Here is a 109,058-nt window from a genome sequence, read left to right on the forward strand (position 1 = left end):
TCAATTTCAAAAAACAGCTTATAGGAAAAAAAGTAGATCGAACAGTTTTCAATGTAGAGAATAGTACGGCTGCAATCGGTACGGATGCTTTAGAATTACTTGCTAAAGTTCCGGGTGTGCGCGTTTTAAATGATAAAGTTTCTTTGGTAGGTAAAGGAGGCCTTAACGTTATGGTAAACGATAAACTGATTCAATTAACCGGAGATGATTTATCGAATTTTCTTAAATCTATGTCATCTGATAACATTTCAAAAGTTGAGGTGATTACCAATCCGCCGGCAAAATACGATGCGCAGGGTAATAACGGATTGATCAATATCGTTCTCAAAAAGAATACCTCTGAGGGTTTACGTGGTTCAGTAAATTCAACTTTTACACAGGCAAACTATCCAACCATTGCTGCAGGTGGAAATTTAAGCTATAAAAAAGATAAGATTAATTTATTTGCAAATTTTAATATCCGTAAAGGTTCTACAGTGCCGTTAGAGCAGAGCAATATTTTTTATCAAAACCAAACCTGGACTATTGTAAATAAAGATAGGAATTTCAGGACTGTACCGGGTGGACAGTTTGGGATCGATTATCAAATATCAAAAAAAACGATTGTTGGTTTATCGTACAATGGCAGTTTGACGAATTTTCATTCAGAAGAAAATATCAAAACCACTATTTTAAATAATGCTAGACTCGTTGATTCTATTCTTAACTCTGATGCAAACGCAATAATAAAATCGCACTATAACGCTGCTAATTTTTATGTTAAACAAGCATTAGATTCGGCAGGAAAACAATTAACCATTAACGGTGACTGGTTTAAATATAATGACAATAAAAGCAGGTTTTTTAACAACACCAGCTACTTTCAGGATGGCCTTGAAATCCCAGGCTCTTTTGCAGAATATTTATCTGAAAGTAATCAGATTATCAATTTATATACGCTTAAGGCTGACGTAGATCTGCCCTACAGATCTTTTAATCTTTCCTTCGGTTCAAAACTAAGTTTTATAAAAAACGAAAGCAACCTGGCATTTTACAAAAAGCAGAACGAATTTTATCGGCCGGATTTATCACAAACAAATGATTTTAATTACCAGGAAAACACGCAGGCAGTTTATATGAACGTTAGCAAAAAAGTTAAAGATTTTGATTTTCAGGCTGGTTTGAGGGCTGAGTATTCGCAGGTAAATGGCGAATCGATTAACCAAACCACTGGTAACAGATATTTCCAATTGTTTCCCACATTATTTATGACTTACCGGGCTACTGAAAGCAGCGTATTCTCGGCAAATTATGGTCGAAGAATTAACCGGCCTGCTTATAAAAAGTTAAATCCATTTCGATGGTATAGCAATCAATTTACTTATGCCGAAGGAAATCCTTTTTTGCAGCCATCATTTAACAATAACATCGAGTTATCTCATACTTATAAAAGTATTTTCACAACAACACTATCGTTTAATAAGCTAACCAATGGGTACAATGATGTAAATTTTATTGACCAAAATTCGAATATCCAGATTTATAAACCTGTCAATTTTGTAACAGGTTATAATTACCAGTTAAGTAATTCTTTTGTTTTTAACAATCTAAAATGGTTGGAAAGCATCAACCAGGTAGACGTTTTTTATAACTTATCGAAATCGAACTTGCCGCAAACTTTAAATAAAGTTAAAGGTTTTGGAGCCTACTTTTCGACCGTAAATCAATTTGTTTTAAACCGCTCAAAAACGGTGTTGGGCGATATAAGTTTTTGGTATCAGTTTCCGACAGTAGATGGTTTGAATAAAAACAAGAGCCAATCTAACGTAGATATCGGGTTAAAAACTTTGCTCTTAAACAAAAAACTTCAGCTGGCCATAAATGCGTCTGATGTTTTGAAGTCAAATCGGTTTCGTTTTGGTAGTGTGATTAACAATATCCGGCAGGAATACAATAATTATTATGATAATCGCCAGCTGAGAATCAGCATCCGTTTTAATTTCGGGAATGAAAAAATCAAACAACTCGTTAGAAAAACCGGAAATGAAGAGGAGCGGAGGAGAACCAATTAGAAAATGGAAGAGGTGTGATGTAAACGAATAACGGGGACAAATATCATCAATATTCCATCTGCGCATATTATTTACTTAGCGACTGGTTGTGGAAGAATAGCTGTCGTAAATGATGAGTGCTTCCATTATAAAATTTGCATCATCCATAATTAAAACGCTTCAGCTAAACTAATGTAGAATCCACTCTGGCGTTTTTCACTTGCGAGTTTTTCGCCAACACCGTAATCTAAACGAACACTCAGGCCCTTTGCGGTATCAAAGAAGTACCTGCCGCCAACACCAAAGTTTGGTTTTAGCCTTTTTAGGTTAACATCATCATTATTAAAAACCTTTCCGGCCCCTGCAAAGGCAACAATTCCGAATCTGTTCATAAAACGGTAACGCAACTCTAATTGAGAGGCAATCAGGTTTTCGTCGCGGTAACGCCCCCCATAATAACCTCTCATTATTTGGTCGTTACCCATTTGTTGTAAGAGGTAGAATGGCTTATTTGAGCCCTGAATGGTATAATAAATACCTTGCACACCAAGAACAATTTTTTTGCTTATCGGCCAGAAATTCCTTACATCTAGTTTAATCTGACTTCCGGAAAAACTCTCGCTATCGAAAAAGCGTGGCGCAAACTGGTAAGTTACGCGACCGAAAAAACCCTTAGATGGATAGTTGTTAGAATTTCGGGTGTCGTAACTTTGACTAATTCCAATATATATAACTGAACCGCCATCTTTATCTAAAATGCCAGGACTATTGCTGAAAATTCCACCCGTAATTTGGTCCGTAAACTTATAATTTTCAAATCCCAGAGAAACACCTGTATAAGCATGGCTGATGAAACTTTGCTCTGCATCGAAAAGCACTTTGATTTGGTTCATTATCAACTTGTCTTCGTCTGCTTTTTGTGTGTTGTTCCCGATGCCGTAAAAATTAAAAGGCATTCTTTTGAAACGTACATCACCGATAAAATGGTATTTATTTCCTGGCGACCACGCGTCACCCTTTAAAGCAACGTTGTATGTTTTTTTTGTAGAATAGGTGGCATTTAATGAAAAGTTAGAACTCCTTGTTAACGTGTCCTTCCTATCTGTGTAATACGAAAAGATAGCGCCTACACCTAGTTCAAGTCCTGTTTCTTGAGAATAACCAAAGGAGGGAATGGGTAAGAAACTCGCTTTTCTTGTCGTATCCTTTTCATTTGACAACATTTTTTTTATCAGTTTCATTTGTGCTATTCCTGAAAAGGAAATTAGAATAAGGGCGAGGAAAAGTCCCGGTTTTTTCATTGCGCAAAGAAAAGAAAATTTAGTAATAGTTCATTCGTTCACTGGTCATTTGTTCATTGGTCACTGCAAACTGCCCACTAAATTGGTTAATCGGTTAATTGTTCAAATCGGTTAACAGAATACGTGTTTAATAATCACTAAACAAATTAATTTGTGCCTTTGTGTCTTGGTGGTATAAAGTAATATACTGGTTATTGGTTAATTGTTTAAATTGGTTAGCAGAATACGTGTTCAGCAATCACAATATAAATTACTTTGTGCCTTCGTGCCTTGGTGGTATAAATTTCAACTTCTTTAGTTATTTAGATTCGCTATCTACGCCAAACGCAATACGCGCATCGCTAAAAACTTTTACGTTTTAACCTTTCGGCCTAAATGCCTATTTTTGCGACCAAATAAGTCAAAAAAGATGAGCAATATAAGAGGACCAATATCTCAGTTTATGGAGCGTAATTACCTCCATTTTAATGCTGCGGCCATGATGGATGCGGCCAAGGGGTATGAAACGCATTTGGATGAAGGCGGTAAAATGATGATTACATTAGCCGGCGCAATGAGTACGGCTGAATTGGGTATTTCACTTGCAGAAATGATTCGCCAGGATAAAGTAGCGATTATTTCTTGTACTGGTGCAAACCTGGAAGAAGACATCATGAACCTGGTTGCACATTCTCACTATAAACGTGTACCTAATTACAGAGATTTAAGTCCGCAGGATGAATGGGATCTACTGGAAAATCACTACAACCGAGTTACCGATACCTGTATTCCTGAAGAAGAAGCCTTCCGTCGTTTACAAAAACACATCCATAAGATATGGAAAGATGCTGATGAAGCGGGTGAGCGATATTTTCCACATGAATTTATGTACAAAATGCTTTTAAGCGGTGATTTGGAGCAGTATTATGAAATTGATCCCAAGAACTCCTGGATGTTAGCTGCGGCTGAAAAGAATTTGCCGATTGTGGTTCCGGGATGGGAAGACTCTACAATGGGTAACATCTTTGCTTCTTACGTAATGAAAAAGGAATTAAAGGCGACTACGATGAAAAGCGGTATTGAATATATGGGTTGGTTAGCCGATTGGTATATTGCAAACAGTGATGGCAAGGGGATTGGTTTCTTCCAGATTGGCGGTGGTATTGCCGGAGATTTTCCGATTTGTGTTGTACCAATGCTTTATCAGGATATGGAGATGGAAAATATACCATTCTGGAGTTATTTCTGTCAGATTTCAGATTCAACAACTTCATACGGTTCTTATTCCGGTGCGGTTCCAAATGAAAAGATAACCTGGGGTAAACTGGATATTCATACACCAAAGTTTATTGTGGAAAGTGATGCAACAATTGTTGCACCGTTAATGTTCGCCTGGATATTAAAACAATAAAAGAAAAATTTTGTAAAACAAGTTCAGTCTTAACTATGCCCATTGCGGAAAAATCGAAATGGGCATTTTTATTGGCTGACAGGCTGGAATAGGCGTTTGTTTAGAATGATTATAAATTGTATTTCAAGTCAGTATTATGTCATGGGATTTATTAATAAGTTATACTTTTGTTCAAGTTTTGATGGGGCTATCTGGGTTCAATCATCAATTTCATAACTAAAAGTAAATTAAATAAGTATAAAGTGTTCATTATGAGAGATATCTCGATGATTTTAAAAAGCGTTTGGAAATCGTTATTCGTGTTTTCAGCTATTTCCATTATAGCGGTTTCTACCGTTAGTGCGCAAGATGCTGCAGAAGGAAGAACGCTTTTCAAGGCTAAATGTACCGCATGTCATGCCTTAGACGCTAAAATGGTTGGTCCTGCTTTAACTGGTGTGTCCGATCGTCATTCAGAAGAATTCCTGTTAAAGTGGATTCCGAATTCGCAGGCTATGATTGCTGCCGGAAATCCTGAAGCGGTTAAGCTTTTCAATGAGAATGGTAAAGTAGCGATGACTTCATTTCCTGAATTGGATGAAGAAAAAGTAAAAAGCATTTTAGCCTACATCAAAGAAGGCGAACCTAAAGCTAAAGGAGATGCAACTGTTGCTGCATCCAGCGCGGCTAATGGTGGAGGAACTTCCGGTTTATCAATTGCAGGTATTGTTGCAATTGTTGTTGTTGCTATTGTGATTTTAGTAATCTTAGGTCGTGCTTCTAAATTACTGGAGCGCTTAATTTTGCAAAAACAAGGCATTGAGATTGAAGAAGATGTGCCATTAAAAGTGGGTGTGCGCAAAATGTTTAAGAACAAGAAATTTGTGATGTTCTTTATTTTGTGTTTAATCATTGCCTTAGGTTCATGGGGTTGGATGGGTATGTGGAATACTGGCGTTCATACAGGTTACCAGCCAGTACAACCAATTAAATTCTCTCACGAATTGCACGCAGGCACCAATCAAATTGATTGTCAATATTGCCATAATGGTGCATTCAAGTCAAAGAATGCAACTATCCCATCATTAAATGTTTGTATGAACTGCCATAAAGCAGTACAGGCAAGAGACAATTATGAAGGTGAAATCTCGCCTGAAATCAAGAAAATTTATAATGCTTTAGGTTACGATCCTGAAACACAGAAATACGATAAGAGTAAAGAGAAACCAATGGAATGGGTGCGTGTACACAATCTTCCTGATTTCGCTTACTTCAACCACTCTCAGCACGTAGTTGTTGCAGAAGATGCAATTCGTAAAGCGAAAGGATTACAGCCAACTGAACCGGTATGTTTCGCTTGTCACGGTCCGGTTAACACAATGGAGGAAATTTATCAATACTCTCCGTTAACCATGAAATGGTGTATTAACTGCCATAAAGAGACAGATATTTCCGGTCAGAAAAACAATGCTTTCTACGCTAAGGTTATCGAAGCGCACGAAAAAATTAAAAAAGGTGAAAAAATCACACCAGCATTATTGGGTGGTTTAGAGTGTGGTAAATGCCACTATTAATAGTTAGAGTTTTAGTAAGAACGTTCGATAAACAGTAATATAGCTTAAATGGAAAGCAATAAAAAATACTGGAAAGGCTTAGAGGAGTATAACAATACGCCCGATTTTGTTAAGAATAACAAAAACGAATTCGCCGAGCCACTTCCAATAGAAGATGTTTTAAATGAAGCAGGGTTAAGCACTGTTACCCCCCGCCGCGACTTTTTAAAGGCGTTAGGTTTTGGGTTAGGTGCGGTAACTTTAGCAGCATGTCAAAGTGCTCCGATTCATAAATCTATTCCTTACCTGGTAAAACCTGAAGAGGTAACACCTGGTATACCCAATTACTATACTTCCAGCTTTAACGGCCAGAGTATTTTAGTTAAAACAAGAGAAGGTCGTCCGATTAAAATCGAACCAAACCCGAATGCAGGCGAATTTAACCGTGGTACCGATGCGCGCGCTCAGGCTTCAGTGTTAGATTTGTACGATGTTTCAAAGTTGAAAGCGCCTGTTCTAAAAAGCGAAGAAACAACATGGGCTAAAATAGATACTTACGTAAAAAGCGAACTGGCTAAAGCTCAGGCGGCTGGCAAAAAGATACGTCTTGTTTCATCTACGGTTAACAGCCCGTCTACAAATGCAGTTATCGCTACTTTTGTTGCGAAATATCCGGCTGCTAAATTGGTACAATACGATGCTGTTTCTTATACAGGTATCATTCAGGCAAACCAAAACAGCTTTGGTAAGGCCGTATTACCAAAGTATAATTTTGATAAAGCAGACTTAATTGTAAGTTTTGGTGCTGATTTCCTTTGTACGTGGATTAGCGGCGAAGAGTTTACAGCGCAATACAGCACAAACCGTAGCTATAAATCTTTAGAGAACAAAAAAATGAGCCGCCACATTCAGTTTGAAAGTGGTATGAGCTTAACAGGTACTAATGCCGATACACGTGTTCCGATTAAATTGTCGGAAGAAGGACCAGCATTAATTGCCTTATATAATGCCATTACAGGTAATGCTTTGCCAGGTGGCGCGTTACCAAACAACACGACTGCCGATAAAGTAATTAAACTGGCTGCCAAAGAGTTGGTTCAAAATAGAGGCAAAGCAGTTGTGGTTTGCGGTTCTAATGATGTATCGACACAAATTTTAGTAAATGCCATTAATGCTGCTATTGGCAGTTATGGAACAACGATCGATTTAGATAATCCTTGTTATTTATATGCTGGTAACGACGCCGAATTTAACGGTTTAATTGCCGAAATGACTCGCGGTGAAGTTGGGGCGATAATGTTCCTGAACAGCAATCCGGCTTACGATTATCTGGATACCAAAAAATTTGAAGCGGCGTTGAAAAATGTTCCTGCAAAAATATCTTTCGCCGACAGGGCTGATGAAACTGCTTCACTTTGTGATGCGATTGCAATTAACCATAACTATTTAGAATCATGGGGTGATGCGAATGCTTACGAAGGATATTATTCAATCGTACAGCCAACCATTAATCCTGTTTTCAATAGTCGCCAGGCAGAAGAGAGTTTACTGGTTTGGGCAGATGCGCCAGTTAAAGATTATTATCAGTTTGTTCGTAGCAACTGGGAAAGCAAAATGCTTCCGGCATTGGGCATAACCTGGTCTAACGTTTTAGAAAAAGGTGTCGTAACTGTGGCTGCTAAGCCAGCGGGAACTTACAGTTTCAGCCTGTCATTATCAGCCGTTGCTACTTCGATAATTAACAGCAGCAAAGCGTTATCAAAAGATGTTCAGCTGCATGTTTATGAAAGCAATCCAATGCGTGATGGTAAAAATGCCAACAATGCATTCTTACAGGAACTGCCAGATCCGGTTTCGAAAGTTACATGGGATAACTATGTTGCCCTTGCACCTAAGTTTGCTGAAAGCCTTAAAGTAAAAGAATTTGACGTTGTTTCCGTAAAAGGTAGCAATGGTTATTCAGTAGATTTGCCAGTATTAATCCAACCAGGACAAGCACAAGGTACAGCTTCTATAGCTTTAGGTTATGGCCGTACTAAAGTTGGTAAAGCTGGTAACGACGTTGGTAAAAACGCATTCCCTTTTGTATCATTTGTAAATGGAACAATGCAATATGCGACAACGGTAACCATTACGCCAACTGGGAGTTATTACGAATTGGCACAAACACAGACGCACCACTCTTTTGAAGGGCGTAATGTAATTCGTGAAGCTACATTTAAAGAATATCTGAAAAATCCTGCTGCTGGCACAGGTAAAAGCGAAGAAGGGCATAAAAACTATGATCTTTGGGATAAATGGGAGCAACCGGGCAACAGCTGGGTTATGGCAATCGATTTGAATGCTTGTACAGGTTGCGGTTCATGTGTGGTAGCATGTAATGTAGAAAACAACATCCCCGTAGTAGGTCGTGATGAGGTTCGTCGTCGTCGTGAAATGCACTGGATTCGTATCGATCGTTACTATAGCTACGAAACGCCAACAGGTGATGTGACAAGAGAAAAGGAAATTGCCAACTTGGAAGATTTAGACCATGTTTCTGTTGTTCACCAGCCTATGTTATGCCAGCATTGTGATCACGCACCGTGCGAAACAGTTTGTCCGGTATTAGCTACGGTACACTCGTCAGATGGTTTAAACCACATGGCCTATAACCGTTGTGTAGGTACACGTTATTGCGCAAACAACTGTCCATATAAAGTGCGTCGCTTCAATTGGTTTAATTACTGGAATGATTCCCGTTTCGATAACTATTTAAATAACGAGTTTACCCAATTGGTTTTAAATCCTGATGTAACTACACGTTCACGTGGTGTTATGGAGAAATGCTCGATGTGTATTCAACGTATACAAGGCGGAAAGCTTCAGGCTAAATTGGAGAAACGTCCTTTAAAAGATGGTGATATCAAAATGGCTTGTCAGCAAGCTTGTTCAGCTAATGCAATCATCTTCGGTGATGCAAATGATCCTAATTCTGAGGTTTCAAAAGCGTTACGTTCTGAACGTATCTACTACGTTTTAGAGGAAATCAATGTGAAACCGGGTATCGGATATATGACTAAAATTAGAAATACAGATACAACAGTACAAGCGTAAGCTTTAGTATAAAGAAAATACAAATTATGTCAGGACATAACGAATCAATACTTAGAGAACCATTAATTACCGGCGATAACATCACGTATGCAAAAATTACGGATGATATTTTAGGCCCGGTAGAAAATAAGCCAAATAAAGCCTGGTGGATTGGTTTCATCTTTGCCTCATTGGGTGCGTTGCTTTGGGTTGTAGCTGTAAGCTATACCTTCTGGAACGGTATCGGAGCATGGGGTTTAAATAAAACAGTTGGATGGGCATGGGATATCACCGGTTTCGTATGGTGGGTTGGTATTGGTCACGCAGGAACACTTATCTCTGCTGTACTTTTACTTTTCCGTCAGAACTGGCGTAACTCCATTAACCGTTCGGCAGAGGCGATGACCATCTTTGCTGTTATTTGTGCGGCAACTTATGTTGTATCACACATGGGCCGTCCATGGTTAGCTTATTGGGTATTACCTTTACCAAATCAATTTGGTTCGCTTTGGGTAAACTTTAACTCCCCGTTAGTTTGGGATATGTTTGCAATCTCAACATACTTCTCTGTATCATTATTATTCTGGTACACAGGTTTGTTGCCAGATATCGCTACCATCCGCGACCGTGCAGTTGGTACACGCAGAAAAATCTATTCTATCTTTTCGTTTGGATGGAGTGGAAGTGTTAAAACATGGCAACGTTTTGAAGCAGTATCTTTAATCCTTGCAGGTATATCTACACCGCTAGTACTGTCGGTACACACCATTGTATCTATGGACTTTGCAACTTCAGTAATTCCAGGATGGCACACTACAATTTTCCCTCCTTACTTCGTTGCCGGTGCAATTTTCTCAGGATTTGCGATGGTGTTAACCTTATTATTGGTTGCACGTAAGGTTTTAGGTCTTGAAAATTACATCACTATGTTCCACATTGAATCGATGAATAAAATCATCATCTTAACCGGTTCAATCGTTGGTGTTGCATACCTGACCGAGTTTTTCATAGCATGGTATTCGGGTTCTGAGTATGAGCAATATGCTTTTATTAACAGATCAACTGGTCCTTACTGGTGGTCTTACTGGATGATGATGACTTGTAACGTAATATCTCCACAGTTATTATGGTTTAAGAAAATACGTTTAAGCATTAAAGCAACGTGGATCTTATCAATCGTGGTAAACGTAGGTATGTGGTTCGAACGTTTTGTAATTATCGTTACTTCATTACACCGCGATTACATTCCGTCAAGCTGGGCTATGTTTTATCCAACATGGGTTGATGTAAGTGTGTTCGTAGGTTCAATCGGATTGTTCTTCACTTTATTCTTATTGTTTTTAAGGGTGTTGCCATCTATCGCTATAGCAGAGGTTAAATTATTATTAAAATCTGCAAGTGAGCAAGCAAAATTAAAACAGATTAAAGAAGGGCATGAGAACAAAGAGTATGTAGCAGAATACATAGAATCTTTAGAGAAATTTGATAGTGTTAAACAAGAAGAATACGCAAAAATATAACAATGAGTGATATCAAATATATTTTAGGCAGCTTTGGCGACCCTGACGAAATGATGCATGGCATCGATAAACTTCAGGAAAATAACATCACAATTTATGATGTATATACACCAATGCCTATACACGGAATAGAAGCTAAATTAGGTGTTAAAAGATCAAGAATTGATATCGCTGCATTTTGCTTTGGTATAACAGGAACCTGCGCAGCTTTCGCTTTAATTTATTTTTGCGCGGTTATTGATTGGAAAGTAAATATAGGTGGTAAACCATCATTTGCATTACCGGATTTTATTCCAATAATGTTCGAATTAACAGTGTTATTCTGTGCTTTCGGTATGGTTCTAACCTATTATGCGTCAACACATTTATTTCCGGGAAGAGCACCAAGGGTGATGGATCTTCGCGCTACAGATGATCGTTTTGTTATTGCAATAGATGCTCATGAAAATGCAGCACACACCGTTATTGATGATTTATTAAAAGATGCCGGTGCTTTAGAAGTAAAGTATAATGAAAGGAAGTACATTAGCTATGAATAAGAATAAATTTGTTTATGCCGCGTTTTTAGCTATCGCTTTTGCAGCTACTTTTTCGGCTTGTAGAGATAAACGCAGTACTGGATTAGAATATGCGCGGAATATGTATGATCCGATTGCTTTCAATCCAGATCAGCCAAATAAAAATTTTAAGGACGGTAAAACGGCACAGTTACCACCTGCAAATACGAAACCAGTAGGTTTTGAAGAATATGATAGCTTCCCGAATACTTTAGAGGGATATAATGAAGCAGGTGCTAAAATGGTAAATCCATTGCCTGCAGATAGCATCAATCTGGAACAGGGTAAACATTCATTTGTGGTTTTCTGTGCACCGTGTCATGGTGAAAAGGGAGATGGACAAGGTCACTTGGTTAAAATTGAGAAATTTACTGGTGTTCCTGCTTATCAAACTGGTGCTTCATCAAGAGGAGGTAACATGGCAGACTTAACGCCGGGTAAAATCTACCACACCATTACATATGGCGTAAATAATATGGGCTCGCATGCTTCACAAATTCTACCAATTGATCGTTGGAAAATTGTGATGTATGTTCAACAATTACAAAAAGGACAATAAGTAAAGCAGATATAAATGGGAACTCACAATATTAATTTTAGTGAACAATTTGAGTTTACAGGAAAAGTAAAAACTTTAAGTATAGTTGGTATCGTTTTAGGTGTTGCTGCTATTGCTTATGGTTTTTTAGCCGGTGATAAAGTTATGCACGAGCGAACTTTTGCCAACCTGTTGCTTATGGGATATTACTTTGCATGCGTTTGTATGTCTGGTACTTTTTTCCTTGCTGTTCAATATGTAGCTCAGGCAGGTTGGTCTGCTTCAATTCTACGCGTACCACAAGCGATGGCGAAAACATTGCCTATTGCTGCTGTTATACTTGTTGTTATAATTTCTGCAGGTTTATACACACACAATTTATACCACCATTGGCATGCTGATGGCTTAACTGATAAAAATAGCCCTAATTACGATGCAATTATCGCAGGTAAATCGGTGTTTTTAAATGTGCCTTTCTTTCTAGGTCGACAATTGCTATTTTTAGGTATCTACAGCATCTTTTCCATCATGTTTGTTAAATTTTCATATAATGAAGATTTGGCGGGTGGATTGAATTCTTACAGAAAAAGTTTTAAGAATGCCTGTATTTTCTTAGTTATTTATGGTTTCACCACTCCTATATTTGCATTTGATACAGTTATGTCGTTGGAAGCCCACTGGTTTTCAACAATGTTTGGATGGTACAATTTCGCTGCCATGTGGGTTAGTTGTTTAGCGACAATCGCAATTATCATTATTTTATTAAGAAGAGCAGGTTATATGCAATGGGTTAACAATAGCCATTTGCATAACTTAGGCCAGTTTATCTTTGGTTTCTCTATCTTTTGGACCTACGTATGGTTTGCGCAGTTCTTGCTAATCTATTATGCTAATATGCCTGAAGAGACTGTATATTTCTACAAACGTTTTGAATATTACAAGTTCTGGTTCTTTTTAAACTTGGCGATGAACTTTTTAGCACCAGTTTTACTATTAATGGATAGAGACAACAAAAGAACGGATATAAGATTATTATTTGTTGCTGTGGTTGTTTTATTAGGTCACTGGGTTGATTACTATCAAATGATTATGCCAGGAGCTGTGGAAGATGGGCATAATGGTTTTGGTATTATCGAAATCGGTATTGCTGCAGGATTTGTAGGTTTGTTTACCTTTACCGTTTTGACTGCATTGAGTAAAAAACCTCTGATAGCAAAAAATCACCCATTATTACAAGAAAGTTTGCATCATCAGCTTTAATTGATGGTTTAGAAGAGCAGATATTTAATTAATATTATAGAAGTACAGCGTACTACTTTTAAGAAAATGAGTTTAAGAAAGTTTATCATGAATAAAACGACCGGAGCTTTAGCAGTAATACTTGCTGTTTTTGCAAACACGAGCGTATTTGCACAGGAAGCAGCTTCAGTTGCTGCTTCGGCACCGAAAGTTGATATGGGCGATGTTTATAAATCAGTAATATTTTATATTCTGGTATTTCTTGCTATATGTTTATTCATCGCAATTGTGGGTAAAGCCATCAGAGTATATGAATTGAGCCGCGAAGCACAAGGTAAGCCTGTTGGTATTAACTGGAATAGGGTACATGCGAGTTTATTTGCATTGTTTCTTGTTTTAGGTTTATATGGTGTTTATTGGGAGTATACAGTACATGGTGCAATGTTGTTACCTGATGCTGCATCTGTACATGGAGAACGCATTGATCAAATGTTCAATTTGACATTGATCATTACGACCATCGTTTTTGTTGTTACACATATCTTATTGTTTGGATTTTCCTACATCTACAAATATTCAGCTAAAAGAAAAGCATATTATTATCCACACAATAACACAATAGAAAAAATCTGGACGATCGTTCCTGCATTGGTTTTAACCGTATTGGTATTGATGGGTTTCTTAACGTGGAGGTCTATATTCTACAAAGTTGATGATCCTAAAAATATGCCGATTCAAATCGAAGTAACCTCAGAGCAATTTAAATGGTCTATCCGTTACCCGGGAGCTGATGGTGTTGTGGGACATAAAAATTACAAATTAACCACGTCGACGAACACATTGGGTATTGATTTCAAAGATTTGAAATCTCGCGATGACCAAATGGCTGACGAGATGGTTATTCCTGTTGGAAAACCTGTTAAACTTATTTTAACAAGTAAGGACGTTATCCATAGCTTTTACATGCCTCACTTCAGAGTACAATTAAATACAGTACCTGGTATGCAAACGATTTTCGAATTTACGCCAACCATCACAACTTCAGAGATGCAGCAGAAAACGAATGATCCTAACTTCAAATACTTATTTTATTGTGCGAAAATTTGTGGTTCTGGTCATTACAATATGCAGAAGGTCGTGCGTGTGGTTTCTATAGAAGAATACAAGACCTGGTTAGCTGAACAAAAAACTTACTTAAACGACGATTTAAGAAAACAATTTAATTTGCCAGTTGCACCAACTCCGGCAGCATCCGAAGCAGATTCATCTGCTACAGATTCTTCAGCTGTGAAAACAAACCAAATGGCTTTAAATAAATAATATACCGAAGAGCGAAAATAAATATGTCAACAATAGCATTACACGACGAACACAATCACGATCACGCTGATCACGGGCATCACAAGGAGACTTTGATTTCAAAGTACATCTTCAGCATGGACCACAAAATGATTGCGAAACAATTTTTGGTAACCGGTATCATTATGGCGGTTATTGCAATGGGTTTATCAATTTTATTCCGTATTCAATTAGCATGGCCTGATAAAAATTTTCCGTTCTTAGAAACATTTTTGGGTAAATGGGCTGAAGGCGGTCGTATTAAATCTGATTTTTATCTCGCTTTGGTTACTATCCATGGGACTATAATGGTATTCTTTGTGTTAACAGCCGGATTAAGCGGAACATTCAGTAATTTATTGATTCCATTACAAATTGGAGCAAGGGATATGGCCTCGCCTTTCCTGAATATGCTGTCTTACTGGTTTTTCTTTACAGCCTGTGTGATAATGATGTCTTCATTCTTTATCCAAACAGGTCCTGCATCTGGTGGCTGGACTGTTTATCCGCCATTGTCAGCACTGCCTACAGCAATTCCAGGTTCAGGTATGGGTATGACATTGTGGTTAATAAGTATGGTTCTTTTCGTAGCATCATCTTTAATGGGCGGTATAAACTATGTGAGTACTATATTAAATATGCGTACAAAGGGTATGGACCTATGGAAAATGCCTTTAACCATATGGGCATTCTTCTTAACCGCTATTTTGGGTATTTTATCTTTCCCTGTATTGGTAGCGGGTGTTGTGTTACTTGTTTTCGACAGAAGTTTTGGTACAAGTTTCTACCTTTCTGATATTGTGATGGGTACCAATATTTTGCCAAATGAAGGTGGTTCGCCAATTTTATGGCAACACTTATTCTGGTTCTTGGGTCACCCGGAAGTATATATCGTAATTATGCCAGCTTTAGGTATATCGTCCGAAGTTATTTCGGTGAATTCACGCAAGCCAATTTTTGGATATCATGCAATGGTTTATTCCTTAATTGGCATTACCGTACTTTCGTTCATTGTATGGGGGCACCATATGTTTGTAACAGGTATGAACCCATTACTTGGAGGCGTGTTTATGATTACAACCTTGATCATCGCTGTTCCTTCTGCCGTAAAAACATTCAATTACTTAGCCACCTTATGGAGGGGTAACATTCGTTTTACGCCCGCAATGTTATTTGCTATTGGTCTAGTTTCATTTTTTATCTCTGGAGGATTAACGGGAATCTTTTTAGGTAATGCATCGCTGGATATCAACTTACATGATACTTATTTTGTAGTTGCCCACTTCCACCTGGTAATGGGTTCTGCGGCGATTTTTGGTATGCTTGCAGGTGTCTACCACTGGTATCCTAAAATGTTCGGTCGCATGATGAATGCTAAATTGGGTTATTTGCACTTTTGGTTAACATTCATCGCTGCTTACTTGGTTTTCTTCCCATTACATTTCCTAGGTTTAGATGGTGTTCCACGCCGTTACTATGCATTCACTGAGTTTGAGTTCATGAAAAAATGGTTGACCGTTAACGTATTTGTAACATGGGCCGCTATTATAGCAGCATTGGCTCAGGTCGCTTTCCTATTTAATTTCTTCTATTCAATTTATAAAGGTAAGAAAGCACCTCAAAATCCATGGGAATCAAATACACTGGAATGGACGGCGCCCGTGGAACACTTGCATGGAAACTGGCCGGGAGAAATTCCAACGGTTTACAGATGGCCTTACGATTACAGTAAGCCAGGTCATGATGCAGATTTTATTCCTCAAACCGTTCCTTTTTCTCAAACAATGAGTTCAAATTTACCTCACGATTTTGAAGGTAACGAGGAAGCAGAAAAAATTCAACAAGATTGGGAAATCGCCAATCCTGTGACAGAAAATAAGGGCTAGTTAAATAGCTTTAACAAAATTTTAAAAGGGGTATCTGATTAAGTTTCTGCTTATCCGGATACCCTTTTCATCTTAACAGAGATATGATCAGTAGATCAGAAGAACGTTTTATCAGGATTAACTTAATAACCATTATCGTTACGCTATTGGTTATACTTGCAGGCGGTATTGTTCGAAGTACTGGGTCTGGGATGGGTTGCCCTGACTGGCCAAAATGTTTCGATAGGTATATACCGCCTACTGATGTATCTCAACTTCCTGAAAACTATAAGCAAAAGTACGTCGCTGGTAGAATTAAGAAGAATGAAAAGTTTGCCAATTACCTTGAAAGTATGGGCAAGAAAGAATTAGCGGATAGCATCAGGCATGATAAGAACATTATAGTACCTGAAGAATTTAATGCTGTAAAAACCTGGACAGAGTATCTCAACCGTTTAGCAGGTGTTTTAGCGGGCTTGTTTTTGCTGCTTACCGCTATTTATTCATTCATTTATAAGAAGACTGCTAAGCGTATAATTATATTAAGTATTCTTAACATCTTTGTAGTAGGATACCAGGCTTGGTTGGGTTCAATAGTGGTGTCAACAAATCTTGCTCAATGGGTTGTGACCGTACATATGCTTTTGGCACTTGTTATCTTGGCCATTTCCATTTACACATATAATTACGCTAAACAACTGCATAAAGAGCCTTCTGTTATAATGTATCGGATTTTATGGCTGAAAGGGTTTTTGTTCTTCACACTGATGGTTAGTGTTGCCCAGATTATTTTGGGCACCGAAGTTAGGGAGGCTATTGATGTAGTCGCAAAATCTTTATCTTTTGGTGGTAGAAATACCTGGATTGGTAAAGTGGGAGAAATATTTAATTACCATAGAGACATGGCAATTTTAGTTGTTGTTTGTAATGGTATTATTTATAAAATGGTTATTGACAGATTTAGTGGGAAGGCAGCACCATTGTTAACTGCCAGATTTATTTTGCTAACGTTGTTGATCCAACTATTAACTGGGTTTGCACTGGCATATATTTCTTTACCACCTGTTGCCCAGGCATTGCATATACTATTTTCGACAATGCTATTTAGTTTACAGTTTTATTTGTACCTACTCGTTTATAGAACAAGAACTTACAAACAATAATAATAAATAAGAGAATTGAAACAATTTCTTTCGGATTTTTCTAAGCTGATTAAATTCAGACTGTCATTTACGGTCGTATTTTCTGCATCTATATCTTTTTTGATTGGGCAAAAAATGCAGATTGGAAGAGGGCATATTCCGTCTATTGACTGGGGAAACTGGCTTATCTTAATTGCTGGTGGATTTTTGGTTACAGCTGCTGCTAATTGTTTTAATGAAATTATTGAAGTAGACCTGGATAGGTTGATGAGCAGAACTAAAGACCGTCCAATGCCTGCTGGTAGAATGACTACAGGACAGGGATTAGTGTTGGGTGTTTTTATGGCTTTTTTAGGTACCTGGCTTTTGGGGCAATTGAATCTCGAAACCGGCTTATTATCCGTGTTTTCAATATTGTTGTATGCTTTTGTTTATACACCAATGAAAAGAAAGTCGCCAATTGCTGTGTTTGTAGGTGCAATCCCTGGTGCATTGCCACCACTTATTGGGTATCTGGCAGCATTTGGTAGTTTGAAATCTGATTTGTTTTTAGATATCGATTATAAGATTGCAATAATATTATTTTTAATCCAGTTTGTTTGGCAATTCCCACATTTCTGGGCGATTGCATGGGTTTTGGACGATGATTATAAGAAAGCTGGCTTCAGGTTGTTACCTACAAAGAAAAGAGATCGAACATCTGCGCTATTCACTTTTGTAAGTACGTTAATTTTAATACCTGTTAGTTTGTTGCCAACTTTTTATGGTTTCGGAGGTTATTACATCGCCGGCTTATCTATAATTGCGGGTATAATATTTAGCTGGCTCGCTTTTAAATTGTTAAAGAACAGGGAACTTATTGATGCGAAAAAAGTGATGTTCTGTTCGTTTTTTTACATACCTGCTGTACAGCTGGTATTAATGTTTGATTTTATTGCAAAATAATTATTATGGTTTTATCAATGGAAAATACACAAGATATATTCGACCCGAAGCCTAAAAAATTTATCGTATGGCTTTTCGTTGTATCATCTACGATCATGTTTGGTGGATTTACAAGCTACTATCTGGTCTTCGCGGCGTCGAAAGGGAAGGGACATGGGCTGGTTTTGCCTGATGCATTTATTTATAGTACACTATTAATTATCGCTAGTAGCATTACTTTAACAATCGCTTCAGTTGCTTTAAGAAAATTAAATTTTAGTCTGCAACGTAAAATGCTTTGGCTAACTATTGTTTTAGCGTTTGGCTTTGGCTTTATGCAGTTTATGGCTTGGGGCAGCATGGTTAAAACAGGAGCAACGCTTGTGGGCAATAACGCCGCGATATCTTTTATTTATGTAGTGCCGTTAATGCACTTATTTCATATTATAGCTGGTTTGGGCTTTATTACCAGTAGTTTAGTGGGTAGCTACAAGAATATTACCCTGGCAAAAAATAAGTTCCGTATGGAAATAACTTCTATTTTTTGGCATTTTATAGATATATTATGGATATATCTGTATGTTTTTTTACTTTTGAACCGTTAAATTTGTTAACAAACTATTATACTATTTCCAAATGAATTCAGTATCACAATTAGATCAAGTTAAAACCGGACCATGGAATGGTGGTCGTTCTCCCTGGTCGGTAGAATATGGTAAAATCATGATGTGGTTTTTCCTTTTATCAGATGCTTTTACATTCTCCTCATTATTGATCTATTATGGCGCTCAGCGCTTTTCTAAATCGGCATGGCCTGATCCGGATTTGGTTTTTCAATCTATTCCCGGCTTAAAAGATAGCGGCGCCCCTTTAGTATTCGTGGGCATCATGACTTTCATCCTTATCTTGAGTTCTGTAACTATGGTAATGGCCGTAGAAGCTGGTCACCGTCGTGCTAAAAAAGAAGTTATCTGGTGGATGGTTGCTACCATTATTGGTGGTTTTATGTTCTTGGGTTGTCAGGCATTAGAATGGAGCCACTTACACCACGAGGGCTTTTGGTGGGGTGAGATTCCAAGCGCTGAGGAATTAAAACATTTATTCACTGGTGATGTATCATTAGTCGCTGCACAACAGTTTGCAAATTTATTCTTCACCATCACCGGTTTCCATGGTTTCCACGTATTTAGCGGAGTGATGATCAACATTATCATTTTAGTGATGACTATCAATGGAACGTTCGAGAGAAGAGGACATTATTTAATGGTGGAAAAAGTTGGTTTATACTGGCACTTCGTGGATTTGGTATGGGTGTTTGTATTCACTTTCTTCTATTTGGTTTAATTTTAACATATAAAAATATTTAACATGTCAGAACATTCACATACAGCCGAAGGTCACGAACACGATGAGCATGCAGGTATGACTAAAGGTAAAATCTGGAAAGTAGCCGGCATTTTGTCTCTAATCACAGGTATCGAGTTTATCATAGCATTATGGGCAATCCCTGGTGGGTATATTCCTCAACATATTGGAAATTACATCTACATTGCATTAACGCTTGTTAAGGCGTTTTATATTGTAGCTTACTTCATGCACTTGAAATATGAGAAGCTTGGTTTACAATTAGCACTTACAGTATCATTTATTTTTATTATCTATTTTATAGTATTAATGCTAATTGAAGGTGGATTTTTAAATCTGCACATGTCGGTTCATTCATGAGATCATTCTCAATAAAGAAATCATTAATCCTGGTAAGCATTTTGGCAATACCAGGATTTTTGTTTTTTTACTTATTACCACACTTCGCCAAAAACCGTTATAAAAGTCTTCCAATTTTTGGTGAGAAAATTGTTGCCAAAACATTTCATTCCGTTCGTGGGAAGAAAATTCCCGATACGATATACCATACTGTACCTGATTTCAGCTTTGTAAACCAAAACAATGAAACCCTCAACTGGTCTTCGTTAAAGGGGAAGATAGTGGTACTAAACTTGTTTTATAAGGAAAGTCCGATTGCAGAGGTAAATGCCAATATCAAAGAAATTTCCGAGGGCTATCAAAAGAACCCCTTGATTCGTTTTCTGAGTCTTTCCGTAGATCCGCAGGATTATCCTTATAATTTAAAATCCTTAGCAGACTCGCTGGGTGCTAAACCGGGCAAATGGGATTTTTTAAGTGGCGATAGTCTGAGCGTTTACCCTTTCATCAGACAGGGCTTGCTACTCGATATCATTCAGCATGAAGAAGGTGGTAAAACTAAGTTTATTTATGGAAATCAGATAATCCTGCTGGATAACCAGCATAGGATTAGAGGTTTTTACGAGGTTACTAATGCGGACGCATTAGCTAAATTAGATGATGAAATAAAAGTTTTAGTTGCAGAGGATTTGCGGAATCTTAAAGATGGCAGGTAACCCATGTAGTAAATTTTAATCCCTGAAAGAATTTAATCTAATGGAAAATAATTCAATCGAAAAAAAATATAATATCTGGATAATCATTTTATCAATTGTTATTCCTGTAGCCGTAGCTATACTTTTTATGGTTAAGCTTAAAGATTTGGGCATCGATGTAAGTCCTCTTCCTTTTTTACCGCCTATTTACGCGACTATAAACGGCATTACTGCAGTTATTTTAGTAGTTGCTGTACGAGCAATCAAAAATGGAAAAGTTCAATTGCATCAAAGCCTGATGAAAGCTGCAATCGGTTGTTCGTTATTATTTTTAGTAATGTACATTGCCTATCACATGACTACGCCATCGACTAAATTTGGCGGCGAAGGGACTGTTAAATATATTTACTTTTTTATCTTGCTTACCCATATTTTGCTGTCAATAGCCATAATTCCTTTGGTTCTAGTAACGTACGTTAGAGCCTTGGCAGAAAAATTTGATAAGCATAGAAAGATTGCAAGAATTACCTTCCCACTATGGTTTTATGTGGCCGTAACCGGTGTGGTCGTATATCTAATGATATCCCCATATTATCAATATTAATATTCAAATAATTAAAGGTTCAGCTAAAGTGAACCTCTTTTATGACACAATTTTTAAGCGCTTAAATGCGTTTATCTGTATATTTGTTGTGATGAAGAAAAAAGTCTTTTTAATCTTAGTTCTGTTCTCGTTGGCTGCTGCCTCACCGGTAATGGTGAATGCACAATGCTCTATGTGTACTATAAATGCAGAGCAAGGTGTGAAAAATGGAAATACCCAGGCGGCCGGTTTAAATACAGGTGTTATATATCTTTTGGTAATTCCATATATTCTTGCTACGGTTGTTGGTGTCATATGGTATAAAAAGTATCGTAAAAAAAATATTCATTTAGATATGAAATCAGACCGCATAAACCTGAACTAGTATGTCTGAGAAAACTTCCAAGCTATATGCAATAGTTCATGCAAAATGTCCACACTGCCGCAGGGGAGAGATTTTTACAGGTAGTATGTATGGATGGAACATTCAACACACTAAGGAAGTTTGCGGGCATTGCGGTCAGCGTGTTGAGATAGAGCCTGGTTACTTTTATGCAGCAATGTACGTAAGCTACGCGATGAATGTTATCGAAATGCTTATGGCGAGTTTTCTAACATATTCTGTTGTTGGTGCTTTGGAAGACAATACTTTTTGGACTTATTTGATTGTTATTTTTGCAGGATGTTTTATTCTTTATCCTTTAAATTACAGATATTCCAGAATTATTTTATTGCATGTCTTATCACCAAATATAAAATACAAGCCGTATTACGATAAAGTGTAGAATGGTTAAGTGTCGAACCATTTGAAATCGTCAATTTAATAACGTGGTTCTGTTCGAAATGGGCATTTCAATCCAAAATTCAACAATAATGCAATTTAAGACAGTTAATCGTTATCCCTAAAAGCCCATGCTTAAAAAAGAAACACTCGTTTTTATTAAAGACGTTGCTGAAAATAATAATAGAGAATGGTTTGCAGAGCACAAACCAAAATATGAAGAAGCTAAAGCCGATGTGCTGGAATTAGTTGCTGCTATAATTCCAGAACTTTCTAAAATCGATCCTTTAATTTCCGCTGATCTGGATCCAAAGAAGTGCTTAATGCGCATTTACAGGGACGTTCGTTTCAGTAAGAATAAAGACCCTTATAAAAATAATTTCGGCATGTGGTTTTCGTCAAAAAGTAAAGGTGGTAATGAACCAGGCTACTATTTGCACATTCAACCAGGTAAAAGCTTTATTGCCGGCGGTTATTGGATGCCAGAACCACCACATGTAAAACTTATCCGGCAGGAAATAGATTATAACATCGGCGATTTTAAAGAGATTATTGAAAACGAAGAGTTTAAAAAGAATTTTAAACTTGGAACTGCATCAGCACTGAAGAATGCTCCGAAAGGTTATGACCCAGCTGATCCAAATATTGAGTATCTAAAGCTGAAAAGCTTTGAAGCCACAATGCCTTTAGATGATCAGGAATTTTTTAAACCAACACTCGTTAATAAGTTGATAAGTTCTTTTAAAACGGTTCACCCATTAGTTGCATTTTTACGTAACGCAATTGATGCTTAGCCATGTTATTTGAATAGATTTGAATTAATGCTATATCTTATTAATCACAACCTGAAACTTGATACTCACATCTTGATACTTGATACTCAAAATCCGATACTAATATGAAAAATATTTTTTTTGCTTTTGCGCTATTCTTATTTGTTACCTCAATTACATCTTGTGTTGTCTTATCTCCAAAGAAATATAAAGCACTTTTAGGGACTAAAGATTCCTTATATACGGCCTTTAATGAGGGGCAAATTAAGATTGAAAATCTGGAAGATGAGGTTAAGAAGTTGAAAAAAGATACGTCACTTATGGCAGACGATCTGCGTGATTTGCAAAATAGATTTAATGATGTAAACGCCAATTTTAATAAACTAAAAAATAACAGTTCAACCGAAATTTCCAAATTGTCAGGCGATCTTGCCGCTAGAGAAAAACGTTTAAAGGAAGTTGAAGAGGTATTGCGCAAACGTGATGAAGCGACGAATCAACTCAAAGAAAAATTACAACAAGCTTTGCTGGGTTTTACCAAGAGTGGTTTAACAGTTGATATAAGAAACGGAAAGGTCTACGTTTCTCTAATGGACAAACTTTTATTTCCATCTGGAAGTATAGTTATTGATGAAAATGGGAAAAAGGCCTTGGCTCAGCTTGCGAAAGTTTTAAAAGAACAACCGGAAATTAATATTGCAGTAGAAGGGCATACCGATAATCAGAAAGTAAATAATTTAGGACAGATAAAAGATAACTGGGATTTGAGTGTGCTGCGTTCAACTTCGGTTGTCAGGTATTTAACAGAAACAGAAAAGGTAGAAAGTGTACGCATGACCGCCACTGGAAAAGGCGAGTTTCAGCCTCTGGGTGCAAATACAAGTGCTGATGGGAGGAGTAAAAACCGAAGGATTGAAATCGTTCTCTCGCCAAAACTGGATGAATTGTATAATCTGATAAAATAAATAGGTTGAAATTTTAAAGGAGGGTGTATCAAAGATTTACGTTGGTTAACTAAGCGAATTTTAAGATATTCATCATTCCCAATCCGATAGCTCGGGAAACGGGGAATTGCAATGCAATTGCAGCTGCTTTAAGATTTCCGCCTGCCTGCGGAAGGCAGGCGGGAGATTAACGGAAAACAAAGTAAACTCTTGCCTTAACTGCTGGATCTTGCTTTTAATATAGTCTCCTTGCTTTTATAATTTAGCCAAAATTAATCTTAATTCTGCGATTTAAACTAAATCTTTGTAATTTCCGCTTATCAATCCCTTTCATGAAAGTAAAAATAGCCAAAGATCTAATATTCAGAACACCAAGATTTTCATACACATCTGAGTTGGCAGATTGTTGGGACGAGCTAAAATCAGCAATTTCAATTTCTTCTGATGCCTTTTATCAAACTATAAAAGATGTACATGCAGATGAGATAGAAACACTGGAGGCTAAAGTACTATTTACAATCTGGAAATATTTTAACAGAGCTAAGTTTAGATCCACGCCCTACGGAACATTTGCCGGGTTCAGCATTTTACCTGGTGCTATTAATTCTTTAGAACATGGAATAATCGTAGAGGAAAAGCAGGTTGTTCATGAGTTTATAGACTGGCCATACAAAAACCAACTGAAATTTTCACTTTCAGATTGCCTTGCAAACAACTGTTTATTGTTTACGAATAGTAGTTTTTATTTTACACCAACAAGCATTCGATACATCGCATGCTCCGATGGGTTATTTGAACTGGCCGAAATTGACAATAATGAATTCGTAGAGCAGATATTAAAAGCCTGCACACGCCCAATTCGTGTAAATGACCTAATCAGCCTGCTCGATGTTTCAACAGATGGGCAGGCAAATTTATTCGTTTTGCTTGAAGATATGTTAGCCCTGCAATTGCTTTTAAGTGATAATGATCCTAACATAATTGGTGAAGATTATTTTGGCCGTGTCGGTATAAAACCGTCTATCGAAATTCCAAAATACCTCATTGCAGAACGAAATGTGATTTCAGGAGGTTTAGATGAAAAAATGTTTTCTGCGATACCTGGATTAATAAACTTAATGCGGCATATTTTGCCAATTGATGGGCGTGATGCTCTGAAGCAATTTGTAAATAAGTTTAGGAAAAAGTTTGAGCAAAAGGAAGTTCCTCTATCAATGGCCTTAGATCCGGAAATGGGAATTGGATACGACGAACTGGAACAGGCCGGTCAGGATGATGATTTTATTGCCCAATTTTACGGTAAGCAAAATAAAAAAACTGAAGAGCTAAACGATAAATTAAAGCAAAACTTCGAAAGGTTTATTCGTGCTGAATCTTTCCATACAGACCGCGTGATTCAATTAGATAAATTACGTATTCAACTTTCGGATAAGGCAACTGTGATTCCGAATTCGTTTAGTATGTTAATGTCAATTTCTGATGATCTGATTTGTGTAGATCAAACAGGAGGAAGCACCGCTAATGCACTAAGTGGCCGGTTTACGATTGCGAATGACGAAGTTTATCAGCATTGTAAGCGAATCGGTAAAATCGAACAGGAAGTAAATTCCGACGTGTTGTTTTTTGATGTTGCTTATATGGTAGAAACGAATGTAGATAACATCAACAGAAGGAAACTGGTTTATGATCATCAACTCTCTATTTTGAATTTTGACACCTCTGAAAGCCCGCTAACTTTGGATGATATTATGCTTTCTGTACAAGGAAGTGAAGTCATATTAAGATCCAGGAAATTGAATAAAAGAATCGTTCCCAGGATGGCTTCAGCATATAATTACGCCCGATCGGATTTGTCCGTTTTCAGATTGCTTTGTGATTTACAACATCAGGGTATTCAAACCAATCTAACCTTTTTTTTAGAGCACTTATATCCCGATTTACCATATTATCCGCGTGTTCAATATCAGAATATAGTTTTATCTCATCAAAAATGGCAAGTTAGAAAAGCAGATTTATCGGCCATGAATGTTAATGATCTGAGAACTTACCTGAATAAATTGGGTGTTAGTGATTATTTCAAAGCTGGCTTATCAGATCAAACTCTATGTTTTAACAAGAATACGAACTTAGATTTGACCGCTTTTCTTCAACATGTGCTCAAGCAAGATAAAGTATACCTTGAGGAGGTGCTAATTCCACAAGAAAGCACTGTAATTGATGAAAAGGATAATCCATATTTGGCTCAGTTTATACTTAATATTTACCATGATGAACAAATCTACAGCGGATTTAGTAAAGCCAACTCAGAAATAACTCCGGTGAAAGAATTTTTCCCGCCAGGGAAAGAATGGTTATATTTTGAAATTTATTGCCATCAACAACGTTCAGATATGCTATTGAGTGGACCAATCGCCCACTTTTTAGACGCTTACAAAAGCCTAATTAAGTCCTGGTTTTTTATTCGCTATAACGAAAACGGTTATCATTTAAGGCTGCGGATCTTATTAAATGATGAAAATGACGGACAGATCCTCACTTCTTCATTTTCTGATTATCTTGAGGAGTATCTATCTGCTGGTTTAATATCGGATTTACAATTGAGAACCTATCGTAGGGAAACCCAGCGTTACGGAACGAATTTGATTGAAGAAATTGAACGGCACTTCTCGTCGGACAGTCATTTCGTGTTATCCTTATTTGAAACCAATCCTGATGCAATTAATAAATATAAATTATGCTCTGATTTGGTAGAGAAAATACAGGCGAAAGCTTTGTTTAACGATAAAGTATTTACTGAAGTAATCAAAATGATGTCTGATTCATTTAATGAAGAGCACCATCTGGAGGCGTCTGATTTTAAAAAGATGAATACCCAGTATCAAATTTATCGTAAAACAGAATATATTAATTTAACCGATAATCAGTTAATTGCTTTTAATTCATTTGCGGATTCTTTTATTAATATTTTAAAAATCTGCAATCCAGAAAGGATGGTTCAATTGTTCAGCGATCTGCTACACATGCACGTAAACCGCTTATTTAATAAAGATCAGCGAACACATGAAATGGTTGTGTATTATTTCTTATTAAAAGAAGTGCAAAGAAGAAATGCGATGAAGAATTTTAAACCATTTTAATTTAATCCAGCCATAGGATTATCTATATCAACCTTAATTTCCGTAAGGTACCTGTTTAATGGATCTTTGTAGAATTTAAATGAATATTTGTCTTTATAGAAGTTATTAAGGCGCTTATCAATATTCTCCAAACCGACATGGTGGCTTTCCACTTCCTTTTTCTTAACCTCATTAACCATATTAATTGTTGTTAGGGTTAAGCTTTTTCCATCGTAGTCGATTTGCACAATAGAGGGTTGCGTAGAGTGCGCAATGTTCCCATGTTTAAACATATTCTCCACTAGTGTTAACATGATAAGCGGAGGGAAGCGTAGGCCAAAAAGGTCTCCATTAACGATTAAATCGAAATTTATCGTGTTGGCGGTACGGAGCTTATGCAGGTTAATTAAATGCTCAATCTGCTCAACTTCTTCACTTAAAGGCACCAGTTCTGAGGCTTCTGGTCTTTTTAAGGCATAACGCATCATTTCAGATAAATTCATGATGGCATCTGCAGCCAGGGGCGCTTTTTTTCTGGCGTCGTTGTAGATGAAGTTTAAAGTATTAAATAAAAAGTGCGGATTAATCTGGCTACGTAAAAAATTATTTTGCGATTGCACCAAATCGTTTTCCAAAGCTTGTTTTTCGATGGTATTAACGAGGTTTTGCTTTTCCAGTTTTTGAACCCGACGGCGTTCAATTAACGAGTTTAACAAAAAGACATAGCCCGTGCTAAACCCAATAAAGTACAAGGCACGCCATGAGGACCGTAAAACATAAACTTTATTAAATTCCATTGGAATTTTATATCCGGTTCCTATAGTCATTTGAATTAAATACTCGAATGGAAATGCAATTGCCAGATACAAGATCAGTTCCATAATTACAAAAGGTATAATTAGCCATACTTTGAACCTCAAATTGCTTCTCAGAATTCTTTGAATACCGTAGGCATGTAAATAGAATAGAGAAATATTCAGGGCATAATGAAATACTTGGTTTCCGAACGTGCCCCATATCCCATAAACAATACCGGTTATGAATACCTCATATATTATGAAAAGTGCCCATGCTTTTACATGAATATCATTTCGGTTATACCAATTTTTTAATTTAAGAATGTTCATTTAAATGGGTTTTATTTGCTAAAAAAGGGGTTTTATCTTTTAAAATAGAGGGTTTGTGTAAAAATTTCGGAGCGCCTTCCTATTCGCCGCACCTTTACATCAGTTAATCAAAACAACAATAAATAAATTATAAACGCATAAAGATATAATAATATGAAAGCGCAACACACAACAAAATTAAAAAAGAACACTGCATTTGTTTATAAAAATGTTAAAGCTCAGAATAACTTCAGTACCGATCCGACTGCGAATACTATTTTAATGACTAATTCATCAATGTCTCAAATCTTCAACAAATAATCATATGAAAACTCAACATACAACCAAATTGAAAAAGAATACTGCATTTGTTTATAAAAATGTTAAAGTCGCGGAACGAAAAGAACAAACTGGCCGCTCCTTCNCTAATTCATCAATGTCTCAAATCTTCAACAAATAATCATATGAAAACTCAACATACAACCAAATTGAAAAAGAATACTGCATTTGTTTATAAAAATGTTAAAGCTCAGAACAACTTCAGTACTGATCCAACTGCGAATACTATTTTAATGACTAATTCATCAATGTCTCAAATCTTCAACAAATAATCATATGAAAACTCAACATACAACCAAATTGAAAAAGAATACTGCATTTGTTTATAAAAATGTTAAAGCTCAGAACAACTTCAGTACCGATCCAAGTTAACGTTGGCTACGGTTTCTTAGGGTATNCTAATTCATCAATGTCTCAAATCTTCAACAAATAATCATATGAAAACTCAACATACAACCAAATTGAAAAAGAATACTGCATTTGTTTATAAAAATGTAAAAGCTCAGAACAACTTCAGTACCGATCCGACTGCGAATACTATTTTAATGACTAATTCATCAATGTCTCAAATCTTCAACAAGTAATCATATGAAAACTCAACATACAACCAAATTGAAAAAGAATACTGCATTTGTTTATAAAAATGTTAAAGCTCAGAACAACTTCAGTACCGATCCAACTGCGAATACCATCTTAATGACTAATTCATCAATGTCTCAGATCTTCAACAAATAATCATATGAAAACTCAACATACAACCACACTGAAAAAGAACACTGCATTTGTTTATAAAAATGTTAAAGCTCAGAACAATTTCAGTACCGATCCAACTGCGAATACCATCTTAATGACGAATTCATCAATGTCACAGATTTTTAATAAATAATTTTTGAACCTATTTGGAATGTAATTTTTTTTCGATAACTAGCAGTATGAAAATTAAAAACGCAATCAGGTTAAATAAGAATATTGCATTTATCTATAAAAATGTAAGAACAACAAGTAGCTTCAGTACCGATCCTACTGCTAACACAATTTTGATGACGAATTCGTCAATGTCACAAATCTTAAAAAGGTAGTTTAACTTCTCCCGGATTTTAATAAACTACTTTGTATATAGGCAAAGAAAGCCTCTTTATAACCTTCTCCAATCTGAATCATTTCATTATTAACTAATCTGATAATATTGCCGTCCACTTTTTTAATGGCCGCCTTAGCAACGATATTTGATTTGTTTACACGAATAAAAGCATGATTCTCTAAAGCCTTTTCAATTTCCTTTAAAGTAAGGTAAGTCGTATTGGTTTCTGTCTTTGTAATTATCTGAATATAATTTTGCAAAGCCCTGATGTATAAAATATCATCAATTAAAATATTCGAAAATGCATATTTATGATCGCCTTTAATGTATAAGGCTGCCACCTGATCTGCTTCTTTAGCTGCATTTTTAGCATTAATTGCTTCTTTTTTCAAAATTCTATCGATCCCTAAAGCAAACTTTGCAAATGAAATAGGTTTAAGAAGATATTGATCTGATTGTACATCAAATGCCTGAAGTGCATAATCCGGATGTGCTGTAGTGAAAATAAGGTATTTGGCTTTTTCCCTGATATTCTTAGCAAGTTCCAACCCATTTATTCCTGGCATATCAATATCCATGAACAATAAATCAATTTCGTCGCCTACACTAATTTCGGTTAGGGCCTGCACAGGGCTGGTAAAAGTTTTAAATACTGTTAGCCCGGGCATTTCAGCTATATGGTCAGTTAATACCTCGATAGCATGTTGTTCATCGTCAATAACAACGCATTTTAAGTTCATGATTATTATAAAGTGAGTTTGGAATCATATGCAAGTTAGCCAAAAAAAAGAATTTGTTCATATATCTGTGATAAAAAATCTTTTCCAGGCGTTTGTTTAAAATAGTCGTATTTGATGTAATATTTTGAAGGGTTGATGTAAAAAAATTAATTACGTATGACTATTTTATAATCTTTATTACTGTTTGCCAAAAACGAATGATCAACTAGATAATTTATATTTTTTGTATAACATCTTTTTGATTAAACATCTGCCTGCCTTCAGTATGTGTAGCCTGGATAATTAAATTGAAAGGCCATACACACTGTGGGATTTGACAATAAGCGCTTTTGATGAACAGAAGTTATACATAACAAAAAATATATTAACATGGAACTTAAAGACGAAATCGGACAATTTGCCGTGAGAATCAAAAAAATGCTTCCCCAGGTTCAATCAGAAGATTTAACGAGAAACGCATTAGTTATGCCTTTTATCCAGATATTAGGCTTCGATGTTTTCAATCCTTCCGAGGTTCAATCTGAAGCTGTTTTAGACTTTGGTGTTAAGAAAAGTAAAAAAGTTGACTATACCATTATGAAAGACGGTGAGCCTGCTATTTTAGTGGAGTGCAGACATCATGAAGATACCTTAGATATTAATGACTCGCGTTTATCCAAATATTTCCGTAAAACGAAAGCAAAATATGGTTTATTGACCAATGGCTTAGAGTATCGCTTTTATACAGAAAAAATGGTTCGGAGTAAAAAGAAACAAGAGCCTCTGTTTGTATTCAATGTTAAAGATACTAAAGCCGCTACCATAGCGAAGATGTTAGAAGAGCACAAAGATTATTTTAATGTTAAACAAAACGTTGCAAGTTAAGTACAATATTTTACTGCTATAAAAAAGTCCCGATGTGCACTGCAAATCGGGACTTTTTATTTTTACCGCATTATATTAATTCAACACTTCTGCTAACAAAAGCAGTTAATTCTGCACCAGTTAGCATGCCTTGAGCAAGTAAGGCCAAATCGACAGCCTGCTTTGCCAAATTGCTTTGCTCTTCACCTTCTGCCTTTAAAATTTTACTAACCAGTTTATGGTTTCCATTTATGGCAACCTTATAACTATCAGGCATTTGGCCATAAAAACCCATTCCGCCGCCCATAGCAGCCATATCTTTCATACGACGCATAAATTCATCCATGGTGATGGTAACCGGTAATTCATCCGGATTTAGGGCAACAACTTCCACCTGCATTCCTGGCTTGGTAATGGCTTTCTCGAAAATTGTAGTTACTTCTTTTACCTGATCTTCACTTAAAACGTGCTCGTTAACTTCATCTTTTTCAATTAGTTTATCAGCAACACTCGAATCAACACGTTTGATAGAAGTTTTTTCTAGTTTTTGCTCTAGTTGTTGGATGAAGTGATTATCAATCGGAGAATCCAACACTAACACATCATAATCTTTCTTGTTGGCCGACTGGATAAAAGCGTCTTGTTTTGAAGCATCGTTTGAGTACAAATAGACTACCGTTCCGTTTTTATCTGTTTGTAAGTGGGCAACTTTATCTTTATACTCATTCAGCGTGAACAGTTCATTTTTGGTGTTCCCAACCAAAGCGAAATCCTTTGCTTTATCATAGAATTTCTCTTCGCTAATCATTCCGTATTTAACGAATAAACCAATGTCTTTCCATTTATCTTCGAAAGATTTACGGTCTTTGTTAAATAGTTCGGATAATTTATCTGCTACTTTTTTTGTAATGTAGTTGTTAATTTTTTTCACATTTCCATCAGCCTGTAAGAAACTGCGGGATACGTTCAATGGAATATCTGGTGAATCGATAACACCGTGTAATAACATCAAAAATTCCGGAACGATATCTTTAACTTCATCTGTAATGAATACCTGGCGGGAATACAATTTGATTTTATTGCGTTGCATTTCGAAGTCGTTTTTCAACTTAGGGAAATACAATACACCAGTTAAGTTAAATGGATAATCAACATTTAAGTGAATCCAGAACAATGGCTCTTCACTAAACGGATATAATTCGCGGTAGAAACTTAAGTAATCTTCGTCTGACAAATCTGCAGGTGCTTTTGTCCAGATCGGGCTTGTTGTATTGATAATGTTATCAACTACTACATCTTTATATTTTTTCTTTCCTTCTTCGTCTTCGCCGTCTTCTTCTGATTCTGTTTTAGTACCAAATTTAATCGGAACAGGCAAAAATTTAGCGTATTTATTAAGAATTTCCTGCAGTTTCGATTCTTCTAAAAACTCTTCAGAATCTTTATTTACATGAAGAATAATATCGGTACCACGAGTGGTTTTTGTGCCTTCAGTAATTTCAAATTCTGTACTACCATCGCAAACCCAGCGAGCTGGTTCTGCACCTTCCTGGTAAGATAAAGTTTGAATTTCGACTAAATCTGCAACCATAAAGGCTGAATAAAATCCTAAACCGAATTTACCGATGATTTCATTAGCATCTTTAGCATCCTTAAATTTCTCTACAAATTCACTTGCACCAGAAAATGCGACTTGATTGATGTATTTTTTAATCTCTTCAGCTGTCATACCTAAACCATTATCACTAATGGTTATGGTTTTTGCTGTTTTATCAACCGCAACCTGCACCAAAGGTTCGCCTACTTCGCCATTGAACTGACCTAATGAGCCTAATCTTTTAATTTTCTGAACAGCATCTACTGCATTAGAGACAAGCTCGCGAAGAAAAATCTCGTTGTCTGAGTATAAAAATTTCTTAATTATCGGGAAGATGTTCTCCGTATGAATGGAGATGCTTCCTTTTTCCTGTATGCTCATATGTAAATAAATTGTTTAATACATATGCTGCATAACAAGGCCTGTTCCAAAGCCTGATATTTGCCAAAATGACAGCTTGCTGAGCGAACTTCTGATCCGTAATGTTGAAGATTTTTGATATGATGATTTCTTTTTAGAGCAAAATCAAACATATTTTGAAATGGCACCGATAGGGTATTTGGTAATGCCGAAAATGTGAACTGTAATTTCCTGGAGGTACGATCTTGACTCCATTAGATAACTATAGCAAAAGCCGATGCATTGGCATCGGCTTTAATATTTATTAATTTAAATGAAAACTCGGTTCACTTTCTTCAAGGGTAAGAATCTTACTGATTTTTTTAAGCAATACATCCATTTGAAATGGTTTGGATAAAAAATCGTCCTGACCATAATTTAAAGTGGTGAAGTCTTTAGGATCGTAAAGGCCGGAAATTAAAAGAATCGGTATTTTTGATGTCGAATCCACCGATTTTAATTGTTCGCAAAGTACGCGGCCATCGATGTGTCCGAGTGAGATGTCAAGTAATATCAAGTCTGGTTTAAAGCTTTCTATTCTATCAAAAACCTCTTCGCCGTTGTTAAGTGCAGAAACTTTAAATCCGCCTATTTCCAATATCAATTGTATGGTTTCTAAAACCTCAATATCGTCATCAACTACCAGTATTCTCTTCATGTGCTTTAGCAATTATGCATTGTATTAATAACAATAGGATTGATGTTATGTTTACAATGTTTTAAGATTTTATTAATATTTCAAATAGGTTCTTATATGGCTTGTTTTGTTATATTTTCTTTTTGCAGGATAAACTCATACAAATCCTGAATGGGCTTTTGTAAAATTTTGCCTACTTTAATTCCGTTCTCTTTTAAAACGTCTTTTAATATATCCTGATAATAATAGGCTATTGAACCAACGAAGTGGCAAGGAACAGTTTTGTAATTGGGGTAATCTTTAATGTTGGTGTCAACAAATTCCTGGAAACCTTTCTTCAGCGTCTCTTTAACGAAAATATGCTCATAATGGTTGGCTAGAAACCGACTAAATCCCGCGAGGTAGATGTTAGGGAAAGGTTTCTGATATATGTTCGTTATGATTTGCTCTTTTTCAGCAGGAAATGCCTTTTTAAAGTCCGCTTCCAAATCTGCCGGCATTTTTTTATACAAATAGCTCAACAAAACTTTTTTTCCAAAAAAAGTTCCTGAACCCTCATCTCCAAGTACATACCCTAAGCCGTGATGGCCATCGTGAATTTTTTTTCCGTCAAAATAGCAAATGTTAGATCCGGTTCCCAAAATACAATTGAGCCCTTCTGAATTGCCACATGTTGCATAAACAGAACCTAAAAGGTCGTGTTCAACAGATATAAATGCACTGGTGAAAACGGCAGATAAACCATTGGAGACCACTTCCCTCTTATCGGGAGATGAACATCCGGAACCAAAGAAATAAATCTCCTTAACTTCACCTATAAGTGGTGAAATAACTTCATTTTTTAAAATAATACGGCTAATATCCTGCTCATTTAAAAAATAAGGGTTTATTCCTTGTGTGTTAAATTTAATGGTTTTTCCATTGAAATAGCCCATCCAATCTGTTTTGGATGAGCCACTATCTGCGACGAGTATCATGGCAATAAATATAAAAATTAATTGGTTAAACTAATGCTACCACTTATTTCTTTTAAAGTGATTTCCGCAAGCTTTGCTTGATACTGCATCTCTATAAACCGGTTTTGTGCATCAATTGAATTGCGTTGTGCTTCTCTTAACTCTAAAGGTGCAATGCTGCCTAACCGGTACTTCACAAGGGTAATGTCTAAGTTTTCTTTAGCGATATCTACATTTCTTTGTTCCAATTTAACCAAATCCAGGTAAGTGCTGTAGTTCTGATAGGCGGTAAGCAATTGCGTACTAACGTCTAGCTTTGTTTTCTCGAGATTTAGAGTTGAATTTTCGATGTCTATTTTGGCATTCCGTTCTTGCTGCCTTTGTAGAAATCCGTTAAAGATATTTAAACTTGCCCCTACACCGTAAGTAAATCCGTTGGCCGCAAATTTCTGATTAAAGCCGGTAGGAGAGGTACTGTTGGTTCTGCTGTAGCCTGAATTTAAGCTTATAACGGGATACCGGGCGCCTTTTATCGATTTTAAATTAAGTGCTGCGACTCGTTGGTTAATAAAAGCATTCTGGACATTGGGATTTTGTTTTTCTGCCAGTTCTGCCAATTGGCTATAAACGAGAACCTGATCTATATTGATATCATTATCCACGTAAAAAGTAAGGTTTACATTTCGTACCATTAACTGATTTAAACGAACTTTTGCCACTTGTAGTGCATTTTTTTGCTGCAGATAATTTGATGTATCCGTATTGTAATCTACCTGGGCAGTTAAAACATCAAGTTTTGCACCTCTGCCCAGCTGTAGCTTGGCTTTTGCTATCTTTTCTCTGAATACCGAAATGTCTATGGCGCTATCTGCTGCTATAACTAACTTTTGTTGCCTTACCACGTCGTAATACGCTGTAATTACATCAGCTATTGTAGTTAAAATCGCTAAGCGTGATGTGACTTCACCTTGTTTCTGAAGTTCTTTCAACCGCTCGTAATTTGCAAACATGCTAAAGCCATCAAATACGGTCCAGTTTAAATCAGCTCCGATATCAATATTTGTGCTTCTTGCACCCGTTATAACCCTGTCTGCACCGGTTGCCGGTGTTTGCCGGGTGTTTTGAATACTTCCTCCGTTGGAATAATTTCCTGTTAAATTTGGCAGCATTCCTGCGTTGCCGATGTTTGCATTGTTTTTAGCAATGGTAAGATTATTTTTACCTATCTTAATGTCGTAGTTGTTTTGCATTGCAATCGTAACGGCCTCTTGCAAGGTTAACCTTTCCTGTCCTCTGGCTACTAAAGACAGGATGGTCATCATTACTACGATAAAATTCATTCTGTTAATCATTTTTTATTTCGTTCCTTCCAAAGCTTCATGTTCAAAGCGTTCTGCTTCTTTTAAATCTTTATTTGGCTTATATGGTTTTGCCCAGTAAGAGTAAATTGCAGGTATAACAAACAATGTTAAAATCAAAGAAAACATAGTTCCCCCTACGATAACAGTACCCATACTCATCCTGCTTTTTGCTGCAGCACCAAGCGCCAAGGCTATTGGTAAAGCACCGATAGCGATCGCTAAACTAGTCATTAAAATTGGGCGTAGACGAGATACCGATGCCTCGCGAATGGCTTCAGGAATGGGTGTGCCCTTTTCTTTTAGCTGATTGGCGAATTCAACGATTAAAATCCCGTTTTTTGTTACCAGGCCAATTAACATAATTGTACCGATTTGACTGAAAATATTCCAGCTCTGACCACATAACCATAACGACAGAAATGCGCCTGCAACAGCCATGGGCACGGTTAAAATGATGATTACCGGATCCTTAAAACTTTCGAACTGCGCAGATAGAATCAAATAAACCAATAACAATGCTAAACCGAAGGCAAAAAAAGTATTCGATGAACTTTCTTTAAAATCGCGTGATTCACCGCTTAAATCGGTAGAAAAGGTTTCGTCCAAAACTTTAGCCGCAATCTGGTCCATTGCATCAATACCTTCGCCAATGCTTCTGCCCGGTGCCAGGCCTGCTGAAACCGTTGCAGAGATAAAGCGATTGTTCCTGTATAATTGCGGCGGACTGCTTTCTTCTTTAGCAGTAACTACATTATCCAGCTGAACCAAATTTCCGTTATCACTACGCACATAGACTGAACTTAAATCTAAAGGATCTTTTCGGTCACTTCTATCAAACTGGCCGATAACCTGGTATTGTTTTCCATTCATGAAGAAATACGAAAAACGTTGTCCGCTTAGGCCGAGGTTTAATGTTTGGGCGATTGCAGCAATTGAAACGCCCAAGTTTTTCGCTTTGTCTCTGTCAATAGTTAAATTAATTTCGGGTTTATTGAATTTCAGGTTAACATCAGAAACTGTAAATGTTGGATCCTTACTAACTGCATCCATAAATAAAGGCACCTTCTCGCGGAGTTTTTCAAAATTTTGTGCCTGAATAATGTAACTAATTGGCAATCCGCCCCGCCGACCAACCGAAATTGTAGGCTGCTGATTCACAATGGTTTTACCTTCGCTATACTTTTTGGTGATTTTAGTTAGCATATCGGCGATTTCCTTTTGTGAACGTTCCCTGTCTTCGGGGTTTACAAGGCCCATACGCACGAACCCGGAGTTGGTAGCACCTGCACCACCAAATCCCGGTGAGGTTATCGTAATGTTAACATTTTTTTCGGGCACGGAATCGATTATCATCTGATTAATTTCCATGATAAACTTATCCGTGTAAGCAAATGAAGCACCTTCCGGTGTACTCACGTTTATATTAATGGCGCTTCTATCATCGTAAGGTGCGGTTTCTTTAGGCAGAATCTTCCAGAACAGAAAAATCATTCCCATACAAACCAAAATAATTGGTGCAGAAAGCCACCTTTTATCAAGAAATTTATTCAGGTTTGATTCGTACGCATTGTTTAACTTAACGAAATAAGGCTCCGTCCAATTGTAAAACCGGGAAGGTTTATGTCCACCTTTTTTCATCAGGTAGGCATTCAGCATAGGCGTTAATGTAAGCGACACAAATGCCGAAACCAATACTGCTGCACCAATTACAACACCAAATTCCCTGAACAAACGGCCAACAAATCCTTGGAGAAAGATTACGGGAAGGAACACGGCTGCAAGCGTAATTGAAATTGAAATTACGGCAAAGAAAATCTCATTTGAACCCTTGATTGCCGCCTCAAATGGCGACATGCCTTCTTCTACCTTTTTGAAAATGTTTTCTGTTACCACGATGCCATCATCTACAACAAGTCCGGTTGCTAATACAATTGCCAGTAAACTCAGTACGTTTATGGAAAAACCAAAAGCATACATAATAAAGAATGTAAAAATCAGGGAAACCGGAATATCGATTAAAGGGCGGAATGCAATGCCCCAATCCCTAAAGAACAGGTAAATGATCAAAATTACCAATACAAGAGAGAGGCCGATTGTTTCTGCAACTTCAGTAACAGAACGTTTAATAAAAAGTGTGGTATCTAAAGCAACTTTTAATTTTATATCCTGGGGAATATCTGCCTTAAGTTTATCAAAACGTTTATAAAATTCTTTGCTGATGTCTAAATAGTTCGCGCCTGGCTGAGGAATAATAGCCACGGCAACCATTGGCCTTCCTGATTCCCTTAATACGGTTTCCTCATTTTCGGGTCCTAAAACGGCATAACCTACATCTCTCAGTTTAATTACCTGGTTGCTGTCTGCTTTTAGAATCAGGTTATTAAACTGGGTTTCATTAGTTAGTTTTCCTAAGGTCTTAACAGTTAATTCCGTTGTGGCACCTGTAATTTTTCCCGATGGCAGCTCTACGTTTTCATTATCCAAGGCCGTTACAATATCCTGGGCGGTTAAACCGTAAGCACTCAGTTTATTCGGGTCCATCCATATGCGCATGGCGTATTTTCGCTGCCCCTGGATTTGAACACTACTAACACCTGGAATGGTTTGAATTCTGTCTGCAATTACATTTTCTGCAAAATCACTCAATTCCAGCGTATTTCTTTTATCACTTTGAATGGTCATCGATAAAATTGCATCAGAGTTTGCATCTGCTTTACTCACGATTGGCAATCCATCAATATCTTTTGGTAAGGTTCTGGCCGCTTGGGAAACCTTATCACGAACATCATTCGTAGCTTCCTCAATATTTTTGTCCAGATTAAATTCTATAGTGATGTTACTTGTACCCTGGTTACTGGAAGAAGAAATGTTCCGTATACCATCAATTGAGTTAATGGATTTCTCTAATGGTTCTGTAATCTGGGACTCAATAATATCTGAATTAGCGCCGGGGTAGGATGTTCTAACCGAAACAACCGTTGGATCGATGGAGGGGTATTCCCTAACACCAAGGAAATTGTATCCGATTATGCCAAAAAGAACAATCAGCAGGTTCATAACTATAGCAAGAACCGGTCTTTTTATACTGGTGGTGGAGATACTCATAATTATTGTTTAACCAGATTAACTTTAACAGGGGCATCTTTCTTTAGGGCCATCGAACCTGTGGTTAAAACGGTATCTCCGGCTTTTAAGCCTGAAGTGATCACAATGTTTTCATCTGTCCGGGTCCCTGCTTCTACTTTTACTTCCTGTGCTTTGCCGTCTTTTTGTATGTAAACGATTTTTCCTTTTAGTACCGGAATTACCGCTTCATTCGGAATAAGAATCGCGTTTTGTAATGTATTGAGTGCCAGTTTAATTTTAGCAAATGAACCTGGCAGTAATGTGTTGTCAGCATTTGGCGCAAGGGCACGCAACTGCAAGGTACGTGTTGCTGTGTTAATACCTGGTTCTATTGCATAAACCTTTCCTGTATTTTTTTTATCTGAACCATCGGTAGTGAATGAGATTTCGGAGCCGATTTTAATCTGACCTGCATATTTCTCGGGTATTGAAAATGTAATTTTAACCGGGTTTGTATTTACCAGATTTGCAATGACGGTTGCCGGGGTTAAATAAGTTCCCGCTGAAATGCTGCGTAATCCAACCTTACCGCTAAATGGGGCACGTATTGTTGTTTTAGCAAGCTGAGCCCTTATCAAATTGGTTTGTGATTGAAATGACTTTAAATCTGCAAGTGCTGTATCGTATTCTTCCTGGCTTATTGCGCCTTTGGCCAGCAGTTGCTTTGCCCTGTTTTCATTTGTAGATGATAGCCTTTGTTTGGTAAGTGCATCCTGCAGCTGGGCCTGAATATCCCTGTCATTAACTTTAACTAAAACACTTCCTTTGCTAACATTTGAACCCTCTTTAAAATAGATACCGGTTACAAGGCCTGAAACTTCGCTTTTCAATATAACAGATTCATTCGCTTCGATTGCGCCGGTAATTTCCAAATCATTATCGAATTGGGATAATTTAACAATTACGCCATCAACTGTTACCGCTGGCGAAGGTTTTCCATCCTTGCCACCTTTACCCTGGCCGGATGGCGCTCCTCCTCCTTTGCCTTCAAGTTTCTTATTTGCATTAATTCGGTAATAAATCAGATAGGCAAGGCCCAAGGCCAGAACAGTGTAAATAATATATCTTTTTTTCATTTGTGCGTGGATCGTCTTTCTAGAAAATTAATATATGTAATAACCTTAAAAAGCTTGTAAAAATATTCAAATAGTTTAATCATAAATTTGTTGTATTAAGGATGTTACTAAATTACCTTGTGGTTATGTGACAACAGGCTATACGCGGTTTCAATTTTGAAGGTTAAATAATATTATTCTCCGGGTTTCTTCGGGACTTGTTCGGGAAACGTTGCTAAAAATGGGGTTTAAAGGCCGATTTCCCGAACAAGAGTCGAACGAGAGTCGAACAAAGCATTGTTAAACCTTAGTATATTTAGTCCTGATATAGCTTTGCATCTGTCCTGGAAATACCTGGCATCCTCCTAATGGAACTTGTCTAGTCCATATATAGCGCTTTACCCGGCGTCTGTTATTTTAACGGGGCTACGGATTCAAAATCATTTTAAATCTGATTGAGTAATATTATCGTTCGATTGGCATTTAAATTTTAAAGGATGGAGAGAAACTATAAATTTGTGGCAAAACACATTTATATGTTTACTAAAAAATCGATTTTAAGTTTAGTTGCATTACTAACATTTATTATGGCAGCGAAGGCGCAGGTAAAAATAGGTTTCGAGGTTTCCTTTAAAGAACCTCAGGCACATTACGCAGAAGTGCAGATGAACATTTCTGGTCTGGCTAAAGATTATGTGGATGTTAAAATGCCCGTATGGACACCAGGTTCTTATCTGATTCGCGAGTTCGAAAAAAGTGTTGAAGGCTTTACCGCATCAGCTTCCGGTAAAAAATTAAAAGTAGAAAAAGTAAGAAAGAACATCTGGAGGGTTTTCTCCGCCAAAGCAAATGATATTAAAATAAACTACCGTGTTTATGCTTTTGAGATCTCGGTTCGCACGGCCTTTATTGATGAATCACACGCTTTTTTATCGCCAACAGGTATTTTTATGCACCCGGCAGGGATGATTCAATCGCCGAGCACGGTAAAAATTATCCCGCACAAAACATGGAGTAAAGTTTCTACAGGTATGCCACTGGTTACAGGAGAAACATTTACCTACAGGGCAAGTGATTTTGATATTCTGTATGATAGTCCGATAGAAGTTGGAAACCAGGATACTTTTGAATTTCTGGCTTCGGGCGTTCGCCATGAAGTTGCGATGTATGGTGGGGGTAACTACGACAAAGAAAAACTAAAAGTAGATATGGCCAAGATTGTAGAACAGGAAACTGCAGTTTATGGCGAAAATCCAAATAAATACTACTTGTTTATCGTGCATAATTTCGCTCGTGGAGGTGGTGGTTTAGAACATTTAAATTCGACTACATTAGGCGCAAGCAGGAATGCTTATAGTACCGACGCTGGATATAAAGGTTTCTTAGGGTTAGTTGCCCATGAATACCATCACCTTTGGAATGTAAAACGCTTACGCCCGATTGCTTTGGGTCCATTTGATTACGATAACGAAAATTACACCACGAACCTTTGGGTTGCAGAAGGTTTTACCTCATATTACGAAAACAAATACATTTTAAGAGCTGGTTTCAGCGATCCGAATGGGTTTGTGAATGCACTTGCCGGCGGAATAGCAACTGTTTTAAATACACCAGGCGCAAAAGTGCAATCTGCTGCTGCATCCAGCTATGATGCATGGATTATTGGTTATCGCCCTAACGAAAATTCTAAAAACACATCCATATCCTATTATAACAAAGGTGAAGTTATCGGTATTTTAATGGACCTGGAAATTATCAATGCAACAAAAGGTGCTAAAAGCCTGGATGATGTGATGAAAGCCATGTATCTGCAATGCAAGTCCCTTAAACGTGGCTATACGGATGCGGAGTTTAAAGCGATGGTTGAGAAAATTTCAGGAATAAGTTTTACAAATTTCTGGGCTAAATATGTAAATGGCGTAGATGATGCCGAGTATGTTAAATATTTTGGGTTTGCAGGTGTAAAGGTTTCCACTGAAAATGCGACGCCGGATAAACCGGTAACAGGTGCTGCGGCTCAATTAGGAAATGATGGTTTAACCGTAACCTACACAGCACGTAGTTCTGCGGCATGGGATGCCGGCTTAAATGTTAATGACGTAATTATTTCTCTTGATGACACTTCAATAGGCGACGCTTTAAGTAATATTAAACTGCGCTCACCAATGGTTTCTTTGGAAGTGTTACCCTTAGTAGCTAAAAAGAACATTGGCGATTCGCTGAAATTGAAAGTGAAACGTGATGGAATTGAAAAGGAAATCATATTAACTTTAAAAGCAAATCCAAGTGTTCGCTTAAAAGCCACGATAGATGAAAATGCGACGACTGCACAGAAAACAGTGCTCAAGAAATGGATGGGTATTTAATCTAACCTGAAAGTATAACAAAAAACCCCGTCCGAAAAATTCCGGACGGGGTTTTCTTTTGAGTATTAAAGCTTAAAAAGTATATCTGAAACCTAGGCCAAATCTTCCGGCGTTAAAATCGCTATCGTTGTCGCCAATATATAGTCTTGGTCTCCAATCTAAAGCCAATGCTAAAGGAGCGCCATTAAATTTATAGTCTAAACCAGCCATTGGTACTAAATAAAAACTTGAACCTCCGTCATATAACTGAATAGAAGGTCCGCCACCAGCATAGAAATCCAAACCTGCTGCACCTTTAATTGGCGTATTGTATTGAAGGAATCCCTGAATAATGGTTGAATTACCACCAAATAAAACCTCACCTTGGACTGCACCTTTTCTACTGAAGTGGTGTCTTAACGAAGGACCAACTAAAGTTGCACCGTCGCCGAAATCAAGACCTAAGCCAACCCCTGTTTTGTAGTTTTGAGCTTTAACGTCTGTTATACTCATTGCAAATAGGGCTGCACATCCGAAAATAGTAAAAAGTAATTTTTTCATAATCTAAATATTTATATGTTTTTAAAGATATCAGCCTAACAACTTTAGTGCCGATTATGTTTTTCAGGTAAAAATTTAGTTGGATAAAAACAATGCTTGCATAGTAATTTTGTAATTGCTAAGTTTATTCAAAATATCGCATTCAGATCCGGTATTTCTAATCGGGTAAAATTTTTTCGATTAAAGATCATAGAGGTACTAATCTTTATGTTTGGATTTTTTAACTTAACCAAATATTATAATTTTATGGCTGCAGCAATTACACGGGTATTCGATCTTTTAAAATATAGCCTTGAGCAACCTCAGCAAGAATTCATCAATGGAAAAATAAGTGGCAAGTGGGTTAATTACAGTACTTCCCAATTTTGCGAATCCGTAAATGATTTAAGTCGCGGTTTGATAAAACTAGGAATTGGTAAAGCTGGCCGTGTTGCAGTAATGTCTCATAATCGCCCGGAATGGAATGTTGCAGATTTTGCAGCCAATCAAATTGGTGCCTATCAAATTCCACTTTACCCAACATTGGCCGATCAAGATATCCAGTTTATTTTAAAGGATGCTGAAATCACAGTCATTTTTGTAGCTGATGAAGAATTATACAAAAAGGTTAAACCAAATGTCGAAGCTGTAAATCCTGAAATAAAGATTTATTCGTTTAATGAAGTTGCAGGAGCAAAAAACTGGAGCACATTAATTGATGAAGGTAAATCAAGTACCGAAATTAACCTCGACGAGTACAGGAGCAAAGTGGCACCGCAAGATATTTTAACTATAATATATACTTCAGGGACAACAGGGACGCCGAAAGGGGTTATGCTTACCCATCATAATTTGGTCGCAAATTTCGAAAATTCGGCTGTTGTTATGCCTGAAGGCGTCAAGAAAGGATTAAGCTTTCTTCCCTTATCGCACATCTTCGAAAGGATGATAATCTACCTGTATTTGTTTAACCGTACTTCTGTTTATTATGCCGAAAGTATGGAAACTATTGTTGCAGATATACAACATGTAAAACCAAACGCTTTCTCAACAGTACCACGTTTGCTTGAAAAAGTATATGATAAAATTATGGAGAAGGGTAAAGCCCTGACGGGTGTTAAAAAAGCCATTTTCTTCTGGTCTGTTGCTTTGGCTGAGAAATACACAACCGATAGCGGAGCCTGGTACAATTTTAAGTTAAACATTGCTCGTAAACTGGTATTTAAAAAGTGGCAGGAGGCTTTAGGCGGGGAAATTGTCGTTATTGTATCTGGAGGCGCCGCTCTTAATCCAAGATTGGCCAGGATTTTCTGGGCTGCGGGTATGCCTGTTTTTGAAGGTTACGGCTTAACAGAAACTTCTCCGGTAATAACTGTAAATCACTTTGGTGGAACCATGTTTGGCTCTGTTGGTGAGGTTATAAAAGGTGTTGAAGTTAAAATTGCACAGGACGGTGAGGTTTTAACCCGAGGGCACCAGGTAATGAAAGGCTATTACAATCGCCCTGATTTAACAGATGAGGCTGTTGATAAAGATGGCTGGTTCCATACAGGTGACATAGGTGAGCTGGTCGACAATCGCTTTTTAAGAATTACGGATCGTAAAAAGGAGATGTTCAAAACTGCAGGAGGAAAATATATTGCACCTCAGATGCTTGAAAATAAATATAAAGAATCTATTTTTATAGAGCAAATAATGGTTTTAGGGGAAAACAGGAAATTTCCATCTGCTTTGATCGTGCCGAATTTTGAAACTTTAAAAACATGGGCAGGCAGAAAGGGAATCGCCTTCATTTCAAATGAAGAAATCATTAAAAACGAGCAGGTTCTGATAAAATATAAGGAAGTAATTGAAGCTGCGGGTACCGGTTTTGGTAAGTGGGAACAAGTTAAAAGATTTGCGCTTTTGCCTAAAGAATGGAGTATTGATGGTGGTGAACTTACTCCAAAATTAAGTCTGAAAAGAAAGATTATCACTGAAAAAAATGGCAGTGTGATTGAAAAAATTTATAAAGATGCTGAAGATTATAAAGCACCATACTAGTGTATTTTGTTTGGCTTATTTTTTAGTAGGCGCAACTTTTATTTCTGGCTGTGTTAGCGGTCAGCTTGGCAAAAATAACAGTGGTGAATATAGAAACGGGATGGTGGTATCTGCCCATCCGGAAGCTTCGGAAGTCGGTGTAGCTATCTTAAAAAAGGGTGGTAATGCAGTCGATGCAGCCGTAGCTGTTCAGTTTGCGCTGGCCGTAGTCTATCCTAATGCAGGGAATATTGGTGGCGGTGGTTTTATGGTTTTTCGCTCAGCTGAAGGAGAAATTAATGCTTTAGATTTCAGAGAAAAAGCAGCTTCATCTGCAGGAAGGGACATGTACCTGGATAGTGCGGGTAAACCCATAATCGCTAAAAGCTTGTTTGGCCATCTTGCGGCAGGGGTTCCGGGTTCAGTTGATGGTATGGTTGAAGCCCATAAGAAATATGGGAAATTAAGCTGGGCAGCCGTGGTTCAGCCAGCAGTGGATTTGGCTCAAAATGGATTTAAAATTACAAAAAGACAAGCTTCAGAATTAAATAGCCTGCACAGGGATTTTATGAAATTTAATCCTGATGGTACTGCCTTTATCAGCCTGGAAAGTACCTGGAAGGAAAATGATTTGTTGGTTCAGTCAGAGTTGGCCAATACCTTAAAGCTAGTTCAGGAAAAAGGGAGAGCTGGTTTTTACGAAGGAGTTGTTGCCGATGCTATTGTTGCTGAAATGCAAAAAGGAAAAGGAATAATTACAAAAGCAGACTTGCAAAATTATCATTCCGTATGGCGCAAGCCAATTACCGGAGATTATCGTGGTTATAAAATTATAACCATGCCACCCACGTCGAGTGGTGGCATTGCGCTGGTGCAGTTGTTGCAGAGCGTAGAGCCATATCCGCTTAAAAGATGGGGTCATAATTCTGATTCCACTGTTCAGGTAATTGTTGAAGCTGAGAGAAGAGTTTATGCAGATAGGGCAACTCATCTGGGCGATCCTGATTTTTATAACGTTCCGAAAAACGAACTGCTGGATAGAAACTATAACACACAACGTATGTCGACTTTCAGGTGGGATTCAGCTACGCCAAGTAGTACTGTTCTGGCCGGCAATGTTAAGGGCAAAGAACATGAAGAGACTACGCATTTTTCTATTGTTGATAGATATGGCAATGCCGTGTCTATAACAACGACTTTGAATGGTTCTTATGGTTCATTGGTAGTGGTTAAGGGTGCCGGATTTTTATTGAATAATGAGATGGATGATTTTTCTGTAAAGCCCGGAGCACCAAATATGTATGGTTTAGTTGGCGGAGAGGCAAATGCAATTGCTCCTAATAAAAGAATGCTTAGTTCCATGACTCCAAGTATTGTTGAAAAAGATGGAAAACTATTCATGGTTGTAGGTACACCCGGAGGCTCTACCATTATAACGTCTGTTTTTCAAACCATAATAAATGTAATCGATTTCGGCATGCCTATGCAAGCTGCAGTGTCTGCGAAAAAATTCCATCATCAATGGTTACCAGATGAAGTGTATACAGAAAAGGATGCATTGGATAGCATAACGACTGAAAAATTAAAGGCTAAAGGATACAGAATTCTACCCCGTGGCGCAATCGGAAGGGTTGATGCGATTCTAAAGACAAAGTGGGGTGCATATCAGGGAGGTGCGGATCCGCGTGGTGATGACAAGGCAATAGGGTATTAATACACATTAATTTCAAAATATTTTCTCTAAATGAGCTTTTTGGTATGACAGTTGTAATAAGACGGCAACGCTTATTAACGTTAAACTTAAAAGACATGAAATCAAATTTATTTAAATCCTTACCGGTCGTATTAGCCGGATTATTTGCAGGTACCGTAGCTGTGGCACAGGAACCGGCAACAACAGCTCAATTCAGAACCTGGTCAATTGGTGTTAACGCAGGGGCTTTAACGCCACTTTCTCCTCTAGGCGGAAAAAACGACTTCAGCAATAACAAAACGAGTTTTGGCTACGGTTTGTACGTTAAAAAACAATTAACTAATTATTTCTCACTTCGTTTAGATGGAGTTATGGGAAAATTAAAAGGCGATAATACAGAAGCTTTTGACAGTGGTTTTACGCCAACAAACACAGTTTCTGCTTTCGATACCAAACTTAATTATTCTGCAAGTTTAAATGCAGTTTTCAATCTTTTTAACATTGATATGTTCAGGAAAGAAAACGCTGTTCAGCTTTATGCTTCTGCTGGTGCCGGTTTAGCTGGTTACAAACCAACAATTACTACTGCTGCTGGTACCTCTTTATATGCAGGTGATAAAACCATCAGTGAGCTAATCATTCCTGTTGGTGTTGGTGCGAAATTTAAAGTTTCTGACGGTGTAAACATCGATTTAGGGTGGACTATAAATTATGTTGATGGAGATAACTTAGATGGTTTATATAAAGGCGCAAGTAACGATAAATATAACTATGCTTATGCAGGTTTGGAGTTTGCTTTAGGTAAAGGAAAACAACTGGCCTTCCATAACCCGGTTGCAGCAACTTATGATGAAGCTTTAGCCGCTAAGAATGCAGCAAATGCATTAAAAGGCGATCTGGATGCTCAAAAAGCTGAAAACGCCAAATTACGTTCAGAAATGGCAGACTTGTTAAAAGATACCGATGGTGATGGTGTTGCTGATAAATTGGATAAATGTCCTGGTACACCTTCAGGTACGGTAGTAGATGGCGCTGGTTGTCCTTTAAAAACTCCGGAAAAAGTGGTAGAAAAAGTGGTTGTTACCGAAGAAGACCGTAAAGTTGTAGCAGCAGCTATCAAAAACTTAGAGTTTGATTTAAATAAAGCAACTATCCGCTCTAAATCTTACGCTTCATTAAACAGAGTTGCCGCTTTATTAGTTCAAAAGAATTTTAGCTTGAAATTAGCTGGCCATACTGATAATACTGGTTCAGATGCATTAAACTTACGTTTATCTAAAGCAAGAGCAGAATCTGTGAAAGCTTATTTAGTTTCTCAAGGCGCTAACGCATCGAGAATAGAAGCAACTGGATACGGTGAATCTCAACCAATTGCAACCAATAAAACTGCAGCTGGTCGTCAACAAAACCGTCGTGTAGAGTTTACATTATACTAGTTAATTCTTAATATGAATTTAGGCCCCCGATTATTTATCGGGGGCTTTTTTTTTGGCAGGCTAAATTGATTTATATCTAGGCGCTGGCCGATAAGTAGATGATTAAGAAGGTTAATTGAGGCTATAGCTTATCAATTATGAGCTATAAAATGGGAGCAAAAGGCTTAATTCTGGAACTAATGAAATAAAGGAATTGATAAATGTCAAATATTTAGCAGACAGGGTATTTTTACGGTTAAACGATTAAATTTTGATCTGTATTTTTGTTAACAAACTTAACTGTTATGATGAACCAAATCCATTTACAAACATTACAAGAACTTGTAATGCGGATAGAAATGCTGAGAACTTATGAACCAAAAAACATTGAAAACATTTTAGATGTTTTGAGAAGTTCTCCGCAGCTACAGACGCCTAAAACCAAACTGATCCTAAGTCACTCATTAACAAAGAAAAATTGGATAAACTTAAAATACAACATTATCGACGATATGGTACTGAAAATGGGCGATTTCACCGATTAATTATCAATTGTAATTTCTTTTGTTAAGAATTGCATTTTGTGACCGGTTTCGATCCTGCCATTAACTTGCTTGATTGTGTTTATTCTGGCAAACGAAATTGTACATTTTAGATAGCAGAAAGGGTTTGTGTGAAGCCTATTTTGTGCTATAGTTAGGTGTAACGCAAGTTCTATTTTTAAATACATATAGCAATCCTATTGCATTCACTCACCATATCAATTAAGAGTTTAAGTGATTTAATTTCTTTGGAGATTTAAGCTGATAAATTTCACTAAATTTTGGGATAATAAGCGAAATATTAACTGCGATAAGACCTTTATCCCCAAGCGCGATTTCGTATATGACTAAGTCGCCTGTTGCTATGTCATAACCGAAGGATTCGGGATAGAATTTAATTTTCTCCCCGTTAATATCTTTTATACACCCTAATTTGGCGAGCTGATTAAATGATATCACAATTCCAGTCATTGTTAAAATAGGATTAGCTATGCGAATATAATGATTCCTGTAAGTGATACTTTTAAGTATAAATACGCAACTCATTTACGATAACTACCCGAATTTTAGTCACTATTAAGCATCAACGATTACTCAACCTAGCATCGGGGTTGGTTACTGTTACATTTATAGTCTTTCATCATGTTTACAAGCATGCATTACGGAAATTTTATTTATTTCCCGGTATTTTTGATAAACCTAATTCTAATGCCGAATTTGCAATCTTAAAGCTTATCGCAATGAGAAAAATCATATTTTTAGTTACAGCACTTTTTTTATTCGTACTTTCTACAGCAGCCCAGAACAAGCCGCCTTTTTGGGACGATGTCCAAACTATAAAAAAGTATGATCAGCTATTTAAACCGCCTGTTCGTCCAGTTCTTTTTGTGGGCAGTTCTTCGATTAGAAAATGGGACAATCTTACTCAGGTTTTCGCCAAATACAATGCCTTAAACCGGGGTATCGGCGGCGCGGTAATCAATGACATTACTTTTTATCTTAATGATGTTGTTTTCCCTTATCAACCACGTCAAATTGTACTGTATGTGGGAGAGAACGATATTGTAAATGATAAGGTAACTCCTGATAGCGTGCTCAACAGAACCATACTATTATTTAAAGCCATAAGAGCAAAACTTCCACTCACGCCTATCGCATACATCTCAATAAAGCCAAGTCCGAGCAGAGATAAATACAGGGAAAAGGCAGTTGCCTCAAACCAACTGATTAAAAAGTTTTTAGCTGGTGAGTCCAATACATCGTTTATAGATATTTTTCCTAAAATGCTTAATGGCGACAAATCAAGAAGGGAATTGTTTGTTAACGATATGCTTCATATGAACCCGGCTGGTTATGAAATTTGGGAACGTGCTGTTAAGCCTTATCTGATTAAATAAATCTAATATTTATTTTTCTTGTAACCATGAAGAAATTTCTGCTGGTTTTAATCTTATTACTTCAGATGTTTTCTGGCGAAGCCCAGGATTTATTAAGTATTCCTCAAATTGTAAACTATAATAACGAACAGTACAATGGTGGTATTCAGAACTGGGATGTTCAACAAGACAAAAATGGAATTTTATACTTTGGCAACAATGAAGGCCTCCTGACATTTAACGGCCGGTATTGGAATATCTACCGCTTGCCAAACTTTACATCCGTCCGCTCTATCGGTATTGATTCAAAGAACAGAATATACGTAGGTGGTCAGGATGAAATAGGCTATTTTTTCCCCGATGGTCATGGCATTTTAAAATATACTTCCCTGCTAAATTTATTACCTGAGAACTTACGCAAAATTGCAGACATCTGGGATATTGCCGTTGTTAACGATGAGGTTTTTTTTCGTTCTGTGAGCGCAATTATTCATTTTAAAGACGGCATATTAAAAAATTACAAACCAGTTGAAACATGGTCTTACTTAGGTAAGGCAAATAATAGAATATATGCACAAGCTAAAAATGCAGGTTTGTTCTTGTACGATAAGGAGGTGTGGAAGCCGGTTTGTACAGCTCCTTCACTAAAGCAATTTGCGATAACGTCAATAGCTGCCTACCATGGAGATACGCTGTTGGTATCGACCCTGAAAAAAGGTTTTTTTTTAATTTATAACAATCAGCTTTTTCCGTTTAAGACTAAACTCGATAATGTCTTTTTTAACGACAGGATATTTTTTGCTAATCAGCTTAGCGAAAACCTTTATGCAGTTGGGACAACTTCGGGAGGAGTTTATTTGATGAATAAAAGCGGCGAGCCAACACAGAAATACAATTATAGGGAAGGCTTGCAAAACAATAATGTACGGGGTATATTGTTGGATCGTGATAAAAATATGTGGTTGGCTTTAGACGATGGGATCGCTTATGTAGCAATTAATAGTGCCATTAAGAATATTTCGCCAGATAGGAATAAACAGATTACGAGTTATGCATTCGGAAAAATAAATCAAAATATTTACATCGGTACATCTAACGGACTTTACACTTCTAAAATCAATACCAGTGCATCAGATTTAAGTATGTCAACTTCTGCTTTTGAAGAAGTGAAGAATACAAAGGGCCAGGTTTGGGGTCTGCAGGAAATCAATAATCAATTATTAATGGCGCACGAAGATGGCGCATCCATCATAAAAGAAAATGTTGCCATACCAGTTTATGCACTTCCAGGAACGTGGATGTTTCAACCACTTCAAAATGTTTTTCCTGCCCTGAACATTCTTGCCGGGACCTACCAGGGCTTGCAAAGTATAAATTATAAAAATGGGGCATTTATAAATGGGGGTAAAATCGGTGGTATAAATGAAACCTTAAGATTTATTGTTGTTGATAATAATGACAACATCTGGGCATCACATCCCTATCACGGTGTATACAAAATTGAACTTTCAGCAGATAAAAAAAAGATAAATAAAACCACACTTTTTTCTGATAAAAACGGACTGCCATCCAAATTGTATAATTACGTTTTTCGTGTAAAAAACAGAGTTGTAATCGCTACGGTACGAGGTATTTATGAATACGATGCGGTTCACAATCATTTTTCAAGATTTAAAATGTTCGGTGATGCCTTAAACGGCATTTCGATACAATTTTTAAAAGAAGATGATAATGGAAATGTCTGGTTTGTGAGTAATAAAAAAGTTGGCGTAATTGATTTCCATAAACCATCAGCCAAAAATGCATTTACGATCATTTATTTACCAGAGCTTGATGGAAAAATTGTTGGAGGTTTCGAATCGATTTATACGCTTGATAACAAAAATGTTTTTATTGGAGCGAACAAAGGTGCTTACCACATTAACTACGCAAAATATGTAGATAATCGAGTCAAACCGCGTGTGCTTATTGGCTGGATTAAATTAACAGGACAAAAAGATAGTACCGTATTCGGTGGCTATTTCACCAGAAACGGATTTACAATCAACAAGCAAGATCTTTCTAAATTACCGGAATATAAAAATTCATTAAACTCCATCCATTTCGAATTCTCTTCCACTTTATTTGAGCATGAAAAAAATACGAAGTTTAGCTATCAGCTGGTCGGTTTCGACAATAGCTGGTCCGCATGGAATTCTAAAAGTGAAAAAGACTACACAAATCTTCCCCATGGCAAATATACATTTAATGTGAAGGCGAGAACCGATGCCGGGAATGAATCGGATGTAGTGAGTTATACTTTTGTGGTTTTGCCTGCTTGGTACAGTACCATATGGATGAAGGTTGCCTACCTGATAATTATCGGCTTACTTATCAGATTACTCATCATATGGCAAAAGAAAAAGCATATAAAGGAGCAGGAAAGAATGAGTTATCTGCATCAATTAGAGTTAGATAGAACAGAGCAGGAAATTATCAGGCTTCAGAATGAAAAGTTGGAAGCTGAGGTCAATTATAAAAGTAAGGAACTGTCTACCATGACCATGCATTTGGTGCAAAGGGGAAAGGTACTTGCAAAAATAAAGGAGGTAATTTCATCTGTCATAAAAAACCAGGAAAATGTTACTGAAAATTCACCGAGCTTCAGGCACCTAATCAGGCTGATTAAAGATGTCGAGAAGAAAGATCAGGAACTGGATCATTTAAGCGTTCATTTTAACCATGTGAATACAGAATTTTTTAATAAGCTAAAAGATTTATATCCTGATCTGAGTCAAAACGACCTGAAATTTTGTGCCTATTTATGTATGAATTTATCTTCAAAAGAAATGGCACAGCTGATGAACATTACAATAAAAGCCGTAGAAGTTGGCAGATACAGGTTGAGAAAAAAGCTTAATCTTAAGCCTGAAGTAAATCTATATGAGTTTTTGATGGACATTTCCCGAAAGAAATAGGCTCAAATTGCTGATTTCGAATGTTCTGTAGTATATTTCATCGTTTTGCTGTATATTTTTAATTATCAGCAACTTAACGTATTGTTGTAGTGCTTATGTAGGGTCTAAAGTAGGGCCAATGATAAAAAAAATACGCTTTGTAGTGTTTGTGTAGCACGGCAATATTACACAATCTTACTTCTCCTCAATAGATTTGAAATGAGTTATGGCACTAACCATACTCGAACTAACCAAATTTTAACTTAATATTATTTTCTATGAGAAGAAGATTTACACTCGTATTCTTCATTTACTGTATCATGGCATTTCCACTAGCACTATTTGCGCAGGATATTGCCGTTACAGGAAAGGTAACAGACCAGAAAGACGGCAGTCCCCTTCCGGGCGTTACGATCAAAGTTGATGGCACAACTAGAGCCGCTTCCACTGATCCAAATGGGTTTTTTTCTATTCAGGCGTCAGTAGGTGCAAGATTAACCGTAAGTTTATTAGGTATGGTTACACAAACCATAACTGTGCCTGCAGGCGGCAGGGTTAATGTAGCATTGGCAACCGACAGTAAAGATTTAACTGATGTTGTCGTTGTAGGTTATGGTACACAAAAGAAAAGTGTTGTAACCGGAGCAATATCCAGCGTAAAAGCAAAGGATTTGGAGGCAATGCCAATCAACCGCGTTGAGCAGGCCTTGCAAGGAAGAACTTCAGGCTTAACAATTGCTGCGAATAATGGTCAGCCGGGTACGGCATCCACCGTTAGGGTAAGGGGTTATACTTCATTCGCTTCATCAGGTAATAATGATCCATTATGGGTTGTTGATGGTGCAATTGTCGATAACGGTGGTATTGGTTACTTAAACCAAAATGACATTGAGTCGATTGAGGTTTTGAAAGACGCAGCGTCGCAGGCAATTTACGGTGCCAGAGCTGCAAACGGCGTAATTATTATTTCAACTAAAAAAGGTAGAGCAGGTGGTCTGTCTATAAACTACAATGGTTTTTATGGCACCATGGCTCCTGCAAAAAAGCTTAATCTATTAAATGCTACACAATATGCCACTATAAGGAATGAATCGGCAGTCAACTCTGGTTTAGCAGCTCCCTATGCAAACCCGGCTGCATTTGGTGAAGGCACTGATTGGCAATCTGTAATTTTTAACAATGATGCCCGCAGACAAACACACGAATTCAGTATTTCCGGAGGAAGTGAAAAAGCAACATTTTATACCTCTTTTGGCTACTTGGATGTAGATGGTATTGTAGCAAGTCCAATCTCTAATTTTAATAGGGCCAACATTCGTATCAACTCTACTTTTAAGCCGGCAAAATGGATTACAATTGGTGAAAATTTAGGTTACAGCCATTCGGTTAATCAGAGTTTGGGAAATACAAATAGCGAGTTTGGCGGACCGCTAAGTTCTGCTATTAACTTAGACCCAATTACACCGGTAATAGAAACAAATGCTGCGGCTGCAGCTGCTTCCCCATATACAATTGCAAATGTCATAAGAGATCCGGCAACACGTTTTCCGTATGGTATTTCTCCGGTAGTAGGGCAGGAGATGTCTAATCCATTAGCTTATATTCAAACCAGATTGGGCAATTACGGCTGGGACCATAACATTGTTGGTAATGCTTTTGTAGAGGTAGAACCCATTCAAAATTTAAAATTCAGAACCCAACTATCGACTAAACTGGCTTTTTATGGTGCAGAATCATTTACGCCATTGTTCTACTTGAATTCATCAAGCCAAAATAGTAAAGCATCTTTTAACAGGGAGATGAATAACATCTTAAACTATAACTGGGAAAATACAGTGAGTTATCAGAAATCATTTGGTAAACATCATGCTTTCGCAGTTTTAGGTCAAGGATATTATATGGATAACAATCAAAGGGGGATTAATGTAAATTTCCAAAATGTTATTGCGACCGATTTTTATTCAGCAAATATGCAGTATAAGCCAGTAACGGCCGATATTCTTGCTGGCGGTTATGATAACACATTACATGTTGTAAATTCATTATTTACCAGGGTTACTTATGATTACGATGAGAAGTATCTCTTCTCCGGTGTAATTCGTCGTGATGGATCTTCCCGTTTTGGAAGTAACAACAGATTTGGTTATTTCCCTTCCGCATCAGTAGGTTGGGTGCCAACAAGAGAAGATTTCTGGCCAGAGAACAAGATAATTAATACGTTAAAATTACGCGGAAGTTATGGTGTTACAGGTAACGATGCAATCGGTGATTTCCGTTTTGTTTCATTAGTTGGTAGCGGACGTAACTATTCATTCGGTACAACTGATGTCAGTACGATTGGATGGAGCCCGGCTGCTTTATCAAATCCTGATTTGAAATGGGAAGAAACCCGCCAAACAGATATTGGTTTTGATATGAATTTTTTAACCGATTTTAATTTAAGCTTCTCTTGGTATAAGAAAAAAACAGTGGGTGTGTTGCAAACACCTGACATTCCATTATATGTAGGCGCGGCAGGTGGTGCGGCGCAAAACATTGGCGATATGCAAAATACAGGCTTGGAATTTGAACTGGGCTATCGTAAAAAAATCGGTGAATTCAACATTGGGGTGAATGCGAATATCTCAACCTTGAAAAATAAAGTGACTAAATTATTGCCCGGAAAAGCATTCATTGAAGATAATGCACAAAGTTTCCAAACAATGGGTAATTTCACTCGTACAGGTTTAGGCCGTGCTTTTAACGAATTTTATGGATATGAAAGCATTGGCATTTTCCAAACTCAGGCAGAAGTTGATGCGTACAGAGGTCCGGGAGGAACAATTTTACAACCTAATGCAAAACCTGGTGATATTAAATTTGCCAATCTTGATGGAAACGAATCTATAACAGCTGCAGATCGTACCTATTTAGGTAGTCCACTTCCAACATTCACTTATGGATTAACGATAAACTTAGGCTACAAAAACTTTGATTTAACTGCTTTCGGTAACGGTGCTGGTGGTAATATGATTTTTCAGGGTCTGCGTAGGTTAGATGTAACATTTGCAAACTGGCAAACATCAATTCTGGATCGCTGGACGCCGAGCAACCCTTCGGCAACTCAACCAAGAGTGGTACAATCTGACCCGAATGGAAACAATACAAAATTTTCTAAAAAATATTTAGAAGCTGGTGATTATTTTAGATTAAAAACACTTCAGCTTGGTTACAATCTGCCAACAAACTTCATTCAAAAAATCGGTGCACAAAAAGTTCGGGTATACGTAATGAGTGAGAATCTTTGGACCATTACCAATTACACTGGTTACGATCCTGAAATTGGCGGAACTGTGCTTGGTGTAGATAGAGGAGTTTATCCTCAAGCTCGTTCATTCATGTTTGGTTTACAAGTTGGATTTTAAATTAATTAAAAATGAAAAAGAATATTTTATGTTTTGCAGCTTTAGTAGTTGCTTCACAACTGATAGTTTCTTGCCAAAAACAGTTGGATGTTAATCCAAGAGAGCGTATTTTGGAATCAGGCTATTACAAAACGCCACAACAGGCATTTAATGGCTTGGTTGCCGTTTATGACCAATTAGGCAATCAGGGTTCTGGTTACATAACTAAACTTAATATTTTCGCCTCGGGCTCTGATGATCATTATGCAGGTGGTGATTCACCTTCAGATTTGGGTGATTTACAAGCCATGAACAATTATACGGTAACCTCACTCTCTGGTGCGCCCAGTTATTTATGGGGAAAAGGTTTTACCGGAGTTTACCGGGCAAATGTGCTGCTGGATAAAATTGAAAATATCCAGATGGATGCAACAACAAAGGCAAGGTATATTGCTGAAGCAAAAGCTTTGCGGGCAATCTTTTACTTTGATTTGGTTCGTATTTTCAAGAACATTCCGTTGATTTTGAAACCAATTGCGCCTGCTGAAATGTTTGATGTTGTTCAGGTGCCTGCTGCTGATATTTACAAGCAGATTGAAGCAGATTTAACTTCATCACTTACAGCTTTGCCAACAACTATTCCGGTTGCAGAAAATGGTCGTTTAGGTCAGGGTGCAGTGCATGCTGTTTTGGGTAAAGTTTATTTATGGCAAGAGAAGTGGGCTGCCGCGGCTGCTGAATTTGCTTTGGTAAATGGAACAGCACCGGGTGCCAGTACTTACGGTTATAAGTTGTTACCTAATTTTGCAGATTTATGGAATGTTAAAAACAAATTCAATTCCGAATCCGTATTAGAACTTGCTTACAATACGACATCAAATATGGGTTGGGGTAATGTTGGTAGTGGTGAGGGTAACGTAATGGGCATTCTTGTTGGCCCGCGTAATTACGTGCCAAAAGTCCCTGCCCAGGCACCAGATTATGTCTCGGGATGGAGTGTTATGCCAATTACACAAGAATTATTTGATTTAATTCATTTCGACCCCCGCAATAAACCAACAGTGGCAAATTTAGATAGTTTGGAAAAAGCTGGAATCGTTACTTATAAACACGCTAACGCTAATACGGGTTATTTTGTAGAAAAATATGCTGGCAGAGTATCTACCAAAGCAGCTTCTGGCCAGTTGGAGTTGAACTTCGGTCAAAATATGTATGAAATCCGTTTAGCCGATACTTATTTAATGGAAGCCGAAGCGTTGTTGAAAAGCGGTGCTGCGGTTGGTGCAGGTTCAAGAGCATACATCATGCTTAACGCAGTAAGGGCTCGTATAAATTTAAACCCTGTTGCTGTTACAATGGATAACATTATGAAAGAAAGACGTCTTGAGCTTGTTGCAGAAGGACAACGTTGGTTTGATTTAGTTCGTTGGGGTTTAGCGCCTTCAAAATTGGCTTTCAAAGGTTTTGTGGCCAATAAAAATGAAACGCTTCCAATTCCTGAAAGAGAGTTGGCAAATTCAAAAATTCTTCAAAGCAAAGAGTGGGGCGGTACTAAATAAATATTTAATGGGGCAGGCGTTTGTCTGCCCCTTTTTATTATAATTTTCGTTGGGCTATCGCCTAACAGAAGCACCCCGGCTTATTAAAAGATTGATCTTCTATAATCTAACACCTGTCGTTATGAAATTTAAAGCGATAAGCTATTGCTTTACTCTTATTTTAAGCTGTGGTATCCTAAAATTGTCAGCACAAGATGCTACGATTTGGCTAACCAAGGCTGATCGTTCGATTTTGTTTACCAGGCAGAATCAAACAATAAAATTCTCAACAGCACAAAATTCCAGTCCAACTATCGTCGTAAATGATAAAGAAACTTATCAGCCGATTGATGGATTCGGATATTCGCTTACTGGTGGAAGTGCGCAGCACATTGTTAAAATGTCCCCATCAGCAAGGGCTGCACTACTTAAGGAATTATTTGCTACGGATGGGAATAACATTGGCGTGAGTTACATCAGGCTAAGCATTGGCGCGTCCGACCTGAATGAAAAAGTATTTTCTTACAATGATTTACCTGAAGGTCAAACCGACCTGGAGCAAAAGAAATTTGATTTGGGCCTCGACAGGGTTGATGTGATTCCGGTAATGAAGGAGATTCTAGCTATAAACCCTAAGATTAAAATTTTAGGTTCGCCATGGTCTCCTCCCTTATGGATGAAAACAGCTTACGACGCCCGTGGCGGTATGTTGAAGCCTGAATATTATGCCGCTTATGCCACTTATTTGGTTAAGTATGTTCAGCAGATGAAAAAAGAAGGAATTACAATCGATGCCATAAGCGTTCAAAACGAACCTCTGCATCCGGGTAATAATCCAAGTTTATTGATGGTTGCTCCTGATCAGGCTATTTTTGTAAAACAGAATTTAGGTCCAGCATTCAAGAAAGCTGGTATAAATACCAAAATCATAATTTATGACCATAATGCCGACCGCCCGGATTATCCAATTACCATACTTGATGATAAGGAAGCCAGAAAATACATCGAAGGTTCTGCCTTTCATTTGTATGGCGGTAAAATCGAAGCTTTAACAGATGTTCATAATGCGCACCCTGATAAAAGCATTTACTTTACCGAGCAAATGGTGGTGGAAAGGCCAGGTTCATCAAATATTAACATCATAAACCCCGTTAGCCGCTTAATTATTGGTGCCACACGCAACTGGGCAAGAAATGTTTTAGAGTGGAATTTAGCCGCCGATCCGGAGAACAAACCTTTTACAGATAGAGGCGGTTGCCCGACATGCCAGGGTGCCGTTACCATTGATAAAGATAATGTAAGTAGAAATATTGCTTATTATTCTGTTGCACACGCATCAAAATTTGTTCGTCCGGGTTCCGTTCGTATTGCCTCAAACGAAACCATTGGTTTACCAAATGTTGCCTTTAAAACACCTGCCGGATTAAAAGTTTTAATTGTGGCAAACACGGGAAAAGAGGCTCAAAATTTTAATATCAGTTTTAACGGTAAACAGGTTGCGGCAACGTTAGGTAAGGGCGATGTTGCAACTTATATCTGGTAAACGCCCTACATCTAACCGAAATATTGAATTGAAAAAAGAATTATATGTCTAACAAAACATTTATAAACCAGCACTTAGGGCTCAAAATTTCTATCTCCTGTAAATACATTTTATTTAAAGTCTGTTTTATATTAATCACATTTAGCGGTTTTTCTCAAGGTTTTTTGAAAGCAGATGGAAAACGTATTGTTAATGAAAAAGGCGAAAATGTTTTGCTTCGAGGATTTGGTCTTGGCGGATGGATGTTACAGGAAGGATACATGCTTAAGATTAATAAAGACGGGCAGCAATACAGAATCCGTGAACGTTTAGAAGATTTGATGGGCGCCAGGCAAACCCAGGAATTTTACGATGCCTGGTTAAATAACCATACCCGAAAAATCGATATTGATTCCTTAAAAGCATGGGGATTTAATTCCGTTCGGCTAGCTATGCACTATAACCTTTACACCTTGCCGGTTGAAAAAGAACCTGTAGGGGGAAAGAACACCTGGATTGACCGGGGTTTTGCTTTAACAGATAGTTTGCTCTCCTGGTGTAAAGCAAATAACATGTATTTGATTTTGGATTTACATGCTACACCTGGCGGGCAAGGAAATGATACCAACATTTCAGATAGAGATCCTTCCAAACCGATGCTTTGGGAAAGTGAAGCTAACCAGCAAAAGATGATTGCACTTTGGGCAAAACTAGCTGACCGCTATAAAAATGACCCTTGGATTGGTGCCTATGATATTATAAACGAACCGAATTATGGCTTCTCTAATCCCGCGGAAGATAAGAATGGTACCAAGGAAAAAGTTAATGCACCATTGAAGAAATTGATGGTCGATGTCACCAAAGCCATTCGCGCCGTTGACCAAAAACATATTATAATTATAGAAGGAAATGGATGGGGAAATAATTACAATGGCATTTTTCCGCTATGGGATAAAAATATGGTTTTAAGTTTCCATAAATATTGGAATTATAATGATCAGGCATCAATCGCTCATATGGTAAAAGCCCGTGAAGAGCAAAATGTACCGATTTGGCTAGGTGAAACTGGTGAAAATTCCAATACATGGTTTACAGACGCTATTCGTCTTCTCGAAAAAAATAATATTGGCTGGGCATGGTGGCCACTAAAAAAGGTCGGATTTAACAATCCGATGGAAATAAAATCGAATCCCAACTACAATGCGGTTGTCGACTATATGAATAAAGGGGGCAATAAACCAAAAGAAAGCAATGTATATAGCGGCATGATGGAGTTGGCCATTCACACTAAATTAGAGCATACGATTATTCACAGAGACGTAATTGATGCGATGATTCGCCAGCCACACAGTGATGAAACGAGACCGTTTAAAGCGAACCTAATAAAAGATGGTTCGATAATTTATGCAGTGGATTACGATTTAGGAAAAAATAATAGCGCCTATTTCGATTTGGATACGGCAGATTACCACACAGTAACTAATAAAAGAACGGCTGGTAATCGTGGCAGGATTTACAGAAATGATGGTGTTGACATTGTCAAAGATTCTGCCCGATATGAAAAATATTTTGTTACCAGTATTGAAAAAGGAGAGTGGCTGCAATACACATTGAAGGTTGCCCAGAAAGGAAATTACACGCTCAGATTTAATGTCGCGTCAGCAAACACCGGGGCTAGAATTTCCCTTTTATTAAATGGAAAGGTTATAGCAGATAATATTGATGTTCCAAATACAGGCGGCGCTAAGAAATTTGCGACTTTTGATGTGAAAAATTTAAGTTTAGGTAGGGGAAAACAGGTTTTAAAAATTATTTCAGATGTGGGAGGCTATAATTTTAGCTATATTCAATTTATAAAATAACGGAAATCTGGTGTTCAAAGGCTATAAGCGACTATTATTTATTCTTGGCTGCATGGCCGGTTTAATTTTGATCCTTTCCAGGTGCATGAATGCTGCGAATGAAATACCCCCTGATGTGCGTGGGGAAAATTATACGGGTGCTGCAACTTGTGTTAAATGCCATTCGAAAATAGGCGATTCATTTGCACATAATGCCCATGGCCTCACTTCCTCGCCGGCGAACGAAAAGCTACTTTCGGGATTTTTGGAGACTGATTCCAATTCTTTTGCTTTTAACGACAAGATGAAAGTGAAAATAGAAAGGCGTGATAGTGGAATTTTTCAGGTTGCTTATATTGACGGTAAGCAAGTTCGGGCGGAAAGATTTGATGTTGCCTTCGGTTCGGGTGAAAAAGCTTTTACTTATGCTTACTGGAAAGGTAAAAAGCTATTTCAGCTCCCGCTGTCTCACTTTGCTGCAATTAGAACCTGGGCGAATAGTCCTGGTTTTCCAATTAATAAAATGTATTTCGATCGGGCAATTACAAGCAGGTGTTTGGAGTGCCATAGTTCTTATATCTCATCAGAAACAAAACAGGTCTCTGCACTGGCAATGGATGAAGATATGAAGCGCGGATCATTGATTTACGGTATAGACTGCGAACGTTGCCACGGTCCGGGTAAACAACACGCAGTATTTCATCTTGAAAACCCCGAAGAAAAAAAGGCTAAGTTCATTGCCATTTATAATACATTGAGCCGTAAACAAAAAATGGATGCTTGTGGTGTTTGTCATTCGGGTAATACACTTACAACCATTCAGTCGGTTTTTAATTTTAAACCCGGCGACGATTTGAATGATTTCTATGCGCAGGATTTTGTTTCCTTTGGTGGTGCAAATCCAGACGTGCACGGAAATCAAACATCTATGTTACAGGGTAGTTTGTGCTATCGAAAAAGCGAAATGACTTGCCAGTCTTGCCACAATTCGCATGATAACATAAAAGGAAATATGCCCATTTATGCTCAACGCTGCATCAGTTGTCATCAAACTCAGAAACACAGCGTTAAAACATTAAAACGAGGGGTTTTAAAATCAAATTGTGTAAACTGCCATATGCCAATGCAGCCTTCAAAACTGATTTCTTTTCAAACAGCCGGAAATAAAAATGTGAATCCCTATCTGTTGCGATCACATCATATCGGCATTTATCCTTAATATTTACAATATTATTCGCGTCTTCTGCTAAAAATGTAGTGCCTGACTGAAAAGGACTTGTATTTCGTACATTTGACATAATCGTTAATCAGATTTAGCCGATATGTCCTTAAAGATTTACTTTTCTTTCCTGCTTACATTTATTTTTATCCAGGTGATTTTTGCGCAAAGCAGATACAATCTAAGTGGTACAATCAGAGACGCGAATACCGGAGAAACATTAATTGGGGCTACGGTAAGGTTAACTGGAAAAACCAGTATAGCAACTTCTACCAATAATTATGGTTATTATGCTTTAACCCAGCCGGAAGGTGAGTATGATGTTATCATTAGTTATGCGGGTTACGTTTCTGCGGTTAAAAGGATCATCCTGAATAAAGACATTAAATTTAACGAAGAACTCAAAAGCGCAAATGATTTGTCAGATGTTACTATTAGCGCAAAGAACCGGAAGAACGAAAACGTTAAAAGCGCGCAGATGGGTTTGGAGCGTGTAGATATGAAATCATTAAACTCCATACCAGTTTTGTTGGGAGAGAAAGACATCCTGAAAACGATTCAATTATTACCAGGTGTAAAATCGGGTGGAGAGGGTAATACAGGTTTTTATGTTCGAGGGGGTGCAGCAGATCAGAACCTGATAATCTTAGACGAAGCCGTTGTTTACAACTCATCCCATTTGTTAGGCTTCTTTTCTACGTTTAACGCCGATGCCATCAAAGATGTCAGCTTGTACAAAGGCGGTATGCCGGCGCAATATGGGGGGCGTTTGTCTTCTGTTTTAGATGTTAAAATGGATGACGGAAACAACAAAGAATTTCGTTTTCAGGGCGGGATAGGTTTAATTGCTTCAAGGTTAAAAGCTGAAGGACCAATTGTTAAAGATAAAGGTTCTTTTATGGTCAGCTTCAGAAGAACCTATATTGATCTGTTTCTACAGGCTTCTTCAGATTCATCTATTAACGGTAGTACCCTGAATTTTTACGACATTAATGCAAAAGCCAATTATAAAATTGATGATAAGAATACCATATACCTTTCCGGCTATTTTGGGAAAGACAATATTGGCGTCAAAGATTTGTTTGAGAATAACTGGGGAAATGTAACGACTACGTTGAGGTTAAATCATATTTTTAGCGATAGACTTTTTTCCAACACATCATTAATTTACAACAACTACAATTACACGGTACGACTGTTAAATGATGTCACAAATTTCAAAGCGACATCTCTGGTAAGGGATTTTAACCTGAAGCAGGATTTTCAGTATTTCAGTAATAAACATACAGTTCGTTTTGGCTTAAACGCGACACATCACCGGATTTCGCCGATAGATATTACCACCACACAAACATCGCAGGTTAATCCATTGTCACAGGAGAAGCGTTATGGTCTGGAAAGTGCATTGTATGTTTCAGATGAATGGGCAGCAACCGACAGGCTTAATTTTTTATATGGCCTGCGCGCAGCGGCATTTTCATTACTCGGTCCCGGTAATTTCAGTACTTACAATGCATCGGGAAATATACTCACAACAGAGCCGGTTGAACGCGGAAAGTTTTATAAAAACTACCTGAATTTAGAACCGAGGTTTTCTGTGAGTTATCTATTTAATGATGAAAACTCAATAAAAGCCTCTTACAATCGCAATACACAGAATATTCACATCTTAACAAACGCCACTTCGAGTTCGCCAACAGATCAGTATGTTTTGAGCAGCAATAACATAAAGCCTGAAATTGCCGACCAGATAGCTGTTGGTTACTTTAAAAACCTTCAGGAGAATAATTATGAATTGTCGGGCGAAGTTTACTATAAATGGCTTCAAAATCAAATTGAGTACAAGAATGCGGCGCAGTTACTAGCGAATTCGAGTGTAGAGTCAGAACTGCTTTACGGAACAGGCAGGGCTTATGGTTTGGAATTATTTTTTAAGAAGAAATTCGGAAAGTTAAATGGATGGATTGGCTATACTTTATCAAAAACGGAAAGAAAATTTGCGGAATTAAATAATGGCAATTACTTTCCGGCAAGACAGGATAGAACACATGACATTTCCGTTGTCGGTATATACAACTTAAGTAATCGATGGACTTTTTCCTCGAGCTACATCTACAGTACGGGAAATGCAGTTACTTTTCCGGCTGGAAAATACACAATTGGAGGTCAAACAGCTTATTATTATACGGAAAGAAATGCCGGAAGGATGCCATATAATATGCGTTTAGATGTTAGTGCAACATTAGAGCCCCGCAAAAGAGGGAAGTACGAATCGAGCTGGAACTTCGGTATTTATAATTTGTTGGCTAGAAAAAATCCATATTCAATAGAATTTAAGACTGATCCTACCAATCCAAATAAAACCATTGCGGAACAAACCTCACTATTCGGACTTATTCCTTCGGTAACCTGGAACTTTAAATTTTAATCGACATGAAAAAAACACTCACATACTTGTGCTTATTAAGCCTGTTTTTTACTTCCTGCAAAAAAATTATTTCTATCGATACAAATGATGCACCACCACAAATTGTTATTGAAGGAAAAATAACGGATAAATTAGCTGTTCAACAAATAAAACTCACAAAAACTGTTAGCTATGATGCTGATCTGAATTTCCCTGCTGTTTCCGGCGCTACGGTAAGAGTAGGCGACAGCAGAGGTAATAATTATATTTTTACGGAAACCGCTCCTGGCGTTTATACGAACAGAATGCGAGGTGTTTCTGGTGTAACTTATAATCTTGTAGTAAATGCAGATGGGCAAAACTATACAGCGAGTTCAAGAATGCCGAATAATGTAAAGTTAGATTCTATTGGCGTGGTTCTGAATTCTTTTTTTGGTAGCGACCGGAAGACAGCCGTTGCATACCTTGTTGACCCTGCTGGTGAAACTAATTTTTATCACTTCAACTTGTATGTTAACGAATACCTTTCTCAACGGTTTTACGTTTCTAACGATCGCCTTACTAATGGAAATCCTTTACGCGTACAGTTATTTTTTAAGTCGAATAATAATAATAACGATAGCGACGAACTGAACAGCAACGATAAAGTAAGGATAGAACTCGAATGCATTGATTCAAACGTATTCGATTATTGGTATGCATTAAACGAGCAATCGGGCCGGGGTCCGAACCAGGGGACAACACCGGCAAACCCAACGTCCAATATCTCAAATAATGCATTAGGCTACTTCAGCGCACATACTTATCAAACGCTTAATATGGTTGTACGTTAATAGAACGGGGAAACATCCATTGGAATTTGGTGTTAATATGATATGAAAGTTTTTATTAGCGGAAATATAGCCGAGAGCGGTATTAAAATATTAGAACAAAACGATATCGACTTAATCCGTTGGACATCGCCCCGGCAAATCAGTGCCCGGGAATTAATTGATGCCTGCCAGGATGTTGATGCTTTGGTAAGTGTTGGCCCTAATAAAATTGATTCTGCATTCCTTAATGCCTGCAAACATCTTAAAGTAATTGCGCTGCACTCGGTTGGTTTCGATAATGTAGATGTCGAAGCAGCAAAAAGTTTAAAAATACCAATAGGGAATACCCCCGGCGTTTTAAGTGGCGCAACGGCTGATACCGCTTTTTTATTAATGCTGGCCGTATCGAGAAAGGCTTTCTACCTGCACAAAAAAATAATTAACGGGCTATGGGAAAACTATGAACCTACGCCGGAACTGGGTATCGAACTCAATGGTAAAACCTTAGGTATTTTTGGAATGGGCAACATCGGACTGGAAATGGCGAAGAAATCCATTGGTGCTTATGGAATGCAGGTAATTTACCATAACAGGCATAAAAACGAAGCAGCAGAGCGGGCAATTGGCGCAAAGTATGTTTCCTTTGAAGAATTAATTGAACAAAGTGATGTAATTTCAGTTCACACAGCATTAACATCTGAAACTAAAGGTAAATTTAATCTAGACGTTTTCAGGAAAATGAAGACCCAATCCATTTTTATAAATACGGCTCGTGGCGGAATTCATAACGAAAACGATTTGATCAAAGCACTGGATGAAAAGTTGATTTGGGGTGCAGGTTTGGATGTTACCAACCCAGAGCCTATGGATAAAAATAACCCATTATTAAATATGGAGAATGTCGCAGTTCTGCCGCATATAGGTTCTGCAACTCAGGAAACCAGAAGCGAAATGGCTAATTTAGTTGCTAAAAATATCATTGCCGGTTTAAAAGGAGAGGAATTGCCACATCAGGTATAGTAAAATTATGTTAATTCTTAATTTAAATAAAGCATCATATTAATTTGTAATATTAAATTTCAATTTTATATTTGTTCATCTCATCTCTCAAAACAAAATCTGAATCTAAATTAACAATGAGGAAAAACTATGCCCTGTTAAAGCGCTACACAATTGCTTTAACTTTACTGCTTACTGCAACAATTATTATTTATTCCTGTAAAAAGGATAATGCATTTTCCAATCCGGAAACTATAACCGCTAAATTATCAAGCTGGTATCAAAACCATAGGAGCAACCAACAGGATACAACTAATTTATTTGGTACTCTAAAACCGAATTATTCCCAAACATTGCTTACTGTTGTGAATGGACAGAACATTGTTGAAATTTCTCTGGAAAACAACAATAAAATAGTGACTTCGATAAATCCATTGGAAAAAAACACGATTCTGAAAGCGCAAAAACGAATACCCGTTTACTGTTGTTTGATGATTTGACAAAAATACATGGCGCTTACATGCTGTTAAATGGTATTGCAAGTAAGCCTTTAAGCGAGCTTCATTACAATAATTTAGCCGATTTTTCAGGAACTGTTTATTTTTACAACCTTAATAATAATTTTAGCAACGGCTATGTTTTAAATAAAGGGGAAGTGGTTGAAGTTTTAAGTATAGCGCCTAAGGATTACGTTAGCACCATTAAAGATTTAAAATCCGGTATTGGCAATAAAGCAGGAGAGCGGTTAATGTATGTTGCACCACCAGGAGATAACTGTAACTATCAAATAGCCGATGTATTTCAGGAATTTTGCTCAACTATATATGTTGACCCGGCAACAATCGCTTTTAACAAAAACACTGAAACGTTAAAAGATAAGTTGCTATCAACTAATGGAGGTACCACAACCTGTGTTTGGCGTTATGTTGGTTCATTTGATATTTTAAGGTGCGGAGGAGCGCCGGCACAACAGCCTCTTTATAATCCCCACACGGCTACTGGGGGTTCTAGTGCAAACACTGAAGCACCTAATCTTGTAACCAAAACAATTAGAACAGATAGTAGTATCAGCAATAATGAAAAGGCTAAATGTGCACTATCAAAACTCTTAAACAAAAACACTAAATTCGATTCACTAATAAAAGCATTTACGGGCGCCGGTTATAATTTAACTTTTCAAGTGAAAGATCTTCAGCCCGCAGGATACGTTAAGAGGAAGAACAACATATGATCCATCAAATAAAACAAATATTTATTTGACTCTGAATCGGGCGTTTGTTAATTCAGCACCTCCCATTCAAATTGCAAAAACATTGCTGCACGAAGCCTTTCATGCTAATTTAATGCAGAGAGCTTACGAAGTATTTGGTTCTGCTGATATCAATGCAAATTGGGTACGAAAACCAGAAGATATGAATTTGAATGAGTTGATGGATATTATGGAAACCAAAATTAACGGGACTGGACTGCAAAACGTACACCATCAATATATAGCTAAACATATCAGTGTATTAACTAAAGGACTAAGAGTATTTGCGCAAAAATATGATGCAAATTATAGTAATTATAATGACAATCATTTTCTCGGTCTTGCTTGGGAGGGTCTTGATGATACTGAGTATTATAAAAATAATGTTAAAAATTCGATAGTTGATTATTTTGGCCGAAATGAAATAGCTGATAATGCTTTTAGAAATCTACGGCCGATAATAATATCAGATTCTCAAGTGTCCTGTAGTATACCAATGGTGATAGAATAATGAAAAAAACAATAACTTTTCTTTCGCTACTCTTTGTGTCAGTAGTAGTTTATAGCCAATCAAAAGGTATAACGCCCATGCATAAATTTTTACAGGATTTCGCAGATAGTACTATAGTTATAGAATATCCTACTCAGTCTTATGACTCACCTGCCTACAAAATACTAAGCAAAACACGTGGTATTGTGAATTGCTTTGTTTACCAAGCAATTGATAGTGGTTTAAATAAGCTGTATCAGAGAAAGACAGTTCAGATACCTGACACTTTGAGGGCCTTTCTACAGTTAAAGAAGAATAATTTCCGGAATAGCCTTGCAGATATTAATATATTTTTCAACGTTTTAAAAGTAAACGCCGATACAGCAAAAAAAATATGGAAAGATATTTCAAAATATAAGCCATGGCAAATGGTTGATGATAAAGCTTACGCAACCTGCCCTCCCGGCACCAATTATGCGGTTGTTTTGGATGATGGGTATAAAATTATGCATTTAGTCACCAAAAAAGAAATTAAGACATTAATTTATTACGCCCCTGAATATTATGAGGAACAATGCCCGGGAAATAAAAATAGGCAAGCGATTATTTCGATAAATTCAATTTTTTATAAGAAAATACCGTTTAGGTAAGTGTTGCGAGGTGTTTAAGGTAGGCGTAATTTGAGAAAATGGATAGTAGTAGAATAATTATGAAGTTATCTGTTTAAGTTTATTTATCCTGATTAGTTCAGTAATGCAGATTCGAACCCAAACGCCAAAATCTGAATTAATAAAAAATACAAAAGGCATAACACTAATGCATAAATTTTTTCAGCAATATACAGATAGTACGATTATCTTGGAGTATCCACCACAATCTAATCCGCCACGTTATAAAATTATAAGTAAAACAGATGAACTTATTAGCTCCTATACTTACGAGCCAACAGATACTACCTGGAAGAGTATTTCAAAGAAGTAAAGAATTTTAAGGTATCCTGTAGCATACCCATGGTTAGTAGAATAATATGAAGAAAGTAATTTCAATTTTATTAATCTGTTTGACACATGCACTTGTTTTTAGTCAAGAAAACGATGTATTTTTAAAATATAGTCAAGGAGTCACCCCTTTACATAAATTTTTTCAGCAGTATGCTGATAGCACTATCATTATCGAGTACGCTAATGCAACAGATGGTAAACCATCTTCTTACAAATTGATCAGTAGAACAGGTGATTTTGTGAATACTTTCTACTATAGGCCTATTGATACCGCGTATTATTCTTCTTTCAAGTTAAAAAAAGATTTTAATGTTGTTCTTTGGACTCAGCTAATGGCTCACAAAATCGGATTTGCAAAGACCCCACCTGACATAAATATATTCTTCAATATTGTAGCCATAAATCCCGATACTGCTAAAAAAATATGGAAAAACATTTCAATATATAAACCATGGCAAATGGTTGATGATAAGGTTTTTGGTCGCGGCTGTAAAGGCATTCCTGATGATTTAGCTTATGATGGTGGTGGCCCCCAAATTATTCACTTTATTACCAAAAAAGAAATTAAAACTCTGGTTTTCTGGTACCCGGATTACTATGAAAAACGTTGTCCAGGTAACAAAAATAGGCAATCTGCTATTGCAATAAGTTCAATTTTTTACAGACAAATACCCTTCAATTAGTGTTCTAAAAAACAATAAGATGCCCTTATGCCAATATGGTAAATTTAATAATTTCGAAAAAGGATATTTGGGCGAATTATACTATGTATCGGATTTCTACGAAACACAATGCTCTGGATGTATACTTCGTTTAGAATATCAGGTATTACAAGTTGTTATATGAATATGTTTTATTTAAAATGCCATTAACATATTAATCTAAGAAGTTGTAGGTCTAAAATTTACTCCATAATTAGCTCCTCAAACGTCGGTCATTCGCCTTTTTTGAATAATTAATTAAAAAATATTTATTTTGACTGCAAATGGCAACATTTGTTGCTTAACTGAATCCGTAGCTTTAAGTATTAAATTAATCTATTTAACAGTATACCTGAAAACCGATCGTCCTATATTTCCGTTTCCGTCTATCCCTTCAACAACAACTTTATATTGGCCTTTGCCATCGGCATTGAAGAATTCGAATGATGTAACACCGGTTTTATCGGTGCTGAGCTTTGGATTCCAGTAAATGGTGGTCCTCAAATCATTCCGGTTTAAATTAGCCGCTACATCGTATTTTGGCATGTAAAACTGACGCTCTTTGTTATAGCCCTGGGGTGAGAAAGTAACTTCATAGCTTTTTGGCAGCATATCCATTAACTGGCTTTTCGAAATTTTAGTTCCTTTTGGTGCTTTCTTCTGATTAATAACAATTACACCATTGATATTATTGGCCCTGTTTACCAAACCCAGCTGATCTCTCAAGAAAATTTCAACGGATTCTACTGTAGCGGGATCTATTGTGTTTAGTTGGTTAACATCCATAAGCATTCCGTTTATAAAAATACCCATAGGGGTCTTGTTTCCCTGGTTATAATCTCTCGTAACATAGAAAAAATTATCAACGTAAGTTGTTCCTGTAGCCATCGTTTGAAGGCAATTGATAAATAGATTACAGCCCGTTAATCTATCCCCGGCAATCTCATGGTCAGCAATTGCAGATAAACCGGACAGGGCAGGATAATCCTTATGACTTACTTTAGGAATGGCTGCCGCCTTGATGGTAACATCTTTTAAGGTGTGTAAATAGGAATACTGTTTTTTACTGTTATCCAGATATGTGTTTAATGCACTATCTATATTCAATACTTCTTCGGCTACACCAAAATTCCTGCTCAAAGCGGGTACAGCCGTGCCGTTCAAGTTTAAAGTCATGTTTTTATAATTTACATTATACTTAGCCGTAATCGTAACCTTTGATGAGTCATTTAAGTTCAGGTTTGAAAATTTGAAATTTCCTACCGGGTCGGTTGTGCCTTCCTGGTTAAATCTTTTGTCCGGAATGGTTAAAAGCAATGAGCCTTTTCGAACCGGGATGCCGTTTGATAGTCTTAAAACGCCCGAAACTTCAATGCCTTGCTCTGGTGGAAAAGTAATTCTTGGCAGCTTGTTTTCAATAATGTCGGTATAAGAGTAGGTACGGTATCCTTGTGTTAAGAGCAATACATCAAGATCGGATTTTTTTTTGGAATCGGGCGTTCCAAAGTAATAATTTGGTTTTTCGACATAACCTTTTATATCGCTGTTTAACAGCAAGCTTGTGAAAATTGTGGTTGAACCATCGTCGTTGAACGGAACTTTAGTTTCATCGATAACGGATACCGAGAAATTACCTTCGGTAGGCTGTCCATCTTTTTTTGCGTTAAGACTTATTTTTACCTTCTTCTTAGGGCCGTATGTTGCAACCGGACTCGTCAGAGCCAGCGACATTAGGTTCTTATTCTGGACAAAAACCAAGCGCTCGCTCAATGGTCTTCCGCTCTCTGCCATTAGTGTAAATTGAGCAATTCCCATCGGGAATTTGCTTTTAGCTATGGATGTACCGTATTCTTTATTGGATAATGTAGTTTGTGCCCCATAGCAGATTACACCTTTACTTTGAGCAATCAGGTAGAGTTTTTTTCCTTGGTTAGCTTGGAAAAAAGCGTCGTTTGATAGGATTTTTATAGAAATATTATCCGGATCTGTGTTGTCTGCAGTTATGGTAATTCCTGATGGTGTAACAGTAGGTAGATTAACATTTTGAGTTGAGCCATCTGAATAAGTCACAGTTGCCTTATACGTCTTTCCAGCTTCCGCCAATAAATTAAATGAGCCCATTCCCAAATGCTGAGCCGCGAATGTTGCTACCTGCTTACCATCACTATCTGTTACAATACCTTTGGAGTTAATGCCTAAACCATCGCTCTTAACCGCTTTAAAACCTATTTTATTCGTTAGTCCTGATATTAAGTTTCCTCCCTCCGGAAAGAACTGAATGTCTTTGTTAATCACGGCATTTTTTAACGGGAAGCTGCTGCTTACAACGTCCTTTTCTGTTGTGTTGATGCTTGTAATTAATTCGCCCTTCTGAAGCTGATATTCTGCTTTTTGGTTAGCAGTCATACTAATGGTCAAGAATCCGTTTGCATCAGTTGTGCCACGCCCTCTGGCGATAGAAGTGTAACTTGTAACCACTTGCCAGGTTACATTTTTATTTGCAAAGGGTTTGTTGTTGATGTCTCTAAATTGCACCCTTGCATCAATTTTCTCTTGTTTATCATTTGATAAATTTTTGTAGCTGATGTGGGTTTTCACTTCTTTATCAATCGCTTCTCCGATATAAAATGTTTTATTAAAAAATGCAGGGTCGTTTGAATTCAACATCCAATTTGTATAGGCCCTGAAATGATAATTCCCCTGTTTATAACGTTCCATAGTTAAAGGGACGTTACCTTCCGCTAAGCCGCCAGTTACGGGTAATTTAACCGTTTCCATCAACGAGTCGCGTTGATTTATCACATCAATATATACAATTTTGCTTATCCCGGAAAGGTAATTTTGATTTTCGGTAAGGTAGACCTTGAGCCATACCGTATCGGCAACAGCATAATATGGTTTATCGAAATGAATATGAATTTTCTCCGCTGGATAATCCGTTAAAACCTTGTTTGTTTTAGAAATTATAGTATTGATACTTACCGTATCCGTTTGAGCTGATGAAGAAAAATTTAATATAAATAAAAAGGAAAGGATTAATGAAATTCTAAAAATCTTCATGAACAGGAAATTAATTACAAGATTGTAAATATATCCATTTATAAAGAGAGCACATAGTATGCGGGAAGGTTTAACACTTTTTTACATAAAAAAGCGGACGCTGCATTTAGCAAGTCCGCTTTCATATTATATTTTATTGAAATTGACTATTTGTATTCAATCAGAAACTCTGACAATGGTTTACGAACCTTTTTGAGGTTTGCCAACCAATCGTTAGCTTCATCTCTGTAACCTAAAGGTAATAGCGTTACACTTTTCAAACCTTGTTTATTTAAGCCTAATAGTTCGTCGAGTTCAGGCCCGTTAAATCCTTCCATTGGTGTTGCGTCTACTTTTAATAGAGCAGCTTCTGCCAGTGCGATACCGAAGCCGATGTAGGCCTGACGGGCAGCATGATTGAAGTTTTCTTCAGCAGTTTTTGATAAAATCGTACTTTTTAACTGTGCTTTGTAAGCGTCGGTCGCAGAATCTGGCAAGCCCCGCTCCGCATTCATCCGACTAAATACTTCATCGATTCCTTCCTCTGAATAATTCTGAAAAGCCGCAAAAACCAATAAGTGAGAAGAATCTATAATTTGAGATTGATTGAAGGCGATAGGGGCAATTTTTTCTTTGAGCTCCTGATTGGTTATTACAATCACCTTAAAAGGCTGTAAGCCTGATGAAGTAGGTGCTAAGTGCGCTGCGGCTATAATTTTATCTACCTTTTCTTGTTCAACAGGCTGCCCATTCATTTTTTTAACGGCATAGCGCCAGTTTAAAGCTTCTAATAAACTCATATTTCTTTCGTATTTGTATCAATTAATTAAACAAATATGCGAATAGTATTAATATACTTTATTGATGTATGGTAATAAAGCTTTTCTGATGGTTAGTGGGATTAGGGCGTTGAATATTAATTTTATTTTAGCTTTATATCCGTTCTGACGGGAAAATGATCTGATAATTTAGCTTTAGTAATCTGATAATTTAAAATCTCAAAATCTTTACTTGTAGCAATGTAATCAATCTGAAAATTTGGGAATTTTCCGTTATAGGTTTTGCCAAAACCAGAGCCTTTTTCTGTGAAAGTATTATTCAGGTCTTTAGTAACCTGAGTTACGGTATACGAGGCAGGCGTATCATTAAAATCACCAGCAATAAAATAAGGCGTTTTACATTTGGCCATTTCTTTTCTCATAATGTCGACCTGCTCGCTCCTTCTAACAAAGGCATATTTAAGCATTCTCAAAATTCTTTTGGAGGCATACAATTTGCCCCGTGTTTTTTTTACTAACTGGTCGATAAACTGATAATCCTGAGGCTGGAAGCTTATGGATTGGAAATGGACATTGAAAATCCGGATAGTCTTTCCATTTACATCGATGTCGGCATAGATACTCATATTGTCTCCAAAACCTTCAAATAAAATTTCCCCTTGCTTTTTTATAGGATATTTTGAGAAAATGGCCAGGCCAAAAGCTTCATAACCATTATCACCGGCAGGACGGAAATAATAATAATCGGTTTTTAAAAGTCTTTTTAAACTATCTATGGTATTAAAATTTCCTTTCCGTCTGGTATAAAATTCCTGAAAGCAAACGACATCAGGATTTTGATCTTTTACGACCTGAAGCATTTTTTCCTTTACAGGAATGGTATTGTTTTCTCCAAAAAGCTTAAAACTGTGTACATTATAAGTCATTACTCTAACAGAACCTTTGGCTTTTTCTGCAGAGCCCTCTTTTCCAACTAAGCCAAAAGTGGCGTGTACTGTTTTATAACCTATTGCAATAACAAATAGGATGAGAACAGATAAAATCCATTTTTTTTTAAAAATCCACCAGGTTAAAAATAAGAGGCTTACTAAAAGCGTGTAGGGATAGGCAAGTGCGAAATACGCAAATAAAAAATTATCGCGGGGATCGATATGCCCTGCTATGGTACCTAATAATAAACAGATTGCCGAAATTATGGTTAAAGGCAGAAATATTTTATCAAAAAAAGAATATTTAGACTTTGACTTTTGCATTTAATCTTTGCTTGCTTTAAACAATTTTTCTTTTTCGGTTGCGGTTAATTTATCATAACCGGATTTAGATATCTTATCTAAAATCTCATCAACTTCTTTTTGTGAAACCCCCTTAAAAGTAGGTTTTTTTATCGGTTGCTCATTTTTCACAACCCTTAATTTTGGCTTTTTTTCGAAAATTTTACTCCAGTCGGTTCCATTCTGCAGGATTCTGATGTAAGTAAAACCCAATACTGCGCCGCCTATATGTGCGATGCTTCCACCTGCATTCGTAGAACCCAGCGCTAGAATATCAAGTATGAAATAAGCCAGTGCAAGGTACTTTATTTTGACTTCACCTAAAAACATAAGGAAAAATGCATAGTTAGGTACCAAAGTTGCGGTTGCAACAATGATGGCCATTACACAGCCGGAAGCTCCAATAACAGTTATTCCGCCCAAACCATCAGCAAACACCGGGAAAATATTCATTCCTGCTATAAAGAACAAAGCCCCGGCTAAACCACCTGTTATGAACACAAAGTGAAACTGGCGGCTTTTCAAGAAATTCATAAATACCTGCCCGAACCAGAATAATCCAAGCATATTAAAGAACAGATGGAAAAAGCCATCATGGAAAAACATATAGGTGAAGACGGTATAAAATCGTTCAGGTAGTTTTGAAACTGAAGCGGGTAAAGCAAAATATTCCCTTACCACATCGTATACATCAAAGTTGGTACGGGTTAAAAAAGTGACCAGTGCAACTAACGCTGTAGGAATGAAAATAATTGTATTTATACCAATGTAAAAAAACAGAGGATTACCCGAACGGAATACTTTAAAACTTAAATCTTTAAAAATATTGTTATTCATAGTAAGTGTAAAATGTGTCTTTATCCTTCCAGATTTTAACTAAAATGAAACCGATTAATGCGCCGCCCAAATGTGCATAATGCGCAACAGAATCGCCGGCAAATTTTCCAACCCCCAACACCAACTCAATAATAATGTATACCGGAATAATATATTTGGCTTTTACAGGTACCGGAATAAACATGATTAGTAACTCTGCATTTGGATACAACATGCCAAAAGCAACCAATAAACCGAATATTGCACCTGATGCACCCAACATTGGTCCATAATATATTTCGCCCATCATTTTGATTTTATCCTGTGGGGCAGATAAATTCTGAGTTACATCGAAAGTTACATGGCCAACAACTGAATAAACCTCATAAGCCTGCACCGCCCACTGTAAGGCTAATGCCCCTAAGCCGGTGATAAAATAAAAGATGATGAATTTTTTTGCACCCCAGCGGCTTTCCAACAAACTGCCGAAACTATAAAGCGCAAACATATTAAACACAATGTGGAAATAGTCTACAGGGCTGTGCATGAACATATAAGTTATTGGCTGCCATATTCTGAATTCCGGTGAATCAAAATAATAAACCGCAAACCAGTCAACAAATGGATAGCCACCGTTTGGTCTGAAAACCAATGTGCCAATAAAGAAAATTACATTTATGATTAATAAATTTTTAACAACTGGCGGTATATGTATTCTGTTCATTTAATTATGCTTTAAGCTTTGGTCTTTCTGCTTTATTCTTTAAGCTTTAAACTATTTTTCAAACTTCTTATCCAGTTCACTTAAGGTAATCGTTTGTATTACTGGCTTTCCACTTACACTAAAGTTAGGCGTTTTACATGCAAAAAGCTCGTCTATTAACGTATTCATTTCTTCCTGACTTAAAGCTGTACCGGTTTTAATTGCGCTGTTTTTTGCTAAACTTCGGGCTAAACTATCGCGTTTTGTTAATTTTAATTCTTGCTGGGTATTTTTGAAACCCTCAATCAGCTGTTCAAACAATTGTGTTTCATTAATGTTTGCGCTACCCAAATCTACAGGAATACCTTCTACCACCAAAGTGTTTTTGCCAAACTCCCGGACATCAAAGCCTAAACTTTTAATATCGTCCAATAAGCTTTTGGCTAATTCAAAATCGTTCGCATTAAGTGTGATGGTTTGCGGGAACAAGCTTTGCTGCGATGCACCTTTTCTGTCATCCAGGTGATTCAGGAAACGCTCGTAAAGAATGCGTTCATGAGCCATCTGCTGGTCGATAACCATTAAGCCTGATTTTATTTGCGAAACAATGTACCGGTTGTGCAGCTGCATATATTGCTTTTGCCTGGTTTCTAATATCGATTCATCAGCATAAAATGAGGTTTGTTCAATAACAGGTTCCTGAGTTATTTCATAAAGCGAGCCCCAGTTTTTTGCACTTGGTTTGGCTTCGTAATTTCTAGGAGAAGAAGCATAGCCCGAAGTGGAACTGGTTTCAGTTGCGAAAGGATTGAAATCAGGATTGAAGTTGATGCTTGGCGGCACAATATCTTCCACTGCTTTTGGCGAGATCATATTACTAAAGCCAGTTTCCTGGTTAAAATCTAGCGTAGGCGAAATATTATAACGACCGATTGAACGTTTCACCGCAGATTTTAAAATGGCATAAATAGACTTCTCATCCAGGTATTTAATTTCAGTTTTCGTTGGATGAACATTTACATCAATTTTCGAAGGGTCAATTTCTATGAATAAAACATAGAGTGGATAGCTGTCGTCAGGCAGCAAATCATCAAAAGCCGAACTTACCGCATGGTTTAAATACGGATCTTTGATGAAACGGTTGTTAACAAAAAAAAACTGTTCACCCCTCGTTTTTTTAGCAAAAGCGGGTTTTCCGATATATCCTTTTAAATTGATAATTGTTGTATCTTCCTCTACAGGAACCAGGCGTTCGTTATAATTATTACCAAAAATATGAACGATGCGTTGTTTTAAATTGCCTTTGGGTAAGTTAAAAATTTCGGTTCCATCATGGTATAAGCTAAAAAAAACGGTAGGATGGGCCAATGCAACTCTGGTAAACTCATCAATTATATGCCGCATTTCGACGGGATTACTTTTCAGGAAATTCCTCCTTGCGGGCGTATTGAAAAATAAATTCTTAATTGAAATTTGTGTCCCGGGAGTTGTTGCAACAGGCTCTTGCGAGGTAACCAAAGCGCCTTCAATATTTATACAAGTGCCAATTTCGTCTTCGTGCCTGCGTGTTTTCATTTCAACCTGCGAAATCGCAGCAATTGATGCCATGGCCTCACCGCGGAAACCCATTGTGCGAATAGCAAATAAATCTTCTGCCTTTTTCACTTTCGATGTTGCGTGGCGCTCAAAGCACATTCTGGCATCGGTAACGCTCATGCCGCAACCATTATCAATCAGCTGAATGAGTGCTTTGCCGGCATCCTTTATCACCAGCTGAATTTTATCTGCACCGGCATCAATAGAATTTTCAAGCAATTCTTTTACTGCAGAAGCAGGTCGTTGAACAACTTCTCCGGCAGCAATTTGATTGGCGACAGCATCAGGTAAGAGGTGAATAATATCAGTCATGTGATAAGGCAATGTGAATTCGCTAAATTATGCAAAATAAGCTTAAGGAATGCGTTTTGTTTAAAATTCAATACGTAAATGACTGTGGATAAATACTTAAAATTGATTGTCGTAAAAATGACGTAAAAAAGTCTGGTTTGAAATTTAGTTGTTAGGCTTACATTTGTTTAAACGCTTCAAATAATTATGAAATTATCAGAAAGAATCAAAGAACTTAGAAATCAGCATGCCTATAGTCAGGATGAAATGGCAAGGAGAACAGGCTTAAGTTTACGAACCATTCAGCGAATAGAATCAGGAGAGACTGAACCTCGTGGTGATACTTTAATCAGAGTTGCCGGGGTCTTTGATTTAAAACCAGATGAACTTTTTATACCCAAAGACGAAGTAAGGGGCAATTTTATCCCTGTATTGAATTTGTCTGCTTTAACTTTCATTATTTTTCCTTTATTAGGATTTTTAACGCCCTTACTTATATGGCTTCTTAAGAAAGATAAAACAAGAACAGAAGAAAAGGCTGGCAGAGATCTTTTGAACTTCCAAGTTACCTGGGGTTTAACTACCTGTTCTGTTTATGTTCTTGGTTTTTTTGGTGTAATGATTCAAATAGGCAAATTAGGGAGGCCAGAGAGTTTTTTGGTAAGTTTACTTGCACTATATCTCTTAAATTTTATTTTCATTTTTTTCAACATTGTTCTATCGATTAGGAACAAACCAGTTTTCTATCAGCCAGCGATTCCTTTCTTACGATGATTAATAAATTTCTTTTCGAATGGAATTAACCTCACAAGTTTGAAATCTGTGGGGTTTTGTAATTTGTAAAACTCAATTTACAAACCGAAATGATTTCAATTTTCTATCTTTATCGTTATGAAATCATTTATCTACTCGGTGATTCTCACCGTTTTTCTATCTTCTTGCAGTAAAGAAAAGGCCGATGTAATTGTTTATAACGCCAAAGTTTATACCGTTAATTCCAAATTTGATATTGCCCAAGCATTTGCTGTAAAAGACGGTAAAATTTTAGCGGTAGGAAAAACAGATGAAATTAGAGCTACATACAGCGCGTCGGAAGAAATTGACGCTACAGGTAAAGCTGTTTATCCTGGTTTTATCGATGCTCATGCGCATTTTTTTGGCTACGGACAAAGTCTTCAAACCGCAGATTTAAGAGATACAAAATCCTGGGAAGATGTGATCCAACGTTTAACAGAATTTGCTAAAACCCATCCCGATGGTTGGTTAATCGGCAATGGTTGGGACCAGAATGATTGGGCAGATAAGGCTTTCCCGACAAATGAAAAACTGACAGCGCTTTTTCCGAACCGGCCTGTTTTTTTAAATCGAATTGATGGGCATGCTGCCATTGCAAACCAGAAAGCTTTTGATGATGCCGGCATTACAAGCGAGCAAAAATTAACTGGTGGCGATATGCTTACTAAAAATGGTAAGCTTACAGGCGTTTTAATCGACAATGCTGTCGGATTGGTGGAAAGCAAAATTCCTTCGCCTGATGCAAAACTTGCAGAAAAGATTTTAACCGATGCACAACGGAATTGCTTTGCTGCGGGATTAACAACCATTGATGATTGCGGTCTGGGATTCGAAGCTGTAGATTTTATCGAAAAGCTCCAGAAAGAAAATAAGCTCAAAATGCGTTTGTATGTTATGCTTTCTGATGCTGAACCAAATTACAAATACTTATTTAAACGTGGCGCAATAAAAACCGACCGACTGAACGTTCGGGCTTTCAAAGTATATGCAGACGGCGCTTTAGGCTCTCGCGGCGCTTGTCTGTTAAAACCTTATACCGATATGCCAGAGAAATCGGGATTCTTGTTAAGCGATGTAAAACATTACGAAGAAGTTGCCTCAAAAATTGCAGCACATAATTTTCAAATGTGTACGCATGCTATTGGTGATTCTGCAAATCGGGTTATGCTTAAAATTTACAACAAAGTTTTAAAAGGTAAAAACAATAAGCGCTGGAGAATCGAACATGCCCAGGTGGTTAATTCGAACGATTTTGATTTATTTGGCAAAGCGAGTATCATCCCTTCCGTGCAGCCAACACATGCTACATCCGATATGTATTGGGCCGGACAGCGATTAGGCACTCAAAGGCTTAAAGATGCCTACGCTTATAAACAGTTGTTGAAACAAAATGGTTGGATCCCTTTGGGAACCGATTTTCCGGTTGAAAACATTAATCCCTTATTAACGTTTTATGCTGCAACGGTACGTGAAGATGCCAAAGGTTATCCTAAAGGTGGTTTTCAGATGGAGAATGCGTTAACGCCTGAAGAAGCCATTAAAGGAATGACCATCTGGGCGGCTAAAGCAAATTTCGAGGAAAAAGAAAAAGGCAGCTTAGAAATTGGTAAAATGGCCGATTTCGTAATCTTAGATAATGATATTTTAAAATCAAGCCCACAAAACATATTAAAAACCAAAGTCTTAAAAACCTATTTGAATGGAGAAAAAGTATATGAAGCGAAATAGATTAATCGTAATTGCAGTAGCGAGTTTCTTTAATATTTTATGTTTGATGGCTTGTGCGCAAGAACACGCCACCAATGAAAAGAAACTTTCTATCGCCAACACTATTGCCAAATCGACAGTTTTATTGAATAATCAGGATACGGTTATACCACTAAAAAGACTCGCTAAAAAAAACATAGCTTCGGTAAGTTTAAGTTTTGCTTATAGTTCGGTATTTGATAGTCTTTCAAATAAGTACGACAAAATAACTTCGTTTTCTGCAGACTCTTATAAAGATAGCCTAAACTTAAATGACCTGGAAGATGATTTGAAATATTTCAACACCATCCTTGTATCCATTGACGATCAGAACATCAACAAGGCAAAATACATCAGTTTTATTAATAGCATCAGCAGAAGTAAATCGGTTATCATTTCTTATTTTGGTAATGGAACGGGTTTAAAATCTTTCGATAATTTGAAATCTCCAATTATCTGGACAGCACAGAATTCGATTGATGCGGCAGCAATTGTTCCTCAATATATTTTTGGTGGGATAGCGGCAACGAACAAGTTACCTTCTGCCTTTTCTGCAAAATATACAATAGGTTCGGGCTTCACAACTATTGCTACGAGGTTAAAATATACGGTGCCGGAAGATGCCGGCCTAAACTCGAATAGTTTAAAAGATATTGATGCAATCGCCGCCCAGGCAATTAGTCAGCGGGCTACGCCAGGCCTGGTGGTTTTAGTGGCGAAAGATGGAAAGGTTATTTTTAACAAAGCTTACGGAACACATACTTATGATTCAAATTTACCGGATAAAGTAACCGATATTTTCGATTTGGCTTCAGTTACAAAAATTACGGCAACAACACCATCTGTAATGCGTCTTTTCGAAGAAAATAAATTAAAATTAGATACCAATATTGGAGCCTATATTCCCAAAGCAAGGACTACGCCCATGAATAACATTCAGGTTCGGGAAGTGATGTTGCATCAGGCGGGTTTTATTCCTTACATTCCTTTTCATGATTATGTGAAAAACGGTGATTACAGCCGGGATTCTTCTGCTGCTTTTCCGACTAAGGTTGCAGATGGTTACTATATCAAAAAAGGATTTTTCAAAGATTTTATGTGGCCGAAAATGCTCAATTCGCCCATTAGAACCCGGGGACAATATGTGTATAGCGATATCAGTATGTATGTGATGAAAGATATTGTGGAACATATAAGTGAGGAACCGCTAAATCAATACGCTTACGAGAATTTCTATAAGCCATTAGGGATGCAAACTGCAGGGTTTTTACCTAGAAATCGGTTTAAAGCCGATCAGATTATTCCTACTGAAGATGATAAATATTTCCGGAAAACTTTGCTGATTGGTTATGTGCACGATCAGGGCGCTGCTCTTGCAGGGGGTGTTTCCGGACATGCAGGTTTATTTTCCAGCGCAAATGATCTGGCTATAATTTATCAGATGTTGCTAAATCGTGGCACTTATGGTGGCGAGGAATATTTCAAAACTTCGACTGTGGATATGTTTACTTCTAAACAATCAGCTGTTAGTCGCAGAGGTTTGGGTTTTGATCGATGGGATCCGGATACGACAAAACATTACCCTTCAGATTTAGCCTCTGCACAAACCTACGGGCATACAGGTTACACCGGGACTTGTGTCTGGGTCGATCCATCACGCGGGTTGGTTTACGTTTTTCTTTCGAACCGCGTTAATCCGACAGTTAGCGATAAGTTGTCGAATTTGAAAATCAGAGGAAGAATTCAGGATGTTGTAAACAGAGCAATTGACGAAGCAAAAAAATAGTTCTGCCATAAATCTATAAGGTTTTGTAACCTTATAGATTTAAGTTACTCATCATCTAATAACGTAATACAGCCGTCAGCGAGTTTTTTCATTCTCGAATCCAGAGTTTTAATTGCTTCTGGATTTTTTAATGTTTGATACAAATAAGTAATCATTCCTTTTGTAATGTCATCAGGGTCGCAGGCATATGATTTTTCGAGGTAAGTAACCGTTTTATTCGCTATGATTTTATATTCTTCAGATAATTTTACATGAAGTGCTGTGTCCTTAGCAGCTGCAGCCTGGTTCATTTTAGCAACCAGTTCCTTGCAGGTTTTAAAATAATGGTTTCCTAAAGCTAAATATGGTACGTAGTAACCAGGCGTTAACTTAATGCTTTTTTCATAATAGGGAATGGCCAGGTTCATCTGGTTTGTTTCCTCGTAAAGTCTGCCTAAGTGATAAGTTGCATTTGCAATTTGCTTTGCGTTTAACTCTGAAGAACGTTTTAAAAGTTCTGATGTAACTGCAATAGCCTTTGGCTTTTCAGTTTGCGTCATTCTTATCATGCTATAATCCCAATACAAATCTTTTATGTTTTGGCTTTGAGCGAATACAGATGTTAGGTTTATTAATAAAATGAGATGGATTAAAAAGATTTTTTTCATTGGGTTAAGGTAGAGAATATTTGTAAACCTATTATTAAATTATGGTAAGCAGATTAAGATTGGAAATTCATCGTTAATCTATAAATAGTAGATTTCAACTCTTCTGTGTCTCTATCTTCACAGAGCAGAAATTCTATTTTATTTTTCGATTTCTCAAAAAAACAAATGCCTTCGAACTTATTTACATCCGATATTTTAGTAGCAAAGTTCAACTCCAGTGTTTGTAAATTAATGCTTCCTACAAAACTTCCAAGTATTGCACCATCATTATAAGTAGATTTTGTATCTTCTGCTGTTGCAATAAAAAAAATCTCGTTTCTGTATAAAACAGCATCGGTAAAAGAAGATTCGACGTGATTAACATTTGGTAAATTAATTCTCAAAAATGTGGCATTGTCAGATTTTGTCAGGTCTTCTCCATTAATAGCAAATATTCCATTTTTAGCATGTTTACCATTACCTCGATTAAATAAAAGCCACGATTTGCCTGTGAAAATAGCGCCTTCTATATTAAAATTATCGTCATCAATTTTTGCTTTATTTTTTATTTTGTTGTAGACATGAGTCAAATTACGTTCGATAATTTCTTTAGTTTGTAAATCAAAATCTATCATTACATTTCTATTCTTTGCAGAGCCAGAGCCTAAAATAAATAATCTGTCGCGATAGTTGCATAGCACTTCAAAATCCGCCTTGTCAGCTTTTGCTATATTATCTAAAGCATTTAAATCATTTTTAAATAGTATATTAATTTTATGGAGTTGATTGTTAGAAAGGTCAAATTCATTTAGATTAGCACTATTGTCTCCAATTATGTAAAGTTTTTTTTCTTTCAGAAATAATCCTGAAGCGGAACCGATACCATGGATTTCGGCGAAAACTTCTAATTCAGTTGAATGCATATTTCAAGGTAATTAAAAAGCGCCAAATTTCTTTGGCGCTTTTCCAGTTTAATTAAAAACCGGGTAATAAAACTGGCGACTATTTTTTCAGACCGATTTCCCTTAATCTTTCATCAAGATACTCACCTGCAGTCATATCTGAATAAGCTTTTGGATGTTCATCATCTATGGTTGATGGTAAACTCGCTAAATCCATATCGCTACGCGGATGCAAGAAAAAAGGAACCGAAAAACGTGATGTTTTCATTAATTCACGAGGCGGATTGACTACCCTGTGCGTCGTTGATTTTAATTTGTTGTTTGTTAACCTTTGCAACATATCGCCAACATTTACAACAATATCAGTATGGTGTGCTTTAATTGGCAACCATTCATTGCTGCGGGTTAAAACCTCTAGTCCATCAGCACTTGCACCAATTAATAAAGTAATTAAATTGATATCTTCATGTGCTCCGGCACGAACGGCATCATCAGGAATGGTTTCAGGATTTTCGATAGGGAAGTAGTGAATACCTCTTAAAATCGAGTTCCCATTGTGAACGTGTTTATCAAAATAATCAATTGGTAATCCTAAATAGGTTGCAATGGCACGTAAAAGGTGTGCGCCATTTTCTTCAAGTTTTTTGTAGATATCGCCCGTTACTTTGTTGAATCTTGGCAACTCTTCTAATATTTCATTGTCAGGGTATTGGTCTTTAACCGGATCGCCGTCTGTAACCTCCTGGCCAATCTGCCAGAATTCTTTCAAATCCGGTGTTTTAGCACCTTTAGCCGTTTCTTTGCCAGCACTAGTGTAACCGCGTTGTCCGGCAAGTTCTGGCTTTTCATATTTCTTTTTTATTTCTAAAGGTAAAGCGAAAGCTGCTTTAATATTTTCATAAAGCTCATCAATTAATTCCTGACTTAATCCATGGTTGGTAATGGTAACGAAGCCTGAATCATTAAAAGCTCTTCCGAGCTCATCTGAAAATTTTTTGCGTTCTTCTTCAGTTCCGTTGATGTAAGAACCTAAATCTAAACATGGAATATAGGGTGTAGACATATATTGTATTTTATTGTAATACGAATTTAAAAAAGAATTGTTAATAAGTGTTTAATAAGCTTGAATAATCAACAAAGTCATAAATATGAGTGCCTTAAGTTGTTAACATCAGGAGTAGGATTAAAAAAAATGTATGATTGTCATGTAAAACCCATTATTAGACGCATAGAAACTTTAGGTAAATTTATTTCGTATTATAGTGGATAGCTTAAAGCTACGTCAAAAACACACATAATATGAAACGAAGCATTTTAATTTTATTATCGGTATTTGTTTTAAATCAGGCTAATGCACAGGGAAAGAAAACAGAGAAAGCAACTTTTGGTATGGGTTGTTTTTGGTGCACAGAAGCTATATTTCAAAAACTGAAAGGTGTTGTTGCTGTGAAATCGGGGTATGAGGGCGGCAAGGTGGCAAATCCGACCTACGAGGAAGTTTGCACTGGATTTACAGGTCACGCAGAAGTTTTAGAAATCACCTATAATCCGATGCAGATTACCTATAAGGATTTGTTGGAGGTTTTTTGGAAAAGTCATGATCCGACAACATTAAACCGTCAGGGTGCAGATAGCGGAACTCAATACCGATCAGTTATCTTTTACCATTCACAAGACCAAAAGGAATTAGCAGAAAAATATAAAACAGAGTTAAATGCCACTAATGCATATGGTAAGAAAGTAGTAACCGTGATTGAGTCGGCTAAACCATTTTATGTTGCAGAAAGCTACCATCAGAATTACTATAAAAATAATGCAAATGCGCCCTATTGCAGGTTAGTAATTTTACCGAAGCTTGAAAAGCTGGAGAAAGTATTTAAAGCTAAGCTTAAGTAAGTCGTCATTTAAGCTAATCATTTATGCTCAGGCCACATTCCATTTTGGACTTTGCCTGGGCATTTTTTTGTTAGCACAGTTTTTCTTTTATAAATCTGATAGAAATGGAAAGCCCGCATCCGGATTTTTTCAACGGGAGCAGACTGGCCTGCCTGCAACGCAGTTTTCGCTTTTGTAGTGAAAAATACTGCTATTTAATTTATGAATTGTCAATTAAGCTTTTGAACTATTAAACAATTCACCATTTCCGAAACTTTCCGATCGTAAATATTACATTTGTAATATGAATACCGGCTTACAGCTTTACAATACGCTTTCTCGTAAAAAAGAACATTTTCAACCTTTAAACGCACCCAATGTGGGGATGTATGTTTGCGGTCCCACAGTTTACAGCGATGTGCATTTAGGCAATTGCCGCACATTTATGTCTTTCGATTTAATTTTCAGATACCTGAAATACTCCGGTTATAAGGTCAGATACGTACGTAATATTACCGATGCAGGCCATCTGGAAGGTGACAGGGATGAAGGCGATGATAAATTTGCAAAGCGTGCGAAGCTGGAGCAGTTGGAGCCAATGGAGATTGTGCAAAAATATACGATAGGGTTTCACGATGTGATGCGGATGTTTAATACATTACCGCCAAGCATTGAGCCAACAGCTACCGGGCATATCATCGAGCAGATTGAGATGATTAAAGTTATCATCGAAAACGGTTATGCTTACGAAATTGGCGGCAACGTTTACTTTGATGTTGAAAAATACAGCAAGGAATATAACTACACAATTTTAACCAACCGCAACCTGGAAGACATGTTGAACAACACCCGCGAATTGGGTGGACAGGATGAAAAACGAGGTCGTTTAGATTTTGCCCTTTGGATAAAAGCGAAGCCTGAAACTTTAATGCAGTGGCAGTCGCCGTGGGGGATGGGTTTTCCCGGCTGGCATATTGAATGTTCGGCCATGAGTGCCAAATACCTTGGGTCCGAATTTGATATTCATGGCGGTGGAATGGATTTGGCGGCGACACATCACACCAATGAAATTGCCCAATCTGAAGCTTGCAGCCACCACCAGCCTGCCCGCTTTTGGATGCATACCAATATGCTTACTGTAAACGGGACAAGGATGTCGAAATCCGCTGGAAATGGTTTCCTTCCTTTGCAATTATTTACAGGCGACCATCCGCTATTAAAAAAAGGCTATAGCCCGATGACGGTGAAGTTTTTTATGATGCAGGCACATTATCGCAGCACTTTGGACTTTTCTAACGACGCGCTTGATGCATCGGAAAAGGGATTTCGCCGGTTAATGGCTGCGGTTAGTTTGCTGGAAAAATTATCTGTATCAGAAGAAAATGAATTTGATATTGACACTTTAAAGTCGAATTGTATCAACGCAATGAACGATGATTTTAACAGTCCGGTATTAATCGCCGAGCTGTTTGAAGCGGTGAGAATTATAAATACGGTTTACGATGGCAAAGGCAAAATTTCTGCTGTTGAACTGGATAAACTAAAGCAACTGGTTGAGGATTTTGTATTCAATATTTTGGGCTTGAAAGACGAAGAATCGGATAACCTGGAATTGAACAGCGTTTTGGAAATGGTTATTGGTTTACGCAAGGAAGCCAAAGAAAATAAAGATTACGCAACGTCCGATAAAATAAGAATTGGCTTGCAGGAATTGGGGATTCAACTTAAAGATAGCAAGGAAGGTACAACCTGGAGTAAGGCGTAAGCCATTCTGATTTGCAGATGTAATTAATTCAGTATTAAATTTAAGTCCATTCCCCCTTTGAAGGGGGCAGGGGGGATGATTTTAATTTATGAATAACAACAACTATAATATTAAGCTAAAGTCATTTGCAAGGGTCAATAGAAAAAATGGAACCAGGGCGGAGATTAAATTATGGTGTGAATTACTGAGAAATAAGCAAATGATGGGCTTCCCTTTTTTAAGACAAAGACCTATCGGAAATTATATTGCAGATTTTCTCTCCAAAGATCTGGATTTAATTATTGAGGTTGATGGATTGAGCCATAACGGTGAAGTGCAATTAGCTAAAGATAAAATACGGGAAAATGATTTGGAGTGTATGGGGTTTAATATTATTCGATTTAATGATAGTGAGGTTATCGATGATATTGAAAATGTCAGAAGGACAATAGAAACTTATATTATTAAGTGGAAACTCAATCATCCTCCAACCCCCTTCAAAGGGGGAAGCAAGATCGCTAAAGAAAGCAAAGTCTAAAAATAGCAAGGAAGGTAAAAGTGTAGCCATGCTTTTGGTCAAGGTTTCACCTTTAGTCTTTTCGCTTTAATCTTATAAACAATGAATAAAAAACTTTTAATACTCCTTTTGCTCGCCTTAATTGGTTTTCAGGCATGTAAAAACGATAAGAAATCTTCTGAGGGAACAGAAAACACAACTCAGGAAATTAAACTGGTTTCACCGGAATTTAATGCAGACAGTGCTTTTGCCTATACCAAAGCTCAGGTAGATTTTGGACCAAGAGTTCCCGGTACAATCGCTCATCAGAAATGTGCCGATTATCTGGTTGCGAAGCTGAAATCGTTTGGCGCCGATGTAAAAATGCAGGGTGCTAAAACAACTACGTATGATGGAAAAAGCTTTCAGCTGAAAAATGTAATGGCGAGTTTTAGTCCGGACAAGAAGAACAGGGTTCTGGTTACCGCCCATTGGGATGCACGGCCTTTTTCAGATCAGGATGCCGACCCTGCAAATCATACCAAGGCTTTCGACGCGGCGAATGATGCCGGAAGTGGCGTAGCGGTTATTTTAGAAATGGCACGTCAGATTCAACAAAGACAACCGAATGTCGGTGTCGATTTCGTATTATGGGATTTGGAAGATTACGGTAAAGCGAACGATGAAACACCTGAGGAAACAACCTGGTGTTTAGGCTCGCAATATTGGGCAAAAAATGCAATTTCTACGGGCTATAAAGCGCTATATGGTATAAATCTCGATATGGTTGGCGGCGGAAATGCACAATTTACACAGGATGAAATTTCCCGCCAATCGGCTCCGGATGTGGTGAACAAGGTCTGGAATATTGGGAGTGAAATCGGTTATTCTTCTTATTTTGTGACTATTCCAAGCGGAAAATTGGTTGATGATCATTTCTGGATGAACAAAGCTGGTGTACCATCCATTGATATTATTCACTATAACGACAATAGTGGTTTTTACATCAACTGGCATACACAGCTTGATAATCTGGCTAATATTGATAAAAATACTTTGAAGGCTACTGGTCAAACGGTGCTCGAAACCATTTTCCGCGAAAAGTAAAATGTGCAATTGTTAATTACTTTTAGAAACTGACGTCAAAGAAAATTTTATATTCGCCATACCTTATTAAAAACAATACATGAAAACATTATTCTCTACTGCTTTTGCAGTTGCTTTGACCTTAAATGCCTTCGCACAAAAGAGTGATGGAACAACCAAATCTTTAGTAAATGCTGAAAAGGACTTTGCAAAATCGATCGCAAAGAAAGGTGATAAAGAAGCTTATATTGACTACTCCTCTGCTACAACTTTAGTGTTCAGACCAAATCCGGTTAACGCAAAAACCTTTTATGCAACGCAGGCAAAAGGTACAAATCAGGTATCATGGGAGCCCAATTTTGCAAAGGTATCCCGCAGTGGCGATTTGGGTTTCACCACCGGGCCTTATGAAATCGCCGGAACGGAAAAAAAATATGGTCAGTATCTTTCCATTTGGAAGGCTGAAAACGGAACCTGGAAGCTTGCTATAGATTTAGGTACGGAAAGTAATAAACCACTGGCAAAAACAACTGCCAGATTCGAAGAACCTAAGGATCGTTTTATTCCTAAATTTATTAATGAGAAAGAGCAAAAAGCAAGTAAGGATGTTATTCTCACAACAGAAAAAACATTGAATACATTTCTGAAAACGCATGGGATTGCTGCATTTGGGGGGTTTTTAACGGATAACGCGCGCCTGTTATTTCCAGGTAACGAAGCCATTGAAGGAAAAGGTAAAATTCTGACTTTCTTTAACGGAATGTTCAGTAAAATCAATTTGAAAACAACCGGCGTCGACAAAGCTTTAGGGAGTGATTTAGCCTATACTTATGGCGTTGCAACGGTCGACTATAAAGCAGACCTGAGGGAAAGCTTTAATTATGTTTTTGTATATGAGAAAGCAGCTGATGCAAGCTGGAACCTAATCATTCAGGCTTTTGTACCGGCCGATAGATAGAATTTAATGTGAATTTTTTAAAGGGCTCTCCGTAAAAAGAAAGCCCTTTTTTAATATCTAAAAAGCTTTATTTTACGTTATTCTTAAAAGAATTTAAATGAATAAAAAAACAATACTCTTTGCGCTACTCACTATCCTGTTTTTAAACTCCTCGGCACAGAAAACTAATTTTGATGTGCAAGGGAAAGCTGGCGCGCGTGGTATAATGCCCGAAAATACAATTCAAGGCATGTTAAAAGCCCTGGATTTAGGCGTAACGTCACTGGAAATGGATGCGGTTATTTCTAAAGATAAGCAGGTAGTATTATCCCAGGAACCTTATTTTAACAATGAAATTTCGATCCAGCCAAACGGAAAACCCATCATTTTAAAAAATCAAAAGGATTTTAATATCTATAAGATGGATTATGACGAAGTTAAAAAGTTTGACGTTGGCAGCAAGGTTCATTCGCGCTTTCCTGGTCAGATGAAGTTTAAAGTGAGCAAACCATTACTTTCTGAAACCATTGATGAAGTTGAAGCTTATGTTAAAGCGCACAAATTAGCAAAACCTGTATATAGCATTGAAACAAAGACCATTAAAAACGGAGATAATGAATTTCATCCCGAGCCTGCAGAATTTGTCGACTTAATAATGGATGTTATCAATGCTAAAAAGATTTCTAAACGGGTTATAATCGAATCCTTTGACATGCGGACACTGCAGTATTTGCATGAAAAATACCCTAAAATTCAGACGTCCCTGTTAATTGATGAAAAGGAACCATTTGAAGATTATATCGAAAAGCTGGGTTTCAAACCAACAATTTATAGCCCTTATTCAATTTTGGTTGGGAAAGGCTTAGTTGATCGCTGCCATGAAATGGGCGTAAAAATTATCCCGTGGACTGTAAACTCAGTTAAGGAAATTAAATATTTCATGAGCCTTGGGGTAGATGGTGTCATAACCGATTATCCTAATCTAATCGGACAGATTAAGTAGGCACTTTTTATAAGCAATAATTAGCGAGAAAAGATTGCTTTATGCCTCGCAATGACGGTCTAGTTAATAAAAGAAATGCGCTGTTTTATCAGCGCATTTCTTTTAAATATGTTTAGCACCTAGTGGTGTGGAGCAGCTTCTGTTTTTTCGTGAGCTGGCATTTCCGTTTTTTCATGAGAGGTAGAACCTTCCTCTTCGTGATGAAAAATTGGTCTGGTAAATACCACGCAAAGAATTAATACAATAATCCATGCGGTTAATGGCAAAGCCCAGATGCCTGTTGTTTGCTGAACTGGTGCGTGTGAATCGTGCGCTGACATATCGAATATTTTGATTTATAATTTATGCTTTTTAATTGTGGTAAAGATAACAACAATTTTAAAATATAAAGATTAGAGTTGAATTCTCTTTAAATGCGCTATAACAAATCTTTTATTATCTTCTCAATAGATAAGCCTTCTGCTTCTGCTCTATAATTGCGAACAATACGGTGGCGGAGGATGGGTTCGGCTACAGCCTGCACGTCTTCAATATCCGGTGCATACTTTCCGGATACGGCGGCGTGGCATTTGGCGCCTAAAACCAAAAACTGTGAAGCCCGCGGACCAGCACCCCAGCTTATGTATTTGTTAACCGCTTCGGTAGCAAATTCGCTATTCGGACGCGTTTTGGCGGCCAGTTTAACCGCGTACTCCAAAACATTATCCGTTACCGGAATATCCCGTATCAGGTTTTGAAAATATTGAATGTCATCTGCATGAATAATTTTTTGCAGTTGAACATTTTTGTTGCTCGTCGTGTTTTTTACAATCGTTAACTCATCTGCAAAGGCAGGATAATTTAACTGAATATTGAACATGAAGCGATCTAATTGTGCCTCTGGAAGGGGATAGGTGCCTTCTTGTTCAATCGGGTTCTGCGTTGCTAAAACGAAGAAAGGTTTTGGTAGAGCGAGTGTTTGCCCGGCGGCTGTAACTGATTTTTCCTGCATGGCCTCCAGCAAAGCGGCCTGGGTTTTTGGCGGTGTCCGGTTAATTTCATCCGCCAGGATTATATTTGAAAATACAGGCCCTTTAATGAATTTAAATTGTCTGTCTTCACCCAATAGTTCAGCACCAATAATATCACTTGGCATTAAATCAGGCGTAAACTGAATTCTGTTGAAATCAAGGTCCAATACAGATGCAACAGTTTGTACAAGTAAGGTTTTGGCCAATCCGGGAACGCCAACCAATAAACAGTGGCCATTGCTAAAAATAGCAATCAATACGGATTTTATAACATCATCCTGTCCGACTACAACTTTACTTATTTCGTTCTTTATGTTGTTGAAGGATTCATGAAGGGCATCTACGGCCTCTACCTGGTTCTTATACTGCATTGAGCTTACTTTGTTTCGGAGCTTTTCTTTGTCCAGATTTTTAATTCATTGCAATCCTGAAATTCTTCATCAATTTTGATAAAGCTACTTTCACGGCGTTTCTCAAACCATTCGCTTAAGGTTCGGTTAATTTTATCGCTCTGTGCAGCCGCTTTTATCTTTGGAAAATCCTGCGCCAGATTCGCTTTATGCGGTGGAATTTTGGATTTAAGGTATAAAATACGATAACCTTGTTTTCCATCTGCAGCAGTAAATAACTGAGGTTTTGAAATGCCGCCAACTTTCATGGTATCAATAACTAAAAATACTGCGGGATCTAATTTTTCTATTGGAATAAAAGTACTTCTCGATTGCACGTCTTCTGCATTCAGCATCATACCGCCATTATATTTTGTTTCCTTATTATCGGAATATAAATTTGCAGCAGCAGCGAAGCTTATTTTATTAGACAGTATATTATTATAAATACTGTCTGCATGAAGTTTAGTGCGATCTAAACTGCTTTGAGTACTTTTAGGAGAAATTAAAATGTGTCTCGCGTGAACGGTTTCGCCACGACGTTCAATCACCTGCAAAATGTGGTATCCGAATTCAGTTTCGAATACAGGAGACATTTCGCCTGCTTTAAGCTTAAACGCCCAGGCTGTAAATTCTTTCGCCATCTGGCTTCTGTCAAAGAAGCCTAAATCGCCACCGTCACCAACCGATCCCGGATCTTCTGAATACGCCTTAGCCAATGCACCGAAATCTTCTCCACCTTTAATTCTCAAGCGTAAGGCCTCAATTTTGTCATGAAACCTTTCTTTTTCCGCTTTCGTAAGCTGAGGATTTAAGATAACTTCACCAATCTCAACTTCGGTACCAAATTCCGGAAGGCTATCGCCCAGCGATTTAAAATATTTTTCAACTTCGAGTGGCGTTACGTTGATGTTTTCTGTAATTTTTGACTGCATTTTTTGAGCCACAAGTTCATCCTTAACGCTCGGCCTCATTTCATCTTTATACTGTAAAACAGATTTGTTCAAGAACTGCTCTAAACGTTCCTGTCCGCCTGCCCTTTGAATCATGCTGCGCATGCGCCTATTTACCTCATCATCGGCCTGGTTATCATCAACCATAACCGAATCTATTTCGGCTTGTTGCTTAAGCAGTTTCTGTGTTAATGTTTGTTGTAAAATCATACATTTAACATTTGGATCAGCAGGTCTGCCCTGGTATAGATACTGGGTGTATTGTTGATTAATATCAGACAGTAAAATAATATTATTACCTACTACAGCAGCAACCTTGTCTACGTTGTTTTTTTGGGCATAGCTGTTTAAAAACAAGCTTACCAAAACAATTACTGCTAAAAAAACTCTCTTCATTCTATTTATTATATATTGCAAATTTACTATTATTGGTCTGATTAGCGGGAATTAAAGTTTAGCTAATTTTCGTTAATCCTTATGGTATGTTTTTTCCTTAGGCTGTTAAGCCAGTGTTCTTCCGGTTTTTGCTGATAATCTTCAATAACATCACCTCTTACCTCATTGAGTGGTTTACCATAATTTTGTTCATTCCTTTATAAAAATCTATGTTGTACTGTTCGTCGTCCTGGTTTTATTCCAAATTTTAATTTCAGAATCCTCAGAACGCTGCAATTATGACTTTTTTTATAAGCCCACATAAACTCTTTGCTTTTAACTGGTTTATTATTGATTAGCGCTACGATTTGTGCAAATAACGAACTACACAACAAACTTAAAACAAATAGGTAATAAGCTTCTCTCACACAGAAAGTTCTATAAAATTTAAAGGATAAAAGTAACAATTAGCGGGGCTATTAAAAGATATTTAACTAATTTTAACAGAATTATTATAAGGCAAAAATACGAATGGAAAGTCAGGTTACCAACAATGCAAACGCTTTACGCATTTTTTTTACGGAGGATGTTTTTTTGGTCGAAGATAAATCCTTAGAAATTGCGCCTGACTTTGCCTTAAACGCCGTTTCTTCAAAATCAGATGCTCCGATAGATGGCGTAACTGAAGTGCTTTCGGTTGCTGAAATTAATCAGAAAAACTATAATAAACCAGGTGAAATCCTGAAAGATGACGTATCAGAGGGAGAAATTTCGCTTGTCACTGAAGAAACCGTAGTGCCTAAAAGCTTTAAATTTTTGGGTGGGAATAAGAAATCGGTTTTGATTTTAGTAAATGATTCTGATAATGAGGTAAGTACTCTGGAAGGACGTGAATTGCTTAGGAAAATTGTCAAAGCAATTGACTTGTCTGCTCCAGACTTCGCGTTGGTTAATTATGCAAACTATCAGGAGGTGAATTTCATCGAATTACATCAGTTTTTTAAGCCGCAGTTAATGTTGTCCTTTGGTGTCGAACCGCAGCATTTGAAACTGGATCTGGCCTGGTCTGAGGAAATGATACATCATGAAACAACCAGGATCATTTTCGCACCTAACCTGCATCCATTAGATGGTGATATTGCTGCAAAAAAATCTCTTTGGGCCAATCTGCAGAAGATTAAGTAGTTTCGATACTTAAGTATCAAGTATCAAGTATCGGGTATCAAGTATCAAGATACAGCCATTTCCCGTTATCTATTACCTATTTTCCTTACACCCTTTTTTATGAAAAAACTTGTTTTCGCAACAAACAACCAGCACAAAACCGACGAAATACGCCATGCGCTAAATGGCCAATACGAGATCTTAAATCTTGAAGACATTGGTTGTTTCGCTGACATACCTGAAACTGCAGATACCTTTGAAGGAAATGCAACATTAAAAAGCGGTTTTGTATACGAAAACTACAACCTGGATTGTTTTGCTGATGATAGCGGCCTGGAAATAGATGCTTTGAATAATGAGCCGGGCGTATATTCTGCAAGATATTCAGGTAGCCGTGACAGTTTAGAAAACATCAATATGGTACTGGCAAAACTCGAAGGCATCCATAACCGTAAAGCACGATTTAAAACCGTAATATCTTTAATGCAAAACGGGAAAAATCATTTGTTTGAAGGTGTAATTAATGGTACCATAAGAACAGCATTATCAGGCGCTAAAGGTTTTGGCTACGATCCGATTTTTCAGCCCGAGGGATATTCCATTACTTTCGCAGAAATGGATATGGCTGAGAAAAATAAAATAAGTCATAGGGCTTTGGCCCTGCAGAAAATGATTGCCTTTTTGAAATGAAACGATTTAAAGAAAAGATTGTCTTTTCTTTAAGCTTTGCCTGTTATCAATGAAAGTTACATTTTCCGATAAAAAAAAATAAAATTCTAGGCTTTATGGTTTAATCGAACCTTTTGGTACTACCATAGTAGAATCCTTCTTCGGAAAAATAGGTTTAATTCCAAAATTTGCTACCGAATCTGCTTTTGGTATCACAGGTTTTGCCGTTGTAGGTCCCTTGCTTACAGCTGATTTTGTCGCTAATGTTTTAGCTGGTGTCTTTGCGGGAACTTTAGGCTTTGGCTTTTTAAGACCTGATGAACCAATAGCTTCTTTCTTTGATTTTGGTCGCTCTTTAGGTTTCCATGAAAACCCCTTGAGTACATTATCTTTTGAAACTTTATTCTCGGGATTAAGCGCACCTTCAATGCTGTTGATATAAACAATATCATCAATGTCATTATTCTTGAAAGTAAATTTAATACGGCTACTTAAGGTCTGGTTCATCTCTTTGTACACCTTTGTGCTGTCATCCTGTGTATAATAGATACTTTCTGCATTTCCATCCACATAAAGATTTTTAAGTTTTCCTTCCGAGAAGAAGCCGGTCATGTAACGGCCTTTGATCTGATTGAAACGGAGCGAATCTTTTGGCGTGCTCACCAAAAATGCATTTTTAAATGCCTGCAGGTTATTTAATTTGTTTTTCTTGAACTGAACATAAATGGTATCGCCCACTACCTGAGAACCTTCCGACCATATAATCGGATTTCCATAACAGCGCAACGTAGAATCAGCACTTGTATAAAATAAACTGTCTGTTTTTGCCTGGATATTGCTCTTGAAAATTTTTACATTATGATAAGCCCTTATAATACGGGTAGTAACTGTGTCAGCCGGATTAAATACAGTTGTATCCCTTTTTGCATTTTTGATTTGTTTACTTAAGCTATCCTTCGAGTTTTTTGGTATTTTTTTGAGTATACTATCCGGGCTAAGTTTTGGTAACTTATTTTGGATATTGCTTACAGATGCTACCTTTTTCTTTAAAGAATCTATTCCTTTTGAAGAATTTTTAAGAAGGGAATCTACCTTAACCATATTTACCCCCGCAGAATCGATTTTAGTTTTAATGCTATCCTTTAAATTGTCGGGGATATTCAAAGCTGGTTGTTCTTGTGATTTCTCATCACGTTTTCGCTTAGGCTCTTTTCCACCTTTAACAGCCGCTTTCTTTATTTTAGTATCTGCACTCCTAATTACAGCTGGTGTTTTTTTGGTCCTTGCAGGGGCCTCTTCCTCGTCTTCACCAACTTCATTATCTGCTTTAATGGATATTTTTGGGATTAGCTTTAATGTTTTTTGCAGCGTTATTTGCGTTTCCAGAGTATCAGCACCCAGGCGTAAGGTATCAGGTCGCTTTTTATTATTGACTGTAACCGAATCTCCTGAAATTAAATCGACATAGGCATTTTTGGTAACCAATGTTCGTTGGTCGATCTTGTAATAGAAGCCTAAATCACCAAACATCTTTGTCCCGTCCTTCTTATCCGTAAAAACGATATTCTTAACCGCTTTGCCATAGCCTATTTTACCATAATAATATAAGCTGTCGCCTTTCAGAGATTTGGTGTCTTGTGTGTAAAGGTTTTTCTTCCCAAAATAGGCATCTTCACTTAAGGTATTGTAAGCACCATTTTCGGTGTACAAATTGTCGTCTTTTCCTTTAATGTTCGTTGGGCCGTAAAAGTAGGTCCATTTTGTATCAACGTTATACCGCATGGTATCCGATTTAATGGTGCTTTGCGGTGTAACAACAACAACATTATACCTGAAATAGGCGTCGCTACTATTATTGAAATAATAACCGTTTTTGCTGGTTAATGTAACAGATTGGTCCTGCGTAACAATTTTACCTCCATTGGTGTAGGTTCCGATTTTAGCAACCATATCATAATCTAAAACATTGGTTGTTAAAATCGTTTTCGGATCAACCATCCTAACGTTGCCCGTTAAATGAGCATGCTTTTTATTACCGTCATACTGAAGCTCGTCCGAATAGATATCGGTCGTTAACTGATTGATGTGAACATTTCTGTAAGCTTCAAAGTAATTACGCTCCGTGTAAAAAACAGCGCTATCGCAGGTTAATGTCGCGTTATCTTGTTGAAAAACCGGATTACGCAAATAACTAACCTTCTTTTTCGTATCTCCTGTAATTCGGGTTGAAGAAACAATTTTAATAATAGAACCTTTCTGCTGGCCAAATATTAATAATGGGCAAATCAGGAAGAGAAGAAAGACAAATGTTTTTTGCACCTTACAAAGTTAGTTTTTTGTTCCGAAGGTTGGAAACTGGTTAAAATTAAATATTTTTGACGGATGTTACCTATAAACAGACTTCAGAATTTTATTGCACAGCACCGGCTTTTCAACGCCGGAAACAAAATTCTATTGGCTGTTAGCGGGGGTAAGGATTCAGTTTTAATGGCATATCTTTTTAAAGCATTCAGGATTGACATTGGTATAGCGCATTGTAATTTTAATTTGCGGGTTGATGAAGCCCAGCGGGATGAATACTTTGTAAAAATGCTTGCTAATTCGCTTGATGTGCCCTTTTATGTAACGCATTTTGATACAAAAAAATATGCTGCAGAAAATAAAATATCTACCCAAATGGCAGCCAGAGATTTGCGCTACAACTGGTTCGAAGAAATAAGGTCTACAGCAGGTTATGATTACATCGCTTTAGCACAACATCAAAACGATGCCTTAGAAACCATGCTGATTAATTTGGTCAGGGGGACCGGTATCAGCGGCTTACACGGAATTTTGCCCAAACGTGGTCGATTAATCAGACCGCTGCTATTTTTAAACCGCGAGGAAATAAATCAGCTCGTTGACGATAATAAGTTTGATTTCGTCGAAGACAGTTCTAATCTCAGTTCAGATTATGTCAGAAATAAGTTGCGACTGAATGTAATTCCGCATCTTAGGGATATTAATCCCAATCTGGAAAATACATTTAATGACAATATTAAACGATTTGCAGAAATCGAAACGTTTTTGAAATTACAGGTAAAGCAAATCGCTGAAGAAATTGTAGTTGAAAAAGCAGACGCGGCTTATATTTCGTTAAGCAAAATTAGGTCGTTAAACCCACAAAAGTTATTACTTTTTGAATTGCTTAAGCGCTATGGCTTTACGGAAAGTGTAATTGAAGAAATTATTAATTCGCTGGATAAACAAAGCGGGATTAAATTTTTTAGTACAAGTCATCAGGCGACAATCAACCGCGAAGACTTAGTTATCAGTAAGCTGGATTTTGAAATTTATTCACATAAAATTATTCATTTAAACGATGCCGTTTTCGACTACAATAATTATCAATTTGAGCTTGCTTTTTCCGAAGAGGTAAAATTTGAAAGGATTGAGCAAAAAATTTTCGTTGACAAAGCTGTTTTGCAATTTCCATTAGTTTTGAGGACCTGGCAAAATGGAGATAAGTTCATGCCTCTGGGAATGAATGGATTTAAAAAGCTGAGCGATTTTTTTATTGACGAAAAAGTGCCTTTGCATTTAAAAACAAGCATTCCTATTTTGGTTAATGGAAACGGCGAAATCATTTGGATTACAGGAATGCGACAGGATAACCGTTACAAGTTGACTAACTCAACAAAAAAAGTTGCTATATTCGAACTCAAAAATTATTAAGTGGAAAGCAGATACGCATATATCGAAAAACAGTACATAGGTAGAGATTATGTCCGCATTTTCATCAGGCTTATACTAGCCGCATTCTGTTTTGCTGCATATGTATATGAACGCGATCGGGATAATACACAGGATTTATTCCTGGTGGTTGGTTTCGGTATTATTGGTGTGTCTATGCTGTTGCTTTTTTTAATTCAATATAAAATTGTGGTAGATAATGGCAGCTTAATTCTCGACGGGCTGTGGACAACCAAAAGGGTTAAAATTGATTTAAATAGCATCGTCGATGTTAGAAAGGCGACTTACAGCAGGTACTATTTTAATAATCCGGTTTATAATTTGCATACAAAAGGTACCATTCGCTTCTATTCTTCCGGAAAGGATGCCGTTGTTTTAACAGACCGCGACGGTCTAGAATATTTTATCGGTACACAGAGACCCAATGAACTGTTTCTTGTTATTAAAGAAGAGATGAAAAAGCCTAATTAATTCACGGGTTGGGGTATACTATTTGGATAAGAAATCAGGCCAGTATGGTAAAAGCACATGAGTTAGATAGCCCCAGATTCGCAGATTAATAATGATATTATAAGTACATTATAATTTAGCTGAATTTTAAAACATAAATCTTACGCTGATTTTGTAATCGATGATAAAATCATTTTGGAAGTAAAATCTACTTATGGTTTTGCAAATGAATTTTATGCACTAGTTCTTAATTACTTAGCGGTATCGAAACTAGATGTTGATTTACTAATTAATTTCAACGATAAATCACCGTAATATAAAAGGATCATTAAAAAAAAAGATTTACCATTCTGTAATATCGTCTACAGGAAATCAGTATGACAATAATTTTAATGATTACAAAAATCTGCGAATCAGCGGCATCATTTATAGAAACATTTTTTATATCTGCTGTTTAGCAGCGGAGCCTATTTCCGTTTTTTTTATTGCAATTGCCTTACATACAATTTAGATATAATTGGATTACATTTGCTGCAACAACAATACATTTATAATGAAAATAGGAATTGTTTGCTACCCTACTTTTGGAGGTAGTGGCGTCGTTGCAACAGAACTTGGCAAAGCACTCGCCAATGAAGGACACCAGGTTCATTTTATAACTTATAGTCAGCCGGCAAGGCTCGATTTCTTTTCTGCAAACTTATTTTATCATGAAGTTTCGGTAAGAAATTATCCCTTATTTGATTATGCCCCTTATGAATCAGCATTGGCCAGTAAATTGGTAGATGTTGTTCGATTTGAGCAACTGGATGTTTTGCATGTTCATTATGCGATTCCCCACGCTTCTGCCGCATTCATGGCAAAGCAGATTTTAGCAAGTTATGGCATTCATATTCCTGTAGTAACCACACTACATGGTACCGACATTACACTTGTTGGTAAAGACCCAACCTACAAACCTGTAGTTACATTTTCTATAAACCAGAGTGACGGCGTTACTACGGTTTCTCAGGATTTAAAAGAGGATACCTACAACCACTTCGAGATTACAAAAGACATTAAAGTAATTCCAAACTTTATCGATTTTAATCGTTTTAGTTTACAGGCAAAAGATCACTTTAAAAAAGCCATTGCTCCTAATAACGAACGGATTTTAATACATACAAGCAATTTCAGAAAAGTGAAGCGAACAGCAGATGTTATTCGTATTTTCGAAAAAGTGCAGGCTGTAATCCCATCGAAATTATTGATGGTAGGCGATGGTCCGGAACGGGTTTACGACGAACAGCTGTGTCGCTCGCTAAACATTAGTGATCACGTTCGTTTTCTGGGTAAGCAAGACGCAGTTGAAGAAATCCTTTCTGTTTCCGATCTTTTTTTAATGCCGTCAGAATCCGAAAGTTTTGGGCTTGCTGCTCTTGAAGCGATGGCTTGTAAAGTACCCATAATCACAACAAACGCTGGTGGCATCCCCGAACTGAATGTTAATGGTTTTTGTGGTTATATGAGCGAAGTTGGCGATGTTGAATCGATGGCGACACATGCTATCGAAATATTAAAAGATGATGAAACATTGGGGCGCTTCAAAGATAATGCCTTTACAAGAGCACAGGATTTTGATTTGATCAAGATTTTGCCCTTTTACGTAAATTACTACAAAGAAGTAATCGAAAATTCGTTGCAACCTAAATACTAAATCTGGCCTTACAAGGCGGTAGTTAAATATTTGTACTACAATTGGCAATTGTTTTGAAAGCGCTTTAAGTATTTTTTCTAAAATAAAACTTTCTCAAAATCAAACGATTATATATTGTACCTTTGCGCCTTTGAAACCTTGGATAAAGATTTCAATTATCGCATTAAGATTAAAAAATAGGTTAGATGAAAAAAATTGTTGATTACAGAAAGCTTTTAAGCGTAGATAAAAATGCTGAATTAAAGGATCTTAAATCGGTTTACCGTACATTAATGAAAGATTGCCATCCTGATAAATTTCAGCAGGAGGAAGAAAAATTAGAGGCAGAGGCAAGAAGCAAAGATATTATTGAAGCTTACCATTTTTTAGTGAGTATTGCGCCTGAAACCCGTGAGCAAAATATCGAAACGTATACAGAAACCATTACAAAATCAAATATACTTGATTTTGAATATAAACAGCAGGTATTGAATATTCAGTTTTTTGATGGAAGCGCTTACGAATATTTTGATGTACCAAAGGCCATCTATGTAAAATTAGTAAATGCCGATTCCCCGGGCCGTTTTGCCCGCAGACATATTTTCAGCGATTATCCTTATCGCAATGTAGCGAAGGTTGCTGAACCAGCTTAATAACAAAAAAAGACTTGCCACATGGTAAGTCTTTTTTTGTTTCGAAATATAAGCTAATTTTTTATTTGGTAAACACCAGGTTTACAGGTGCTGCAACTTCTATGCGTTTTCCGCTATCCGTTAGTTTTCCTGTTAGCTTGTTGCGATTAAAAATCACCACGTTATTATTGTATTGATGTGCCACAAGCACAAACCGGCCACTGGGGTCAATCGAAAAATTTCTTGGTCCTTTGCCCAGTGTACTTACCGTTTCAACAAATCTTAATATACCGGTTGAAAGGATAGAGAATACAGAAATGGTATTTGCATCACCCCTGTTGGTTTCATAAAGGAATTTGCCGTCGGCTGAAACATGGATGTCAGCTCCATCAATCCTGCCTTCAAACGATTTTGGAGTTGTGCCGATTTCCTGGATTTTCTTTAAATCTCCATTTGTGTAATAATAACCGGTTATACTTCCATTAAATTCATGCGCCAGGTAGGCGAATTTCCCATTAGGTGTAAAAGCAAGGTGTCTTGGGCCGCTGCCGGGATTCGTTCTCAAAACGTTTTTGAGGGTTAATATTTGCCTTGTGTTTTTCGGTTTGTAGTTGTAAATGTATATGCGATCTTCACCTAAGTCTGTGCAGATTAAAAACTTTCTGTCGGGTGTAAATTTAACCATGTGAACGTGTGCAGTTTCCTGTCTGCCTTTCGGATCAATGCTTTTTCCTGTATGCTTTATAACCAGGGCAGCATTATCTAAAGCACCATCTGCTTTTCTTTTGAAAACAACGAGACTTCCGCCGCTGTAATTTGCAACGATAACATTGTCCTTATCTGCCGTTATGTAACAAGGATCAGCGCCCTCGCTTTCTACTTTATTGATGAACAGCAGGGCGCCTGTTACTGCATTGTATTTAAAAGCACTTACCGTACTGGTCGTCCCAGTTTCGTTAACCACATAAGCGAATTTATTATCTGGCGATATTGCGATATAACTTGGGTTATTAACATCTTTTGTTGTGAACTTTAGTTTTGCATCTGCTGTGGATGTATTGAAACTATAAGTATAAATGCCCTCACTTTTTGCGGGTGTGTTTGTGTATGTTCCTATCAGAAGGTTATAATTTGTTTGCTGTGCTAAAGCCGCGAAAGATATTGGCATAAGTAACAAGAGACAATTGTACTTTTTCATAATTATGATTTTAATTGATAGCAAATATGGGAAAAGAAAACGAATACCAGTAAGTGAAGGGGAATTCTGATCAATCGAATGTCTATTTTGCCACGGAAGCACTGAACTTACGGAACCATTGCCCTCCATTCGTCYTCCCGACTGGAGCGCAGCGGAACGGAGGGATCTCATAAATATGAYTCTAATCAAGATGTCGCTTTATGAAAGATTTCTCGACTACGCTCGAAATGACGACCTGATAATGATCGTCTTCCCGACTGGAGCGCAGCGGAACGGGGATCTCATAAATATGATTCTAGTTAAGGCGTCGCTTTATGAAAGATTTCTCGACTACGCTCGAAATGACGACCTGATAATGATCGTCTTCCCGACTAAAGCGCAGCGTAGTGGAGAGATCTATATTCAAAACTATTGGTTCAAAGATTTTGCTTTGCAGAGCCTTAGGTTTCTCGACTATGCTCTAAATGACGGTAATGAATTTAACTTTCTCAATCCCGTATAAATCTTTATTTCTGTGGCAAATAAAGACTAAAAAATCTGTTAATCTACAGCTAAACCTAATTAGCTAAAACCCTTTAACAAAAAAAGGCAACCTTTCGATTGCCTTCAAATGTTATTTTATAAGATGCTTTATCTGAATTAACTCATGTTCTTCCAGATAGCGCCACCTTCCACGAGGTAAGTCCTTTTTAGTAAGATTGCCGTAAACTACACGGTCCAGTTTTTCTACATTATAGCCAAGGTGTTCAAAAATACGACGTACAATGCGATTTTTACCGCTATGAATTTGAATGCCAATTTCTTTTTTTGTACCTCCGGCAACATAAGAAATGTTATCTGGTTTTATTAAACCATCTTCTAATTCTAAGCCAAACTGGATTTTGTTTAAATCACCTTGCGATAAAGATTTATCCAATTCAACGTTATAAATTTTAGTGATGCCGTTTTTAGGATGGGATAATTTATCCGCTAAATCTCCGTCGTTCGTCATTAATAACAAACCTGTAGTATTGCGGTCTAAACGCCCAACCGGGTAAATACGTTCACGACTCGCCTTATCTACTAACTGCATAACCGTGCGGCGTTCCTGTGGATCGTCAGTAGTAGTAATGTAATCCTTCGGTTTGTTCAATAAAACGTAAACTTTCTTTTCACGTTTAAGCAATTCGCCATTATAACGGACCTGATCTTTAGCCGGGTCCACTTTGTGTCCGAGTTCAGTTACAGCTTCTCCGTTTACGGTAATGATGCCGGCAGCGATTAACTCATCCGCTTTACGGCGGGAGCAAATGCCTGCGTTTGAAATGTATCTGTTTAAGCGAATTAAGCCTTTGTCTTCATTAGTCTTGCGCCCTTGCTTAATTACAGTCCTTTCCTCGCGGTTAAATTCCGTGTCTCTTGGTTTAAGCTCTTCGCGCTTTCTGAAAGGTCTGCTATCAGCACCTTCTCTTGGTTTTACATCCCTTGAACTTCCTGCACTAGGCTTGAAGTCGTCATTTCTGCCACCTCTCGATTTGAAATCTTTATATCCGCCTTCTCTTGGTTTGAAATCTCTTTCGCCGCTTCTCGGTTTAAAATTTCCCGAATCTCCATCCTTAGATTTGAAATCACGTTCTCCTCTTGGTTTATAATCTCTTGCACCACTATCTTTTGATTTAAAATCTCTTTCTCCTGTTCTTGGTTTAAAATCTCTTTCTCCTGTTCTTGGTTTAAAATCTCTTGAACCGCCAGTTCTCGGTTTGTAATCTCTTGAGCCACCTTCTCTTGGTTTAAAATCGCGTTCGCTACCTTTTGATGCAGTGTCTTTTGATTTGAATTCTCTATCGCCGAATTTAAAACCTTTAGGTTCTTCATCTCTCGATTTAAAATTACGGTCGCCTCTTGGTTTGAAATCTTTTTTGTCTCCGAAAGATTTTGATTTGAAATCTTTACTGTCTGCGCTTCTAGGTCCGAAGCCTGTGTTTGAGTCGGATGATTTTTTGAATTTACTGTCTTTATCTTCTGATCTTTTTCTGTCAGAACCACCGGCGCTACTTCTGCCTTCGGTTTTCCGGCTGCCCGGTTTGGATTTGTCATCCCGACTGTTCCTGTTGTTTTTATTTATCATGATACGCTTTTAGCCGCACCTAAATGCGGGGTGCAAATTTATATAAAATAGCTGAAATTATCAATCAGGAGCGCCGATAAAATTTTGTCGGAAAATAGCCTCTAATATATTAAATATGAGTGGAAATTCAAAATTTAAAATCTTAGTTTAAACCACTTTAAACTAAGATTTTTGTGCGTTTTTTCGTAACTAGTTGGTAATCTGATTATTAATTTATACCTTTGTCAACGTTTTTTATAAGTTCACCAAAAAAAGGAGGAAGATGTTAAAGAAACACGTCGTACCATTTTCGATAGTGGCAGCACTATTTATTCTGGCAAAAGTGTTCGCTTACCAAATGCCCTTAGCACAAAAAAGTCTTTTAAAAGAAGAGAAATTACACACAACAATACCCCCAGCTGAAAAACCCAAAGAGGTGAAAAAATCTCTAATGGCTCAGCTAAATTTTGCCGAAGAAACTTTGCCTTTAGGAGATAGAAGAGTGGAACGCAAAATGAAAAAAATCCTTGCAGCCCACACTTACGGCAATACGCAAACCCATCGTTTACAGCGAAAAGCTGCCGAATGGTTTCCGGTTATCGAGCCTATTTTAGCGGCATACGGAATCCCGGATGATTTTAAGTATCTGGCTTTAGTTGAGTCAGGTATGCAGGCGGGCGTTTCACCAAAAGGTGCAGCAGGTGTTTGGCAGTTTATGCCCGGTACAGCCCGTAATTACGGATTGAAAGTTAATGGCGGGATCGATGAACGCTATAATCTGCGTAAATCTACCATTGCAGCATGCAAATACATTAAAGAAATGTATAAAGGTTTAGAAAGCTGGACACTGGTTGCTGCAGCATATAACGTAGGCGATGGACGTTTACGCAAGCAGATCAATAATCAAAATCAAGACAATTACTACAAAATGAAACTCAACCGTGAAACCGGTGGTTACGTTTATAAGGTAATTTCGATGAAACAGATTATTGAACACCCGGTTCGTTACGGTTATAGTAAACCGAAAGAATTATTGGCATATAATGCCGAATAGTAAATAAAAGACAAGCATTTGGTAAGGCGTCCTGATTATTCAGGACGTTTTTTTTTATCCATTTTCTGAAGGTCATTCGTTTTAAGTTATTTCCAGGGCTGATGGATAAGTGATTTTCTAATTTATGCAGAAAACGATTTCCAGAGTTTGCACTCACACCCTTAACCGGCTATAGCGCATTGCAAAATTTAGTAATTTGACTTTAGCTTACCTTTAAGCTTTCATCTTTGTTTTTTGTTCCTTTATCTTTGCAGCATGTACAAACTTCGAATTGATAAAATTATAAATCAACCTGGTGATAACATTAGCCTTCAGCTCCATCCTGTTGATGGCGGCTACCCAGAATATCTGGCAGGACAGTTCATTTCACTGGTATTCGAAGGAAAGCATAAGGAAATCCGCCGATCTTATTCTTTTAACAGTTCTCCTGATGTTGATGAACCCCTGTCAATTACAGTAAAACGAGTTGAAAACGGGGAAATTTCTAGATTACTACATCATAAGACCGCCGTAGGCGATATCCTTTTAGCTCAGGAGCCTCAGGGGCTGTTTAGTTATCTGCCAGAGGAAAATCTTGAGCGCGATGTTTTTCTTTTCGCTGCGGGAGTTGGGATAACACCTTTAATTTCGATTATGAAAACAGCGCTGGTGCGTGAAAAGAAATCGAAAATTACTTTAGTTTACAGCAACCGCTCTTTAGAAGAAACTTTATTCTATGATGAGCTTAATGAATGGCAAGCCAAATATTCTGAAAGGCTAAAAATCATCTTCGTATTCAGTAACAGTAAGAATCTGATGACGGCAAGGTTAAACAAGTTCTATATAGAACGCCTGCTAAAAGAGCATTTAATTTATAATAGAAACAGCGCGCTATTTTATACTTGCGGTCCTATTATATATATGGACTTATGCCGGATAACCTTATTGGGCATGGGTTTCGATATTAAGCAAATAAAACGAGAAACTTTTGTATTACCGGAAGATGAAGTTGATGAAGACGATCAATCGGAGAAGAAGGTTGACAAAAATACGTATTCAGTCGTATTAAATTTCAAAGGCGAAACTTATCACCTCAATGTGCCCTGGCCTAAAACAATCCTGGATGTTGCACTTGAAAATAAAATAAAATTACCTTATAGCTGTCGCGGCGGTGTTTGCAGTACTTGTGTGGCAAACTGCATCAAAGGTAAAGTTCGCATGGATTATAACGAAGTTTTAACTGATGATGAAATTGAGCTGGGTCGGGTACTGGTTTGTACGGGACATCCTGTTGAAAATGGAACTACTATAGAATGGTAGTTTAATGTGCTTTATAATTAACTGGTAGGTTAGTATTATGTTTTCTCGTCGAACCAACCTTTTTAATCCTTATGACCTGCCAGAAGCCGGCTATAACAAACGTAGCAGTTAAAAAGTTCTGTACTTACTTCAATTTTTTCTTATTGAGAATTAGTGAGTTGCGTTGGATATGAAAATCTTTTGCTGTCTGGGTTTGTGTGTTGAGGATTTTTTTCTACTTTTGCAACCCGCTTCGGAGGAAGGGAAAAGGTTGAAATTTTGCTGTCTGGGTTTGTGTGTTGAGGATTTTTTTCTACTTTTGCAACCCGCTTCGGAGGAAGGGAAAAGGTTGAAAAGTGGAGAGAAAGGGATTAGAATTATTTTAAAATAATTTTTGCGGAGATTGAAAGTTTTATTACCTTTGCAACCCGGTTCGGAAGGAGCGGAAAGAATTGAAAAGCTGGGTTTAAGAATTGAAGAGGGGCTAAAAAAATAAATTATTTTATTTGGAGGTTCAAAAAAGATTCTTACCTTTGCACTCCCAACGGAAACGAAGGGAAAACAAAACCTGAACGGCGGATGTC

Annotated in this window: 92 protein-coding genes (1 of these 92 cut by a window edge); 66 read left to right on the plus strand and 26 right to left on the minus strand. The window is 37.3% G+C overall.

What is annotated here, in order from left to right; genetic code table 11:
* Positions 1 to 2,051, plus strand: the 3' portion of a protein-coding gene (locus tag ASF92_RS14000; protein WP_082489565.1) for an outer membrane beta-barrel family protein. 364 nt of this gene lie to the left of the window's left edge; only the last 2,051 of its 2,415 coding nucleotides appear in the window; its start codon lies off the left edge, out of view; it ends in the stop codon at positions 2,049 to 2,051.
* A 149-nt stretch (positions 2,052 to 2,200) separates the two neighbouring features.
* Here the strand turns inward: ASF92_RS14000 and ASF92_RS14005 are convergent, their stop codons facing one another.
* Complete coding sequence (locus ASF92_RS14005; RefSeq protein WP_231729819.1) at positions 2,201 to 3,271, minus strand: polymerase; 1,071 nt, start codon at positions 3,269 to 3,271, stop codon at positions 2,201 to 2,203.
* A gap of 469 nt (positions 3,272 to 3,740) precedes the next feature.
* On the opposite strand from ASF92_RS14005, the gene ASF92_RS14010 reads away from it, so the two are divergent.
* The 21 genes from ASF92_RS14010 to ASF92_RS14110 all read left to right on the plus strand — a co-directional run bounded on the left by ASF92_RS14010 (position 3,741) and on the right by ASF92_RS14110 (position 27,068).
* The gene (locus tag ASF92_RS14010) at positions 3,741 to 4,721 is read left to right on the plus strand and encodes a deoxyhypusine synthase family protein (protein ID WP_056094183.1); all 981 of its coding nucleotides are present in this window, start codon (positions 3,741 to 3,743) and stop codon (positions 4,719 to 4,721) included.
* A 251-nt stretch (positions 4,722 to 4,972) separates the two neighbouring features.
* Positions 4,973 to 6,274, plus strand: coding sequence for a c-type cytochrome (locus ASF92_RS14015; RefSeq protein WP_056094186.1), 1,302 nt, complete (start codon positions 4,973 to 4,975; stop codon positions 6,272 to 6,274).
* Between the two features lie 48 nt (positions 6,275 to 6,322).
* Positions 6,323 to 9,349, plus strand: a complete 3,027-nt coding sequence (locus ASF92_RS14020; RefSeq protein WP_056094189.1) for a TAT-variant-translocated molybdopterin oxidoreductase — start codon at positions 6,323 to 6,325, stop codon at positions 9,347 to 9,349.
* A 26-nt stretch (positions 9,350 to 9,375) separates the two neighbouring features.
* Positions 9,376 to 10,848, plus strand: a complete 1,473-nt coding sequence (gene nrfD / locus ASF92_RS14025; protein WP_056094192.1) for an NrfD/PsrC family molybdoenzyme membrane anchor subunit — start codon at positions 9,376 to 9,378, stop codon at positions 10,846 to 10,848.
* A gap of 2 nt (positions 10,849 to 10,850) precedes the next feature.
* Positions 10,851 to 11,387, plus strand: a complete 537-nt coding sequence (locus tag ASF92_RS14030) for a DUF3341 domain-containing protein (RefSeq protein ID WP_056094196.1) — start codon at positions 10,851 to 10,853, stop codon at positions 11,385 to 11,387.
* On the plus strand, positions 11,380 to 11,964 hold the full coding sequence (locus tag ASF92_RS14035) for a cytochrome c (protein WP_369817099.1): 585 nt from the start codon (positions 11,380 to 11,382) through the stop codon (positions 11,962 to 11,964). The genes ASF92_RS14030 and ASF92_RS14035 overlap by 8 nt, the downstream gene beginning before the upstream one ends.
* A gap of 15 nt (positions 11,965 to 11,979) precedes the next feature.
* Positions 11,980 to 13,203 carry a hypothetical protein gene (locus tag ASF92_RS14040; RefSeq protein WP_056094202.1) on the plus strand — a complete coding sequence of 408 codons (1,224 nt, stop codon included), beginning with the start codon at positions 11,980 to 11,982 and terminating at the stop codon, positions 13,201 to 13,203.
* 87 nt (positions 13,204 to 13,290) lie between these two features.
* A complete protein-coding gene (locus ASF92_RS14045; protein ID WP_231729820.1) occupies positions 13,291 to 14,502 on the plus strand; it encodes a cytochrome c oxidase subunit II transmembrane domain-containing protein in 1,212 nt (403 codons plus the stop codon).
* A 23-nt stretch (positions 14,503 to 14,525) separates the two neighbouring features.
* On the plus strand, positions 14,526 to 16,406 hold the full coding sequence (locus ASF92_RS14050; protein ID WP_197413299.1) for a cbb3-type cytochrome c oxidase subunit I: 1,881 nt from the start codon (positions 14,526 to 14,528) through the stop codon (positions 16,404 to 16,406).
* An 83-nt stretch (positions 16,407 to 16,489) separates the two neighbouring features.
* Positions 16,490 to 17,548: a heme A synthase gene (locus tag ASF92_RS14055; RefSeq protein WP_056094212.1), complete on the plus strand. Its 1,059-nt coding sequence runs from the start codon at positions 16,490 to 16,492 to the stop codon at positions 17,546 to 17,548.
* A gap of 15 nt (positions 17,549 to 17,563) precedes the next feature.
* A complete protein-coding gene (gene cyoE / locus ASF92_RS14060; protein WP_056094215.1) occupies positions 17,564 to 18,472 on the plus strand; it encodes a heme o synthase in 909 nt (302 codons plus the stop codon).
* Between the two features lie 17 nt (positions 18,473 to 18,489).
* A complete protein-coding gene (locus ASF92_RS14065; protein ID WP_082489575.1) occupies positions 18,490 to 19,056 on the plus strand; it encodes a cytochrome c oxidase subunit 3 in 567 nt (188 codons plus the stop codon).
* A 31-nt stretch (positions 19,057 to 19,087) separates the two neighbouring features.
* Positions 19,088 to 19,795: a cytochrome c oxidase subunit 3 gene (locus ASF92_RS14070; protein ID WP_056094223.1), complete on the plus strand. Its 708-nt coding sequence runs from the start codon at positions 19,088 to 19,090 to the stop codon at positions 19,793 to 19,795.
* 24 nt (positions 19,796 to 19,819) lie between these two features.
* Complete coding sequence (locus ASF92_RS14075) at positions 19,820 to 20,176, plus strand: cytochrome C oxidase subunit IV family protein (RefSeq protein ID WP_056094226.1); 357 nt, start codon at positions 19,820 to 19,822, stop codon at positions 20,174 to 20,176.
* On the plus strand, positions 20,173 to 20,871 hold the full coding sequence (locus ASF92_RS14080) for an SCO family protein (protein WP_056094229.1): 699 nt from the start codon (positions 20,173 to 20,175) through the stop codon (positions 20,869 to 20,871). Before ASF92_RS14075 ends, ASF92_RS14080 begins: the two co-directional genes overlap by 4 nt.
* Positions 20,872 to 20,911: 40 nt before the next feature.
* Positions 20,912 to 21,454, plus strand: coding sequence for a DUF420 domain-containing protein (locus ASF92_RS14085; protein WP_056094232.1), 543 nt, complete (start codon positions 20,912 to 20,914; stop codon positions 21,452 to 21,454).
* Between the two features lie 91 nt (positions 21,455 to 21,545).
* The gene (locus ASF92_RS14090; protein ID WP_056094235.1) at positions 21,546 to 21,818 is read left to right on the plus strand and encodes a hypothetical protein; all 273 of its coding nucleotides are present in this window, start codon (positions 21,546 to 21,548) and stop codon (positions 21,816 to 21,818) included.
* Between the two features lies 1 nt (position 21,819).
* Positions 21,820 to 22,218, plus strand: a complete 399-nt coding sequence (locus tag ASF92_RS14095; RefSeq protein ID WP_056094237.1) for a hypothetical protein — start codon at positions 21,820 to 21,822, stop codon at positions 22,216 to 22,218.
* A 127-nt stretch (positions 22,219 to 22,345) separates the two neighbouring features.
* Entirely contained in the window at positions 22,346 to 23,008 is a 663-nt protein-coding gene (locus ASF92_RS14100) for a DUF2461 domain-containing protein (protein ID WP_056094242.1), read from the plus strand.
* A 104-nt stretch (positions 23,009 to 23,112) separates the two neighbouring features.
* Complete coding sequence (locus ASF92_RS14105; protein WP_056094245.1) at positions 23,113 to 23,952, plus strand: OmpA family protein; 840 nt, start codon at positions 23,113 to 23,115, stop codon at positions 23,950 to 23,952.
* Between the two features lie 311 nt (positions 23,953 to 24,263).
* Positions 24,264 to 27,068: a lantibiotic dehydratase gene (locus tag ASF92_RS14110; RefSeq protein ID WP_056094248.1), complete on the plus strand. Its 2,805-nt coding sequence runs from the start codon at positions 24,264 to 24,266 to the stop codon at positions 27,066 to 27,068.
* Here ASF92_RS14110 and ASF92_RS14115 read toward each other — a convergent pair.
* Entirely contained in the window at positions 27,065 to 28,174 is a 1,110-nt protein-coding gene (locus tag ASF92_RS14115) for a sensor histidine kinase (RefSeq protein ID WP_056094251.1), read from the minus strand. The genes ASF92_RS14110 and ASF92_RS14115 overlap by 4 nt on opposite strands.
* A gap of 443 nt (positions 28,175 to 28,617) precedes the next feature.
* Here ASF92_RS14115 and ASF92_RS21030 point away from each other — a divergent pair, with 443 nt between their 5' ends.
* The 4 genes from ASF92_RS21030 to ASF92_RS21045 all read left to right on the plus strand — a co-directional run bounded on the left by ASF92_RS21030 (position 28,618) and on the right by ASF92_RS21045 (position 29,378).
* A complete protein-coding gene (locus tag ASF92_RS21030; RefSeq protein WP_157263888.1) occupies positions 28,618 to 28,764 on the plus strand; it encodes a hypothetical protein in 147 nt (48 codons plus the stop codon).
* A 165-nt stretch (positions 28,765 to 28,929) separates the two neighbouring features.
* Complete coding sequence (locus ASF92_RS21035; protein ID WP_157263888.1) at positions 28,930 to 29,076, plus strand: hypothetical protein; 147 nt, start codon at positions 28,930 to 28,932, stop codon at positions 29,074 to 29,076.
* A gap of 4 nt (positions 29,077 to 29,080) precedes the next feature.
* On the plus strand, positions 29,081 to 29,227 hold the full coding sequence (locus ASF92_RS21040; RefSeq protein ID WP_157263888.1) for a hypothetical protein: 147 nt from the start codon (positions 29,081 to 29,083) through the stop codon (positions 29,225 to 29,227).
* Positions 29,228 to 29,231: 4 nt separating this feature from the next.
* Positions 29,232 to 29,378, plus strand: a complete 147-nt coding sequence (locus ASF92_RS21045; RefSeq protein ID WP_157263890.1) for a hypothetical protein — start codon at positions 29,232 to 29,234, stop codon at positions 29,376 to 29,378.
* A 194-nt stretch (positions 29,379 to 29,572) separates the two neighbouring features.
* On the opposite strand, the gene ASF92_RS14125 is transcribed toward ASF92_RS21045, so the two are convergent.
* A complete protein-coding gene (locus ASF92_RS14125; RefSeq protein ID WP_056094257.1) occupies positions 29,573 to 30,313 on the minus strand; it encodes a LytTR family DNA-binding domain-containing protein in 741 nt (246 codons plus the stop codon).
* A 369-nt stretch (positions 30,314 to 30,682) separates the two neighbouring features.
* On the opposite strand from ASF92_RS14125, the gene ASF92_RS14130 reads away from it, so the two are divergent.
* Positions 30,683 to 31,177 (plus strand): type I restriction endonuclease, encoded by a 495-nt coding sequence (locus tag ASF92_RS14130; RefSeq protein WP_056094260.1) that lies wholly within the window; start codon positions 30,683 to 30,685, stop codon positions 31,175 to 31,177.
* A gap of 70 nt (positions 31,178 to 31,247) precedes the next feature.
* Here ASF92_RS14130 and htpG read toward each other — a convergent pair whose 3' ends face one another.
* The 6 genes from htpG to ASF92_RS14160 all read right to left on the minus strand — a co-directional run bounded on the left by htpG (position 31,248) and on the right by ASF92_RS14160 (position 40,308).
* The gene (gene htpG, locus ASF92_RS14135; protein WP_197413300.1) at positions 31,248 to 33,134 is read right to left on the minus strand and encodes a molecular chaperone HtpG; all 1,887 of its coding nucleotides are present in this window, start codon (positions 33,132 to 33,134) and stop codon (positions 31,248 to 31,250) included.
* Between the two features lie 283 nt (positions 33,135 to 33,417).
* Positions 33,418 to 33,810 (minus strand): PleD family two-component system response regulator, encoded by a 393-nt coding sequence (locus ASF92_RS14140; RefSeq protein ID WP_056094263.1) that lies wholly within the window; start codon positions 33,808 to 33,810, stop codon positions 33,418 to 33,420.
* A gap of 92 nt (positions 33,811 to 33,902) precedes the next feature.
* Entirely contained in the window at positions 33,903 to 34,766 is an 864-nt protein-coding gene (locus tag ASF92_RS14145; protein ID WP_231729821.1) for an N-acetylglucosamine kinase, read from the minus strand.
* Between the two features lie 17 nt (positions 34,767 to 34,783).
* Positions 34,784 to 36,085: a TolC family protein gene (locus ASF92_RS14150; RefSeq protein WP_231729822.1), complete on the minus strand. Its 1,302-nt coding sequence runs from the start codon at positions 36,083 to 36,085 to the stop codon at positions 34,784 to 34,786.
* A 15-nt stretch (positions 36,086 to 36,100) separates the two neighbouring features.
* The gene (locus ASF92_RS14155) at positions 36,101 to 39,211 is read right to left on the minus strand and encodes an efflux RND transporter permease subunit (RefSeq protein ID WP_056094268.1); all 3,111 of its coding nucleotides are present in this window, start codon (positions 39,209 to 39,211) and stop codon (positions 36,101 to 36,103) included.
* Between the two features lie 2 nt (positions 39,212 to 39,213).
* A complete protein-coding gene (locus ASF92_RS14160; RefSeq protein ID WP_056094271.1) occupies positions 39,214 to 40,308 on the minus strand; it encodes an efflux RND transporter periplasmic adaptor subunit in 1,095 nt (364 codons plus the stop codon).
* Positions 40,309 to 40,784: 476 nt separating this feature from the next.
* Between ASF92_RS14160 and ASF92_RS14165 the strand changes: the two genes are divergently transcribed.
* Positions 40,785 to 42,653 carry a M61 family metallopeptidase gene (locus tag ASF92_RS14165; protein ID WP_231729823.1) on the plus strand — a complete coding sequence of 623 codons (1,869 nt, stop codon included), beginning with the start codon at positions 40,785 to 40,787 and terminating at the stop codon, positions 42,651 to 42,653.
* A gap of 72 nt (positions 42,654 to 42,725) precedes the next feature.
* Here ASF92_RS14165 and ASF92_RS14170 read toward each other — a convergent pair whose 3' ends face one another.
* A complete protein-coding gene (locus ASF92_RS14170) occupies positions 42,726 to 43,193 on the minus strand; it encodes a hypothetical protein (protein WP_056094273.1) in 468 nt (155 codons plus the stop codon).
* Between the two features lie 246 nt (positions 43,194 to 43,439).
* Between ASF92_RS14170 and ASF92_RS14175 the strand changes: the two genes are divergently transcribed.
* The 4 genes from ASF92_RS14175 to ASF92_RS14190 all read left to right on the plus strand — a co-directional run bounded on the left by ASF92_RS14175 (position 43,440) and on the right by ASF92_RS14190 (position 48,847).
* Entirely contained in the window at positions 43,440 to 45,215 is a 1,776-nt protein-coding gene (locus tag ASF92_RS14175; RefSeq protein ID WP_056094521.1) for a long-chain fatty acid--CoA ligase, read from the plus strand.
* The gene (gene ggt, locus ASF92_RS14180; protein ID WP_082489566.1) at positions 45,187 to 46,908 is read left to right on the plus strand and encodes a gamma-glutamyltransferase; all 1,722 of its coding nucleotides are present in this window, start codon (positions 45,187 to 45,189) and stop codon (positions 46,906 to 46,908) included. The genes ASF92_RS14175 and ggt overlap by 29 nt, the downstream gene beginning before the upstream one ends.
* Before the next feature lie 95 nt (positions 46,909 to 47,003).
* The gene (locus ASF92_RS14185; protein ID WP_056094524.1) at positions 47,004 to 48,323 is read left to right on the plus strand and encodes a DUF6089 family protein; all 1,320 of its coding nucleotides are present in this window, start codon (positions 47,004 to 47,006) and stop codon (positions 48,321 to 48,323) included.
* 284 nt (positions 48,324 to 48,607) lie between these two features.
* Entirely contained in the window at positions 48,608 to 48,847 is a 240-nt protein-coding gene (locus ASF92_RS14190; protein WP_157263892.1) for a hypothetical protein, read from the plus strand.
* Positions 48,848 to 49,066: 219 nt separating this feature from the next.
* Here the strand turns inward: ASF92_RS14190 and ASF92_RS14200 are convergent, their stop codons facing one another.
* On the minus strand, positions 49,067 to 49,315 hold the full coding sequence (locus ASF92_RS14200) for a hypothetical protein (protein WP_056094286.1): 249 nt from the start codon (positions 49,313 to 49,315) through the stop codon (positions 49,067 to 49,069).
* Between the two features lie 269 nt (positions 49,316 to 49,584).
* Here ASF92_RS14200 and ASF92_RS14205 point away from each other — a divergent pair, with 269 nt between their 5' ends.
* The 16 genes from ASF92_RS14205 (at position 49,585) to ASF92_RS14280 (ending at position 70,300) form a co-directional block, all read left to right on the plus strand.
* Positions 49,585 to 50,241 carry a GDSL-type esterase/lipase family protein gene (locus tag ASF92_RS14205; protein ID WP_056094526.1) on the plus strand — a complete coding sequence of 219 codons (657 nt, stop codon included), beginning with the start codon at positions 49,585 to 49,587 and terminating at the stop codon, positions 50,239 to 50,241.
* A 26-nt stretch (positions 50,242 to 50,267) separates the two neighbouring features.
* Positions 50,268 to 53,177, plus strand: coding sequence for a triple tyrosine motif-containing protein (locus ASF92_RS14210; protein ID WP_056094289.1), 2,910 nt, complete (start codon positions 50,268 to 50,270; stop codon positions 53,175 to 53,177).
* 257 nt (positions 53,178 to 53,434) lie between these two features.
* Positions 53,435 to 56,560, plus strand: a complete 3,126-nt coding sequence (locus ASF92_RS14215; protein ID WP_056094292.1) for a TonB-dependent receptor — start codon at positions 53,435 to 53,437, stop codon at positions 56,558 to 56,560.
* An 11-nt stretch (positions 56,561 to 56,571) separates the two neighbouring features.
* Entirely contained in the window at positions 56,572 to 58,098 is a 1,527-nt protein-coding gene (locus tag ASF92_RS14220) for a RagB/SusD family nutrient uptake outer membrane protein (protein ID WP_056094295.1), read from the plus strand.
* A gap of 181 nt (positions 58,099 to 58,279) precedes the next feature.
* Positions 58,280 to 59,620 (plus strand): glycoside hydrolase family 30 beta sandwich domain-containing protein, encoded by a 1,341-nt coding sequence (locus ASF92_RS14225; protein WP_231729824.1) that lies wholly within the window; start codon positions 58,280 to 58,282, stop codon positions 59,618 to 59,620.
* A gap of 44 nt (positions 59,621 to 59,664) precedes the next feature.
* Entirely contained in the window at positions 59,665 to 61,461 is a 1,797-nt protein-coding gene (locus ASF92_RS14230; RefSeq protein ID WP_082489567.1) for a cellulase family glycosylhydrolase, read from the plus strand.
* Between the two features lie 52 nt (positions 61,462 to 61,513).
* Positions 61,514 to 62,659: a multiheme c-type cytochrome gene (locus ASF92_RS14235; RefSeq protein WP_056094302.1), complete on the plus strand. Its 1,146-nt coding sequence runs from the start codon at positions 61,514 to 61,516 to the stop codon at positions 62,657 to 62,659.
* 103 nt (positions 62,660 to 62,762) lie between these two features.
* A complete protein-coding gene (locus ASF92_RS14240; RefSeq protein WP_056094306.1) occupies positions 62,763 to 65,087 on the plus strand; it encodes a TonB-dependent receptor in 2,325 nt (774 codons plus the stop codon).
* A gap of 5 nt (positions 65,088 to 65,092) precedes the next feature.
* On the plus strand, positions 65,093 to 65,899 hold the full coding sequence (locus ASF92_RS14245) for a DUF4249 domain-containing protein (protein ID WP_056094311.1): 807 nt from the start codon (positions 65,093 to 65,095) through the stop codon (positions 65,897 to 65,899).
* A gap of 42 nt (positions 65,900 to 65,941) precedes the next feature.
* On the plus strand, positions 65,942 to 66,898 hold the full coding sequence (locus tag ASF92_RS14250; protein WP_056094313.1) for a D-glycerate dehydrogenase: 957 nt from the start codon (positions 65,942 to 65,944) through the stop codon (positions 66,896 to 66,898).
* A gap of 116 nt (positions 66,899 to 67,014) precedes the next feature.
* Positions 67,015 to 67,377 (plus strand): hypothetical protein, encoded by a 363-nt coding sequence (locus ASF92_RS14255; RefSeq protein WP_157263894.1) that lies wholly within the window; start codon positions 67,015 to 67,017, stop codon positions 67,375 to 67,377.
* Positions 67,374 to 68,108 (plus strand): hypothetical protein, encoded by a 735-nt coding sequence (locus ASF92_RS14260; protein ID WP_157263896.1) that lies wholly within the window; start codon positions 67,374 to 67,376, stop codon positions 68,106 to 68,108. Before ASF92_RS14255 ends, ASF92_RS14260 begins: the two co-directional genes overlap by 4 nt.
* An 82-nt stretch (positions 68,109 to 68,190) precedes the next feature.
* Complete coding sequence (locus ASF92_RS14265; protein ID WP_157263898.1) at positions 68,191 to 68,637, plus strand: hypothetical protein; 447 nt, start codon at positions 68,191 to 68,193, stop codon at positions 68,635 to 68,637.
* Positions 68,637 to 69,266 carry a hypothetical protein gene (locus tag ASF92_RS14270; RefSeq protein ID WP_157263900.1) on the plus strand — a complete coding sequence of 210 codons (630 nt, stop codon included), beginning with the start codon at positions 68,637 to 68,639 and terminating at the stop codon, positions 69,264 to 69,266. The genes ASF92_RS14265 and ASF92_RS14270 overlap by 1 nt, the downstream gene beginning before the upstream one ends.
* A 166-nt stretch (positions 69,267 to 69,432) precedes the next feature.
* On the plus strand, positions 69,433 to 69,597 hold the full coding sequence (locus tag ASF92_RS14275; protein ID WP_157263902.1) for a hypothetical protein: 165 nt from the start codon (positions 69,433 to 69,435) through the stop codon (positions 69,595 to 69,597).
* Between the two features lie 46 nt (positions 69,598 to 69,643).
* Positions 69,644 to 70,300, plus strand: a complete 657-nt coding sequence (locus ASF92_RS14280) for a hypothetical protein (protein WP_056094331.1) — start codon at positions 69,644 to 69,646, stop codon at positions 70,298 to 70,300.
* Between the two features lie 354 nt (positions 70,301 to 70,654).
* On the opposite strand, the gene ASF92_RS14285 is transcribed toward ASF92_RS14280, so the two are convergent.
* The 6 genes from ASF92_RS14285 to mutL form a co-directional block, all read right to left on the minus strand.
* A complete protein-coding gene (locus tag ASF92_RS14285) occupies positions 70,655 to 73,378 on the minus strand; it encodes a hypothetical protein (protein WP_056094334.1) in 2,724 nt (907 codons plus the stop codon).
* Between the two features lie 146 nt (positions 73,379 to 73,524).
* Positions 73,525 to 74,157, minus strand: a complete 633-nt coding sequence (locus ASF92_RS14290; protein ID WP_056094337.1) for an NAD(P)H-dependent oxidoreductase — start codon at positions 74,155 to 74,157, stop codon at positions 73,525 to 73,527.
* A gap of 122 nt (positions 74,158 to 74,279) precedes the next feature.
* Complete coding sequence (locus ASF92_RS14295; protein ID WP_056094340.1) at positions 74,280 to 75,389, minus strand: endonuclease/exonuclease/phosphatase family protein; 1,110 nt, start codon at positions 75,387 to 75,389, stop codon at positions 74,280 to 74,282.
* On the minus strand, positions 75,390 to 76,244 hold the full coding sequence (locus tag ASF92_RS14300; RefSeq protein WP_056094344.1) for a rhomboid family intramembrane serine protease: 855 nt from the start codon (positions 76,242 to 76,244) through the stop codon (positions 75,390 to 75,392).
* Complete coding sequence (locus ASF92_RS14305; protein WP_056094347.1) at positions 76,237 to 76,947, minus strand: rhomboid family intramembrane serine protease; 711 nt, start codon at positions 76,945 to 76,947, stop codon at positions 76,237 to 76,239. Before ASF92_RS14305 ends, ASF92_RS14300 begins: the two co-directional genes overlap by 8 nt.
* 51 nt (positions 76,948 to 76,998) lie before the next feature.
* Positions 76,999 to 78,834: a DNA mismatch repair endonuclease MutL gene (gene mutL / locus ASF92_RS14310; RefSeq protein ID WP_056094350.1), complete on the minus strand. Its 1,836-nt coding sequence runs from the start codon at positions 78,832 to 78,834 to the stop codon at positions 76,999 to 77,001.
* Positions 78,835 to 79,020: 186 nt separating this feature from the next.
* On the opposite strand from mutL, the gene ASF92_RS14315 reads away from it, so the two are divergent.
* From ASF92_RS14315 to ASF92_RS14325, 3 genes are all read left to right on the plus strand, one after another.
* Positions 79,021 to 79,587: a helix-turn-helix domain-containing protein gene (locus ASF92_RS14315; protein WP_056094353.1), complete on the plus strand. Its 567-nt coding sequence runs from the start codon at positions 79,021 to 79,023 to the stop codon at positions 79,585 to 79,587.
* A gap of 117 nt (positions 79,588 to 79,704) precedes the next feature.
* The gene (locus tag ASF92_RS14320) at positions 79,705 to 81,336 is read left to right on the plus strand and encodes an amidohydrolase (protein WP_056094357.1); all 1,632 of its coding nucleotides are present in this window, start codon (positions 79,705 to 79,707) and stop codon (positions 81,334 to 81,336) included.
* Positions 81,308 to 83,140, plus strand: coding sequence for a serine hydrolase (locus ASF92_RS14325; protein ID WP_231729825.1), 1,833 nt, complete (start codon positions 81,308 to 81,310; stop codon positions 83,138 to 83,140). Before ASF92_RS14320 ends, ASF92_RS14325 begins: the two co-directional genes overlap by 29 nt.
* A gap of 44 nt (positions 83,141 to 83,184) precedes the next feature.
* Here ASF92_RS14325 and ASF92_RS14330 read toward each other — a convergent pair whose 3' ends face one another.
* The 3 genes from ASF92_RS14330 to ASF92_RS14340 form a co-directional block, all read right to left on the minus strand.
* The gene (locus tag ASF92_RS14330; protein ID WP_056094363.1) at positions 83,185 to 83,787 is read right to left on the minus strand and encodes a lipopolysaccharide assembly protein LapB; all 603 of its coding nucleotides are present in this window, start codon (positions 83,785 to 83,787) and stop codon (positions 83,185 to 83,187) included.
* A gap of 53 nt (positions 83,788 to 83,840) precedes the next feature.
* The gene (locus tag ASF92_RS14335; protein ID WP_056094366.1) at positions 83,841 to 84,689 is read right to left on the minus strand and encodes a hypothetical protein; all 849 of its coding nucleotides are present in this window, start codon (positions 84,687 to 84,689) and stop codon (positions 83,841 to 83,843) included.
* Between the two features lie 79 nt (positions 84,690 to 84,768).
* Positions 84,769 to 85,731: an isopenicillin N synthase family oxygenase gene (locus ASF92_RS14340; protein ID WP_056094369.1), complete on the minus strand. Its 963-nt coding sequence runs from the start codon at positions 85,729 to 85,731 to the stop codon at positions 84,769 to 84,771.
* A 236-nt stretch (positions 85,732 to 85,967) separates the two neighbouring features.
* On the opposite strand from ASF92_RS14340, the gene msrA reads away from it, so the two are divergent.
* The 6 genes from msrA (at position 85,968) to ASF92_RS14370 (ending at position 91,809) form a co-directional block, all read left to right on the plus strand.
* Entirely contained in the window at positions 85,968 to 86,564 is a 597-nt protein-coding gene (msrA, locus tag ASF92_RS14345) for a peptide-methionine (S)-S-oxide reductase MsrA (RefSeq protein WP_082489568.1), read from the plus strand.
* A gap of 283 nt (positions 86,565 to 86,847) precedes the next feature.
* Entirely contained in the window at positions 86,848 to 88,308 is a 1,461-nt protein-coding gene (gene cysS / locus ASF92_RS14350; protein WP_056094372.1) for a cysteine--tRNA ligase, read from the plus strand.
* An 88-nt stretch (positions 88,309 to 88,396) separates the two neighbouring features.
* The gene (locus tag ASF92_RS14355; protein WP_082489569.1) at positions 88,397 to 88,825 is read left to right on the plus strand and encodes an endonuclease domain-containing protein; all 429 of its coding nucleotides are present in this window, start codon (positions 88,397 to 88,399) and stop codon (positions 88,823 to 88,825) included.
* 81 nt (positions 88,826 to 88,906) lie between these two features.
* Positions 88,907 to 89,890: a M28 family peptidase gene (locus ASF92_RS14360; RefSeq protein WP_056094375.1), complete on the plus strand. Its 984-nt coding sequence runs from the start codon at positions 88,907 to 88,909 to the stop codon at positions 89,888 to 89,890.
* Between the two features lie 79 nt (positions 89,891 to 89,969).
* Positions 89,970 to 90,827: a nuclear transport factor 2 family protein gene (locus ASF92_RS14365; RefSeq protein WP_056094378.1), complete on the plus strand. Its 858-nt coding sequence runs from the start codon at positions 89,970 to 89,972 to the stop codon at positions 90,825 to 90,827.
* Between the two features lie 97 nt (positions 90,828 to 90,924).
* Positions 90,925 to 91,809 carry a glycerophosphodiester phosphodiesterase family protein gene (locus tag ASF92_RS14370; RefSeq protein WP_056094381.1) on the plus strand — a complete coding sequence of 295 codons (885 nt, stop codon included), beginning with the start codon at positions 90,925 to 90,927 and terminating at the stop codon, positions 91,807 to 91,809.
* Positions 91,810 to 91,928: 119 nt separating this feature from the next.
* Here the strand turns inward: ASF92_RS14370 and ASF92_RS14375 are convergent, their stop codons facing one another.
* The 3 genes from ASF92_RS14375 to ASF92_RS14385 all read right to left on the minus strand — a co-directional run bounded on the left by ASF92_RS14375 (position 91,929) and on the right by ASF92_RS14385 (position 94,557).
* Positions 91,929 to 92,129, minus strand: coding sequence for a hypothetical protein (locus ASF92_RS14375; protein WP_056094384.1), 201 nt, complete (start codon positions 92,127 to 92,129; stop codon positions 91,929 to 91,931).
* 98 nt (positions 92,130 to 92,227) lie between these two features.
* Entirely contained in the window at positions 92,228 to 93,190 is a 963-nt protein-coding gene (locus ASF92_RS14380) for a MoxR family ATPase (protein WP_056094387.1), read from the minus strand.
* Between the two features lie 5 nt (positions 93,191 to 93,195).
* Positions 93,196 to 94,557, minus strand: a complete 1,362-nt coding sequence (locus tag ASF92_RS14385; protein ID WP_056094389.1) for a peptidylprolyl isomerase — start codon at positions 94,555 to 94,557, stop codon at positions 93,196 to 93,198.
* Between the two features lie 510 nt (positions 94,558 to 95,067).
* On the opposite strand from ASF92_RS14385, the gene ASF92_RS14390 reads away from it, so the two are divergent.
* Both ASF92_RS14390 and ASF92_RS14395 read left to right on the plus strand, forming a co-directional pair.
* Positions 95,068 to 95,721: a hypothetical protein gene (locus ASF92_RS14390; protein ID WP_056094392.1), complete on the plus strand. Its 654-nt coding sequence runs from the start codon at positions 95,068 to 95,070 to the stop codon at positions 95,719 to 95,721.
* A gap of 99 nt (positions 95,722 to 95,820) precedes the next feature.
* Positions 95,821 to 96,390, plus strand: a complete 570-nt coding sequence (locus ASF92_RS14395) for a non-canonical purine NTP diphosphatase (protein WP_056094395.1) — start codon at positions 95,821 to 95,823, stop codon at positions 96,388 to 96,390.
* A 93-nt stretch (positions 96,391 to 96,483) separates the two neighbouring features.
* Here ASF92_RS14395 and ASF92_RS14400 read toward each other — a convergent pair whose 3' ends face one another.
* Positions 96,484 to 98,688 carry an OstA-like protein gene (locus tag ASF92_RS14400; protein WP_056094398.1) on the minus strand — a complete coding sequence of 735 codons (2,205 nt, stop codon included), beginning with the start codon at positions 98,686 to 98,688 and terminating at the stop codon, positions 96,484 to 96,486.
* A gap of 63 nt (positions 98,689 to 98,751) precedes the next feature.
* Between ASF92_RS14400 and tilS the strand changes: the two genes are divergently transcribed.
* The 5 genes from tilS (at position 98,752) to ASF92_RS14420 (ending at position 102,879) form a co-directional block, all read left to right on the plus strand.
* Entirely contained in the window at positions 98,752 to 100,083 is a 1,332-nt protein-coding gene (tilS, locus tag ASF92_RS14405) for a tRNA lysidine(34) synthetase TilS (protein ID WP_056094405.1), read from the plus strand.
* Entirely contained in the window at positions 100,084 to 100,572 is a 489-nt protein-coding gene (locus ASF92_RS14410; RefSeq protein WP_056094409.1) for a hypothetical protein, read from the plus strand.
* A 123-nt stretch (positions 100,573 to 100,695) separates the two neighbouring features.
* Positions 100,696 to 100,866, plus strand: a complete 171-nt coding sequence (locus tag ASF92_RS21600; protein ID WP_082489570.1) for a GxxExxY protein — start codon at positions 100,696 to 100,698, stop codon at positions 100,864 to 100,866.
* A gap of 238 nt (positions 100,867 to 101,104) precedes the next feature.
* The gene (gene bshA / locus ASF92_RS14415; RefSeq protein ID WP_056094413.1) at positions 101,105 to 102,247 is read left to right on the plus strand and encodes an N-acetyl-alpha-D-glucosaminyl L-malate synthase BshA; all 1,143 of its coding nucleotides are present in this window, start codon (positions 101,105 to 101,107) and stop codon (positions 102,245 to 102,247) included.
* A gap of 185 nt (positions 102,248 to 102,432) precedes the next feature.
* A complete protein-coding gene (locus tag ASF92_RS14420; protein ID WP_056094416.1) occupies positions 102,433 to 102,879 on the plus strand; it encodes a KTSC domain-containing protein in 447 nt (148 codons plus the stop codon).
* Positions 102,880 to 102,940: 61 nt separating this feature from the next.
* Here ASF92_RS14420 and ASF92_RS14425 read toward each other — a convergent pair whose 3' ends face one another.
* Entirely contained in the window at positions 102,941 to 104,056 is a 1,116-nt protein-coding gene (locus ASF92_RS14425) for a lactonase family protein (RefSeq protein ID WP_056094419.1), read from the minus strand.
* Between the two features lie 613 nt (positions 104,057 to 104,669).
* The gene (locus ASF92_RS14435) at positions 104,670 to 106,163 is read right to left on the minus strand and encodes a pseudouridine synthase (RefSeq protein WP_056094426.1); all 1,494 of its coding nucleotides are present in this window, start codon (positions 106,161 to 106,163) and stop codon (positions 104,670 to 104,672) included.
* Positions 106,164 to 106,425: 262 nt separating this feature from the next.
* On the opposite strand from ASF92_RS14435, the gene ASF92_RS14440 reads away from it, so the two are divergent.
* Positions 106,426 to 107,196: a lytic transglycosylase domain-containing protein gene (locus tag ASF92_RS14440; protein WP_056094429.1), complete on the plus strand. Its 771-nt coding sequence runs from the start codon at positions 106,426 to 106,428 to the stop codon at positions 107,194 to 107,196.
* A gap of 255 nt (positions 107,197 to 107,451) precedes the next feature.
* Positions 107,452 to 108,495 (plus strand): ferredoxin--NADP reductase, encoded by a 1,044-nt coding sequence (locus ASF92_RS14445; RefSeq protein ID WP_056094433.1) that lies wholly within the window; start codon positions 107,452 to 107,454, stop codon positions 108,493 to 108,495.
* Positions 108,496 to 109,058: the final 563 nt, after the last annotated feature.

Source organism: Pedobacter sp. Leaf176, assembly GCF_001424305.1.
Taxonomy (GTDB): Bacteria; Bacteroidota; Bacteroidia; order Sphingobacteriales; family Sphingobacteriaceae; genus Pedobacter.

What these genes read in the sequence shown, in the direction of transcription:
- ASF92_RS14370 (WP_056094381.1), top strand. Translation starts at nt 90,925, where the DNA reads ATGAATAAAAAAACAATACTCTTTGCGCTACTCACTATCCTGTTTTTA.
- ASF92_RS14245 (WP_056094311.1), top strand. Translation starts at nt 65,093, where the DNA reads ATGAAAAAAACACTCACATACTTGTGCTTATTAAGCCTGTTTTTTACT.
- ASF92_RS14030 (WP_056094196.1), top strand. Translation starts at nt 10,851, where the DNA reads ATGAGTGATATCAAATATATTTTAGGCAGCTTTGGCGACCCTGACGAA.
- ASF92_RS14395 (WP_056094395.1), top strand. Translation starts at nt 95,821, where the DNA reads ATGAAAAAACTTGTTTTCGCAACAAACAACCAGCACAAAACCGACGAA.
- ASF92_RS14360 (WP_056094375.1), top strand. Translation starts at nt 88,907, where the DNA reads ATGAATAAAAAACTTTTAATACTCCTTTTGCTCGCCTTAATTGGTTTT.
- ASF92_RS14140 (WP_056094263.1), bottom strand. Translation starts at nt 33,810, where the DNA reads ATGAAGAGAATACTGGTAGTTGATGACGATATTGAGGTTTTAGAAACC.
- ASF92_RS14215 (WP_056094292.1), top strand. Translation starts at nt 53,435, where the DNA reads ATGAGAAGAAGATTTACACTCGTATTCTTCATTTACTGTATCATGGCA.
- ASF92_RS14155 (WP_056094268.1), bottom strand. Translation starts at nt 39,211, where the DNA reads ATGAGTATCTCCACCACCAGTATAAAAAGACCGGTTCTTGCTATAGTT.
- htpG (WP_197413300.1), bottom strand. Translation starts at nt 33,134, where the DNA reads ATGAGCATACAGGAAAAAGGAAGCATCTCCATTCATACGGAGAACATC.
- ASF92_RS14015 (WP_056094186.1), top strand. Translation starts at nt 4,973, where the DNA reads ATGAGAGATATCTCGATGATTTTAAAAAGCGTTTGGAAATCGTTATTC.
- ASF92_RS14185 (WP_056094524.1), top strand. Translation starts at nt 47,004, where the DNA reads ATGAAATCAAATTTATTTAAATCCTTACCGGTCGTATTAGCCGGATTA.
- ASF92_RS14355 (WP_082489569.1), top strand. Translation starts at nt 88,397, where the DNA reads ATGAATAACAACAACTATAATATTAAGCTAAAGTCATTTGCAAGGGTC.
- ASF92_RS14300 (WP_056094344.1), bottom strand. Translation starts at nt 76,244, where the DNA reads ATGAATAACAATATTTTTAAAGATTTAAGTTTTAAAGTATTCCGTTCG.
- ASF92_RS14290 (WP_056094337.1), bottom strand. Translation starts at nt 74,157, where the DNA reads ATGAGTTTATTAGAAGCTTTAAACTGGCGCTATGCCGTTAAAAAAATG.
- ggt (WP_082489566.1), top strand. Translation starts at nt 45,187, where the DNA reads ATGCTGAAGATTATAAAGCACCATACTAGTGTATTTTGTTTGGCTTAT.
- nrfD (WP_056094192.1), top strand. Translation starts at nt 9,376, where the DNA reads ATGTCAGGACATAACGAATCAATACTTAGAGAACCATTAATTACCGGC.
- ASF92_RS14330 (WP_056094363.1), bottom strand. Translation starts at nt 83,787, where the DNA reads ATGAAAAAAATCTTTTTAATCCATCTCATTTTATTAATAAACCTAACA.
- ASF92_RS14085 (WP_056094232.1), top strand. Translation starts at nt 20,912, where the DNA reads ATGGAAAATAATTCAATCGAAAAAAAATATAATATCTGGATAATCATT.
- ASF92_RS21030 (WP_157263888.1), top strand. Translation starts at nt 28,618, where the DNA reads ATGAAAACTCAACATACAACCAAATTGAAAAAGAATACTGCATTTGTT.
- ASF92_RS14170 (WP_056094273.1), bottom strand. Translation starts at nt 43,193, where the DNA reads ATGAAAAAATTACTTTTTACTATTTTCGGATGTGCAGCCCTATTTGCA.
- ASF92_RS21035 (WP_157263888.1), top strand. Translation starts at nt 28,930, where the DNA reads ATGAAAACTCAACATACAACCAAATTGAAAAAGAATACTGCATTTGTT.
- ASF92_RS14270 (WP_157263900.1), top strand. Translation starts at nt 68,637, where the DNA reads ATGAAAAAAACAATAACTTTTCTTTCGCTACTCTTTGTGTCAGTAGTA.
- ASF92_RS14235 (WP_056094302.1), top strand. Translation starts at nt 61,514, where the DNA reads ATGGCCGGTTTAATTTTGATCCTTTCCAGGTGCATGAATGCTGCGAAT.
- ASF92_RS14080 (WP_056094229.1), top strand. Translation starts at nt 20,173, where the DNA reads ATGAGATCATTCTCAATAAAGAAATCATTAATCCTGGTAAGCATTTTG.
- ASF92_RS14380 (WP_056094387.1), bottom strand. Translation starts at nt 93,190, where the DNA reads ATGCAGTATAAGAACCAGGTAGAGGCCGTAGATGCCCTTCATGAATCC.
- ASF92_RS14390 (WP_056094392.1), top strand. Translation starts at nt 95,068, where the DNA reads ATGGAAAGTCAGGTTACCAACAATGCAAACGCTTTACGCATTTTTTTT.
- ASF92_RS14040 (WP_056094202.1), top strand. Translation starts at nt 11,980, where the DNA reads ATGGGAACTCACAATATTAATTTTAGTGAACAATTTGAGTTTACAGGA.
- ASF92_RS14210 (WP_056094289.1), top strand. Translation starts at nt 50,268, where the DNA reads ATGAAGAAATTTCTGCTGGTTTTAATCTTATTACTTCAGATGTTTTCT.
- msrA (WP_082489568.1), top strand. Translation starts at nt 85,968, where the DNA reads ATGAAACGAAGCATTTTAATTTTATTATCGGTATTTGTTTTAAATCAG.
- ASF92_RS14335 (WP_056094366.1), bottom strand. Translation starts at nt 84,689, where the DNA reads ATGCATTCAACTGAATTAGAAGTTTTCGCCGAAATCCATGGTATCGGT.
- ASF92_RS14190 (WP_157263892.1), top strand. Translation starts at nt 48,608, where the DNA reads ATGATGAACCAAATCCATTTACAAACATTACAAGAACTTGTAATGCGG.
- ASF92_RS14050 (WP_197413299.1), top strand. Translation starts at nt 14,526, where the DNA reads ATGTCAACAATAGCATTACACGACGAACACAATCACGATCACGCTGAT.
- ASF92_RS14375 (WP_056094384.1), bottom strand. Translation starts at nt 92,129, where the DNA reads ATGTCAGCGCACGATTCACACGCACCAGTTCAGCAAACAACAGGCATC.
- ASF92_RS14340 (WP_056094369.1), bottom strand. Translation starts at nt 85,731, where the DNA reads ATGTCTACACCCTATATTCCATGTTTAGATTTAGGTTCTTACATCAAC.
- ASF92_RS14435 (WP_056094426.1), bottom strand. Translation starts at nt 106,163, where the DNA reads ATGATAAATAAAAACAACAGGAACAGTCGGGATGACAAATCCAAACCG.
- ASF92_RS14250 (WP_056094313.1), top strand. Translation starts at nt 65,942, where the DNA reads ATGAAAGTTTTTATTAGCGGAAATATAGCCGAGAGCGGTATTAAAATA.
- bshA (WP_056094413.1), top strand. Translation starts at nt 101,105, where the DNA reads ATGAAAATAGGAATTGTTTGCTACCCTACTTTTGGAGGTAGTGGCGTC.
- ASF92_RS14115 (WP_056094251.1), bottom strand. Translation starts at nt 28,174, where the DNA reads ATGAACATTCTTAAATTAAAAAATTGGTATAACCGAAATGATATTCAT.
- ASF92_RS14055 (WP_056094212.1), top strand. Translation starts at nt 16,490, where the DNA reads ATGATCAGTAGATCAGAAGAACGTTTTATCAGGATTAACTTAATAACC.
- ASF92_RS14230 (WP_082489567.1), top strand. Translation starts at nt 59,665, where the DNA reads ATGTCTAACAAAACATTTATAAACCAGCACTTAGGGCTCAAAATTTCT.
- ASF92_RS14420 (WP_056094416.1), top strand. Translation starts at nt 102,433, where the DNA reads ATGAAAAAAATTGTTGATTACAGAAAGCTTTTAAGCGTAGATAAAAAT.
- ASF92_RS14275 (WP_157263902.1), top strand. Translation starts at nt 69,433, where the DNA reads ATGCATAAATTTTTTCAGCAATATACAGATAGTACGATTATCTTGGAG.
- ASF92_RS14440 (WP_056094429.1), top strand. Translation starts at nt 106,426, where the DNA reads ATGTTAAAGAAACACGTCGTACCATTTTCGATAGTGGCAGCACTATTT.
- ASF92_RS14160 (WP_056094271.1), bottom strand. Translation starts at nt 40,308, where the DNA reads ATGAAAAAAAGATATATTATTTACACTGTTCTGGCCTTGGGCCTTGCC.
- ASF92_RS14110 (WP_056094248.1), top strand. Translation starts at nt 24,264, where the DNA reads ATGAAAGTAAAAATAGCCAAAGATCTAATATTCAGAACACCAAGATTT.
- ASF92_RS14220 (WP_056094295.1), top strand. Translation starts at nt 56,572, where the DNA reads ATGAAAAAGAATATTTTATGTTTTGCAGCTTTAGTAGTTGCTTCACAA.
- mutL (WP_056094350.1), bottom strand. Translation starts at nt 78,834, where the DNA reads ATGACTGATATTATTCACCTCTTACCTGATGCTGTCGCCAATCAAATT.
- ASF92_RS14020 (WP_056094189.1), top strand. Translation starts at nt 6,323, where the DNA reads ATGGAAAGCAATAAAAAATACTGGAAAGGCTTAGAGGAGTATAACAAT.
- ASF92_RS14365 (WP_056094378.1), top strand. Translation starts at nt 89,970, where the DNA reads ATGAAAACATTATTCTCTACTGCTTTTGCAGTTGCTTTGACCTTAAAT.
- ASF92_RS14125 (WP_056094257.1), bottom strand. Translation starts at nt 30,313, where the DNA reads ATGAACTTAAAATGCGTTGTTATTGACGATGAACAACATGCTATCGAG.
- ASF92_RS14075 (WP_056094226.1), top strand. Translation starts at nt 19,820, where the DNA reads ATGTCAGAACATTCACATACAGCCGAAGGTCACGAACACGATGAGCAT.
- ASF92_RS14295 (WP_056094340.1), bottom strand. Translation starts at nt 75,389, where the DNA reads ATGCAAAAGTCAAAGTCTAAATATTCTTTTTTTGATAAAATATTTCTG.
- ASF92_RS14095 (WP_056094237.1), top strand. Translation starts at nt 21,820, where the DNA reads ATGTCTGAGAAAACTTCCAAGCTATATGCAATAGTTCATGCAAAATGT.
- tilS (WP_056094405.1), top strand. Translation starts at nt 98,752, where the DNA reads ATGTTACCTATAAACAGACTTCAGAATTTTATTGCACAGCACCGGCTT.
- ASF92_RS14145 (WP_231729821.1), bottom strand. Translation starts at nt 34,766, where the DNA reads ATGATACTCGTCGCAGATAGTGGCTCATCCAAAACAGATTGGATGGGC.
- ASF92_RS14325 (WP_231729825.1), top strand. Translation starts at nt 81,308, where the DNA reads ATGGAGAAAAAGTATATGAAGCGAAATAGATTAATCGTAATTGCAGTA.
- ASF92_RS14165 (WP_231729823.1), top strand. Translation starts at nt 40,785, where the DNA reads ATGGAGAGAAACTATAAATTTGTGGCAAAACACATTTATATGTTTACT.
- ASF92_RS14385 (WP_056094389.1), bottom strand. Translation starts at nt 94,557, where the DNA reads ATGAAGAGAGTTTTTTTAGCAGTAATTGTTTTGGTAAGCTTGTTTTTA.
- ASF92_RS14035 (WP_369817099.1), top strand. Translation starts at nt 11,380, where the DNA reads ATGAATAAGAATAAATTTGTTTATGCCGCGTTTTTAGCTATCGCTTTT.
- ASF92_RS14255 (WP_157263894.1), top strand. Translation starts at nt 67,015, where the DNA reads ATGAGGAAAAACTATGCCCTGTTAAAGCGCTACACAATTGCTTTAACT.
- ASF92_RS14425 (WP_056094419.1), bottom strand. Translation starts at nt 104,056, where the DNA reads ATGAAAAAGTACAATTGTCTCTTGTTACTTATGCCAATATCTTTCGCG.
- ASF92_RS14070 (WP_056094223.1), top strand. Translation starts at nt 19,088, where the DNA reads ATGAATTCAGTATCACAATTAGATCAAGTTAAAACCGGACCATGGAAT.
- ASF92_RS14320 (WP_056094357.1), top strand. Translation starts at nt 79,705, where the DNA reads ATGAAATCATTTATCTACTCGGTGATTCTCACCGTTTTTCTATCTTCT.
- cysS (WP_056094372.1), top strand. Translation starts at nt 86,848, where the DNA reads ATGAATACCGGCTTACAGCTTTACAATACGCTTTCTCGTAAAAAAGAA.
- ASF92_RS14445 (WP_056094433.1), top strand. Translation starts at nt 107,452, where the DNA reads ATGTACAAACTTCGAATTGATAAAATTATAAATCAACCTGGTGATAAC.
- ASF92_RS14175 (WP_056094521.1), top strand. Translation starts at nt 43,440, where the DNA reads ATGGCTGCAGCAATTACACGGGTATTCGATCTTTTAAAATATAGCCTT.
- ASF92_RS21045 (WP_157263890.1), top strand. Translation starts at nt 29,232, where the DNA reads ATGAAAACTCAACATACAACCACACTGAAAAAGAACACTGCATTTGTT.
- ASF92_RS14150 (WP_231729822.1), bottom strand. Translation starts at nt 36,085, where the DNA reads ATGAATTTTATCGTAGTAATGATGACCATCCTGTCTTTAGTAGCCAGA.
- ASF92_RS14105 (WP_056094245.1), top strand. Translation starts at nt 23,113, where the DNA reads ATGAAAAATATTTTTTTTGCTTTTGCGCTATTCTTATTTGTTACCTCA.
- ASF92_RS14280 (WP_056094331.1), top strand. Translation starts at nt 69,644, where the DNA reads ATGAAGAAAGTAATTTCAATTTTATTAATCTGTTTGACACATGCACTT.
- ASF92_RS14005 (WP_231729819.1), bottom strand. Translation starts at nt 3,271, where the DNA reads ATGAAACTGATAAAAAAAATGTTGTCAAATGAAAAGGATACGACAAGA.
- ASF92_RS14010 (WP_056094183.1), top strand. Translation starts at nt 3,741, where the DNA reads ATGAGCAATATAAGAGGACCAATATCTCAGTTTATGGAGCGTAATTAC.
- ASF92_RS14240 (WP_056094306.1), top strand. Translation starts at nt 62,763, where the DNA reads ATGTCCTTAAAGATTTACTTTTCTTTCCTGCTTACATTTATTTTTATC.
- ASF92_RS14315 (WP_056094353.1), top strand. Translation starts at nt 79,021, where the DNA reads ATGAAATTATCAGAAAGAATCAAAGAACTTAGAAATCAGCATGCCTAT.
- ASF92_RS14045 (WP_231729820.1), top strand. Translation starts at nt 13,291, where the DNA reads ATGAATAAAACGACCGGAGCTTTAGCAGTAATACTTGCTGTTTTTGCA.
- ASF92_RS14090 (WP_056094235.1), top strand. Translation starts at nt 21,546, where the DNA reads ATGAAGAAAAAAGTCTTTTTAATCTTAGTTCTGTTCTCGTTGGCTGCT.
- ASF92_RS14305 (WP_056094347.1), bottom strand. Translation starts at nt 76,947, where the DNA reads ATGAACAGAATACATATACCGCCAGTTGTTAAAAATTTATTAATCATA.
- ASF92_RS14205 (WP_056094526.1), top strand. Translation starts at nt 49,585, where the DNA reads ATGAGAAAAATCATATTTTTAGTTACAGCACTTTTTTTATTCGTACTT.
- ASF92_RS14200 (WP_056094286.1), bottom strand. Translation starts at nt 49,315, where the DNA reads ATGACTGGAATTGTGATATCATTTAATCAGCTCGCCAAATTAGGGTGT.
- ASF92_RS14100 (WP_056094242.1), top strand. Translation starts at nt 22,346, where the DNA reads ATGCTTAAAAAAGAAACACTCGTTTTTATTAAAGACGTTGCTGAAAAT.
- ASF92_RS14130 (WP_056094260.1), top strand. Translation starts at nt 30,683, where the DNA reads ATGGAACTTAAAGACGAAATCGGACAATTTGCCGTGAGAATCAAAAAA.
- ASF92_RS14285 (WP_056094334.1), bottom strand. Translation starts at nt 73,378, where the DNA reads ATGAAGATTTTTAGAATTTCATTAATCCTTTCCTTTTTATTTATATTA.
- ASF92_RS21040 (WP_157263888.1), top strand. Translation starts at nt 29,081, where the DNA reads ATGAAAACTCAACATACAACCAAATTGAAAAAGAATACTGCATTTGTT.
- ASF92_RS14065 (WP_082489575.1), top strand. Translation starts at nt 18,490, where the DNA reads ATGGAAAATACACAAGATATATTCGACCCGAAGCCTAAAAAATTTATC.